The sequence below is a fragment of the Rhodococcus sp. WWJCD1 genome (genome assembly GCF_002258735.1).
In the GTDB taxonomy this organism is placed as follows: Bacteria; Actinomycetota; Actinomycetes; order Mycobacteriales; family Mycobacteriaceae; genus Rhodococcoides.
Map to the genome: position 1 here is coordinate 339,183 of NZ_NOXY01000020.1, position 114,130 is coordinate 453,312.

The 114,130-nt window shown below is 65.2% G+C and carries 119 protein-coding genes and 1 pseudogene (2 of these 120 only partly in view); 81 read left to right on the top strand and 39 right to left on the bottom strand.

Annotated features, from left to right (window positions below; genetic code table 11):
- On the bottom strand, positions 1-801 hold the 5' portion of the coding sequence (gene purU, locus CH286_RS13925) for a formyltetrahydrofolate deformylase (protein WP_032401836.1). 84 nt of this gene lie to the left of the window's left edge; the window shows 801 of its 885 coding nt (coding positions 1-801); its start codon is at positions 799-801; its stop codon lies beyond the left edge, outside the window.
- Positions 802-814: 13 nt separating this feature from the next.
- Entirely contained in the window at positions 815-1,657 is an 843-nt protein-coding gene (locus tag CH286_RS13930) for a class I SAM-dependent methyltransferase (protein ID WP_094609484.1), read from the bottom strand.
- A gap of 59 nt (positions 1,658-1,716) precedes the next feature.
- Here CH286_RS13930 and deoC point away from each other — a divergent pair, with 59 nt between their 5' ends.
- Positions 1,717-2,367: a deoxyribose-phosphate aldolase gene (gene deoC / locus CH286_RS13935; protein ID WP_037171891.1), complete on the top strand. Its 651-nt coding sequence runs from the start codon at positions 1,717-1,719 to the stop codon at positions 2,365-2,367.
- Positions 2,368-2,428: 61 nt separating this feature from the next.
- Here deoC and CH286_RS13940 read toward each other — a convergent pair whose 3' ends face one another.
- Positions 2,429-3,175: an LmeA family phospholipid-binding protein gene (locus CH286_RS13940; protein WP_176458237.1), complete on the bottom strand. Its 747-nt coding sequence runs from the start codon at positions 3,173-3,175 to the stop codon at positions 2,429-2,431.
- Positions 3,176-3,285: 110 nt separating this feature from the next.
- Here CH286_RS13940 and CH286_RS13945 point away from each other — a divergent pair, with 110 nt between their 5' ends.
- Positions 3,286-3,873, top strand: a complete 588-nt coding sequence (locus CH286_RS13945; protein WP_032380348.1) for a type IV toxin-antitoxin system AbiEi family antitoxin domain-containing protein — start codon at positions 3,286-3,288, stop codon at positions 3,871-3,873.
- On the opposite strand, the gene CH286_RS13950 is transcribed toward CH286_RS13945, so the two are convergent.
- The 4 genes from CH286_RS13950 to CH286_RS13965 form a co-directional block, all read right to left on the bottom strand.
- On the bottom strand, positions 3,874-4,815 hold the full coding sequence (locus tag CH286_RS13950; protein ID WP_094609486.1) for a GNAT family N-acetyltransferase: 942 nt from the start codon (positions 4,813-4,815) through the stop codon (positions 3,874-3,876).
- Positions 4,812-5,507, bottom strand: coding sequence for a class I SAM-dependent methyltransferase (locus CH286_RS13955; protein WP_032401839.1), 696 nt, complete (start codon positions 5,505-5,507; stop codon positions 4,812-4,814). Before CH286_RS13955 ends, CH286_RS13950 begins: the two co-directional genes overlap by 4 nt.
- Positions 5,508-5,586: 79 nt before the next feature.
- Complete coding sequence (locus CH286_RS13960) at positions 5,587-6,090, bottom strand: DUF2505 domain-containing protein (RefSeq protein WP_032380350.1); 504 nt, start codon at positions 6,088-6,090, stop codon at positions 5,587-5,589.
- 11 nt (positions 6,091-6,101) lie between these two features.
- Complete coding sequence (locus CH286_RS13965) at positions 6,102-6,611, bottom strand: DUF2505 domain-containing protein (protein WP_094609487.1); 510 nt, start codon at positions 6,609-6,611, stop codon at positions 6,102-6,104.
- Between the two features lie 57 nt (positions 6,612-6,668).
- Here CH286_RS13965 and CH286_RS13970 point away from each other — a divergent pair, with 57 nt between their 5' ends.
- From CH286_RS13970 to CH286_RS13980, 3 genes are all read left to right on the top strand, one after another.
- Positions 6,669-7,685 carry a UDP-N-acetylmuramate dehydrogenase gene (locus CH286_RS13970; RefSeq protein WP_094609488.1) on the top strand — a complete coding sequence of 339 codons (1,017 nt, stop codon included), beginning with the start codon at positions 6,669-6,671 and terminating at the stop codon, positions 7,683-7,685.
- Positions 7,686-7,747: 62 nt separating this feature from the next.
- On the top strand, positions 7,748-9,298 hold the full coding sequence (locus tag CH286_RS13975) for an MBL fold metallo-hydrolase (protein ID WP_094609489.1): 1,551 nt from the start codon (positions 7,748-7,750) through the stop codon (positions 9,296-9,298).
- Between the two features lie 73 nt (positions 9,299-9,371).
- Positions 9,372-10,646: a L,D-transpeptidase gene (locus CH286_RS13980; RefSeq protein ID WP_052077470.1), complete on the top strand. Its 1,275-nt coding sequence runs from the start codon at positions 9,372-9,374 to the stop codon at positions 10,644-10,646.
- A gap of 59 nt (positions 10,647-10,705) precedes the next feature.
- On the opposite strand, the gene CH286_RS13985 is transcribed toward CH286_RS13980, so the two are convergent.
- Complete coding sequence (locus CH286_RS13985; protein WP_032380354.1) at positions 10,706-11,461, bottom strand: SDR family NAD(P)-dependent oxidoreductase; 756 nt, start codon at positions 11,459-11,461, stop codon at positions 10,706-10,708.
- A gap of 336 nt (positions 11,462-11,797) precedes the next feature.
- Between CH286_RS13985 and CH286_RS13990 the strand changes: the two genes are divergently transcribed.
- From CH286_RS13990 to CH286_RS14035, 10 genes are all read left to right on the top strand, one after another.
- Positions 11,798-13,180: an ROK family protein gene (locus CH286_RS13990; RefSeq protein ID WP_176458238.1), complete on the top strand. Its 1,383-nt coding sequence runs from the start codon at positions 11,798-11,800 to the stop codon at positions 13,178-13,180.
- An 11-nt stretch (positions 13,181-13,191) separates the two neighbouring features.
- Positions 13,192-14,106: an alpha/beta fold hydrolase gene (locus tag CH286_RS13995; RefSeq protein WP_255182651.1), complete on the top strand. Its 915-nt coding sequence runs from the start codon at positions 13,192-13,194 to the stop codon at positions 14,104-14,106.
- 24 nt (positions 14,107-14,130) lie between these two features.
- Positions 14,131-15,459, top strand: coding sequence for a D-inositol-3-phosphate glycosyltransferase (mshA, locus tag CH286_RS14000; protein ID WP_037148717.1), 1,329 nt, complete (start codon positions 14,131-14,133; stop codon positions 15,457-15,459).
- Positions 15,456-15,953, top strand: a complete 498-nt coding sequence (locus CH286_RS14005) for a YbjN domain-containing protein (protein WP_032380356.1) — start codon at positions 15,456-15,458, stop codon at positions 15,951-15,953. The genes mshA and CH286_RS14005 overlap by 4 nt, the downstream gene beginning before the upstream one ends.
- Before the next feature lie 58 nt (positions 15,954-16,011).
- Entirely contained in the window at positions 16,012-17,502 is a 1,491-nt protein-coding gene (locus CH286_RS14010; protein WP_094609490.1) for a nucleobase:cation symporter-2 family protein, read from the top strand.
- Positions 17,503-17,577: 75 nt separating this feature from the next.
- Positions 17,578-18,669 (top strand): BMP family lipoprotein, encoded by a 1,092-nt coding sequence (locus CH286_RS14015; RefSeq protein ID WP_255182652.1) that lies wholly within the window; start codon positions 17,578-17,580, stop codon positions 18,667-18,669.
- 22 nt (positions 18,670-18,691) lie between these two features.
- Complete coding sequence (locus CH286_RS14020) at positions 18,692-20,194, top strand: ABC transporter ATP-binding protein (protein WP_094609492.1); 1,503 nt, start codon at positions 18,692-18,694, stop codon at positions 20,192-20,194.
- On the top strand, positions 20,187-21,443 hold the full coding sequence (locus tag CH286_RS14025; protein WP_080734315.1) for an ABC transporter permease: 1,257 nt from the start codon (positions 20,187-20,189) through the stop codon (positions 21,441-21,443). The genes CH286_RS14020 and CH286_RS14025 overlap by 8 nt, the downstream gene beginning before the upstream one ends.
- Complete coding sequence (locus CH286_RS14030; protein WP_094609493.1) at positions 21,440-22,708, top strand: ABC transporter permease; 1,269 nt, start codon at positions 21,440-21,442, stop codon at positions 22,706-22,708. The genes CH286_RS14025 and CH286_RS14030 overlap by 4 nt, the downstream gene beginning before the upstream one ends.
- Before the next feature lie 99 nt (positions 22,709-22,807).
- Positions 22,808-24,400, top strand: coding sequence for a 4-coumarate--CoA ligase family protein (locus CH286_RS14035; RefSeq protein WP_094609494.1), 1,593 nt, complete (start codon positions 22,808-22,810; stop codon positions 24,398-24,400).
- Between the two features lie 69 nt (positions 24,401-24,469).
- Here the strand turns inward: CH286_RS14035 and CH286_RS14040 are convergent, their stop codons facing one another.
- Both CH286_RS14040 and CH286_RS14045 read right to left on the bottom strand, forming a co-directional pair.
- On the bottom strand, positions 24,470-25,435 hold the full coding sequence (locus CH286_RS14040; protein ID WP_094609623.1) for a glucosyl-3-phosphoglycerate synthase: 966 nt from the start codon (positions 25,433-25,435) through the stop codon (positions 24,470-24,472).
- A gap of 33 nt (positions 25,436-25,468) precedes the next feature.
- Entirely contained in the window at positions 25,469-26,488 is a 1,020-nt protein-coding gene (locus CH286_RS14045) for an alpha/beta hydrolase (RefSeq protein WP_094609495.1), read from the bottom strand.
- Positions 26,489-26,750: 262 nt separating this feature from the next.
- On the opposite strand from CH286_RS14045, the gene CH286_RS14050 reads away from it, so the two are divergent.
- The 11 genes from CH286_RS14050 to CH286_RS14100 all read left to right on the top strand — a co-directional run bounded on the left by CH286_RS14050 (position 26,751) and on the right by CH286_RS14100 (position 39,256).
- The gene (locus tag CH286_RS14050) at positions 26,751-28,205 is read left to right on the top strand and encodes a condensation domain-containing protein (RefSeq protein ID WP_037148707.1); all 1,455 of its coding nucleotides are present in this window, start codon (positions 26,751-26,753) and stop codon (positions 28,203-28,205) included.
- Complete coding sequence (locus CH286_RS14055; RefSeq protein ID WP_080734300.1) at positions 28,202-29,653, top strand: MFS transporter; 1,452 nt, start codon at positions 28,202-28,204, stop codon at positions 29,651-29,653. The genes CH286_RS14050 and CH286_RS14055 overlap by 4 nt, the downstream gene beginning before the upstream one ends.
- Positions 29,654-29,756: 103 nt before the next feature.
- Positions 29,757-30,965 (top strand): lipase family protein, encoded by a 1,209-nt coding sequence (locus CH286_RS14060; RefSeq protein ID WP_094609496.1) that lies wholly within the window; start codon positions 29,757-29,759, stop codon positions 30,963-30,965.
- Positions 30,962-32,728 carry a CocE/NonD family hydrolase gene (locus CH286_RS14065; RefSeq protein ID WP_094609497.1) on the top strand — a complete coding sequence of 589 codons (1,767 nt, stop codon included), beginning with the start codon at positions 30,962-30,964 and terminating at the stop codon, positions 32,726-32,728. Before CH286_RS14060 ends, CH286_RS14065 begins: the two co-directional genes overlap by 4 nt.
- Before the next feature lie 35 nt (positions 32,729-32,763).
- Complete coding sequence (locus tag CH286_RS14070) at positions 32,764-33,963, top strand: lipase family protein (RefSeq protein ID WP_441347123.1); 1,200 nt, start codon at positions 32,764-32,766, stop codon at positions 33,961-33,963.
- Positions 33,964-34,129: 166 nt separating this feature from the next.
- Positions 34,130-34,687: a DUF3558 domain-containing protein gene (locus tag CH286_RS14075; RefSeq protein ID WP_094609498.1), complete on the top strand. Its 558-nt coding sequence runs from the start codon at positions 34,130-34,132 to the stop codon at positions 34,685-34,687.
- Between the two features lie 45 nt (positions 34,688-34,732).
- On the top strand, positions 34,733-35,101 hold the full coding sequence (locus tag CH286_RS14080; RefSeq protein WP_255182653.1) for a hypothetical protein: 369 nt from the start codon (positions 34,733-34,735) through the stop codon (positions 35,099-35,101).
- Between the two features lie 227 nt (positions 35,102-35,328).
- The gene (locus tag CH286_RS14085; protein ID WP_094609624.1) at positions 35,329-36,492 is read left to right on the top strand and encodes a low temperature requirement protein A; all 1,164 of its coding nucleotides are present in this window, start codon (positions 35,329-35,331) and stop codon (positions 36,490-36,492) included.
- 12 nt (positions 36,493-36,504) lie between these two features.
- Positions 36,505-37,260, top strand: a complete 756-nt coding sequence (locus CH286_RS14090) for a phosphoglyceromutase (protein WP_032380367.1) — start codon at positions 36,505-36,507, stop codon at positions 37,258-37,260.
- A 137-nt stretch (positions 37,261-37,397) separates the two neighbouring features.
- Positions 37,398-38,570 (top strand): sensor histidine kinase, encoded by a 1,173-nt coding sequence (locus CH286_RS14095; RefSeq protein WP_032401855.1) that lies wholly within the window; start codon positions 37,398-37,400, stop codon positions 38,568-38,570.
- Positions 38,567-39,256: a response regulator transcription factor gene (locus CH286_RS14100; RefSeq protein WP_032380369.1), complete on the top strand. Its 690-nt coding sequence runs from the start codon at positions 38,567-38,569 to the stop codon at positions 39,254-39,256. Before CH286_RS14095 ends, CH286_RS14100 begins: the two co-directional genes overlap by 4 nt.
- Before the next feature lie 68 nt (positions 39,257-39,324).
- Here CH286_RS14100 and CH286_RS14105 read toward each other — a convergent pair whose 3' ends face one another.
- Entirely contained in the window at positions 39,325-40,077 is a 753-nt protein-coding gene (locus CH286_RS14105; RefSeq protein ID WP_052058698.1) for a hypothetical protein, read from the bottom strand.
- 78 nt (positions 40,078-40,155) lie between these two features.
- On the opposite strand from CH286_RS14105, the gene CH286_RS14110 reads away from it, so the two are divergent.
- The 10 genes from CH286_RS14110 to CH286_RS14155 all read left to right on the top strand — a co-directional run bounded on the left by CH286_RS14110 (position 40,156) and on the right by CH286_RS14155 (position 48,312).
- Positions 40,156-41,109, top strand: a complete 954-nt coding sequence (locus CH286_RS14110; protein WP_032401856.1) for a Ppx/GppA phosphatase family protein — start codon at positions 40,156-40,158, stop codon at positions 41,107-41,109.
- Complete coding sequence (locus CH286_RS14115) at positions 41,106-42,242, top strand: hypothetical protein (protein WP_032401857.1); 1,137 nt, start codon at positions 41,106-41,108, stop codon at positions 42,240-42,242. Before CH286_RS14110 ends, CH286_RS14115 begins: the two co-directional genes overlap by 4 nt.
- A gap of 12 nt (positions 42,243-42,254) precedes the next feature.
- Entirely contained in the window at positions 42,255-43,097 is an 843-nt protein-coding gene (locus tag CH286_RS14120) for a sugar phosphate isomerase/epimerase family protein (RefSeq protein WP_032401858.1), read from the top strand.
- A gap of 22 nt (positions 43,098-43,119) precedes the next feature.
- Positions 43,120-43,977, top strand: coding sequence for a thioesterase family protein (locus CH286_RS14125; protein ID WP_037153771.1), 858 nt, complete (start codon positions 43,120-43,122; stop codon positions 43,975-43,977).
- Positions 43,978-43,995: 18 nt separating this feature from the next.
- Positions 43,996-44,811, top strand: coding sequence for a pyrroline-5-carboxylate reductase (gene proC / locus CH286_RS14130; protein ID WP_032401860.1), 816 nt, complete (start codon positions 43,996-43,998; stop codon positions 44,809-44,811).
- A gap of 127 nt (positions 44,812-44,938) precedes the next feature.
- Complete coding sequence (locus CH286_RS14135) at positions 44,939-45,175, top strand: helix-turn-helix domain-containing protein (RefSeq protein ID WP_008713658.1); 237 nt, start codon at positions 44,939-44,941, stop codon at positions 45,173-45,175.
- Positions 45,176-45,394: 219 nt separating this feature from the next.
- On the top strand, positions 45,395-45,496 hold the full coding sequence (locus CH286_RS14140) for a 30S ribosomal protein bS22 (RefSeq protein WP_003402602.1): 102 nt from the start codon (positions 45,395-45,397) through the stop codon (positions 45,494-45,496).
- Positions 45,497-45,640: 144 nt separating this feature from the next.
- On the top strand, positions 45,641-46,771 hold the full coding sequence (locus CH286_RS14145) for an NAD-dependent epimerase/dehydratase family protein (protein ID WP_170944728.1): 1,131 nt from the start codon (positions 45,641-45,643) through the stop codon (positions 46,769-46,771).
- Positions 46,764-47,801 carry a lysophospholipid acyltransferase family protein gene (locus tag CH286_RS14150; RefSeq protein ID WP_032401861.1) on the top strand — a complete coding sequence of 346 codons (1,038 nt, stop codon included), beginning with the start codon at positions 46,764-46,766 and terminating at the stop codon, positions 47,799-47,801. The genes CH286_RS14145 and CH286_RS14150 overlap by 8 nt, the downstream gene beginning before the upstream one ends.
- 22 nt (positions 47,802-47,823) lie before the next feature.
- Positions 47,824-48,312 carry a GNAT family N-acetyltransferase gene (locus CH286_RS14155; protein WP_037153764.1) on the top strand — a complete coding sequence of 163 codons (489 nt, stop codon included), beginning with the start codon at positions 47,824-47,826 and terminating at the stop codon, positions 48,310-48,312.
- Between the two features lie 18 nt (positions 48,313-48,330).
- On the opposite strand, the gene CH286_RS14160 is transcribed toward CH286_RS14155, so the two are convergent.
- Entirely contained in the window at positions 48,331-49,266 is a 936-nt protein-coding gene (locus tag CH286_RS14160) for an HAD family hydrolase (protein ID WP_052058697.1), read from the bottom strand.
- A gap of 266 nt (positions 49,267-49,532) precedes the next feature.
- Here CH286_RS14160 and CH286_RS14165 point away from each other — a divergent pair, with 266 nt between their 5' ends.
- From CH286_RS14165 to CH286_RS14235, 17 genes are all read left to right on the top strand, one after another.
- Positions 49,533-49,814: a glutaredoxin family protein gene (locus CH286_RS14165; RefSeq protein ID WP_032401864.1), complete on the top strand. Its 282-nt coding sequence runs from the start codon at positions 49,533-49,535 to the stop codon at positions 49,812-49,814.
- A 155-nt stretch (positions 49,815-49,969) separates the two neighbouring features.
- Positions 49,970-50,800 carry a redox-sensing transcriptional repressor Rex gene (locus tag CH286_RS14170; protein ID WP_032401865.1) on the top strand — a complete coding sequence of 277 codons (831 nt, stop codon included), beginning with the start codon at positions 49,970-49,972 and terminating at the stop codon, positions 50,798-50,800.
- Positions 50,797-52,209, top strand: coding sequence for a glutamyl-tRNA reductase (locus CH286_RS14175; RefSeq protein WP_032401866.1), 1,413 nt, complete (start codon positions 50,797-50,799; stop codon positions 52,207-52,209). The genes CH286_RS14170 and CH286_RS14175 overlap by 4 nt, the downstream gene beginning before the upstream one ends.
- A gap of 5 nt (positions 52,210-52,214) precedes the next feature.
- Positions 52,215-53,183, top strand: a complete 969-nt coding sequence (hemC, locus tag CH286_RS14180) for a hydroxymethylbilane synthase (protein ID WP_032380798.1) — start codon at positions 52,215-52,217, stop codon at positions 53,181-53,183.
- On the top strand, positions 53,176-53,346 hold the full coding sequence (locus CH286_RS27850; protein WP_155289207.1) for a hypothetical protein: 171 nt from the start codon (positions 53,176-53,178) through the stop codon (positions 53,344-53,346). The genes hemC and CH286_RS27850 overlap by 8 nt, the downstream gene beginning before the upstream one ends.
- Positions 53,343-54,905, top strand: coding sequence for a uroporphyrinogen-III synthase (locus tag CH286_RS14185; RefSeq protein ID WP_032401867.1), 1,563 nt, complete (start codon positions 53,343-53,345; stop codon positions 54,903-54,905). Before CH286_RS27850 ends, CH286_RS14185 begins: the two co-directional genes overlap by 4 nt.
- Before the next feature lie 85 nt (positions 54,906-54,990).
- The gene (gene hemB, locus CH286_RS14190) at positions 54,991-55,965 is read left to right on the top strand and encodes a porphobilinogen synthase (RefSeq protein WP_094609500.1); all 975 of its coding nucleotides are present in this window, start codon (positions 54,991-54,993) and stop codon (positions 55,963-55,965) included.
- Complete coding sequence (locus tag CH286_RS14195; protein ID WP_052058678.1) at positions 55,962-56,585, top strand: hypothetical protein; 624 nt, start codon at positions 55,962-55,964, stop codon at positions 56,583-56,585. Before hemB ends, CH286_RS14195 begins: the two co-directional genes overlap by 4 nt.
- A gap of 97 nt (positions 56,586-56,682) precedes the next feature.
- A complete protein-coding gene (locus tag CH286_RS27855) occupies positions 56,683-56,844 on the top strand; it encodes a hypothetical protein (RefSeq protein WP_165430230.1) in 162 nt (53 codons plus the stop codon).
- 70 nt (positions 56,845-56,914) lie between these two features.
- Positions 56,915-57,343, top strand: coding sequence for a hypothetical protein (locus CH286_RS14200; protein WP_052077425.1), 429 nt, complete (start codon positions 56,915-56,917; stop codon positions 57,341-57,343).
- Between the two features lies 1 nt (position 57,344).
- Positions 57,345-57,821: a hypothetical protein gene (locus tag CH286_RS14205; protein WP_032401870.1), complete on the top strand. Its 477-nt coding sequence runs from the start codon at positions 57,345-57,347 to the stop codon at positions 57,819-57,821.
- The gene (locus CH286_RS14210; protein WP_255182654.1) at positions 57,818-58,069 is read left to right on the top strand and encodes a hypothetical protein; all 252 of its coding nucleotides are present in this window, start codon (positions 57,818-57,820) and stop codon (positions 58,067-58,069) included. The genes CH286_RS14205 and CH286_RS14210 overlap by 4 nt, the downstream gene beginning before the upstream one ends.
- Before the next feature lie 15 nt (positions 58,070-58,084).
- Complete coding sequence (locus tag CH286_RS14215; RefSeq protein ID WP_032380388.1) at positions 58,085-58,366, top strand: metal-sensitive transcriptional regulator; 282 nt, start codon at positions 58,085-58,087, stop codon at positions 58,364-58,366.
- A 20-nt stretch (positions 58,367-58,386) separates the two neighbouring features.
- Positions 58,387-58,590, top strand: coding sequence for a heavy-metal-associated domain-containing protein (locus CH286_RS14220; protein WP_032401872.1), 204 nt, complete (start codon positions 58,387-58,389; stop codon positions 58,588-58,590).
- A gap of 88 nt (positions 58,591-58,678) precedes the next feature.
- Complete coding sequence (locus CH286_RS14225; RefSeq protein WP_230592353.1) at positions 58,679-59,896, top strand: PQQ-dependent sugar dehydrogenase; 1,218 nt, start codon at positions 58,679-58,681, stop codon at positions 59,894-59,896.
- 163 nt (positions 59,897-60,059) lie between these two features.
- Complete coding sequence (locus CH286_RS14230; protein WP_037153753.1) at positions 60,060-61,235, top strand: PQQ-dependent sugar dehydrogenase; 1,176 nt, start codon at positions 60,060-60,062, stop codon at positions 61,233-61,235.
- Complete coding sequence (locus CH286_RS14235; RefSeq protein ID WP_037153751.1) at positions 61,235-62,029, top strand: cyclase family protein; 795 nt, start codon at positions 61,235-61,237, stop codon at positions 62,027-62,029. Before CH286_RS14230 ends, CH286_RS14235 begins: the two co-directional genes overlap by 1 nt.
- A gap of 35 nt (positions 62,030-62,064) precedes the next feature.
- Here the strand turns inward: CH286_RS14235 and CH286_RS14240 are convergent, their stop codons facing one another.
- Genes CH286_RS14240 through CH286_RS14250 form a run of 3 tightly spaced genes read right to left on the bottom strand, consistent with a single transcriptional unit; the run spans position 62,065 to position 65,681 of the window.
- Positions 62,065-64,032, bottom strand: coding sequence for an acyl-CoA dehydrogenase family protein (locus CH286_RS14240; RefSeq protein ID WP_037153748.1), 1,968 nt, complete (start codon positions 64,030-64,032; stop codon positions 62,065-62,067).
- Between the two features lie 43 nt (positions 64,033-64,075).
- Positions 64,076-64,282 (bottom strand): hypothetical protein, encoded by a 207-nt coding sequence (locus CH286_RS14245; protein ID WP_037153746.1) that lies wholly within the window; start codon positions 64,280-64,282, stop codon positions 64,076-64,078.
- A 46-nt stretch (positions 64,283-64,328) separates the two neighbouring features.
- Positions 64,329-65,681 carry a serine hydrolase gene (locus CH286_RS14250; protein WP_052058676.1) on the bottom strand — a complete coding sequence of 451 codons (1,353 nt, stop codon included), beginning with the start codon at positions 65,679-65,681 and terminating at the stop codon, positions 64,329-64,331.
- 88 nt (positions 65,682-65,769) lie between these two features.
- On the opposite strand from CH286_RS14250, the gene CH286_RS14255 reads away from it, so the two are divergent.
- Genes CH286_RS14255 through CH286_RS14270 form a run of 4 tightly spaced genes read left to right on the top strand, consistent with a single transcriptional unit; the run spans position 65,770 to position 69,557 of the window.
- Positions 65,770-67,041, top strand: coding sequence for an adenosylmethionine--8-amino-7-oxononanoate transaminase (locus tag CH286_RS14255; protein WP_441347124.1), 1,272 nt, complete (start codon positions 65,770-65,772; stop codon positions 67,039-67,041).
- A 24-nt stretch (positions 67,042-67,065) separates the two neighbouring features.
- Complete coding sequence (locus tag CH286_RS14260) at positions 67,066-68,229, top strand: 8-amino-7-oxononanoate synthase (RefSeq protein WP_094609502.1); 1,164 nt, start codon at positions 67,066-67,068, stop codon at positions 68,227-68,229.
- The gene (gene bioD, locus CH286_RS14265) at positions 68,226-68,915 is read left to right on the top strand and encodes a dethiobiotin synthase (RefSeq protein WP_094609503.1); all 690 of its coding nucleotides are present in this window, start codon (positions 68,226-68,228) and stop codon (positions 68,913-68,915) included. The genes CH286_RS14260 and bioD overlap by 4 nt, the downstream gene beginning before the upstream one ends.
- 54 nt (positions 68,916-68,969) lie before the next feature.
- Complete coding sequence (locus tag CH286_RS14270; RefSeq protein WP_094609504.1) at positions 68,970-69,557, top strand: hypothetical protein; 588 nt, start codon at positions 68,970-68,972, stop codon at positions 69,555-69,557.
- Here CH286_RS14270 and CH286_RS14275 read toward each other — a convergent pair.
- A complete protein-coding gene (locus tag CH286_RS14275) occupies positions 69,554-70,087 on the bottom strand; it encodes a pyridoxamine 5'-phosphate oxidase family protein (RefSeq protein ID WP_032401880.1) in 534 nt (177 codons plus the stop codon). The two genes, CH286_RS14270 and CH286_RS14275, sit on opposite strands and share 4 nt — an antisense overlap.
- A 76-nt stretch (positions 70,088-70,163) precedes the next feature.
- Here CH286_RS14275 and CH286_RS14280 point away from each other — a divergent pair, with 76 nt between their 5' ends.
- From CH286_RS14280 to CH286_RS14315, 8 genes are all read left to right on the top strand, one after another.
- Entirely contained in the window at positions 70,164-70,610 is a 447-nt protein-coding gene (locus tag CH286_RS14280; protein ID WP_094609505.1) for a DUF1707 SHOCT-like domain-containing protein, read from the top strand.
- A 69-nt stretch (positions 70,611-70,679) separates the two neighbouring features.
- On the top strand, positions 70,680-71,999 hold the full coding sequence (gene hemL, locus CH286_RS14285) for a glutamate-1-semialdehyde 2,1-aminomutase (protein ID WP_032401882.1): 1,320 nt from the start codon (positions 70,680-70,682) through the stop codon (positions 71,997-71,999).
- 52 nt (positions 72,000-72,051) lie between these two features.
- Positions 72,052-72,714, top strand: a complete 663-nt coding sequence (locus tag CH286_RS14290; RefSeq protein WP_032401883.1) for a histidine phosphatase family protein — start codon at positions 72,052-72,054, stop codon at positions 72,712-72,714.
- A complete protein-coding gene (locus CH286_RS14295; protein WP_032401884.1) occupies positions 72,707-73,297 on the top strand; it encodes a TlpA disulfide reductase family protein in 591 nt (196 codons plus the stop codon). Before CH286_RS14290 ends, CH286_RS14295 begins: the two co-directional genes overlap by 8 nt.
- 8 nt (positions 73,298-73,305) lie before the next feature.
- Positions 73,306-74,115: a cytochrome c biogenesis CcdA family protein gene (locus CH286_RS14300; RefSeq protein WP_032402103.1), complete on the top strand. Its 810-nt coding sequence runs from the start codon at positions 73,306-73,308 to the stop codon at positions 74,113-74,115.
- On the top strand, positions 74,112-75,731 hold the full coding sequence (resB, locus tag CH286_RS14305) for a cytochrome c biogenesis protein ResB (RefSeq protein WP_032401885.1): 1,620 nt from the start codon (positions 74,112-74,114) through the stop codon (positions 75,729-75,731). Before CH286_RS14300 ends, resB begins: the two co-directional genes overlap by 4 nt.
- A gap of 3 nt (positions 75,732-75,734) precedes the next feature.
- Positions 75,735-76,700: a c-type cytochrome biogenesis protein CcsB gene (gene ccsB, locus CH286_RS14310; protein WP_037153733.1), complete on the top strand. Its 966-nt coding sequence runs from the start codon at positions 75,735-75,737 to the stop codon at positions 76,698-76,700.
- 675 nt (positions 76,701-77,375) lie between these two features.
- Positions 77,376-78,638 carry a MinD/ParA family ATP-binding protein gene (locus tag CH286_RS14315; RefSeq protein WP_176458254.1) on the top strand — a complete coding sequence of 421 codons (1,263 nt, stop codon included), beginning with the start codon at positions 77,376-77,378 and terminating at the stop codon, positions 78,636-78,638.
- 14 nt (positions 78,639-78,652) lie between these two features.
- Here CH286_RS14315 and CH286_RS14320 read toward each other — a convergent pair whose 3' ends face one another.
- Together CH286_RS14320 and CH286_RS14325 are read right to left on the bottom strand one after the other, a co-directional pair.
- Positions 78,653-78,850: a hypothetical protein gene (locus tag CH286_RS14320; RefSeq protein WP_094609506.1), complete on the bottom strand. Its 198-nt coding sequence runs from the start codon at positions 78,848-78,850 to the stop codon at positions 78,653-78,655.
- 132 nt (positions 78,851-78,982) lie between these two features.
- Positions 78,983-79,198 (bottom strand): BldC family transcriptional regulator, encoded by a 216-nt coding sequence (locus CH286_RS14325; protein ID WP_032380406.1) that lies wholly within the window; start codon positions 79,196-79,198, stop codon positions 78,983-78,985.
- A 168-nt stretch (positions 79,199-79,366) separates the two neighbouring features.
- Here CH286_RS14325 and CH286_RS14330 point away from each other — a divergent pair, with 168 nt between their 5' ends.
- Together CH286_RS14330 and CH286_RS14335 are read left to right on the top strand one after the other, a co-directional pair.
- Complete coding sequence (locus tag CH286_RS14330) at positions 79,367-79,750, top strand: DUF4229 domain-containing protein (RefSeq protein WP_080734516.1); 384 nt, start codon at positions 79,367-79,369, stop codon at positions 79,748-79,750.
- Positions 79,747-80,829, top strand: coding sequence for a PLP-dependent cysteine synthase family protein (locus CH286_RS14335; RefSeq protein WP_032401888.1), 1,083 nt, complete (start codon positions 79,747-79,749; stop codon positions 80,827-80,829). The genes CH286_RS14330 and CH286_RS14335 overlap by 4 nt, the downstream gene beginning before the upstream one ends.
- Positions 80,830-80,848: 19 nt before the next feature.
- Here CH286_RS14335 and CH286_RS14340 read toward each other — a convergent pair whose 3' ends face one another.
- The 4 genes from CH286_RS14340 to CH286_RS14355 all read right to left on the bottom strand — a co-directional run bounded on the left by CH286_RS14340 (position 80,849) and on the right by CH286_RS14355 (position 86,035).
- Positions 80,849-81,160, bottom strand: a complete 312-nt coding sequence (locus CH286_RS14340; protein ID WP_037153728.1) for a hypothetical protein — start codon at positions 81,158-81,160, stop codon at positions 80,849-80,851.
- 5 nt (positions 81,161-81,165) lie between these two features.
- Positions 81,166-83,625 (bottom strand): aminopeptidase N, encoded by a 2,460-nt coding sequence (pepN, locus tag CH286_RS14345; protein WP_094609507.1) that lies wholly within the window; start codon positions 83,623-83,625, stop codon positions 81,166-81,168.
- A 25-nt stretch (positions 83,626-83,650) separates the two neighbouring features.
- Complete coding sequence (locus CH286_RS14350) at positions 83,651-85,057, bottom strand: HNH endonuclease signature motif containing protein (RefSeq protein WP_094609508.1); 1,407 nt, start codon at positions 85,055-85,057, stop codon at positions 83,651-83,653.
- 69 nt (positions 85,058-85,126) lie between these two features.
- Positions 85,127-86,035, bottom strand: coding sequence for an NAD(P)/FAD-dependent oxidoreductase (locus CH286_RS14355; protein WP_094609627.1), 909 nt, complete (start codon positions 86,033-86,035; stop codon positions 85,127-85,129).
- Positions 86,036-86,112: 77 nt separating this feature from the next.
- On the opposite strand from CH286_RS14355, the gene CH286_RS14360 reads away from it, so the two are divergent.
- The 5 genes from CH286_RS14360 to CH286_RS14380 all read left to right on the top strand — a co-directional run bounded on the left by CH286_RS14360 (position 86,113) and on the right by CH286_RS14380 (position 88,261).
- Positions 86,113-86,613: a MarR family winged helix-turn-helix transcriptional regulator gene (locus CH286_RS14360; protein ID WP_094609628.1), complete on the top strand. Its 501-nt coding sequence runs from the start codon at positions 86,113-86,115 to the stop codon at positions 86,611-86,613.
- Between the two features lie 69 nt (positions 86,614-86,682).
- Positions 86,683-87,024, top strand: a complete 342-nt coding sequence (locus CH286_RS14365) for a nitroreductase/quinone reductase family protein (RefSeq protein WP_094609509.1) — start codon at positions 86,683-86,685, stop codon at positions 87,022-87,024.
- Positions 87,025-87,112: 88 nt separating this feature from the next.
- Positions 87,113-87,328, top strand: a complete 216-nt coding sequence (locus CH286_RS14370) for a helix-turn-helix domain-containing protein (RefSeq protein WP_032401893.1) — start codon at positions 87,113-87,115, stop codon at positions 87,326-87,328.
- A 6-nt stretch (positions 87,329-87,334) separates the two neighbouring features.
- Positions 87,335-87,847 carry a Clp protease N-terminal domain-containing protein gene (locus CH286_RS14375; protein ID WP_037153717.1) on the top strand — a complete coding sequence of 171 codons (513 nt, stop codon included), beginning with the start codon at positions 87,335-87,337 and terminating at the stop codon, positions 87,845-87,847.
- A 33-nt stretch (positions 87,848-87,880) separates the two neighbouring features.
- Positions 87,881-88,261, top strand: coding sequence for a phage holin family protein (locus tag CH286_RS14380; RefSeq protein WP_094609629.1), 381 nt, complete (start codon positions 87,881-87,883; stop codon positions 88,259-88,261).
- Here the strand turns inward: CH286_RS14380 and CH286_RS14385 are convergent.
- Together CH286_RS14385 and CH286_RS14390 are read right to left on the bottom strand one after the other, a co-directional pair.
- On the bottom strand, positions 88,258-89,127 hold the full coding sequence (locus tag CH286_RS14385) for a 1,4-dihydroxy-2-naphthoate polyprenyltransferase (RefSeq protein ID WP_032380414.1): 870 nt from the start codon (positions 89,125-89,127) through the stop codon (positions 88,258-88,260). The genes CH286_RS14380 and CH286_RS14385 overlap by 4 nt on opposite strands.
- A 47-nt stretch (positions 89,128-89,174) precedes the next feature.
- Positions 89,175-90,428, bottom strand: a complete 1,254-nt coding sequence (locus tag CH286_RS14390; protein WP_094609510.1) for an Hsp70 family protein — start codon at positions 90,426-90,428, stop codon at positions 89,175-89,177.
- A 165-nt stretch (positions 90,429-90,593) separates the two neighbouring features.
- On the opposite strand from CH286_RS14390, the gene CH286_RS14395 reads away from it, so the two are divergent.
- The gene (locus CH286_RS14395) at positions 90,594-93,854 is read left to right on the top strand and encodes a BTAD domain-containing putative transcriptional regulator (protein WP_255182655.1); all 3,261 of its coding nucleotides are present in this window, start codon (positions 90,594-90,596) and stop codon (positions 93,852-93,854) included.
- Here the strand turns inward: CH286_RS14395 and CH286_RS14400 are convergent.
- The 3 genes and pseudogenes from CH286_RS14400 to CH286_RS14410 form a co-directional block, all read right to left on the bottom strand.
- Positions 93,851-94,684, bottom strand: a complete 834-nt coding sequence (locus tag CH286_RS14400; protein WP_094609512.1) for an ABC transporter permease — start codon at positions 94,682-94,684, stop codon at positions 93,851-93,853. The genes CH286_RS14395 and CH286_RS14400 overlap by 4 nt on opposite strands.
- Positions 94,681-95,577, bottom strand: a pseudogene (locus tag CH286_RS14405) (ATP-binding cassette domain-containing protein); the annotation flags it as partial. The gene CH286_RS14400 and the pseudogene CH286_RS14405, both read right to left, overlap by 4 nt.
- A gap of 165 nt (positions 95,578-95,742) precedes the next feature.
- A complete protein-coding gene (locus CH286_RS14410; RefSeq protein ID WP_032401899.1) occupies positions 95,743-96,522 on the bottom strand; it encodes a PIG-L family deacetylase in 780 nt (259 codons plus the stop codon).
- Between the two features lie 86 nt (positions 96,523-96,608).
- Between CH286_RS14410 and CH286_RS14415 the strand changes: the two genes are divergently transcribed.
- Both CH286_RS14415 and CH286_RS14420 read left to right on the top strand, forming a co-directional pair.
- A complete protein-coding gene (locus CH286_RS14415; protein WP_441347125.1) occupies positions 96,609-98,261 on the top strand; it encodes an alpha/beta hydrolase in 1,653 nt (550 codons plus the stop codon).
- A gap of 160 nt (positions 98,262-98,421) precedes the next feature.
- Positions 98,422-98,790 (top strand): nuclear transport factor 2 family protein, encoded by a 369-nt coding sequence (locus CH286_RS14420; RefSeq protein ID WP_094609514.1) that lies wholly within the window; start codon positions 98,422-98,424, stop codon positions 98,788-98,790.
- A gap of 49 nt (positions 98,791-98,839) precedes the next feature.
- On the opposite strand, the gene menE is transcribed toward CH286_RS14420, so the two are convergent.
- Genes menE through CH286_RS14445 form a run of 5 tightly spaced genes read right to left on the bottom strand, consistent with a single transcriptional unit; the run spans position 98,840 to position 102,127 of the window.
- Positions 98,840-99,976 carry an o-succinylbenzoate--CoA ligase gene (gene menE, locus CH286_RS14425; protein ID WP_094609515.1) on the bottom strand — a complete coding sequence of 379 codons (1,137 nt, stop codon included), beginning with the start codon at positions 99,974-99,976 and terminating at the stop codon, positions 98,840-98,842.
- Between the two features lie 10 nt (positions 99,977-99,986).
- Positions 99,987-100,301, bottom strand: a complete 315-nt coding sequence (locus tag CH286_RS14430) for a DUF3349 domain-containing protein (protein ID WP_032380420.1) — start codon at positions 100,299-100,301, stop codon at positions 99,987-99,989.
- 4 nt (positions 100,302-100,305) lie between these two features.
- Positions 100,306-100,635, bottom strand: coding sequence for a DUF3349 domain-containing protein (locus CH286_RS14435; protein ID WP_037153701.1), 330 nt, complete (start codon positions 100,633-100,635; stop codon positions 100,306-100,308).
- 24 nt (positions 100,636-100,659) lie between these two features.
- The gene (locus tag CH286_RS14440) at positions 100,660-100,947 is read right to left on the bottom strand and encodes a hypothetical protein (protein ID WP_032380422.1); all 288 of its coding nucleotides are present in this window, start codon (positions 100,945-100,947) and stop codon (positions 100,660-100,662) included.
- 7 nt (positions 100,948-100,954) lie between these two features.
- Positions 100,955-102,127: an inorganic phosphate transporter gene (locus CH286_RS14445; RefSeq protein WP_032380423.1), complete on the bottom strand. Its 1,173-nt coding sequence runs from the start codon at positions 102,125-102,127 to the stop codon at positions 100,955-100,957.
- A 186-nt stretch (positions 102,128-102,313) separates the two neighbouring features.
- Between CH286_RS14445 and CH286_RS14450 the strand changes: the two genes are divergently transcribed.
- On the top strand, positions 102,314-103,663 hold the full coding sequence (locus CH286_RS14450) for a hypothetical protein (RefSeq protein WP_037153889.1): 1,350 nt from the start codon (positions 102,314-102,316) through the stop codon (positions 103,661-103,663).
- Positions 103,664-103,765: 102 nt separating this feature from the next.
- Positions 103,766-105,049, top strand: a complete 1,284-nt coding sequence (locus CH286_RS14455) for a sensor domain-containing phosphodiesterase (protein ID WP_242459141.1) — start codon at positions 103,766-103,768, stop codon at positions 105,047-105,049.
- Here CH286_RS14455 and CH286_RS14460 read toward each other — a convergent pair.
- From CH286_RS14460 to CH286_RS14470, 3 genes are all read right to left on the bottom strand, one after another.
- Complete coding sequence (locus CH286_RS14460) at positions 105,046-105,426, bottom strand: VOC family protein (protein ID WP_094609516.1); 381 nt, start codon at positions 105,424-105,426, stop codon at positions 105,046-105,048. The two genes, CH286_RS14455 and CH286_RS14460, sit on opposite strands and share 4 nt — an antisense overlap.
- 76 nt (positions 105,427-105,502) lie before the next feature.
- Positions 105,503-106,573: a GGDEF domain-containing protein gene (locus tag CH286_RS14465; RefSeq protein ID WP_255182657.1), complete on the bottom strand. Its 1,071-nt coding sequence runs from the start codon at positions 106,571-106,573 to the stop codon at positions 105,503-105,505.
- 40 nt (positions 106,574-106,613) lie between these two features.
- Positions 106,614-107,507: a 1,4-dihydroxy-2-naphthoyl-CoA synthase gene (locus tag CH286_RS14470; RefSeq protein ID WP_032401906.1), complete on the bottom strand. Its 894-nt coding sequence runs from the start codon at positions 107,505-107,507 to the stop codon at positions 106,614-106,616.
- A gap of 67 nt (positions 107,508-107,574) precedes the next feature.
- On the opposite strand from CH286_RS14470, the gene CH286_RS14475 reads away from it, so the two are divergent.
- From CH286_RS14475 to CH286_RS14485, 3 genes are read left to right on the top strand one after another with little or no spacing between them, the layout of a single operon-like run.
- Positions 107,575-108,207 carry a PaaI family thioesterase gene (locus CH286_RS14475; protein WP_032401907.1) on the top strand — a complete coding sequence of 211 codons (633 nt, stop codon included), beginning with the start codon at positions 107,575-107,577 and terminating at the stop codon, positions 108,205-108,207.
- Positions 108,204-109,175, top strand: coding sequence for an o-succinylbenzoate synthase (locus CH286_RS14480; RefSeq protein ID WP_094609517.1), 972 nt, complete (start codon positions 108,204-108,206; stop codon positions 109,173-109,175). Before CH286_RS14475 ends, CH286_RS14480 begins: the two co-directional genes overlap by 4 nt.
- Before the next feature lie 51 nt (positions 109,176-109,226).
- Complete coding sequence (locus CH286_RS14485; protein ID WP_032380429.1) at positions 109,227-109,670, top strand: DUF6918 family protein; 444 nt, start codon at positions 109,227-109,229, stop codon at positions 109,668-109,670.
- 84 nt (positions 109,671-109,754) lie between these two features.
- Here the strand turns inward: CH286_RS14485 and CH286_RS14490 are convergent, their stop codons facing one another.
- The 4 genes from CH286_RS14490 to CH286_RS14505 are packed head-to-tail and all read right to left on the bottom strand — an operon-like array spanning position 109,755 to position 113,715.
- Entirely contained in the window at positions 109,755-111,152 is a 1,398-nt protein-coding gene (locus CH286_RS14490; RefSeq protein WP_032380430.1) for a DUF2252 domain-containing protein, read from the bottom strand.
- A 22-nt stretch (positions 111,153-111,174) separates the two neighbouring features.
- On the bottom strand, positions 111,175-112,017 hold the full coding sequence (locus CH286_RS14495; protein ID WP_094609518.1) for a siderophore-interacting protein: 843 nt from the start codon (positions 112,015-112,017) through the stop codon (positions 111,175-111,177).
- A 49-nt stretch (positions 112,018-112,066) separates the two neighbouring features.
- Positions 112,067-113,131: an AbrB family transcriptional regulator gene (locus CH286_RS14500; protein ID WP_032401910.1), complete on the bottom strand. Its 1,065-nt coding sequence runs from the start codon at positions 113,129-113,131 to the stop codon at positions 112,067-112,069.
- The gene (locus CH286_RS14505; RefSeq protein WP_094609519.1) at positions 113,128-113,715 is read right to left on the bottom strand and encodes a flavin reductase family protein; all 588 of its coding nucleotides are present in this window, start codon (positions 113,713-113,715) and stop codon (positions 113,128-113,130) included. Before CH286_RS14505 ends, CH286_RS14500 begins: the two co-directional genes overlap by 4 nt.
- Positions 113,716-113,777: 62 nt before the next feature.
- Here CH286_RS14505 and menD point away from each other — a divergent pair, with 62 nt between their 5' ends.
- Positions 113,778-114,130: the beginning of a 2-succinyl-5-enolpyruvyl-6-hydroxy-3-cyclohexene-1-carboxylic-acid synthase gene (menD, locus tag CH286_RS14510; protein ID WP_094609520.1), read on the top strand. The gene runs 1,258 nt beyond the window's last position; only the first 353 of its 1,611 coding nucleotides appear in the window; its start codon is at positions 113,778-113,780; its stop codon lies off the right edge, out of view.

Sequence of the window (114,130 nt, forward strand, 5' to 3'; positions counted from 1 at the left end):
CTCGATGTCGCGGCCCTGACGCACCATGTCGGTGACCTCGTCGGAATGGTCGACGCGGATGACGTCCTGCTCGATGATGGGACCCGCGTCGAGCTCGGCGGTGACGTAATGGCACGTCGCACCGATCAGTTTGACGCCCCGCGCGAAGGCCTGGTGGTAGGGCCGGGCACCGACGAACGACGGCAGGAAGCTGTGGTGGATGTTGATCGCCCGGCCCGCCCAGTGCGCGCACAGCGATTCCGGCAGAACCTGCATGAAGCGCGCCAGCACCACTGCGTGGGGGTCGTAGGAATCGACCAGCGAGCGCACCTTCTCGAAGGCGGGTCCGCGCTCGGCCGGATCCTTCGCGAACTCGACGTGATGGAACGGTGTGCCGTGCGCGGCGGCAATCGGCTCGAGCGACTTGTGATTGCCGATCACCGCGGAGATCTGCGCAGGCAGTTCGCCGCCCGCCGCCCGTCCGAGCAGATCGTGCAGGCAATGCGCTTCCTTGCTGACGAGCAGTACCACGCGCTTGGGTTCGCCCGAATCATGCAGTGCCCATTCGGTTTCCGGGCCCAGCTCGGCGGCCACCTCGGCGAACCGTGCACGCAGATCATCGATGCTCATGTCCACCGACGACGCCCGTACAGCCTGCCGGGTGAAGAACCAGCCGGTGTCGGGATCGGCGTGATAGGCAGCCTCGACGATCCAACCACCGACCTCGGCGAGGAAGGTCGAGATGCGGGCGACGATGCCCGTCTTGTCGGGGCAACCGAGAGACAGAACGTAGCGGCGATCCTCGGATACGGAAGAACTCATGCCGACGATTCTCTCAGGGCGTGCGCACCCCGGTTGCCACCAGTGTCCCGAGATCGATCGAATCGATCCCGCGCTCGGTCAACAGAGCCGAGAACTCGGCCCGGATCTGCGTGCGAGTTCCGTCGTCGAACGGAGTCAGCGCACCGCGCAGTGCACTGCCCAGCACAAAATCCCAGACGAACGACTGTGTCGCCGGAACATGGTTGGACAGCTCGACGACCCGGACATCGGAGGTGCCGGCTGCGGTGAGCCAGGCACCGAGGAGATCCGCTGTCTCCATCCTGCGGATCGGGTGATCGTCGACTTCGGCCGTCGGGTCGGGAGCCGGGCCCGCGCTCGGCGGCCAGCGTCTGCCGATCACGTCGAAGAACGCGCCCGAGTACTCCCTGACCGAGCCCTTGCGCCACACCGTCAATCCGACATGCCCGCCTGGACGAACCAACGAGACGAGTCGCGCAAAATCCTGCTCTGGATCGGGAAGGAAGAAGATGCCGTACGAGCAGGCCAGAGCGTCGTATCCGGCGACGGGAACGGTCGACGGGGGTTGCCACTCGGTGGCGTCGGCAACGACGAAGTCGATGTTGCGCAGTGCCCGATCGGTGGCCTTCACCCGGCCCACTTCCAACAGATCGTCGGCGAGGTCGATGGCATGCACGATGCCGTCGGGTCCGACGGCGGCCGCCGCAGGAATTGCCGATGCCCCGGTGCCGGAGCACACGTCCAGAACGGCGTCGCCGGACGCCAACTCGAGCGCGAAGGCCAGCGACTGCCCGGCAGGTCCCCAGACCTGCGGCGTCACCGCGTCGAATTCCCTGCTGGTGGCATTGAAGGTGGCGGCGAGCGACGCTGCGGTCATGACCGAAAATCGTAGACCGACAGGGCTGCGAATGGCAGAGCTGTGAAAAGCTGGACCACATGACACTCACCCGCGCCGCCCTCGCCGGAATGGTCGACCACACGCTGCTCAAGCCGGAAGCCACGACCGCCGACGTGACCGCGCTCATCGAGGAGGGCCGTGAGCTCGGAGTCCTCGCGGTGTGCGTCTCGCCGTCGATGCTGCCGATTCGCGCCGAGGGAATGCTCACCGCGGTCGTCGCCGGATTCCCGTCGGGCAAGCATCATTCGTTGATCAAGGGATCCGAGGCGCGCCTCGCGGTGCAGCAGGGTGCCGACGAGGTCGACATGGTGATCGATGTCGGAGCCGCCATTGCCGGTGACTACAACGCCGTTCTGGCCGACATCGTGACCGTCCGTGAAGGCATCGGCAATGCCGTACTCAAGGTGATCATCGAATCGGCAGCGCTGTCCGACGAAGCGATCGTCGAAGTGTGCCGCGCAGCAGAAACCGCCGGCGCGAACTTCGTCAAGACATCCACCGGTTTCCATCCGGCCGGCGGCGCGAGCGTCGAGGCCGTGCGATTGATGGCGGAGACCGTCGGCGGTCGACTGGGCGTCAAGGCCAGCGGCGGCATCCGTACGACGGAGGCCGCCCTGGCGATGATCGACGCCGGCGCAACACGATTGGGGCTGTCGGGTACCCGTGCGGTGCTCGACGGTTTGGGCTAGAGCGACTGCGTCGCACGTGCGCGGTAACTCGTACTCTGCTACGAGTTACCGCGCACATGGATTACGCGACGAGTGAGCAGCCCTCGGGGGTCTGCTGATTCTGGTTCTGTTGGGTCGCGGGAATCGTGTACTGCCCGCCTTCGAGTGTGAGCTCGATGCCGGAGTCGGTGACGGTCAGCGACGTCGGGGTCATGTCCAACGGATACGCCTGCAGGCTGTCGGTCAGCACTCCGACGACGGAGTCGACCAGGTCGGTGGGGATACCGAGACCCAGGATCGACGCGTCGACGGTCTGAAAGTCGACCCTGCCGTCGGCGACCTGCGGCTTGACGGTCAGCTTCGCGAGCGCACCGACGGCGAATTCGAGGGTGCCCGCCGATGCATCCGAGGTGACGCCCGAGACGATCGCGCCGATGCCCTGGCTCTGCAGGGTGCGGGTGATGCCGTCGGTGGACCACGAGATATCCGCACTCGAGCTGCCGATGGTGCCGCCGGAATCCGCGGACTGGGTGAGGTTCAGATCCCGTGCCTCGGCGTGGACGACCATGCCCTCGGCCGGCCCGAATCGCGCGTCGTCGCTGTCGACGGTGACCGACGAGACCTTCTTGTCCACCAAGGACAGCAGAACCGGCTTGAGGCCGAGATCGACCTCGACCTGGCTGCCGAGCTCGGATTCGAGCTGGCCGGCGAGGCACGATTTGATCTGTTGACGCACGAACAACTCGCCACCGATGACGGCGACGAGGAGGACTACAACGACGGAGACTGCAATCAACGGCACGCTGCTGCGCTTGGCTGTGGAGGACATTCCCGGCAGTCTTCCCGATGATTCTGAGCAAGCTCTGTGAAACTCGCCGAAGAGATGTCTCCGGTACCAAAGTTTGTGATCTGTAACACATTTTGCCGTACGCTTGCGGCATGGGTACGACAGGACCGAGTGTGCAGGAACTGCACTCGCTCGCCACTCGTCAAGACGGCTATTTCACCGCCGAGCAGGCCGGTGAGCTCGGCTTCGATTCGGCAATGGTGCGCGTCAACCTGGCGACGAACACGTGGACCCGCGTCGAGCGCAACTTGTTCCGACTGGGCCAATGGCCGCACAGCGAGCTCGAGGTGTTCGCGATGTGGTGCGCCTGGTTCGGAGGCGAGGCAGTGATCTCGCACCAGAGCGCCGCCGAGTTGCACGGATTCGGTCACCTGCACCCGCAGTTCGTGCACCTGTGCGCGTTCGGGGACCTACGCCTGAGCGATACCCGACTTGCGGTTCACCGTCTGCGGCTCGAGCCTCGCGACGTCGAATCGGCCGGCACGTTCAACATCACCACGCCGGTACGGACGGTGCTCGATCTCGCTGCAGGTGGAATCTCGCAACTGACCCTCGACGAGGTGGTGTGCGACGCCGTGGCGATCGGTCGCGTCGACCCGCAGGCGCTGTACTCCGAGGCCGGCAGCAGCACCGATCGAGTGGCCGAACGCGTCGAACTGGCCTTGTCTGCCTGCACGTGATCACCGGCCCGCGTGCACGATCCGGGTACGGGTGACGGCAAAACCTGCGCGCTCGAAGGCAGAACGCATGGGGGCATTGACCGCATCGGTTGTTCCGACGATGCGGGATTGCCCGTTGTCGTGGTGCATCCGGACCATCTGCGACAGCAGATCGTCGACGTACCCCTGACCGCGATGCTCGGGAAGCACTCCGAGATAGCTGATGGCCGCGGCGTAGGCATTTCTCGTCGGCACCACGAAGCCCACAGTCGTGCCATCGGGTCGGCTCGCGATCTGCCAGGCCTCGCGTCGCCCCGGTAGGGAACCGTAGAAGGCGAGATCGTCTTCCGCGAGTGCGGCTACTCCGTGTTCGGCAACCATGGCGCGGGTATGGGAGTCGAGGCTTCCGGCTGCGACTGCCTCGAACACTGCGAGGAACTGCGCATCGGTGCCCGCCGAGAAGTGCAGACGAGTCGAGGCCTCGGGCACTGGATCGTCAGCGGTTCGGGCGAAGGAAACGCGTTCGGTCGTGCGGGTGAAACCACCCCGGTGCGCGGCCGATTTGCGCCACGCCAATGCCGACGGTAACGAGTCGGCTCTCCAATTGTTCACCGCCACATCGACATTGAATTCGAGATCGGCGGTGTGCTCGAAGGCCGCGCGAGCGCTGCTGATCAGGCCAGCGCCGACGTCGGCCGGTCGCTTCTCGGCACGCACGACCGACAAGCAGTCGAGGGTGACGGGGCTGCTTGCGCCCGGACGGCCCCACCACACAGCGCGCCCGACCGGACGTCCCGCGCGTTCGGCAAGCCAGGTCCACTCGTATCGGTAATTGCCCGACGCCATACCCTCGTGGAGACGAGCGCGATCGACCCAGTCGACCGGATCTGTGCTCGACCATTGCTCGAGCTTCGAAAGGTCTTCGGGCGCGCACGGTCTGACCGTGAGGGGTAGATCGTTCATCTCGGCGCAACCGTCGCCCAGGGCACCGTGAGCACGTTGTCTCGCATGCGACGGCGGGGGAGAGTGATCGGAAGCCCCTGTTCGGCAAGTATTTTCAGAGCCGCGCGCCAGCGTAGGCGGGGACCGAAAGGGGCCAGTGGCGCCGAGACCGACCACGCTCGATCGGCTCGCTGCAGCAGATCGTGGATCAGCTCGCCCTCGATGTTGCGGTGTATCAACACCTTCGGGAGTCGCTCCGCGATGTCCGACGGCATCTCGACATCGAACGGATCCCAGGCCAGAGTCAGAGACCGCGGGCCTTCGGCGTCGAGCAATACCCACGCGCAGCGTCGACCCAACTCGTCGCACGTACCGTCCACCAGCAGGCCGCCGGGTGCCAGGCGAGACTGAATGCGTTGCCAGGCAGCAGGAACCGCGTCCTCGGGATATTGCCGCAGTACGTTGAACGCACGCACCAGGTTCGGGCGTAGACCGGCCAACTCGAATCCGCCACGGGCGAACTCCACGCCGTCACTCCCCGGTACGACGCGGGCGGGGTCGATTTCCAGACCGGTGACTCGGAGATCGGGCCTGACGGTGCGCAGTCTGCCCGCGAGTTCGAGAGTCGTGTTCGGCATCGCCCCGTACCCGAGGTCGACGACGAGGGGATCCGGTGATTCGCGCAGGACGCGTCGAACATCGGCATCGTGCATGAGCCATCGGTCGCTGCGACGCAACCGATTGATGCCGGTGGTGCCGCGGGTGATGACGCCTTCAGGCCCCTTCAGTGGGCTAGGCGTTCTTTTCGAGCCAGTCGGCGGTCACTTCGCCTTCGCCGCGCCACAGGTCGATGAGGTTGACCAGCATGAGCTGCTCGAGCTTGCCGCCGATGAACGGCAGGAACACCTTGGCCTCCGAGGAGGTGCGCAGGGTCGAACCGCCGTTGGTGGGGAAGAGCGACGTGGTGCCCTTCAACGAACCCGGACCGGCCGGAATCGACGCGTCGTAGTGGCCCGCGGTGACTTCCTCGTACGCGTCGAAGTGCACGTTGCGGGTGATGACCATGTCTTTCTTCATCACCGTCTGCGCGATGTCGGGCAGTTCGGTGCGCGGGATGACGTGGTGCATCACGATGTCGATTCCGGCGTCGGACACCTCGAAGCTCTTCAGCTCGTTCTCCGAGTACTTACGCATCTCCTCGATGCGCGCGTCCCAGTGATCGCGACTGGACAGCGCTGCATAGACCTGCTGCGTCGAGTGGGTGAACCGGGCGGAGTAGTTCATTCGGCGAGCCATAGTGCGCCAGGCTAGCTGTTCGCCTGTGCGGCGATCCAGTTACCGGTGAAGTCCTGCTCGTTGTCGATGAGCGAGAGCACCTGCTCGCTGATCATCGATTCGATCTTCCCGCCGAAGATGGGGACCTTGACCTCGGTGGTGCCGGCCAGTGCGACGGTCGTCGTATCGCCTTTACCGTCGAGAGTGGTGGTGCCGGTGATGCGAGCCGGTGCCCCCTCCACGGTGGCTCCGAACGTGCCCGCGGCGTGGGTGCCGTCTAACGGTCCCCAGCTCTCGGTGCGTTCGATGATGAGGTCGCCCTTCTTGAAGGCGGTCACCGCGGACGGCAACTCCTCTTCGGGGACGGACTGGGTCATGACGACGTCGATGGTGCCGTCGCCGACGGTGACGCTCTTCAGGCTGGCACCGGGGCCGCCGATCTGCTCGATGCGGTCCTTCCAGTACTGCTCGGATGTCAGTGCGGCGTGGACCTTGTCGGCGGAGGCGGGCACAGTCGAGCTGTGCTCAATGGGGCGAGGCATCCCCGCAGGTTACCGGGTGACTCCAGCGCTCGTGCGCGACCGGTAGCGTGAGAGTCCGTGCCTACTGCAATTTCGGAGCTCACCACTATTCGAGTGGGCGGCCCGGCCCGTGAATTCTGTGTCGCGACGACCGGTGACGAGTTGGTTTCGCTGGTGCGCGACGCGGATCGGGCCGGAACCGACGTGCTGGTCGTCGGCGGTGGATCCAACCTGGTCGTCGGAGATGACGGGTTCGACGGTCGGGTGATTCAGGTGACCGGCTCGCGGCTGGACATCGACGGCGAGATCGTGACCGTCGATGCGGGCGTCGAGTGGGATGCCGTCGTGCAGGCGACGATCGATGCAGGTCTGTCCGGGATGGAAGCGCTGTCGGGCATTCCCGGAACCACCGGCGCGACGCCGATCCAGAACGTCGGCGCGTACGGCGCGTCGACGTCGGAGCTGTTGCACAGTCTCACCGTCTACGACCGGCAGACCGAGGAGACGGCGGTGTGGACGCCGGCGCAGTGCGGTTTCGGTACGCACCGGTCGTCGGTGTTCAAGCGATCCTCGCGGTACGTGATTCTGGACGTGACGTTCGCGCTGAAGAAGACGACCGAGTCTCTACCGGTGCGCTACGCGGCACTGTCGGAGCGTCTCGACGTGCAGATCGGCGACGTCGTACCGGTGCCGGACGTACGCGGCGCCGTACTGGCTCTGCGCGGCGAGCGGGGGATGGTGCTCGACGCGAGCGATCACGACACGTGGAGTGTCGGATCGTTCTTCCTCAACCCGGTACTGCCCGAGGTGCCCGAGGCCGCTGCGCACGCGCCCAGCTTTCCCGACCCCGCGGGAACCAAGATCCCGGCTGCCTGGCTGATCCAGAACGCAGGCTTCCCGCGCGGCTACGGCACCGAATTCGGGCGTGGCACCGCGGCATTGTCGTCGAAACACGTGTTGGCCATCACCAACAGAGGCGCGGCGACCGCGTCGGACATCATGGCGCTCGCCGCGCACGTGCGAGACGGTGTGCAGGAGAAGTTCGGCGTCACGCTCACGCCCGAGTGTGACCTCGTCAACTGCGCGCTGGGTTAGAGCCGCCCGAAACGGCGCATACGATGGAGCTTTGAAAAGCCCGGCTCGTAGGAGGTAAATCAGTGCAGGTCACCAGCGTGGGACATGCGGGATTCCATATTCGGACCGACGCCGGGAGCATCCTGTGCGATCCGTGGGTGAACCCGTCGTTCTACGCATCGTGGTTCCCGTTCCCCGACAACTCGGGCCTGGACTGGGACGAGTTGGGTGATTGCGATTACCTGTACGTCTCGCACCTGCACAAGGACCACTTCGATCCACGGAACCTGGCCGAGCACGTCAACAAGGACGCGACCGTGCTGCTGCCGGACTACCCGGTGCTCGACCTCAAGCACGAGCTCGAGAAGCTCGGCTTCCACAAGTTCTACGAGACGACGGACTCGGTCAAACACACGATCTCCGGCCCCAAGGGCGATCTCGACATCATGATCATTGCGCTGCGTGCACCAGCCGACGGTCCGATCGGCGACTCGGGCTTGGTCGTCTCCGACGGAAAGACCGTGGCGTTCAACATGAACGACGCACGGCCGGTGGACCTGGACGTGATGACCGAGAACTTCGGCCCCGTCGATGTGCACATGCTGCAGTACTCGGGCGCGATCTGGTACCCGATGGTCTACGACATGGTCTCGCGGGCGAAGAAGAACTTCGGCATCCAGAAGCGTCAGCGGCAGATGGATCGAGCGCGCCAGTACATCGAACAGGTCGGCTCCACCTGGGTGATTCCGTCGGCCGGCCCGCCGTGTTTCCTCGACGACGATCTGCGCTTCCTCAACGACGTCTACGGCGACCCGGCCAACGTGTTCCCGGACCAGATGGTGTTTCTCGAGCAGATGCGCCTGCACGGGCACGACAAGGGTCTGTTGATGATGCCGGGCACCGCCGCAACGTTCGACGGTTCCGAGCTGCTCTCGCACGAGCACCCCATTCCCACCGCCGAGGCGGAGGCCATCTTCACCACCGGCAAGGCCGAGTACATCGAGGCCTACGCCCAGCGTCAGGCATCGGTCATCGCGGCCGAGAAAGCCGGCTGGGCTCCGGCCGAGGGCGAGCCGCTGCTCGAGCCGTTGCGGGAGCTGTTCGAGCCGATCATGGCGCAGACGGACCTGATCTGCGACGGCATCGGCTACCCCGTCGGGATCACGATGGGCGACGAAATCGTCGTGCTGGACTTTCCGAAAAGAATTGTGCGAGAGCCGATCTCGGACGAAAAGTTCCGCTACAGCTTCACCATTCCGCCGGAACTGGTCCGCACCGCTGTGCGTGATCAGGAGCCCGATTGGGTGAACTCGATCTTCCTGTCCACCCGTTTCCGGGCCCGACGCGTCGGCGGTTACAACGAATTCCTGTACACGTTCTTCAAATGCCTTACCGACGAGCGCATCGCCTATGCCGACGGCTGGTTCTCCGAGGCACACGACGACACCGCCACGATCACGATGGGCGGCTACGAGATACAACGTCGCTGCCCACACCTGAAAGCGGACCTGACGAAGTTCGGCATCGTCGAGGGCAAGAAGCTCACCTGCAACCTGCACGGTTGGGACTGGAACCTCGAAACCGGCCGCTGCCTGACGTCGAAGGGCCACGAGCTCCGCACGCAGAAGCTCTGACTCTGCTGTGAGACTGCCCCCAAAATGACCCGGAAAAGTGGGGCAGTTCGCAGACGCAGGTACGTTGGATAACGTGCATGAGCAGGTAGAACAGACAAAACGGACGCGCGCGGTGTGGTTGATCGCCGTGCTCGTCGCCTTGGTGGCGTTGGTGGCAGGTTGCACCGTCGGATCCGGTGACGGAGGCTCGGGAGCTGCAGCCCCCACCACCGAGGCCGCGCCCGTTGCGAAGGTCACCGCGAACCCGGCCGACGGTGCCGTCGACATCAGCCCCGTCGCGCCCATCTCGGTCTCCGTGACCGACGGAACGCTCACCGACGTTGCGCTGACGAACCCCGAGGGCAAGGTCGTCCAGGGCGCACTCTCACCGGACAAGACCTCGTACGCCGTCACCGAACCGTTGGGGTACGGCGTCGAGTACACGTGGTCCGGCTCGGCTGTCGGCGGCGACAACAAGACCGTGCCCATCGAGGGTGCGTTCACCACCGTCGAACCGGACAGCCGAACCTCGGTGAGCACCAACATCGGCGACGGCCAGGAAGTCGGCATCGCCGCGCCGATCATCCTGCAGTTCGACTCGGCGATCGAGGACAAGGCGGCCGTCGAGAAAGCGTTGACGGTGACCACCAACCCGCCGACTCCCGGCGCATGGGCCTGGTTCCCCGACGACAACGGCTCACGCATCCACTGGCGTCCCACCAACTACTGGGCTCCCGGTACGACGGTGTCGGTGGTCGCGAAGCTCTACGGCGTGAACTACGGCGACGGCGCGTACGGAGCCGACGACGTCACCTTGAATTTCAGTATCGGACGCAGCCAGGTGGTCGTCGCCGACGCCACCAGCCACCGCATGCAGGTGGTCCGCGACGGCGCGACGATCATGGACATCCCCGTGAGCTACGGCGAGGGCAACGAGGACCGCAACGTCACCCGCAGCGGCATCCACGTCGTCACCGAGAAGCACGAGGATTTTCTGATGTCCAACCCGCCGTTCTACGAGAACGTGCGCGAACGCTGGGCCGTGCGCATCTCCAACAACGGTGAGTTCATCCACGCCAACCCGCTGACCACCGGCGTGCAGGGCGCGTCCAACGTCACCAACGGGTGTATCAACCTCTCCACCGAGGACGCACAGCAGTACTTCGGGACAGCGATGTACGGCGATCCGGTGGAGGTCACCGGCACCCGTATCGACTTGTCCGCAGCAGACGGTGACCTGTACGACTGGGCCATCGACTGGCCGACCTGGGAGTCGATGTCGGCGCTTCCTGCCGGCGGAGCAGCCGCAACCACGACCCCCGCGACCACGGCACCTGCAACGACAACGGCACCTGCGCCCACTGGGTAGAGCGCTACGCGCACGTGCATGGAAACTCGTAGCGCACTACGAGTTTCCATGCACATGGGCTACTTACGGGAGAAGCGCCCCGGACCGGCCTGATCGCGCGGCTTGATGATGATCTGATCGAGGTTGACGTGCGACGGGCGCGAGGCCACGAAGCCGATCACCTCCGCGATGTCGCTCGCCACCAACGGTGTGATGCCCTGGTAGACGGCGTCGGCCTTGGCGGCGTCACCGTCGAAGCGGACGAGCGAGAATTCGGTCTCCACGGCGCCGGGCGCAACCTCGGTCAACCGCACCGGCTTACCCAGCAGTTCGCCGCGTAGTGTCCGATGCAGCACGGCCTGAGCGTGTTTGGCGGAGGTGTACCCCGAGCCGTTGTCGTACGCCTCGAACGCAGCAACCGAGGTGATCGTGACGATGAGGCCGTCGCCGGAGTCGATCAGCTTGGGCAGCAACGATTTTGTGACCCGTAGCGTGCCGAGGACGTTGGTCTCCCACATCCAGCGCCAGTCGTCGAGGTCGGCGTCGATCACCGGAGCCAATCCCTTTGCGCCGCCTGCATTGTTGACCAGGACGTCGACGCGGGGGATCACCGCGGCGAAGGCCGCGACCGAATCCTCGTCCGTGACATCGAGTTCCAGGGCCGTACCGCCGATGTCCGACGCCAACTCCTCGAGCCGGTCGAGTCTGCGGGCACCGATCACCACGTGGAATCCGTCGGCGGCGAGTTGGCGGGCGGTGGCCGCGCCGATGCCGGAACTCGCTCCGGTGACGACGGCGATTCGGGTATCGGGTGCGATGTGTTCGGGCGAGGTCATGGGGAAATTCTAGTTCGGGAGAAACAGCGCTTCTGGACGGGCCCGATTGGACAATCGGGCTTCGAGTGCTAATTTTGGACTCATGTCCGCCAGCGAGACCACCGCGATGCGGGTCACCTATGTGACCGCGTCCCTCGGTTCTCGCTTGCCGCTCCCTCGGGAACTGTGTTGTCTCGGCCAAGGAACCTGTCTCTAGCCTTTTTGCGCTACGGGCAGTCGATCCGCGTGTCGTGGTCTTTCGTGACCACCGTGCTCGCCCCTTGACCTGCATCACTTCGCACCGTCGTCGTTGTTCATTTAGCGACGACGGTCTCCACTGCTGAGGATCCACGACGGATGTCCGTAACCACGCTGCACCACCACCACGCTCGCCCCGCTCTGCGCTCGCCCGGACGGGTCACCGCTCCCGCATCGCGCGTCCAACTCGTCGCACCCGATCTGCGGATCGTCGACAGCCCCGTGGCGTCGGTGCTGCGAGTGGCCTGCGTCGAAGGGCCCATCTCGCGCGACAGCGCAGCTCGCACAACAGGATTGAGTATCGCCACCGTCAATCGGCAGGTATCGGCTCTGCTCGGTGTCGGGCTGTTGCGCGAGCGTGCGGACCTGACGGCATCGGGAGCGATCGGACGGCCCCGGGTGCCGTTCGAGGTCAACCACGAACCGTTTTCGACGATCGGCATCCACATCGGTGCCGTCGTCACCGGCATCACCGTCAGCGACTTGCGCGGGCGCATCCTCGGCGCCGTCGAAATCCCCACGCCAGGTGGATCCCCCGACGCGGCGCTGGCTTCCGTCACCCGCAGCGCCGGTGCCTTTGCCGGACGCTGGCACCGCCGCACACCGCTGTGGGTCGGCGTAGCCATCGGCGGCCGTGTCGACACCGCGAACGGCACCGTCGACCACCCGCGACTGGGGTGGGAGAACGGCCGCGTCGCCGGCATCATCGGCGGCGGACTCGGCCTTCCCATCTCGGTGTCCGGGCACGTCGAGGCGATGGCAGCCTCGGAATTGTTGCTAGCACCTCGACTGTCGGACACCGCGGCAGCGCAGAGCACGAGCGGAACCTCTCTTTACTTCTACGCTCGCGAGACCGCAGGCATGGCTCTGACGATCGACGGCCGCGTCCACACCCCGGCGAGCGGCCCCGGGTCCATCGCCCACCTGCCCACCGGGTCGTCGGCGCTGTGCGGATGCGGTAATCGAGGCTGCCTCGAGGCCTCCGTCAGTGATCGAGCGGTGGTCGCTGCTGCCGTCGACCGCAAAATCATTCCGAGCGTAGCCCGCGGAGCGACCGATGTCGCTGCGAGCGTAGCCCGCGGAGCGACCGATGTCGCTGTGAGCGTAGCCCGCGGAGCGACCAATGTCGCTGCGCCGCAGCCACATCCGAGTATCGCCGCGGTGTACCAGGCAGCGCAGGGCGGTTCGGAGGCGGCGCGCGAACTGCTGGTCGAGCGCGCTCGGATACTGGGTCGGACGGTGGCGCTGCTGCGCGACATGTTCAATCCGGATCGCGTCGTACTCGGGGGCCAGGCGTTCACCGCGTACCCGGCCGGAATCCCGCACGTGGGCGAGGCATTCACCGCGCATTCGACGCTGGCACGCCGGGATATTCGCGTCACCGGATTCGGCGACCGGGTGCAGGAATACGCCGCGACGGTGGTCTCTCTCAGCTCCCTGTACTCCGATCCGCTCGCGTCGATGCGCAGAGCTGCCGCGTAGGTTCACCTACCATGAGCACCCCTGCAGCAGGACCGGTTCGCCAGGCCACCGGGATCGACGGAGCCAACATCGTCTACCGCGTCAGCGGTGACCCCGAGGCGAGGCCACTGGTTCTGCTGCACGGGTGGGCGCAGAGCTCGGCGTGCTGGGGCGAGGGACTGTTGGAGAACTTGGCCGAGCGGTACCGCGTTGTCGCCGTCGACCTGCGGGGTCACGGCTACTCCGACGCCCCCGCGGCGGGGTACGACGACTCGAAGATCTGGGCCGGGGACGTCGAGGCGGTGCTTGCTGCAGAGGGCATCACCGCCGACGCAGTGCTCCTGGGCTGGTCCTACGGCGGTCTGGTGATCTGTGACTACCTTGCCGAACACGGATCCGGCGCGGTGGCGGGCATCGTGCTCGTCGGCGCGATCACCAGCATCGGCAGGGGAGAGGCAGGCGGACGCGTGGGGACGGCCATGCGGGCGGCGATCCCCGGTGCGATGGCCGAGGAGCCCCGCGTAGCCATCAAGGCGCTCGGTAGCTTCGGCAACGCATTGACCGGGCCGGTGGAAGGAAAGGGGACGGAAGCACAGGCGCTGTTCGGGTTGACCCTGTCCACCCGGCCGCGAGTGCGCGCCGCCCTGTTCGATCGTGCCGTCGGGCACGATGACCTGCTCCGCAGCCTCGATGTGCCTGCATTCGTGCTGCACGGCACCGCGGACACCGTCGTCGACGTCTCCGCCGGGCGTCATGCAGCGGAGCTGATACCCACGGCCGTGGCGTCGTACTGGGAGGGCGTGGATCACGGACCGTTCGTGGCCGATCCGCAGCGCTTCCTCACCGAGGTGACCGAGTTTCTCGACAGCCTGGGTCGTTCCGCAGGCTGCACTCCCGGATGGTCTGAGTCTGCCCGGTCGTCTGAAGGGGTAGTTATCGAGACGTAATGTGGAGGCGTGCACACTGAGGGAGTGACTGGACACCAGCTGAGCAGGGTCGCTGTGTTGTCCTTGCATACGTCCCCACTGGCGCAGCCCGGAACGGGTGACGCGGGTGGCATGAACGTCTACGTGTTGCAGAGCGCCAAAGAGCTGGCCAAGCGGGGTGTGGAGGTCGAGATCTTCACCCGGGCCACGGCGTCCACCGATGCTCCCGTCGTCGAGGCAGCACCCGGAGTGCTGGTCCGCAACATCGTCGCCGGCCCGTTCGAGGGGCTGGACAAACACGACCTGCCCACCCAGCTGTGCGCGTTCGCGGCCGGGGTTCTGCGTGAGGAAGCCCGGCACGAGCCCGGGTACTACGACCTGGTGCACTCGCACTACTGGCTCTCGGGTCAGGTGGGCTGGCTCGCGCGCGATCGCTGGGGAGTGCCGCTGGTACACACCGCGCACACCCTCGCCGCTGTCAAGAACGCCTCGTTGGCGCATGGTGACTCACCGGAGCCTGCGGCGCGCCAGATCGGCGAGCAGCAAGTGGTGGCGGAGGCAGACCGGCTGATCGCCAACACAACCGAGGAAGCGAAGTCCCTCGTCGAGATCTACGGGGCTTCGCAGGACTCGATCGACGTGGTTGCGCCGGGAGCCGATCTGGCGCAATACAATCCGGGGGACAAGCTCGCGGCCCGCACCGAGCTGGGTCTGAACCCCGACGAGTCGATCGTCGCATTCGTCGGACGCATCCAACCGCTCAAGGCTCCGGACGTGCTCATCGCCGCGGCCGCCGAAGTGCTGCAGCGAGATCCGTCGTCGCCACTACGGGTCCTCATCGTCGGCGGGCCGTCGGGCAGCGGGTTGGATCGACCCGACAGCCTCATCGATCTGGCCGAGAGTCTCGGGATCACCCCGCGGGTGACGTTCATGCCGCCGCAACCGTCGTCACGTCTGGCACAGGTCTACCGCGCCGCGGATGTCGTTGCGGTGCCGAGTTACAACGAATCGTTCGGGCTGGTCGCGATCGAAGCCCAGGCGTGCGGAACGCCGGTGTTGGCAGCCGATGTGGGCGGTCTCGGCGTGGCCGTGCGATCGGGCGAGACCGGCCGTCTGGTGCAGGGCCACCGCACCGAGGACTGGGCCGATGCGCTCGCGTCCATGCTCTCGGATCGAACTACATTGGCGGACATGGCAAGTGCGGCACCTCGGCATGCCGAAAACTTTTCGTGGGAGCACACCGCGGACGGTCTCATCGAGAGTTACCGTCAGGCCAAATTCCATTTCGACCGCGGTGAGGCACCGAGCGAGTTCTCGCCGCGACGGGTCCGAGGATTGTCGAAACTACGCAGATCAGGAGCTGTGACTGCATGAGCGAGACCGCCGAACTGATCGACCGGGTCCTGAAGGATCGCGAACTGGACTACACGCGGCGCGGCGAAGTGTTCACCGTCGAACTGCCCGGTGAACGCAAACTGAAGACGACGACGATGTTGACCGTCGGACACCACGGGGTGCGCATCGAGGCGTTCGTCTGCCGCAAGCCCGACGAGAACTTCGAGGGCGTCTACAAGTACCTGCTGCGTCGAAACCGTCGGCTGTACGGGGTGCACTACACCATCGACAAGGTCGGCGATATCTACCTCGTAGGGCGAATGTCGTTGCGGGCTGTCGACGGTGACGAACTCGATCGGATCTTCGGTCAGACCCTCGAGGCCGCCGACGGCGACTTCAACGTGCTGCTCGAACTGGGATTCGCGGAGTCCATCAAACGTGAATGGGCATGGCGGGTCTCGCGTGGCGAATCGTTGGCGAACCTGAAGGCGTTCGAGCATCTGGTGGGAGCAGACAAGGCCGAGCAAGCGTAACTCGCTCGAAATGGGTCGGTGTCGCTGCCCGTAACGTCCGGTTCATAGCCTGACTCTCATGACCAGGCCCGAGGACGCCCGCCCGCCGGTGCTGCAGATGTTCGGTTACGGTCTGCAGCACATTCTCTCGATGTTCGGTGGCGTCATTGCCGTACCGATCATCGTCGGTGGAGCGGCCGGGCTGTCCGGTGCCGACCAAGCCCTGCTGATTTCGTGCGCGCTGTTCGTCAGTGGCGTGGCCACCGTCCTGCAGACCATCGGTATCCCGTTCTTCGGCTCGCAACTGCCGCTGGTGCAGGGCATTTCGTTTGCTTCGGTCTCGACGGTGCTGACGATCATCGGCAGTGCGGAAGACGGCCGAACCGGATTGCGCACGGTCCTCGGTGCCGTTCTGGTGGCCGCGCTGATCGGGTTGGCCATCGCGCCGTTCTTCTCGAAGATCATTCGTTTCTTTCCACCGCTGGTGACCGGCAGCATCATCACCGTCATCGGACTGTCCCTGATGCCGGTCGCCGCGCGGTGGATCACCGGCCAGGAAATGGTGGGCGGTGCCCCGAACCCGAACTATCTCGATCCCGCCAATATCGGGCTGGCGATGTTCACCCTGCTCGCCGTGCTGGTGATGACCAAGATTCCTGGCCTGTCGCGGCTGTCGATTCTGCTCGGACTCGTCGTCGGCACCATCGCAGCACTGATCGTCGGCAAAACCGACTTCGACGGTGTCGGTGACGCGTCCGTGGCGGCCGTACCGACGCCGTTCGCGTTCGGGTCACCGATCTTCGCCGTCGGTGCGATCGTCTCGATGACCATCGTGATCCTGGTGATCATGGTCGAGACCACGGCCGACATCCTCGCCGTCGGTGAGGTCGTCGGAACCGACGTCGACTCCAAGCGCGTCGGTGACGGACTGCGCGCCGACATGGTGTCCTCTGCCGTCGCCCCGATCTTCAACACGTTCCCGGCGACGGCCTTCGCGCAGAACGTGGGTCTGGTGGCGATGACCGGCATCAAGAGCCGCTTCGTCGTGGCGGTGGGTGGCGGCGTGCTTGCGCTGCTGGGCCTTTCGCCGGTTCTTGCCGCAGTCGTCGGTGTCGTCCCGCTGCCGGTACTCGGAGGGGCAGGCATCGCTCTGTTCGGAACCGTCGCCGCCAGCGGCATCCGGACCCTCGGCAAGGTGAACTACGACAACAACTCCAATGTGGTCATCGTGGCGGTGACCTTGGCGTTCGGCCTCATTCCCGTTGTCGCGAGCGACTTCTGGGACGAATTTCCGGACTGGTTCGTCACCATCTTCCATTCCGGAATCAGTGCCGCCAGCATCGTGGCGGTGGTCCTCAACGTATTCTTCAACGTATTCAGACCCGGTACGCCGCCGAACCCATCGGTGGTGGCAGCGGGGCCGGCAGTGATGGTGCGTGAGGACGAAGCACGAATACTCCGCGAAGGCGGCAGCTTGCCCGACAAGGCCGAGCCCGACAAGGCTGTGCCGAACAAGGCTGCATCCGATAAGGCTGCATCCGATAAGGCTGCATCCGACAACGACACCTGAGTGAAATCCTGCGCACCCTCGCCCGCGCGAGTAGCGTCCCGAACCAGACGAAGCACATCTAAATTGGAGGACATCTTGTCATTCGTTACCCGCACGAGTACGCGGAAGGCAGCACTCGGCGGCGTCGCGTCGCTCGGTGCCATCGCCCTGATCGCAGGCTGTGGATCCGCTCCCGAGGACGAAGGATCGAGTGGAGGCGGATCCGGTGACTTCCTGCCCTGCATGGTTTCCGACAGCGGCGGATTCGACGACAAGTCGTTCAACCAGCTCGGGTTCGAGGGTTTGACCGAAGCCTCCCAGGAGCTCGGCGTCGAGCCGCGCACCGTCGAGTCCGCGTCACCCACCGACTACGCCCCCAACATCAACAACCTTGTCGATCAGGGCTGCAACCTCATCGTCACCGTCGGATTCGATCTGGCCGACGCCACCAAGGTGGCAGCCGAGGCCAACTCCGACATCGATTTCGCGATCATCGACGACTCGACTATCGACCTGCCGAACGTCAAGCCGCTGACCTACGACGCTTCGCAGTCGGCTTTCCTCGCCGGTTACGCGGCCGCGAGCTACAGCACCACCGGAGTGGTCGGCACGTTCGGCGGCTCCCAGCTGCCGACCGTCACCATCTTCATGGACGGCTTCGCCGACGGCGTGAACTACTTCAACGAGCAGAAGGGCAAGGCGGTCCGCGTCATCGGCTGGGACGTGCCCTCGCAGAACGGCTCGTTCACCGGTGGATTCACCGCCAACGAAGTTGCCAAGAACACCGCTCAGGGTCTGATCGACCAGAACGCCGACGTCATCTTTCCGGTCGGTGGACCCATCTATCAGAGTGCGGCGCAGGCCATTCGGGACTCCTCGCGTCCGGTCGCCCTCATCGGTGCCGACGCCGACGTCTTCGAATCCGACCCCTCGGTCGGCGACCTGTTGCTCACCTCTGTGACCAAGGGCCTCAAGACCAGCGTCGACGAGGTGGTGGCCAACTCCGGTGCAAACAAGTTCGACAACGCTCCCTACGTGGGCACCCTGGAGAACGACGGCGTCGGCATCGCACCGTTCCACGACTTCGAGTCCAAGGTCGACCCCGCACTGCAGGGCGAGCTGGATACGATCAAGGCCGGCATCGTCGACGGGTCCATCACCGTCGAGTCGCCGTCGGCACCCAAGTAGCAGCAAGCGGTCGTAAAGGGATATGAAGCTCGAACTTCGCGGTATCACCAAACGATTCGGCTCGTTGATCGCCAACGACCACATCGATCTGAGCGTCGAATCCGGCGAGATCCACTGCCTCCTCGGCGAGAACGGTGCAGGCAAGTCCACGTTGATGAACGTGCTCAGTGGCCTGTATCGCGCCGAGGAGGGCCAGATTCTGCTCGACGACGTCGAGCAGAACTTCGCCGGTCCGGGCGAGGCGATGACCGCCGGCATCGGCATGGTGCATCAGCACTTCATGCTGATACCGGTGTTCACCGTGGCCGAGAACATCGTGCTCGGCAACGAAACCACCTCGCTCGGTGGACGACTCGATCTCGTGGCAGCACGAAAGCTGGTACGAGAGATCTCCGCGAGGTTCGGCTTCGATCTCGATCCCGATGCTCTCGTCGACGACCTACCCGTCGGCGTGCAGCAGCGGGTGGAGATCGTCAAAGCACTCTCTCGTGAGGCCAAGGTGCTCGTGTTCGACGAGCCGACGGCCGTCCTGACGCCGCAGGAAACCGACGATCTGATGCGGATCATGCGCGAGCTCGCGGCGTCGGGCACCACCATCGTCTTCATCACCCACAAGCTGCGCGAAGTGCGCGAAGTGGCGGACAAGATCACCGTCATCCGGCTCGGCAAGGTGGTCGGCGAAGCGAAACCGACCGCCTCCAACACCGAACTCGCGGCCATGATGGTGGGACGCGATGTGCAGCTGACGGTCTCGAAGGATCCCGCTTCTCCTGGAGAGCCGGCGCTGGTCATCGAGAATCTGTCGGTGTTCGACGCCCAGGGCAACAAGACCGTCGACGACGTCAGCCTCGAGGTCGCGGCGGGGGAGATCCTCGCCGTCGCCGGAGTGCAGGGCAACGGGCAGACCGAATTCGTCGAGGCTCTACTCGGGTTGCAGGACAACGTGTCCGGAAAGATCAGCCTCGACGGTCGTTCGCTGGTCGGATCGACGGTGCAGGACGTGCTCGACGCCGGTGTCGGCTTCGTGCCGGAGGACCGTACCGTCGACGGTTTGGTGGGCGAGTTCTCGATTGCGGAGAATCTGATGCTCGATCGCTCGAACAGCATGCCGTTCGTGCGGCGCGGAGCGGTGCAGCGCGACTATCTGGAGAAGTTCGCAGCGGAGAAGTTGAGCGAATTCGATGTGCGGGCACCGGGAATCGGGACCGCCGTCGGACGCCTGTCCGGTGGTAACCAGCAGAAGGTGGTGCTCGCTCGCGAACTGAGCCGCGACCTGCGGCTGTTCGTCGCGGCCCAGCCGACTCGCGGAATCGACGTCGGGTCCATCGAATTCGTGCACAAGCGCATCGTCGCCACTCGGGATTCGGGGATCCCGGTCATCGTGGTCTCGAGCGAACTGGATGAGGTCGCCGCACTGGCCGACCGCATCGCCGTCATGTATCGAGGAGCAATCGTGGGAATCGTCCCCGGGGATACGTCCCGCGAAACACTCGGATTGATGATGGGCGGTGAGCGTGGTGAGTGAGACCCAGCAGCCCCCGGCAGCTCCGCCGCCTCCGACACCTCCGCAGCCGTCCGCGTCACATGTAGTGCTCCGGCAGATCTTCACCGGCAGTGCCATCATCTCGGTTCTCGCCGTACTGCTCGCGCTGATCGTCGGTGCCGTGCTCATCGCCGCCACCAACACCGGCGTCCAGGAGTCGGCAGGCTACTTCTTCTCGCGTCCCTCGGACATGCTGAAGGCCATCTGGGATTCCGTTGCCGGCGCGTACTCGTCGTTGTTCCAGGGCTCGGTGTACAACTTCCGTCGGCCCGGATTCGAGAACGGCATCCGGCCACTGACCGAGACTCTGACGTTCGCCACTCCTTTGATCGTCGCGGGACTCGGTGTGGCCCTTGCCTTCCGCGTCGGCATGTTCAACATCGGTGGACGAGGCCAGATGCTCATCGCCGCCGCGTGTGCGGGCTGGGTCGGATTCGGGGTGAGCCTGCCGGCCGGACTGCACCTGCTGGTCGCCGTCGTCGCGGGTGTACTCGGCGGCGCGGTATGGGGCGGAATCGCCGGATTCCTGAAGGCGCGCACCGGCGCTCACGAGGTGATCGTCACCATCATGCTCAACTACATCGCGTTCTACCTCGTCGCGTACCTACTTCGTACCCCCGGTGCCCTGCAGGCTCCGGGATCCAATAATCCCAAGACCGCTCCTATCGCGTCGACCGCAGTGTTCCCCAAGCTGTTCGGCGACCGGTACAGCCTGCACCTCGGTTTCGTTCTGGTGATCCTCGTGACCGTTGCGGTGTGGTGGCTGCTCGAGCGATCCAGCCTCGGATTCCGCTTCCGGGCAGTGGGCGAGAACCCACACGCCTCACGGGTGGCCGGTATGAACGTCAACCGGATCTACCTCTACGCCATGATCATGTCCGGTGCGCTCGTCGGCCTTGCCGGAGTTGCTCAAGTCCTGGGCACCGTTACCACCGGCTTCAGCGCCGACATCGATGCGGGGATCGGATTCGACGCCATCACCGTCGCACTGCTCGGCCGATCGAAACCGTGGGGCGTGTTCTTCGCGGGAATCCTGTTCGGCGCGTTCAAAGCCGGCGGGTTCGCCATGCAGGCGGCCGAGGGCGTACCGATCGACATCGTGCTCGTCGTGCAATCGGTGATCGTGCTGTTCATCGCTGCGCCGCCACTGGTGCGAGCGGTGTTCCGATTACCGAAACCGGGCGAAGAGAAACTGGCGAAGGCCGAGACCGCGAAGGTGGGTGCACTGTGACCGCCCCCGTCGTCGCCCCCGCCGAGGCAGTACTCGGTCGCAGCTGGAAGGTGCCGTCGATCCTCGGGGTCGTGACGTTGCTCGCTCTGGTGCTGTTCGTTGTCAAGAAAGGTTCGGGCACAAGCACATTCGCGTTGGCATCGGAGGGCGACTTCTTCGCACTGCCGGCCGTGGGTGTGCCGTCGTACGGCACCGGGCTGATCGTGGTCGTGTTGTTGGCCGTCATCACCGGCTACGCGGCGCTGCTGGCCTCGCGATACCGATCGACGCCTCTGTGGTTGCTCGCGGTGTTCGCGGTGTTGTTCGTGTTCGGCTTTCTCGCGTGGGCAGCCGACGGTGAGACCATTCCGGTGCCCGGTTTGCTCATCGGCGCAGTCGCTCTGAGCACACCGCTGATCTTCGGCGCGATGGGTGGGGTGATCTCCGAGCGGGTCGGTGTCATCAACATCGCCATCGAAGGCCAGTTGCTCGCAGGCGCTTTCGTCAGCGCCGTTGTCGCGTCGATCACCGGGTCCACCTACGTGGCGCTGCTCGCGGCTCTGGTGGCCGGCGCAGTGACCGCGTCGCTGCTGGCAGTGTTCTCGATTCGCTACTTCGTCAATCAGGTCATCGTGGGTGTGGTGCTCAACGTCCTGGTCGTCGGACTGACCAGCTTCCTGTACTCGGTGGTGCTCACCAAGAACGCCGAGACGCTCAATTCGCCACCGCGCTTCGCGCGCATCGACATTCCGGTGCTCTCGCAGATTCCGATCGTCGGGCCGGTGCTGTTTCGACAGACGCTGATCGTGTACCTGATGTATATCGCCGTGGCGCTCGTGTTCTTCGGCCTGTTCCACACCAAGTGGGGTCTGCGACTGCGCGCCGTCGGTGAGCATCCGCAAGCCGCCGACACCGTCGGAATCAACGTTGCTCGAACGCGATTCTGGAACGTCTGCCTCGCCGGTGCCATTGCCGGACTCGGCGGTGCGTACTTCACGCTCGGTTCCGTCGGAGCCTTCGGCAAGGAAATGACTGCCGGTGCCGGCTACATCGCACTCGCCGCGGTCATCTTCGGGCGGTGGGATCCCGTGCGCGCGACGTTGGCCGCACTGCTGTTCGGATTCGCGTCGAATCTGCAGAACGTGCTGGGCATCATCGGGTCTCCGGTGCCGAGCGAATTCATGTTGATGCTGCCCTACGTGGTGACCATCTTCGCCGTCGCCGGGCTGGTGGGCCACGTGCGAGGACCGGCAGCAGCGGGCAAACCGTATGCGTCCCGAAGTTAGCGGACGCCCTACCTGACTCAGCGGTAGGGTCGCTGTCCGATGTGACCGCTTTCACTGTAAGGTTCGATCATTGTTGCCGCAGTTTTTCGAAGGAGAGCCATGAGCTTCCGCAGTCCCTTTCCCGACGTCGAGATCCCGAATCTGAGCGTCTACGACTTCCTGTTCGGGTCGATCGCCGAGTCCGATCTGGACAAGCCTGCTCTCATCGACGGCACCTCGGGTGACGTCACCACTTACAAGACCTTGATCGGCCAGGTCGACGCCATTGCAGGTGCGCTCGCTGCGCGCGGGCTCGAGGTCGGTGATGTCGTCGGACTGCATTCGCCGAACGTCCCCGCGTTCGCGTCGGTGCTGCACGGCATCCTGCGCGCAGGCGGAACGGCGACGACGATCAACGCTCTGTACACGGCCGAGGACATCGCCAAGCAGCTCACCGGATCCGGCGCGAAGTTCCTGTTCACCGTCTCGCCGCTGTACCCGCAGGCGAAGGCGGCCGCGGACAAGGTCGGCATCGATGCCGATCACGTCATCGTGCTGGACGGTGCCGAGGGGCATCCGAATCTGCGCGATCTGCTGACCCAGGGCGCGCCTGCCCCCGAGGTCTCGTTCGATCCGGCCACGCATGTTGCGGTGCTGCCGTACTCCTCCGGTACGACGGGTGTGCCGAAGGGCGTCATCCTCACGCACCGCAATCTTGTCGCGAACGTCGCACAGATGGAACCGCGGGTGGGCATCGACAGCGATGACGCGATCCTGGCGCTGCTGCCGTTCTTCCACATCTACGGCCTGACCGTGTTGCTCAACATCGCGCTGAAGCTGCGCGCACACCTGGTGACGATGCCGAAGTTCGACCTCGTCGAATTCCTGCGCATCATCCAGGACCAGAAGCTGACGTATCTGTTCATCGCACCGCCGGTGGCCGTCGCGCTCGCCAAGCACCCGATGATCGACCAGTACGACCTGTCCAGCGTCCACACCATCTTCTCGGGTGCCGCACCGCTGGACGAGGAGCTCGGCAAGGCCGTCGCCAAGCGCTTGAACACGCGGGTGCGCCAGGGCTACGGCATGAGTGAGCTCAGCCCGGTCAGCCACGCCATCCCGTTCGACCGCGACGACATGCCGCTGAGCTCGGTGGGCCAGCCCCTGGCCAACACCGAGAACAAGCTCGTCGACCCGGCCACGGGCGACGAAATCGAGCTTCCCACAGAGGGATTGAGCAAGCCGGGCGAGCTGTGGGTCAAGGGACCGAACGTGATGGTCGGTTACCTGAACAACCCTTCCGCCACCGCCGAGACCCTCGACTCAGACGGTTACCTGCACACCGGCGACATCGCTGTCGCGGACCACGAAGGCGTCGTCTACATCGTCGACCGCCTCAAGGAACTGATCAAGTACAAGGGTTACCAGGTGCCGCCGGCCGAGCTCGAGGCCCTGCTGCTCACGCACGAGGAAATCGCCGACGCTGCCGTCATCGGTGTGCTCGACGACGAGGGCGAAGAAATCCCCAAGGCATTCGTCGTGCGCCAGCAGGGTGCCACGATCGACGAGGACGGCATCATCGCGTTCGTCGCCGAGCGCGTCTCCCCGCACAAGAAGGTTCGACGCGTCGAATTCATCGACACCGTTCCGAAGTCTGCGGCAGGCAAGATTCTCCGCAAGGACTTGCGGGCGTCGGAAGCTGCAGGCAAGTAACTCGTTCTTCTGCACGACCCAGCGCACCCTCCACCGTGTTCGTCGGTGGAGGGTGCGTCTGTATTCGGGTCAGACCGGCGCGCTCATCGAGTGCCGCCGGTTGGCACGTAGGTAGTCGTCGACGGTGATCAGCGGGGGACGGTCGACCGAGGACAGCGGTGCCACACTCATCGAGACCTGAGGTCCCGTGGTCGAGAAGGTGGTGAATCCGGCGCCGGAATCGCCGATACCGAGCCGCGAGAACATCGTGGCGATGATCTGTCGACTCATGACGGCCAACTCGGAGGTCGGCCGATTTCGATGGCGGCGCGTTCCGAGTCCGATCTGCCCGATCGTGCCCGCACCCGAGCGGTGATACGTGTCGAGCAGCAGTCCGATCTCGACGCCGTAACCGGGGGCGAAGGGCAGAGTTTCCAGCAATCGGCGAGTGGCGGCGTACTCGCCGCCCAGCGGCTGGAAGACGCCGGCCAGTTCGGGACGAAGTGCGGTCAGCAGGGGCCGCACCGTCAACTGCGTGACGCGTCCGCCACCATCCTCGTCGGTGCTGTCACCGATCGTCAGAGGGCGACGGTAGAAGCCTTTGACCAGTTCGACACCCTCGTGCATGAGCAGCGGACCGACGAGCGACGGCACGAAGTGCGAGCCCGGATCGACCAGATCCGAGTCGACGAACACCACGATGTCGCCCGAGGTGGCCGCTACTCCGCGCCACAGGACCTCTCCCTTTCCGCCGACGACGGGTAGGGCTGGGAGCACCTCTTCCCTGGAGACGACCGTGGCCCCGGCCGCGCGCGCCCGGACAGCCGTGCGATCGGTCGAGCCCGAATCGAGCACGACCACTTCGTCGATGAGACTTCCCAGATGGGGAGTCATCGAGGCAATCACGTCCGCGACGGTGTCTTCCTCGTCGAGGGCAGGGAGGACGACCGAGACCGTTCGGCCGCGTTTGGCCGCGATGATGTCGGCGAGCGGCCAGGGTGAACGGGCCCAGGTGGCGGCAAGAGCAGGAGTGCCCATGGTGTCGGTTCGGCTCATCGAGTTTCCTTCGTCATCGCTGGAAGTCACGGCTCAGGAGGTGGTCGGCAGTCCCATCGACGGCGCGATCACCGACCACGAGTCGTGTAGGTCTTGTTGCCAATAGGCCCACGAATGGGTTCCGTTGGGTCGGAAGTTGTAGGTGGCGGGGATGTTCAACTCCTGCAGGCGCTGCTGCATCTGGTGCGAGCACGAATCGGTGGTCGCCTCGATGACGGCACCGACGGCAAGCTGCTGGGCGAGCTTGCCGTAGTCACTACCGATGCCGGGTCCGCCGGGCACATCGAACGCGCCGGGCGCTCCCGTTCCGCTCGAGATGTACACCGCGACACCACGCAGGCCTTCGGCGTTGACGTACGGGTCGTTGGCAATCCAGTCGGCACTGCCTGCAGGCCCCCACATGTTCGCGGTGGATCCACCGCCGCGCGCTTCGACCACGGATCGGACGTACATCTCGCCCACCGGGTCGCTGGTACGGGCACATCCGCTGTACGAGGCCACGGATCGGTAGACGGAGGGATGGGCGATGGCCAGCTGCAGAACCGACGTCCCGGCCATCGAGATACCGGCGACGGAATTGACGCCGTTGCTGTCGAGCAGTGCGTTCATCAACGGCGGAAGTTCGATACCGAGAAACGTGGACCACTTGTTGCGGCCCAGCACCGGGTCGTCGTGCAACCAGTCGGTGTAGTAACTTGCAGCGCCACCCCGTGGGACCACGACGTTGACGTTCTTGTCACCGAAGAAACCGGCGATGTCGGTCTGATCGAACCAGCTGCTGCCGCCGTCTCCGCCGGCTGCACCGTTGAGCAGATAGAGGGTGGGCGCACCGGGTGTCTCCGCCCGAAAGATGTCGACGACGACGTCGCGGTCCATTGCCGCGGAATGCACGTGCACGACGTCCCGGCGTTCCCCGATGCCTTCTACTCCGACGACCGACGATGCTGTCTCGGCAGTTGCCACTGCTGCTGTGCCCGACGTGAGAACAAGGACGGTCGCGAGCACACTCAGGGCCGAAACGGTCGCATCACGCAGGCGGTATCGGTCGATCATCTACCGTTCCTGACATCGTGGGGGGCAGCGCGGAGCCTGGTTGTCGGTCAGCGCGATGAGTGTCCGACGTTAGATCGATTGTCTGGCCCCCACCACAATCTTGACGATCCTTCAGTTCTGACACAGATATCTCGCGCATCGTTGTCGATTTTCCAAAATGCCGGGCCGTGGGGTGTTCTCCGTCTCGCTCGAATGGTGCACTGGCCCCTCCGACGCACCGCACTGTGCTGCGTCGTATCTCTCCCCTTCGAAAGGTTGTGTCGTGGTTGCATTCGGACTCATCGACGAGTGGAAGCCCGCTCCAGGACCACTCACCACGTGGTCGCCTACCGACGCCTCACGGGACGCTGCCGCAGCGGCACCCGTCCATCCGGCACGTCCGTCCCACATCCAGCAGGCGTACCTCGAGGCCGCGTTCCGCAACCGAGGATCGTCCTTTCGCTTCTCCAGACTGTGCCTCGTCACGTTCCGCATCGAAGGAAAGTTGGACAGCGCAGCAATGGGGCAAGCGTTCAATACGTTTGTCAAGCGGCATGATTCGTTCTCGAGCTGGTTCGAGACCACGTCGGTCGGATCGGTGCGCCACGTCGTCGACGTCGACGACATCGTGCTCGAGCCGACTGCCTACGGTGTGCCCTCGAGTGCCGCCGATATCCGCACGCACGTGCAGGACACCACCCCGGGGCCGGAGAGTTGGAACTGCTTCTCCTTCGGGACGATCGAGCACGACGACCATTTTGTGGTGTACGCGGCGGTCGATCACCTCGACACCGACGGCATTTCGCAGGCGCTGACGTACTACGAGTTGCGACAGCTCTATCGCAACGCGGTGACGGGGGAGTCCGATGGACTGTTCACCCCGGGCAGCTACATCGAGTACTGCCGGCGCGAGCGCAGCGAGAGCGACACCACGACTCTGGAGTCCGCGGCCGTCCGGACCTGGATCGATCTGGTGACGGACAACGGCGGCGATCTTCCGACATTCCCACTTCCGCTGGGACGCAACAGTATCGACTACACGAGGACGTCGCACAATTCGTTTCCGCTGTTCGACGGCGCGAAGGCGCAGGCCGTCGACGACGCATGTGCCGGAGTGGGAGCAAAATTCATCGGAGGCATCTTCGCCGCGGCAGCCCTGGCGGAATACGAACTGGCCGGCCGAAGCAGCTACCTGGGCCTGACGCCCAAGAGCACTCGAACTCTGCCGGGCGAATTCGCCTCGATCGGTTGGTTCTCGAGCCTCGTTCCCGTGCAGTTCGAGTTGGGCACGCAGCCGACGTTTCTCACCTTGGCAGTCCTTGCTCAGCAGGCATTCGATTCCGGGAAGCTGCTGGCGAACACGTCCTACCATCGAGTCCTCGAACTGGTCGGCCCGGAACACGGAATCACCACACAACCGGGGTGGAACGCGCCGATGATCTCGTACGTCGACGTCCGAAAGCTGCCCGGTGAAGCCGAACTCGACGCGGCCGGGGCCGGGCTGTACGGCAACCGTGGAAGCTCGGAGGAAGTCTTCATGTGGGTCAACCGATTCGAAGATCACACCGGCGTGGAATTTCTGTACCCGGGAACGGACGAGGCCGATCGCTCGATCGATCTCTACTTCGCCAAGATCTCCGAGATCTTCACTGCTGTGGTCGAATCGGGCGACTACGTACCGCAGCTCCCCGATGCGAGTACGTTCGCGCACGAGCTTCCGGACGTCAGCAGGGTATGACACGCCGACGCAGCGGCTCGTGGATGACGCTGTGCGCCTGTTTGCTGGCGGTGACGATGCAGATGATCGACGTCACGGCCGTGACCGTTGCGCTGCCCACGATCGCCCTGGACCTCGACGGGACAGGTGCACAGCAAGTCTGGGTACCAGCGGCGTATCTACTGGCATTTGCGTGCGCGCTCCTCACGATGGCGAGAGCAGGTGAGGTATTCGGGCGTAGAAACACGTTCGTCGTCGGCACTGCGATGTTCGCGTCGACGTCGGTGTTGTGTGCGTACGCGCCCACCATCGAACTACTGATCCTCTGTCGCGTCCTGCAGGGAATTGCGGGTGCCGCCATGTCCGCTCAGACCGTGGCCATCGTGACCGCAACCTACTCCGGGGCGCGGCGCACCACTGCGTTCGCCTTGTACGGCGGCACGGCAGGGCTCGCAGGTCTGGCCGGACCGGTCATCGGCGCGGTCCTGCTTCACCTCGATATCCTCGGAACAGGTTGGCGAGCAATATTTTTGATCAACGTTCCGATCTCGGTGGCGGCAATCGTCCTCGCCCGGCGGTATGTCTCCGCCGGCTCGGGGCACGTGCTGTCGGGTGGCCTGTTCGATCCGATCGGGGTTGCCCTGTGGTCGATCGGTGCTGTGTCGATCGTGTACCCCATCATGACCAGCGCGAGTCCGATGGCCGCGGTACCCGCATTCGGCATCGGCCTGGTTCTGTTGGCCGTCTTCGCGATGTGGGAACGGCGAAGGAGCGCGGCGGGTGCACACGTCATGGTCGATACCCGCATTTTCGTCGAGCGTGGGTTCACCTGTGGGTGCGTCGTCTCGGCGCTGGTGTACGGCACCTTCACTGCATTCGTTCTGACGATGTCGGTGACGCTGCAGACCGGACTGGGCGACAGCGCGTCGACGGTGGGAGTGATCACGATCCCCTTCGCCATCGGGGCTGTTGTCGCGTCGCTGGCCGCGCCGATAGCGTTCCACCGCTGGGACTCTCGCGTAGTGGCGGTAGGTGCGGCCACGATGGGAGCGGCGCTGTTCGTCCTCGGTGCCGCCGTGGATCACTTCGATCGGCCCGGCTTTCCGTGGCCGATGACCATCCCACTGGTTCTGGTCGGGGTCGGCCTTGGGTCGGTGATCGCGCCGCTGCAGAGCACCATCGTCGCCGGTGTGAGCCCGGATGCCATCGGCTCCGCGTCGGGGATCCTGCCGACGGTCCAACAAGTCGGGTCGGCGGTGGGTACCGCGGCCGCCGGTGCCGTGTATTTCGCGATGCTTCCCGCGCTGCCGGTGGCGTCGGATCATCTGGCCTCGCAGCAGAACGTGCTGTTCGGACTGGCAGCGACGATGGCCGTGGCCACCGCTGTCGCGATGGCACTGCCACGAGGCGATCGAGCGGCCGCCGAATGCGTGCGAGAGCCGTTGACGGCACCCCAGCGGTCACCATGACCGGCAGGCCCCGAACGACAAATGCCGATCCGAAAATCGACCTGAGACTTCCCCGGTCCGACGAATGGCCCGGGCCCAATGAAAATCGAGAAGAGCTTTCATCATGCGCCGCACCCTCTTGACCCTGACGACCGCCGTCGGGCTGATGTCGATGCTGTTCGTCACTGCACCACACGCGTCGGCCGCGCCGACCGATCCGACACCGGTGCTCGGCACGCTCTATGCGGCTGCGGCGGACCTGACCGGTAAGAACAACGGTGACGTCGTGGCGAACAGGCGGTTCTCGAGTCCCTTGTACCCGGGTGCCGACATCTGGCAGATCCAGTATCGATCGTCCGACTCCCGAGGAGACGCGATCGCTGCTGTGACAACCGTTCTCGCGCCGGCGAACCGCGCACCCGGTGGGCCACTGCTGTCGTATCAGCCGTTCGTCAACGCGCTCGGGTTGCAGTGCGCGCCGTCGGAATCGCTGTTCGGGGCCGATCCGACGACCGGTGTTCAGGAGCGTGAATTTCTCAACCTGGCCCTGATGCGTGGCTGGTCGGTCGCAGTCCCGGACCACCTCGGTCCCAAAAGTGCTTATGGCGCAGCCAAGCTCGGCGGTCAGATCACACTCGACGGAATTCGCGCCGCGCAGCGGGTTCCCGAGCTCGGACTGTCGGCCAGTCCGGTAGGAATGGCCGGGTATTCGGGTGGTGGAATGGCAACGGCGTGGGCTGCCGCGCTCGCACCGAGCTATGCACCCGAGCTGAACATCGTCGGTGCCGCAGCCGGAGGGGTGCCGGCCGATCTGGACAACATCGCTCGCGCGTTGGGTTTCCAGCCGCATCAGGCATTCGGGCTCGCGTTTGCCGCGGCCATCGGACTCGAACGCGAGTACCCCGACCGTCTACCGATCACGGCTCAGCTCAATCCCACCGGTCTGGCGTTGAAGGATCAGGTCTCGAATGCGTGCACACCGGTGATCCTTGCTACCGGAGCCTTCAAGAGCGCACTGGCGGTCTCGACCACTACGTCGTTGGTGGACAGCCCCGAAGCGCAGCAGATCATCGACGAAAACAGTTTGGTGAAGTATGCGGGAGTTCCCACGGCACCCACGCTGCTGTGGGGAAGCGACAACGACCCCTTGATCCCCATCGGTGCTCTGCGCGACACTGCCGCACGGTACTGCGCGAACGGGGCGACTCTGCAGTTCGACGTCGTTCATGCCCCGCAGCACATTCAGGCGGCATTCGAGGGTCTTCCCGCTGCGCTTACATTCCTGGACAACAGGTTTCGAGGTGTCGCACCGCCGACGAACTGCGTCCGATGAAGCTGTTCTCGACCGTCGTCGGTGTCACCGCGACCGCTCTGGTCGTGGCCACGGCACCCGCTCATGCAGCGGACCTTCCGGTGCTGGCCCCGCAATCGTTCGGCGACTTCTCGGTGCAGACCCGATATTTCGACGTCGCGGTTGGTCCTGAGCGGGATCAGCACTGCACTGTCGTGGGCGACATCTATGTTCCAACTGGTCTCGGACCGGACAACCGGGCTCCGGCCATCCTGACCAGCAACGGTTTCGGCGGATCCAAGGACGATCAAGCGGGCGCCGCAGCGAGATTCGCGACCCACGGCTACGTAGTTCTGTCGTACTCCGCCTTGGGTTTCGGTGGCTCGACGTGCAAGATCTATTTCGCCGATCCCGATTACGACGGCATGGCGGCGTCGGACCTCATCGGCTACCTTGCCGGCGACAGCGAAGGCGTGTTCACCGACGCCGCTCTCTCTGTCGAAGCTCCCGTTCTGGACGTCGTTCGCCTCGATGCTCCGCAGGATCCCCGCGTCGGCTATCTCGGTGGTTCCTATGCCGGTGCAACGGGATTGGCGGCAGCATCGGTGGATTCGCGACTGGATACCGTCGCGTCGATGATCACGTGGAACGATCTGGCTCGCTCGCTGGCACCGGACGGAGCCGGACGCAGGTCGGTCGGCCCCGTCAAGAGCGTGTTCGGTTCGGCTTTTCTGGCGGCCGGTGCCGTCCTGACCGGTCCCGGAGGGTACGCAGCCGATCCGGCGCGGGCACAGGGATGCCCGAACTATGCCCAGTGGGTCTGCGACGCCGCGTCCGCCTTCGCTGCCAATCGCGAACCGGACCCGGGAACTCTGGCGGCGATGCGTCACGTCTCACCCGTGGACTATCTCGATCGAGTCGATGTCCCGGTTCTGCTCACGCAGGGCCAGAAGGATTCACTGTTCAGCCTCGACGAGGCGGCAGCCACGTTCGAGACTCTGCGGGCGCGCGGAGTGGAAACGTCCATGGTCTGGCACTCGTGGGGACACAACGATCGGAAGGGCTATCCGGGGGAGTTCGACATCAAGGCCCCCGATCCGTTCAATCAGCACGAAGCGGCGCTGGTGGGCAATTGGCTCGACCGACACCTCAAGGATCGTGACGTCGACCCAGGGCCGGCATTCACCTACTTCCGAGATTGGGTGCCCTACACCGGCGTCGCGTCGCCGGCCTACGAGGAATCGGACACATTTCCTGTCGGCACCAGGCGCACATTCGACGTGGCAGACGGCACGCTGTCCGAGAATGTTGCCTCGAACAATGCTTGGACACAGACGATTCGGGATGCGGGATCGCCGATGCACACCACCTTGGGGCTGCCGAACATCGCCGCGGAGGTTCCAGTGCCTCGGGTCTCGCTGCCCGGTTCGGCCGTGACCTGGACAACCGCGCCGCTGGCCGAACCGGTCGACGTCGTCGGTGCACCGGAGCTGTCCATCAGTCCCACGGTGTCCGGGCCTGCGACGGTCTTCGTCACCGTGCTCGACGTCGCACCGAACGGTGTGCGGAGTCCGATTCACGGGCTCGTCGCACCCGCCGTCCTCACCGGATCCGCGGACCCGGTGACGATCTCGCTGCCCAGCATCGTCCATCGATTCGACCGCGGCCACCGCATCGGAGTCGACATCGCCGCTTCCGACCCGTCCTTCGCCGGTGGACCCGGCCCGGCGGACGTCACCTTCTCCTCGACGGATCCGATCAACCAGTTCTCTTTACCCATAGTGCCCATGAAAACAGTGCCGTGACACTTCGATTTGCTTACTCCGAAAGGCTCACCGTGATCCGAAAATTCTTTGCCCTGGGGTCCATTCTGGTGGCACTCTGCGCGTCCTTGTTCGCCACGGGGACAACAGCTTCGGCGGCTCCTGCGCCGACGATCCCCGATCCGGACGTCTTCTACGCGGCACCGGCGGACATAGCCGATCACGCGCCGGGTGACATCCTCGCCAGCCGTCGGGCCGACGCATGGATGTATCCCAACACCGACATCTGGCAACTCAAGTACCGGTCGACCAACTCCGCAGGTGCTCCCGTTGCCGCGGTGACCACCGTGCTGATGCCCCGAGGCCGAGGTGCGGGCACCCCGCTCGTGTCGTATCAGGCAGTGATCAATGCTCTGGGTGTGAAATGTGCACCATCGCATGGTCTTTTCACGTACGAGATCGGTGAAGCTCCGAGCCTGTACCTCGGGATGGTCGCCCGCGGTTGGGCGGTTGCGGTGCCGGATTACCTCGGACCGAACGGTGCCTACGGTGCTGCCGAATACGAAGGCCGTTTGACGCTGGACGGGGTTCGCGCCGTGCAGAACTTCGAGCAGCTGCCGTTGAAGGAGAGTCCGGTCGCTCTGCTGGGCTACTCCGGCGGTGCGCTGGCAACATCGTGGGCCGGTGCCATGGCACCCACCTACGCCCCCGAGCTGAACATCGTCGCCACCGTGCAGGGCGGTATTCCTGCCGACCTCGAACTGATCGCAAAGAACCTGGGTTACAGCCCGATTCCGCACCCCGCGTTCGGAATGGCGCTGGCCGCATCGCTCGGACTCGAACGTGAATACCCGACCGAGTTCCCCGTCTCGGAGAACCTGAATGCGGCAGGCCTGGCGTTGCGAGATCAGGTGAGTAACCAGTGCAGGCGTCCGATCATCATCGGCGGAGCGTTCAAGAGCGCGCGGGATCTGTCGAACGTCGACATCGCATCGCTGCCGTCCGCGCAGGCGGTGTTGAAGAAGAACAGTCTCGTCGACTACGAAGGCGTTCCGACGGCACCGGTGTACATGTGGCAGGGAATCAACGACTTCATCACCCCGTTCGCGCCGGTGAAAGAAACCGTCGATCGCTACTGCGCAGCCGGTGCGACCGTTCAGTTCCGGGCGTACCCGTTCGCGGAGCACTTCAGCGGATCGCTCGTCGGACTGCCCGAGGCCTACGCCTACGTGGACGCACGATTCCGAGGTGAGCCGGCACCGTCGAACTGCGCCTGATTCTTGTCTCGGTAGTGACCTCACACCTTTTCTGACGACTGTGCGCCCTCGCTCTGAAGTGAGCGGGGGCGCGCAGTCGTCAGTAGGGGTGTGAGGTCGTCGTGGAACCGAGCCGACGTTCGCCGCGTCCAAGGGGTGAGGTGGGTTCGACGAGGGGAGTGGCGGCGTGACGCGGTGGTGGGTGACAGGCGTGGTCGGGGTGATGGTTCTGGTCGCCGGATGTGGCGATTCGACGTCGGGAGCGCCGGTGGCGGATTCGCCGACCTCGACGTCAGCAGCACCGATCGCAGCCGAGCCGTGGGATCCGTGCAGCATCCCGAACAGTGCCATCGTGGCCGCGGGATTGGATGTGGGGAGCAAGACGTCGACGTTGGTCGGAGACAGGCCGATCTCCACCGATTGGATGATCTGCTCCTGGAGGAACCCCGATCCAGGCTCCTGGTACTTCCTCGGAGTGTTCTCCTCGGACCACGATCTCGCGTACCTGAAAGGAAACGATCAGTTCGGCGAGTTTGTCGAAGTCGATAATGCTGGTGCCGTGCAGTTTCGGCGAACCGCGAATTACGACGAGGTCAGCTGTGGTGTCGCTTATGAAGTGGTTGGGGGAATTGTCTATTTCATTCTCGACGGGCGTGCTTCCCGCGAGCCGCAGGGCGATCCATGTGTCGAGGTCGGTCGGGTTGGAAGAGCGCTCCGCTCGTCGTTGCCACCGTCGAGCCGATAGTGAGGAGCTGCTGTGGAATCAGGGCCGAATGAACTTGGGGCTGCGATGCTGACCTGGCGGGGATTGGCTGCGCAGGCCGACTCGGCACAGCTGCAAATTCCGGAGGGCGTCGCGTTTCAGTGCGACAAAGTGTGCGCAGATTACGTCTTGCACCTCGAGTTGATGCTCGAGAAGACGAAGTGGTTGGTCGACACGGACGCATATGGCACCCTTCCGTCGGCTCAATTGCTGGGTGCGAAGTTCAAGCGACTGGCCGACGGTGAAGAAGGGTCGGCGGCTGCTGTGATCCGTCAGCACATCGAGGTCATCGAATTGATGCGCTCGGTGTTTCGTCGCTATTTCGTCGACACCGAAGCGGTCGATCAGAGTGTGGGAGCTCGGATCGGCGGTATCGGAGCGGGTCTGGGGGAGTAGGTCCGCAACCTCATACCCTTTCTCTCGACCTCGCACCCCGGCTGTGCCCTGAATCCCGGCGCGCGGTCGGTAAAAAGGGTGTGAGGTCTCGCAAATAGCCGCGCCGTACCGTCGAACATGCCCGAAATGTCCGTAAAGACAACCGCAGCAACACAATCGAGACAACGTTCGCGAATGGGATGACTTAGTCTGCGAGCGTGAATCTCTCCACTGCACGTCTGGTGCCGATGCGACCGCGTGATCCCCAGGAGCCGCACCGGGCCGCGAGTCCGCTCGAATTGTTCTTCGACCTCGTGTTCGTGGTGGCCGTGAGTATCGCGGCAGTGCAGCTCCATCATGCGCTCACCGAGAACCACCTTGCCGACGGTCTTCTGAGCTATGCGCTCGTGTTCTTCGCGATCTGGTGGGCATGGATGAACTTCACCTGGTTCGCCACGTCGTTCGACACCGACGACTGGCTGTATCGCGCGTTGACCGTTGTGCAGATGGCCGGAGTCCTGGTGCTCGCCGCGGGGATCGAATCGGCGTTCGTGGACAAGAATTTCGCGATCGTGGTACTCGGCTACGTCGTAATGCGCGTGGCGATGGTGACGCAGTGGGTTCGAGCATCTCGGTCGAGTGAGTACAAGAAGACCGCACTGTCGTACGCGATAGGCATTGCGGGAGTGCAGGTTCTGTGGATTCTCTGGATGGTGCTGCTCGACGGTACGGCCGCTGTCATCATGTTCTTCGTGCTGGCGGCTGCCGAGATGTCGGTTCCGGTGATCGCCGAACGCAGCGGCTCGACGCCGTGGCATCCGCATCACATCACCGAGCGCTACGGGCTGTTCACGCTGATACTGCTCGGCGAAAGTCTGCTCGCATCGGCCAACGCCATCATCGAGGCGCTGCACGACGAGACGGCTCTGGCACCGTTGATCTCCATTTCCGTCCTCACACTCGTCGTCACCGCGAGTCTGTGGTGGATCTACTTCTGGCCGCCGCATCACCGGGCAATCGGAAAGTTCGGCAACTCGCTGATCTACGGCTACGCGCACTACTTCATCTTTGCGGCCGCCGGCGCGTTCTCGGCCGGCATCGAGGTCGAGATCGACGTGCTCACCGAACACAGCAAGCTCGGCGACGTCGCCGCGTCGTTCACCGTCACGGTGCCGATTGCGATATTCGTCCTCGGAGTGTGGCTGATCGCGATTCGTTCCAACGCGGATCGCGTCGTCAACATCGCGGTTCCGGTGGGCGCCCTACTCGTGTTGTTCGACCCGATCATTCCCATCCCGATCACCCTCACCGCCGCGGTCATGATCCTCGTCGTCGGCGTGCTCGTCGCACGCGGGCCACGACCCCCAGCGTTAGGTCGTTCCGCAGGCTCCACTCCCCAGCGTCCCGCATGAGAAACTGACCACATGAGTATCGGAACCCTGATTCTGCTCCGCCACGGCGAGAGCGAATGGAACGCGTCCAATCAGTTCACCGGTTGGGTCGACGTGCGACTGACCGAGAAGGGTGAGGCCGAGGGCAAGCGTGCCGGTCAGCTCCTTGCCGAGGCCGGAGTGCTGCCCGACCTGCTGTACACCTCGCTGCTGCGTCGCGCGATCAGCACCGCGAACCTCGCGCTCGACGCGGCCGACCGCCACTGGATTCCTGTCGTTCGCGACTGGCGACTGAACGAGCGGCACTACGGCGCGCTGCAGGGCTTGAACAAGGCCGAGACCAAGGACAAGTACGGCAACGAGCAGTTCATGCTGTGGCGTCGTAGCTACGACACCCCGCCGCCCGCCATCGAGGTCGGCAGCGAGTTCAGCCAGGATGCCGATCCCCGCTACGCCGATCTGGACAGCGTTCCGCTGACCGAATGCCTCGCAGATGTGGTCGAGCGGCTGATCCCGTACTTCGAGGAGACGATCGTCGCCGACCTGAAGGCAGGCAAGACCGTGCTCGTCGCCGCACACGGCAACTCGCTGCGTGCGCTCGTGAAGTACCTCGACGAAATCTCCGACGCGGACATCGCCGAACTGAACATTCCCACCGGTATCCCGTTGCAGTACGACCTCACCGAGGTCGACGGCAAATTGAAGCCCACCAATCCGGGCGGCACCTACCTCGATCCGGAAGCAGCGGCCGCGGGAGCTGCTGCCGTGGCAAATCAGGGCGGTAAGTAACTCCACCGCGCACAAACCGGCAGTTTGTCGAAACTGCAGGTGAACGAACGAAGAACACTGCCGACGAGGACTATGACGACCAGGGAGTTGCCTGCACCCTGCGTATGTGAGCTGTCCATCGAACGTACGATTCCGGTGTGAGTGTTGCATCGGCCGTACTACTGGCAATTGCCGCGGCCTTCGTGGGATACCTCGTCGGCGGTGTTCTCATCCCGTACCTCAACACTCGACACTCGGAGCGTCGCCGCGCCACGTCCGGCCTGACGATGTCGCAGGTACTGGACCTGATCGTGCTCGCGTCGGAGAGCGGCATCGCCGTCGTCGATCAGTTTCACGACGTCGTGCTGTCGAATCCACGGGCCGAGGAGCTCGGTTTGGTGCGTAACCGTTCGATCGACGAGCGCGCCTGGGCTGCGGCGACGAAAGTACTGTCCGACGGCCATCCCGTCGAAGTCGATCTCAGCTCCAAGGCTCCGCGACCGGGCCGCGACAAGATCGCCGTCCGATGCGTCGCGCGCCTGCTCAGTAAGGAAGACAAGCGCTTCGTCGTACTGTTCGCGGACGACGATTCCGAGCAGGTGCGGATGGAAGCGACGCGTCGCGACTTCGTGGCCAACGTCAGTCACGAACTCAAGACACCCGTCGGTGCGATGAGCCTGCTGGCCGAGGCGCTGCTCGAGTCCGCGGACGATCCGGATTCCGTTCGGCATTTCGGCGGCAAGGTCGTTGCCGAATCCAAACGTCTGGGCAACATGGTGACCGAGCTGATCGCGCTCTCGCGATTGCAAGGGGCTGAGAAGCTTCCCGACCTCGAGGTCGTCGACGTCGACACCGTCGTCAACGAGGCGATGGACCGCTCCAAGCTCGCCGCCGAGAACGCCGGCATTTCCGTCACCACGGATCACCCGAGCGGACTCGAAGTACTCGGCGACCAAGCTCTACTGGTGACGGCGCTCGCCAACCTCATCCAGAACGCGATCGCGTACTCGTCCAACGGATCGCCCGTCTCGGTCAGCCGGGCACTACGCGGCTCGCAGGTCGCGTTCGCGGTCACCGACCGCGGCATCGGCATCGCCAAAGGCGACCAGGAACGCGTCTTCGAACGATTCTTCCGCGTCGACAAAGCTCGGTCGCGGGCCACCGGCGGCACAGGCCTCGGCCTGGCCATCGCCAAACACGTCGCAGCCAACCACAACGGCAGCATCTCGTTGTGGAGCAAGCTGGGCACCGGATCCACCTTCACCCTCCAGATCCCCGCGTACTTCGAAGAAGAAGACGACGCTGCGGTTACAGAAAGAGAGAATCAGTGACCAACGTCCTGATCGTGGAAGACGAAGAGTCGTTGGCCGATCCACTGGCCTTCCTGCTCCGCAAAGAAGGGTTCGAGGCCACCGTCGTGGGCGACGGACCTTCGGCTCTGGCCGAGTTCGATCGCGCCGGAGCGGACATCGTGCTGCTCGATCTCATGCTCCCCGGGATGAGCGGCACAGACGTGTGCAAGCAATTGCGTTCGCGCTCAGGTGTTCCCGTCATCATGGTGACCGCACGCGACAGCGAGATCGACAAGGTGGTCGGCCTCGAACTGGGAGCAGACGACTACGTCACCAAGCCCTATTCGGCACGCGAGCTCATCGCCCGCATCCGCGCGGTACTGCGTCGGGGCTCCGACGCCGAGGTCGACGGCGGAGTCGACACCGGAGTGCTCGAGGCCGGCCCGGTGCGAATGGACGTCGAACGCCATGTGGTGATGGTGGGATCCGAGCAGATCACGTTGCCGCTCAAGGAATTCGACCTGCTCGAGTACCTGCTGCGCAATTCCGGTCGAGTGCTCACCCGCGGACAGTTGATCGACCGGGTGTGGGGAGCCGACTACGTCGGCGACACCAAGACATTGGATGTGCACGTGAAGCGACTGCGCTCCAAGATCGAGGCGGACCCGGCCAAGCCGGAACATCTCGTCACCGTGCGCGGACTGGGTTACAAGCTCGAGGGGTAGTGCGCTGCGCGCAGTGGTGTGAACAAGTGCCCCCTGCGGGCTCTTAACCGCACCACTGCCGGAGGCACTTATCGGCGCTGGGCCTCACGAGTGGCCGGGTGTACGGCGATCAGACCCAGGCCACGGCGACGCTTGCACAGTGACGCCAATTCGTCGTACGCGGCTTTGCCGAGCAGCTCGGTCAATTCGGGCTTGTAGGACTCGAACACCTGCTTCGCGCCGACGTGGGCGTCGGGTGAGCCGGAGCAGTACCAGTGCAGATCGAGACCGCCTTCGCCCCAGCCGCGGCGGTCGTATTCGCCGATGGTGGTCTTGAGAATCTCCGAGCCGTCCGGCCGCGTCACCCAGTCCTGGGTGCGCCGGATCGGCAGCTGCCAGCACACATCGGGCTTGACCTCGAGCGGCTCGATGCCCTTGCGCAGCGCCATCGAGTGCAGCGCGCACCCGATACCGCCCTCGAAGCCGGGACGGTTCTGGAAGATGCACGCACCCTTGTAGCGGCGCGTACGCAGCGACTGCTCGTCGTCGAGATCGTCGTATTCGACGTATCCCTTCTTGCCCAGACCCTTGTCCATGAGCTGCCAGTCCTGCGGGGTGAGCAACTTCACCGACTCGTCGAGCTTGCGCTTGTCGTCGTCGTCGGACAGGAATGCGCCGTGCGAGCAGCACCCGTCGTCGGGCCTGCCCTCGACGGTTCCCTGGCATGCCGGAGTGCCGAAGACGCAGGTCCAGTTGGACAGGAGCCACGTCAGATCGGCGGCGATGAGGTGTTCCGAATTGTCTGGATCTGGGAATTCGACCCATTCTCGTGGGAAATCCATCTCGACCTCTGCAGCGAACGGTGGCTGCTCACGACCTGCTGTCACAAACGACGACGCTAGACCCAGTACCGTGGACCTGTGCGATTAGGGGTGCTCGACGTCGGTAGCAACACGGTGCATCTACTTGTCGTGGACGCCCACCGCGGCGCTCACCCCACCCCGATGAGCTCGAGCAAGGCAACGTTGCGCCTCTCCGAGAACACCGATGCGCACGGAAACATCACCCCTGCGGGCGCGGATCGCCTCGTGAACGAGGTTCGTGAGTTCGCAGCCATCGCCGAACGTTCGGGTTGCAGTGAACTGATGGCATTTGCCACTTCCGCAGTGCGCGACGCCTACAACTCGGAGGACGTGCTCGCTCGAGTGCTCGCCGAAACCGGAGTTTCCCTGCAGACATTGTCCGGCGTCGACGAGGCCCGGCTGACATTTCTCGCGGTTCGACGCTGGTACGGCTGGAGCGCCGGGCGCATCCTCGGACTCGACATCGGCGGCGGATCGCTCGAACTGGCCAGCGGAAGCGACGAGAATCCCGACGTCGCGTTCTCTCTGCAGCTCGGTGCCGGTCGCCTCACCCGCGATTGGCTCGACGAGGATCCACCGGGCAAGCGTCGTATCGCGGTTCTCCGGGATTGGCTGGATGCGGAATTGGCGACCCCCGCCAAGGAGTTGCTCGCGGCCGGCGACGCCGACCGGGCCGTGGGAACGTCGAAGACATTCCGTTCGTTGGCTCGCTTGACCGGTGCCGCGCCCTCCGCGGCCGGTCCCAGAGTGACGCGGACGCTCACTGCGAGCGGCTTGAGGCAACTCATAGCCTTCATATCGCGGATGACGGCCGCCGACCGTGCAGAATTGGAAGGCGTCAGCGCCGACAGGTCGCCACAACTGGTGGCCGGGGCATTGGTAGCGGAGGCGAGCATGCGGGCATTGTCGGTGGAGTCACTCGAGATCTGCCCGTGGGCGCTGAGGGAAGGTTTGATTTTGAGGAAGCTGGACACCGAAACCGACGGCGATCTGGTGGGGAGTTCGAGATGAGCGAGAACAATCCAGAAGACACCGGGCAGATCTCGGTTGCCGAGCTGTTGGCCCGAAACGGCCAGCAGACGAACCTGAGCACCGGTGGACGCCGTCGCCGAGGCGTCAAGGGCGGCATCTCCGTCGCCGAGCTCACCGGTGAAATCCCGGTCGTCCGGGACGAGCCGGGCAGCCGTAGCGCCCCGGTGGTCGACGCGCCCGCCCCGCCTCCGGCCGACCGTGACACGCCGGCCACCGGCCGAGTCGAGGCCGACGACGATCGCGTGACGCCCGACGACGCGCCCGCATTCCTGTCCTCGCGGCCACAACCGGCCCGGCCGCAGAGCGCTCGCCCGACCGCGTTCCAGCCGGTAGCCAGGCGCGAGAAGCAGCAGCCCGAGCCCGAACTGCTGTCCGGCTCCACCACGGTGGCCGGTGACCTGCTCAACCGGTCGCACGACGACACCGAGCGCGGTCATCGTCCGGCTGCGCCGACGACGCCACCGGATCGTCAGCCGTATGGATCCACCGCGGCCGAACAGGGGCGGAACCGCAAGCCCGCAGGATTCACCGCGCCGCGCCAGGTCGAGGTGGCCGAGCCGAACACCGACGTCACTCCGCGAGCAGCGGTGATCGACGTCGACGACGTCGCCAAGACCGCGGTGTCTGCGCGCATTGCGCGCCCGGACGACACGGAGTCCACCCCGACGGGCAAGGTCGCTTCGACCGAGGAACCTGCGACATCCGCTCCCACAAAGGCCGTCGATCTCGTCGAGCCGGATGCAGAGCGCGACGCCGAGGACAACACTGCTGCGGCACCGGAAACCGAAACCGATGCGAGTCCCGCGACCCGATCCGGCCGCCGTGCTTCGGCCGCCAAGGGCAAGGGCGGTGCGGTTCGGCAGTGGCTCGTGCTCGTGGGTCAGGCAGTGGTGGCCGTCGTCGTCGGCGCATTGCTGTTCAAGGGCTTCGAACAACTGTGGGACGTGTTGCCATGGGTCGCCCTGGTGCTGTCGGTGCTGGTGATCGTCGGTCTCGTGGCAGTGGTGAGAATTCTCCGGCGCACCGATGATCTGATATCGATCGTCATCGCGATCGCCGTGGGTGTGTTCGTGACGCTCGGTCCGCTCGCCTTCCAGCTCAGTACCGGCTGAGCTGGAACCACGATGGCTGCGCAGCGAATACACGTCGGGCTGTCCACGGCATCGGTGTACCCGCAGAACACGGAGGCGGCGTTTCGTTACGCAGCCGAACTCGGGTACGACGGCGTGGAACTGATGGTGTGGGCCGAGTCGGTCAGCCAGGACGTCGACGCGGTGGCCGCGCTCTCTCGGGAGTACTCGATGCCGGTTCAGGCCATCCATGCGCCGTGTCTGCTGATCTCGCAGCGGGTGTGGGGATCGGATCCGATTGCCAAACTGGCCCGATCGGTCGAGGTGGCCGAGAAACTCGGTTCGGCGACGGTCGTCGTGCATCCGCCGTTCCGCTGGCAACGCAAGTACAGCGAGGGCTTCGCCGATCAGGTAGCGGAACTGGAAGCGAACTCGCACGTGGTGGTTGCAGTCGAGAACATGTTTCCGATGCGTGCCGACAGGTTCTTCGGACGCAAGGAGAAATCGGCGCAGCGACTGGAACGACGAGGCGGCCCGGGCGCCGCCCTGTCGGCGTTCTCCCCGTCGTACGACCCGACGGACGTCGGCCACGGTCATTACACCCTCGACCTCTCGCATACGGCCACCGCGGGCTCCGACGCCCTCGAGATGCTCGATCGGATGGGCGAGGGCATCGCGCACCTGCATTTGGCCGACGGCCGAGGCGCGTCCGTCGACGAGCATCTGATCCCCGGGCACGGCAGTCAGCCGTGCGTGGAGGTGTGCACCGAACTGGTGCGCCGCGGCTTCGACGGTCAGGCAGTGATCGAGATCAACACGCAGAATGCGCGGACGGTCCCCGAACGGTCCTCGATGCTCGGACAGGCACTGCAGTTCGCCCGCGCACATCTGTCCTGAGGCCGCCGGTAAGTTGTCGGGAATGAGTTCTGCCAGCCCCTTCAAGGCCGCCACCACCCTGACCGCGCTCGAGGTCGCCGCCGACACTGCGTCGTTCGCGGGCGCGATCGACTCCACTTGGACCATCGGTCCGAAGGTGCACGGCGGCGCGATGCTCGCCGTCTGCGCGGCAGCAGCGCGCAGGCATATCGTCCTGACCGACCCGGAGCAGGCCGAGATCCAGCCGCTCGCTGTGAGCGTCAGCTACCTGGCCGCTCCCGATCCCGGCGAGGTTGCGCTGTCGACAGTGGTGCGCAAACGTGGTCGCCAGGTCTCCCACGTCGACGTCGAACTCACCCAGGCCGGACGCGTTGCCGTGCGGGCGGTGGTGACCCTGGGTCGTCCCGACTCCGACGAACCCCACCACGAGACGCCGACGTCACTGGCGTCGATGGCCGTCGAACCTCCCGCCGAGACACTCGCGGTGGCAGGGGATCATCCGATGGCGTCCATCGTGCACGTCGCCAAGGGCTGCGAGATGCGTATCGACGAGTCCTCGGCGTCGTTCCTGACCGGCGCGCAGGGCGAGGCGGAGATCAGATTGTGGGTGCGTCCCTTCGCGGGCGACGAGGCCGACATCGACACCGCGGTGTTGTTCGCATTGATGACCGGAGACATCTCGGCTCCGGTGACCATGAACCGCGGAATGTTCGGTTGGGCGCCGACCGTGCAGTTGACGACCTACCTGCGGCGCCGTCCGGCACCGGGGTGGCTGCGCGTGGCGGCGACCAGCACCGTCATCGGCAGCACCTGGTTCGAGGAGGACCACGTGGTGCTGGATTCGACCGGTGCCGTCGTGGTGCAGAGCAGACAGTTGGCGATGGTGCCGCGCTCGAACTGACATGGCAGGCTTGGCCGCATGACGAGAATTGCAGTGATCGGCGGCGGACGGATCGGCGAGGCGTTGATTGCGGGACTCCTCGAGTCCGGCCACGCAGTGCGCGATCTGGTGGTCGCCGAGAAGTCAGAGGCCCGTGCGAAGGAGATCGCGAAGGAATTCGGTGTCCTGACCACCACCGTCGGCGACGCGTCCGAGGGGGCCGACGTGATCGTGCTGGCGGTCAAGCCGGCCGACGTCGACACCGCACTGACCGAGATCACCAAGATCGAGCTCGACGGTGATCGGGAACAACTCATCGTCTCACTGGCCGCAGGCGTTCCCACCGCGAAGTTCGAGCCCAAGCTCCCCGCCGGTTTCCCTGTCGTTCGGGTCATGCCCAACACCCCGATGCTGGTGGGGGAGGGTGTCAGTGTGTTGGCTCCGGGCAAGTACGCCCGCGCCGAGCATCTCGAACTGGTGCGTTCCATCCTCTCGGCCGTCGGCAAGGTCGTGGTGGTCAAGGAACATCAGCTCGACGCCGTGACGGCCGTATCCGGGTCGGGTCCGGCCTATTTCTTCCTGGTGGCCGAGGCCATGATCGACGCGGGAGTGGGTCTGGGACTGACGCGCGACGTGGCGTCTGCGCTCGTGATTCAGACGATGGTGGGGGCCGGGGCGATGCTGGATCGCTCCGACGAGAGTGCGAACGAGCTCAGATACGCCGTGACCTCGCCGGGCGGTACGACGGCCGCAGCAGTGCGAGAATTGGAACGAAATGGCCTCCGAGCAGCGTTTTTCGATGCTCTCGGTGCCGCAAATGCCCGATCCATTGAGATGGGCATCACAGCAGATTGAAAAATCTTTTCCCCACTCCCGTCGCAGTAACCCCATCTGTCCCTATAGGCTCGGGGGCAGCACGTGCGTGTCTGTTCGGCAGGAGGGGAAGCCTGCCGCATGAGACGTGCCGGAGGTATGTGGATTGATGGCGTCTATAAACAAGCCGTCCAAGGGTTCGTCCCCGGATGGTCAACCGGCTCTGGCCGGAACGCAGTTCCTCACTGTCGCTGAAGTGGCGACGCTGATGAGGGTTTCGAAAATGACCGTGTACCGGCTGGTACACGGCGGAGAATTGCCCGCTGTACGAGTGGGTCGATCTTTTCGTGTACACGCCAAGGCGGTCCACGACTATCTCGAGACCTCGTACTTCGACGCAGGCTAGTAGTGCACGCGGGGCCGGTTTCGTAAGTGCCGGTTCGGACCGGTAGGATTGGCGCTCGTCGTGCCAGCCAGCCGGTGTGCAGCCGTGGGCGAGTACGTGGCCCCAGCGCCAGCTCGGTGACCAAGGCTTTTGGCTCGAAGCCCTCAGGGCTTGGTTGTCAGGTAGGCGTACGCAAACGGCGTGCGCGAAAACGCTAGAGAAGAACGTGAGGACACCCGCATGGGTTCAGTGATCAAGAAGCGTCGCAAGCGCATGTCGAAGAAGAAGCACCGCAAGCTGCTTCGTCGTACCCGCGTGCAGCGCAGGAAACTCGGCAAGTAGTTCTGCCGGCATAGCTTTCACCAGGAGGCCCGTCACCATCGGTGGCGGGCCTCCTGGCGTTCGAACGTTGGCTTCGCTTCTCACCCTCGCGTCTGCCCACCGATCCAGTAGGCTTTGGACCGGAGCCGATGTTGGGGGTGCGCAGTGAGTCCGAGCGATCGTGGTGTTGCCGCGCCCCGAGTGGTCCTGGTGACCGGAGCGAGTCGTTTTCTCGGCGGATACCTCGTCACCAGACTGGCCCAGAACCCGCAGATCGAACGGGTGATCGCCGTCGACGCGCTGTCGCCGAGCAAGGATCTGCTCCGACGCATGGGCCGCGCCGAGTTCGTCCGTGCCGACATCCGAAACCCGTTGATCGGCAAAGTGATCCGTAATGCCGGCGTGGATACCGTCGTGCATGCCGCCACCGTGGCCAAACCTCCCAAATCCGGCGGCCGCGCCACGATGAAAGACCTCAACGTCATCGGCGCGATGCAGCTGTTCGCGGTGTGCCAGAAATCTCCGACAGTGGAGAAGGTGGTGCTGCGTTCGTCCTCCTCGGTGTACGGGTGCAGCGCGAAGGACCCGGTGAAGTTCACCGAGGAGATGAGCGCCCGACGCCCACCGAGCGGTGCGTACGCGCGGGACACCATCGACATCGAGGGATACGTTCGCGGACTCGGCCGTCGACGACCCGACATCGCCGTGTCGATCCTCCGCATGGCACCGCTGATCGGTCCGCGATTGAACGGCACCATCTCGCGGTACATGACCTCGCCGCTGATCCCGAGCATCATCGGCCGCGATGCCCGTATGCAGTTGTTGCACGAGGAAGACGCCCTCGCCGCGCTCGAGCGCGCCACCATCGGTGGTCCGGCGGGCACGTTCAACATCGGGGCCGACGGCACGATCATGCTGTCTCAGGCGATCCGCCGTGCCGGGCGCGTCCAGGTGCCGGTTCCGTTTCCGCTGTTCAAGAGTGTCGGCCGCGCTCTCATGGGCGGCATGATGCGAGAATTCACCACCGAACAACTCGACTACTTCCACTTCGGCTGCGGCCTCGACACCACCCGCATGCGTTCGGTCCTGGGCTTCGAGCCGCGGTGGACTACGGTTCAGGCATTCGACGACTTCGTCCGCGGTGCCGCGCTGCGCCCGGTCATCAGGACCGAGTGGGTGGACGGCATCGAGAATCGACTGCTCTCGGCCGTCGATACCGGCGCATCCACGGCGCGCGCACTGGCATCTCTGCGTAGCTCGGAAACAGTGCGAAGTTCGGGAGGGACGGGTGAGTGAAGTGGCCAAAGTGATTCCATTGCACGGTGGCCGCTCGGTCCGCGCGTCGCAGGGTTCGCGCGAACGGCACCCCTCCGCCTACACCGAGCCGCGTGAGCCGACGCCGCTGCTCGACCCTGCCCCCGCCGTCGCGCCCCCCTCGGCAGCGATCCCGACTCCGTTGCTCTCGATGATCGACGACACCAAGACCGCCGTCGTGGACCAGATCTCCTCGGTTGCCGAGTTCGTGCGCAGGCGTCTGGCCGGCGATTACAGCGTGGACGAGTTCGGTTACGACCCGCACTTCGCCGACGCCATCTGGCTTCCGTTGCTGCGGCCGCTGTTCGACAAGTGGTTCCGCGTCGAAGTCAAAGGCATCGAGAACATTCCGTCCGACGGCGGTGCCCTCGTCGTCGCCAACCACGCGGGTGTCATCCCGGTCGATGCGCTGATGGCGTCGGTCGCGGTGCGCGACCACCATCCGGCACACCGTCCACTACGAATGTTGGCCGCCGACATGGCTTTCGAGATGCCCGGCGTCGGCACCATAGCCCGCAAGGCCGGGCACACGCTGGCGTGCAACCCCGATGCCGAGCGCCTGCTGCGCACCGGCGAACTCGCAGCGGTGTTCCCCGAGGGCTTCAAGGGCATCGGCAAGCCGTTCAGCGAGCGCTACAAACTGCAGCGATTCGGCCGTGGCGGGTTCGTCTCGGCGGCTCTGCGAACGGGTGCACCGATCATCCCGTGCTCCATTGTCGGCTCGGAGGAGATCTACCCGAAGATCGGCGACATCGCGCCACTGGCTCGACTGATGGGCATGCCGTACTTTCCGGTCACGCCGTTCTTCCCGCACTTCGGCCCGCTCGGCCTGATCCCGCTGCCGTCCAAGTGGTACATCGAGTTCGGTAAGCCGATTCCTACCGACTCGTACGACGCCACCGCGTTCGAGGATCCGATGGTGCTCTTCGAGCTGACCGACCACGTCCGCGAAACCATTCAGCACACGCTGTACCGGCTGCTGGCCAAGAGACGCAACGTCTTCCTGGGGTGAACGCACGGGTTATCCTGTGCCAGTGCACATTCGCGACACCACCACCGAAGATCTGCCCGAGATTCTCGACATCCACAACGATGCCGTCGCCAACACGACTGCCATCTGGGACGAGGAACAGGTCGACCTCGCCGATCGCACGGCCTGGTTCGACGGTCGCCTCGCTGCGGGATACCCCGTCCTCACCGCCGAGGTCGACGGCCGGGTGGCCGGATACGCGTCGTACGGGCAGTGGCGGGTCAAGAGCGGTTACCGGCACTCGGTGGAGCACTCGGTGTACATCCACCGGGATTTCTATCGACGTGGCCTGGCCAGTGCGCTGCTGAGCGAATTGATCGAGCGGGCCAGGGCAGGCGACGTGCACGTGCTGGTGGGGTTCATCGAGTCCGAGAACACCACCTCGATCGCGCTGCACCAGAAATTCGGCTTCGCGACCGTCGGGCAGATGCCGGAGGTGGGCGTCAAGTTCGGCCGATGGCTCGATCTGACCCTGATGCAGCTGACGCTCTGAGCGCCCTGCCCGGGTGGGTCAACCCTTGCGACGGCCGACCACGGCAGCGAGTCCGCCGCCCACTGCGCCCAAGGCCAACGCTGTCGGGACGCCGATCTTGGCGGCCTTGCGTCCGGTGCGGTAGTCGCGAATTTCCCAGCCCCGGTTCTTGGCCAGCTCACGCAGGTCCGTATCGGGATTGATCGCCACGGCGGTCCCGACGAGCGAGAGCATCGGGACATCGTTGTGGCTGTCCGAGTACGCGGTGCACCGCTTGAGGTTGAGGCCTTCACGCACAGCCAGTGAGCGCACTGCGTGCGCCTTGCCGATGCCGTGCAGGATGTCTCCGACGAGGCGGCCGGTGAACACCCCGTCCTTGCTCTCGGCGACGGTTCCCAGTGCCCCGGTGAGCCCGAGCCGCTTGGCGATGATCTGAGCCAGTTCCAGGGGAGTGGCGGTGACCAGCCACACCTGCTGGCCGGCGTCGAGGTGCATCTGCGCGAGAGCACGAGTACCGGCCCAGATCTTGTCGGCAATGACCTCGTCGTAGATCTCTTCGCCGAGCATGGTCAGTTCGGAGGTGGGGCGGCCCTTGATGAACGAGAGCGCCTTTTCTCGGCCGCTGGCCACGTCCTCGCTGTTCTCCTTGCCGCTGACCCTGAATTTCACTTGCTGCCAAGCGAATTGAGCCAAGTCGCCACTGGTGAAGTATTTGCGAGCAGCCAGCCCGCGAGCGAAATGGATGATCGATGCGCCCTGGACCATGGTGTTGTCCACGTCGAAGAAGGCCGCAGCGGTGAGATCCCGCGGAATCGCGCCCTCGGACTCGATCTGCAACGCGAGCGCGGCGTCGGCACTGGCCTGGCCGGCCACGTTGGCGCGGACTTCTGCATCGGACGGACCGAAGGGGTTGCGAATCCTACGAATACGCCGCTTGAACTGTTTGTCCCCGCGCGGATCCTCGGTGTCGACCATGTCGATATCGGGCGTGGCCTCGATCGGCAGGTCGGTTCCCCCGTCACTCACTTCGGTCCTCCTCCCACTCGAGTACTCGATGCAGCCCACTCGGTCTACCCGCGCAGCCCGGTCGGTTACGCAAACAGCCCACTCGGCTACCCACGCAGCCTAGTCGTGGGTCCGACAGGACCGACGGGGGACAAGCGAAGCCGGCCGTGAGGGCGGGCCGGCGGGGTGGCTGTCTGTGACGTTCGTCTCCATTGCGGACGTGTCACAGTGGACGGATGCAGACGACTCCCCCCGGCGTGGCTCTTCTCACCCGTGCAGGCTGCCATTCGTGCACCCACGCGCTCGAGGTGTTGAGCGAGGTGTGCCGCGAGTTCGACGTGGCCGTCACGGTCGTCGACGTCGACGAGGCGGCGACGAAATCGCCTGACCTGCGTGCGGAGTACGGGGACCGAGTGCCGGTGGTGCTGCTCGACGGCATCGAGCACAGCTACTGGGAGGTGGACGTGCCCCGATTGCGGGCCGATCTGGCTCGGGCAGGGCACCCTAAGAACGTGTGATTCGTCTCCGTGTGCAGGTGAAGGCCGGTGTGCGCAACTTTGTTCATTCGTTCACAAGCAGTTACCGTGGTGTGAACAGCATTCGTGAAATAGACACGAACGCAGGATCAGCGTGAAGACCGGCATCGACGCCGTTCGGACGAGGAGCCCCAGACGTGACCGAAGAGCGCCCGTCGCCCAGCGGCGTAGAGCGGGTCATCCCTCAGGCTACGGTCACCCGTCTGGCGACCTACCTGCGGGTCCTCTCGATCCTCGCAGACGAGGGCGTTCTCATCGTCTCCAGTGAAGAACTGGCCACCGCAGCAGGTGTCGGATCGGCAAAACTGCGCAAGGATCTCTCCTTTCTCGGCCCCAACGGCGTTCGCGGTGTCGGCTACGACGTCGCACGGCTGCGCGCCAAGATCGAGAGCGCACTCGGACTCGATCGCGGCCACCGCGTCGTACTGGCGGGAGTCGGCAATCTGGGACAGGCGCTGGCCGGGTACGGCGGATTCGCGCGGCGCGGCTTCACGATGGTCGGCCTCTTCGACCGCGACCCGGCGCGTGTGGGCACCGACGTCGACGGACTGACCGTCCGGCACGTCGACGAGCTCGACAAGGCCTGCCGTGAACTCGAGGCGACCATCGGCGTCATCGCCACCCCCGACGACGCCGTGCACGTCGTCGCCGAAAAGCTCGTAGCAGGCGGCGTCGAGTGCATTCTGAGCTTCTCGCCGATGGTGCTCGACGTTCCCGAACACGTCGAAGTGCGGCGCGTGGACCTGGCGGTGGAGATGCAGGTGCTCTCCTTCAACAGCTCCCGCAACGTGTCCGAACCGGCAGGCGTGACCTCGCCGACCGTCGTCACTGCGCCTCGGCCACAGCCGGTCTCGCCGCCTCCACTCACGTCCACGGCACGTCTCGGCCGCAGTCACGGCCCGCGCATCGCCGGTAATCCAAGCCCAGTCAACAGTTCGACAAGAAACGGATCGGTGATTGCACCGTGAGTGTCCTTCTCGTCGGGATATCGCACCGTAGCGCTCCCGTCGCAGTCCTCGAGCGTGTCGCCATCACGGACACCGATCGCCCGAAACTGACCGACAAACTGATGGCCAGCGGAAGCATTTCCGAGGTCATGGTGGTGTCCACGTGCAATCGTGTCGAGATCTATGCCGTCGTCGACGCCTTCCACGGCGCACTGACCGCCGTCGGCGAGGTACTCGGTGAACACTCCGGACTCGAGATCGCGGACCTGACCAAGCACGCCTACGTGCGCTACAGCGAGGCCGCCGTCGAGCATCTGTTCGCAGTGGCCAGCGGCCTGGACTCGATGGTCATCGGCGAGCAGCAGATCCTCGGCCAGATCCGGTCGGCGTACGCCGCCTCGGACGGCCAGCAGGCCTCCGGCCGGGTGATGCACGAACTGGCTCAGCAGGCGCTGCGCGTCGGTAAGCGGGTACACAGCGAAACCGGGATCGACGCCGCCGGAGCCTCGGTGGTCTCGGTGGCCCTCGATCGCGCCGCCGAGACGTTCGGCGGTTCCCTCGCCGGTCGCAAGGCCGTCGTCCTCGGAGCCGGAGCCATGGGCGGCCTCGCCGTCGCACACCTCGGCCGCGCCGGAATCGGCGGCCTCACCGTCGTCAACCGCACCCGCGAGCGGGCCGACCACCTGGCCGAGAACGCCGTCTCGAACGGAATCCCGGCAACCTCGGTCGCCCTCGAGAATCTGCCCGCCGCGGTGGCCGAGGCCGACATCCTCATCACCTGTACCGGTGCGGTGGGGGCCGTGGTCTCCATCGCCGATGCTCACCTCGCCCTCGTCGGCCGCGACGCCGAGCACCCCCTGGTGATCTGCGACCTCGGACTGCCCCGCGACGTCGACGCCGCAGTGGCGCAGCTGCCGGGTATCACCGTCTTCGACATGGAGTCGCTTCAGCGCGATCCCGCAGCCGGTGCTGCGGCGAACGACGCGTCGGCGGCTCGCGAGATCGTCTCCAGTGAACTCTCGGGTTACCTTGCGGGACAACGGCTTGCCGAGGTCACCCCCACCGTCACCGCACTGCGTCAACGCGCTGCCGAAGTGGTCGAGGGGGAGTTGTTGCGCCTCGAGTCGCGGCTGCCCGGGCTCGATTCACCGCAGCGCGACGAGGTGGCCCGCACCGTGCGCCGTGTCGTCGACAAGTTGCTGCACTCGCCGACGGTGCGCGTCAAGCAGCTCGCCAGTACCCCGGGTGGGGATTCCTACGCCGCTGCGCTTCGGGAGTTGTTCGAGCTGAGCCCCGGTTCGGTCGATGCGGTGGCGACGCCGATGGAGATCGGCGCGCTGGAGCTGGTCGACGACTTCACCGCCAGCCGTACCGATCTGCGCTCGGACTCTCACCCCGGCGGCACCGCCGGTCAGGAGCGATCGGAGTGAACAACATCGTCAAGATCGGTACTCGCGGAAGCCTTCTCGCGACCACTCAGGCCGACACCGTGCGCGTGGCTCTCGCCGCGGCAGGGGTCGAGGCCGAACTGGTGATCGTCAAGACCGCGGGCGATCTGTCTGCTGCACCCGTACAGACGATCGGCGTCGGTGTCTTCACCGCAGCGCTGCGCGAGGCACTCGCCGACGGCACCGTCGACATCGCCGTGCACTCCTACAAGGATCTGCCGACAGCCGCCGACGACCGGTTCGTCATCGCGGCCATCCCGGCCCGCGAGGATCCCCGGGACGCCCTGGTGGCCCGCGACGGGCTGGTACTGGGCGAGCTGCCCGCGGACGCGAAGGTCGGTACCTCGGCACCCCGCCGGATTGCTCAATTGCGCGCTCTCGGACAGGGATTGGATGTCCGGCCACTGCGAGGCAATCTCGACACCAGGATCGGGAAGGTGGCCTCGGGCGAGCTCGACGCCGTCATCGTCGCCCGCGCCGGACTGGCTCGTATCGGCCGACTCGACGTCGTCACCGAAGCACTCGATCCGGTGCAGCTGCTGCCGGCACCCGCCCAAGGTGCCCTGGCCGTCGAATGCCGCACCGGCGACACCGATCTCGCGGCGGCCATCGCCACCCTCGACGACGCACACGCTCGTGCCGCGGTGGCAGCCGAACGTGGACTGCTGGCCGAACTCGAAGCCGGCTGCACCGCTCCGGTCGGCGCGATCGCCGAGGTCGTCGAATCCATCGACGAGGACGGCCGCATCTTCGACGAACTGTCGTTGCGTGGCTGCGTGGCTGCGATCGACGGCAGCGACACCATCCGCGCGTCGATCGTCGGATCACCCGACCGCGCCGAGGAGCTGGGCCGAGAATTGGCCCGCGAACTGCTCGATCTCGGTGCCCGCGAACTCGTTTCAGTCACCGAACCAGCGCAGGCCGGTTCTCACGCACAGGGTGGATCTCATGTCTAGGGCCATAACGGCACCCGTCCGCGGACGCGCCAAACGCACGGCGACCCGTCCGGTCGTACGGAGAGAGTCGATCGCCACCGCTCGACTGATTCCGAAACGGGGCACGGCAACCCCGATAGAACTGCAGTACCCACACAAGACAGCACTGGAGAACAACCGATGAGCCCAGTCCGCAAGAACACCAACGGACGGATCCTGTTCGTGGGATCCGGGCCGGGTGACCCGGCTCTGCTCACGGTCCGGGCACGTGAAGTGCTCGGAGCGGCCGAGCTCGCATTCACCGATCCCGACGTCGACAAGGGCGTCACCGCGCTCGTCGGTGCCGATGTCCCTCGGGACGCGGAGACGGGCGAGAACGGTGTCGAGGTTCGTCCGGCGCTCGGCGAGCCCGCCGAGGTCGCCAAAACGCTTCTCGCCGAGGCCAAGAACGGCCACGACGTCGTTCGCCTGGTCTCCGGAGATCCGCTCACCACCGATTCGGTGATCGCCGAGGTCAGCGCCGTCGCTCGGACGCATGTGCCCTTCGAGGTGCTCCCCGGCCTGCCCGCCGGATCCGCGGTTCCCAGCTACGCCGGTATGGCACTGGGCTCGGGCCACACCGAGGCCGACGTCCGCGGTGAGGTCGACTGGGCAGCGCTCGCTGCTGCTCCCGGCCCGCTGGTGCTGCACGCGACGTCGGGTCACCTGGCCGAAACCGCCAGTGCCCTCGTCGAACACGGATTGGCACCGCAGACGCCTGCGGCCATCACCGTTCGTGGCACCACCCGTCAGCAGCGCACCGTCGAGGCCACCCTCGCCACCCTGAACGACGCCGGATCCGAGCTCGTCGGGTCCCTCGTCGTCACCGTCGGCAAGGTCGTCTCCGGCCGAAACAAGATGTCCTGGTGGGAGTCTCGCGCACTGTACGGCTGGACCGTGCTGGTGCCGCGTACCAAGGACCAGGCCGGTGAAATGAGCGACCGCCTCGTCACGCACGGGGCCATCCCCATCGAAGTTCCGACCATCGCCGTCGAGCCCCCGCGCAGCCCGGCCCAGATGGAACGGTCCGTCAAGGGCCTGGTCGACGGCCGCTACCAGTGGGTCGTCTTCACCTCCACCAATGCCGTCAGGGCAGTGTGGGAGAAGTTCGAGGAGTTCGGGCTGGACGCCCGCGCGTTCTCCGGCGTCAAGATCGCGTGCGTCGGTGAGGCAACCGCGGCGAAGGTGCGCTCGTTCGGCATCAATCCCGAGCTCGTGCCGTCGGGGGAGCAGAGCTCGCTCGGACTGCTCGAGGACTTCCCGCCGTACGACGAGGTGTTCGACCCGGTCAACCGAGTTCTGTTGCCGCGTGCCGACATCGCGACCGAAACGCTCGCCGAAGGGTTGCGCGAACGCGGCTGGGAGATCGACGACGTCACCGCGTACCGCACTGTTCGGGCAGCGCCGCCCCCCGCCGAGACCCGCGAGATGATCAAGACCGGCGGATTCGACGCAGTGTGCTTCACGTCGAGCTCCACCGTCCGGAACCTGGTCGGCATCGCCGGAAAGCCGCACGCCCGCACACTCGTTGCGTGCATCGGCCCCAAGACCGCGGAGACGGCCGTCGAGTTCGGTCTGCGCGTGGACGTGCAGCCCGAGTCGGCTCAGGTCGGACCGCTGGTCGAGGCGCTCGCCGAGCACGCAGCTCGCCTGCGCGCCGAGGGTGCACTGCCCCCGCCGCGCAAGAAGTCACGTAGGCGCTGACGCGCCTGAAGTCCGCGCCTGTGCGTACTCGCCAGGAGTACGCACAGGCGCGGACGAGCCGGAACGAAGTGAGGCAGGTTCAGCTGTGTTCCCCACCGATCGTCCCCGACGCCTGCGCCGTACCCCGGCGCTGCGTCGGCTGGTAGCCGAAACGTCCTTGGAGCCACGGCATCTGATACTGCCGATGTTCGTGGCCGACGGCATCTCCGAGCCGAGGGAGATCAGCTCGATGCCCGGGGTGTTCCAGCACACGCTGGACTCGCTGAGCGCTGCAGCCGAGGATGCCGTGACGGCAGGCGTCGGTGGCGTCATGCTGTTCGGTGTGCCGAAAACCGAGGACAAGAACGAAACCGGCTCGGGGGCAATCGATCCGAACGGAATCCTGAACCGTGGACTGGCTCGACTCAAGACCGACCTCGGAGATTCGACGGTCATCATGGCCGACACGTGTCTTGACGAGTTCACGTCGCACGGCCACTGCGGGGTGCTGGGGGAGAACGGCTCGATCGACAACGACGCCACCCTGCTGCGCTACGTCGACATGGCCGTCGCGCAGGCGGATGCGGGTGCTCATTTGCTCGGACCCAGCGGAATGATGGACGGACAGGTCGGTGCGATCCGCGCCGGACTGGACGCGGCCGGTCACGTCGAGGTGGGGCAGCTGGCATATTCCGCGAAGTACGCTTCGGCCTTCTACGGACCCTTCCGGGAAGCCGTCGGCTCGTCGCTGCAGGGCGATCGTCGGACGTATCAGCAGGACGCGCGGAACCGCCGAGAGGCCACTCACGAGGTGGAGCTCGATCTTGCCGAGGGTGCCGACATGGTGATGGTCAAGCCGGCCATGTCGTACCTCGACATACTCCGCGATGTGGCCGAGATGTCGCCGGTTCCGGTTGCGGCGTATCAGATCTCGGGGGAATATGCCATGATCACCGCCGCTGCTCAGAACGGGTGGATCGATCGCGATGCGGCGGTGCTGGAATCGCTCGTCGGAATTCGGCGTGCGGGTGCCGATGTCGTACTGACCTACTGGGCAACCGAAGTGGCGGGCTGGCTGTGAACGATTTTCCACCGGGAAACAACCCCGACAGCAACACGCCCAACAATCCACCGTCGCAACCGGATTGGCAGCGCTGGGAGCTTGAGCACGGGTTCCCGCAATCGGCTCCGGAGCTGGAGCCGACTCCACGACCGGCACCGGTCGACGTGGAGACGGCTCGCCATCTGTGGTGGGGAGTGGCGCTGATCGGCGCTCTCTCGGCGCTGTACTCGGTATGGACGTTGTTCGGGGCGCGTGAGGAATTTGCGCAGTCTCTGCTCGACGAACTCGCGGCGCAGGACGCGGCAGCGGACATGACCGTCGAGTCCACGCAGTCGATGGTGACGGTGATGCTGGTCGTCACCATATTCGTCGTGATCGGTTTCGGGGCGCTGTTCCTGTTCTGGGTCAAGCGGATGCGCGCGGGCAAGATGTGGGCCCGGATGCTGCTGACCGTCATCGGATCGTTCATCGTGTTCACCACGATTCTCGATCTGTTCGCCATGGCATCGACGGCGGGGGCGATGAACATCGTGATGGGCGTGATCGGTATCGGCCAGGGTGTACTTGCCGCCGGGGCGATCTACCTGATGCATCGTCGTGAATCCAACGAATACTTCGTCGCGTCCAGACGGCGGTAGTTGCCGGAACTCGGAAGTTTCGGGCGTGTTCTCGGCTGTGATCTCTACTGTGTGACTAGCATCACTCTCGATATCTTTTCGAGTGATCGGATCCGACATGGCAGAGAACACCCCTGCAGTAGCGAGCGTGACCCAGCCGGCAGCCGACCGCGAGCCCTGTCCCCAGGAGAGCGGCCGTCCCGGTTGGGCGCTGCTGGGGTTGCTTCTCGCCGTCTCGGCCGCGATCGCAATCATGGCGCTGGGAATCTCTGCAGGCTGAGCGCGCTGGGCCCGTACGGAATTTCTGCCGCCGGAACCCTTTCCCACCCCTCGGTGGCAGGATGTCTGGCGTGAGCGCAGACACCGACGCATCGATCGTCCGTCCCCGGGTGGTCTCGGCCGCCTACTGGCTGTGGCTGGCCTCGGCTGTGTTGCTGATCGTCGTCTGCATGATCGCCCTGACGCTCCCCGCCGATCAGATTCGTGCCTCGTTCAGCTCGGAAGCACAGGGTAATTCGTTCCTCGCCGTCTTCCGCGGCCTCGGCGTGATCTCCGGAGTGGTCGGATTGGCCGTCGGGCTGATGTCGAGCCACGTCCGCGGCGGTGACCGCAGATTTCGACGCGCTCTGGTAGCGCTGTCGGGAGTTGCCGCTCTGCTGCTGATCTTCGCGGCACTGGTGTTCCCGTTCGTTCCGCTGGTGATCACCATCGGCCTTGTTCTCGCGGCCGTTCTCGTCTACCGACCGTCGGCGCGGGAGTGGTTTCATCGTGAGCAGTGAGATGTCGGCGGGCGAGACCGTGCTGTTCCACGAACCCGGTGGTCGATGGCGCATGTTGGCTTGGGGGCCTGCGTTCTGCCTCGTGGTACTCGCCGTCGAGCTCGCGTCCGGTCCGGTGATCCACTGGTTCGCACTCGTGCTGTTCTCGCTGATCCTCGTCGGTCTCACCTACGTTCAGCTGCGCGCCGCTCGCATGCACGTCAGCGTCGAACTCACCACCCGAGCGCTGCGTCAGGGCACGGAGACGGTGGACGTCGCCGATATCGAAGACATCTTTCCTCCGGCCGAGTACGCCGACGACGAGTACGAGCCCAAGAGGTGGGAGACAGCGCGAGTGCTCGGGGAGCTTTCGGGTGTGCCGCGGAAGCGCCACGGCATCGGGCTACGGCTGGTGGGCGGCGGGCTGGTTCAGGCCTGGGCCAAGGACGACGACGGGTTGCGTGCGGCCCTCGAAACGGCCAAACGGGAGTACCTGTGAGGGAGTCCGTCGGCTGGGTGGAACTCGTGGTTGCGCTGCTGGCGGGGATCGGAGCCGTGGCGTGCTGGAACATGGGTGTGCGGACCACCGAGTTCCCCGCGGTTCCCGACGTGTCTCCGGCATATCAGGGGACGTTCTACTCGGGGTCCTGGATCGCGCTGGCCGCCCTCGCCGTCATCGTCGCGGGGTTGCTGATCGTCGATGGTGTGCGCCGAGTCCGGACGGAGGAGTCACCCCCTACCCGGTAGGGGTATAGTGAACCTATGAGCAGCTACAGCGCCGAGCAGGACGACCTGCTGAAGCGATTGCGTCGTATAGAGGGTCAAGTGGCCGGGATATCCCGCATGGTCGCCGACGACCGATACTGCATCGACGTTCTCACCCAGGTCTCTGCCGTAACCAAAGCGCTGCAGTCGGTCTCGTTGAAGCTGCTCGATGCCCATCTCGCCGGCTGCGTCGTGGAGGCCGCGAGGCAGGGCGGGCCGGAAGCAGACGCGAAAGTGAAAGAAGCGTCCGAGGCCATCGCGCGCCTCGTGCGCTCCTGACGACAGAAGGGGAGTCGACGATGCAGACGACATATTCGGTCGAGGGCATGACGTGCGCACACTGTGCCGCGTCGGTGAAGGAAGAAGTCTCCGAGATCGCGGGGGTCACCGGTGTCGATGTCGACGTGGATTCCGGTGCGGTCGTGGTGAGCAGCGATTCGACGCTCGATACCGCGACCGTGGACGCCGCGGTCGTCGAAGCCGGGTATCGACTGGTGTCCTGAACACGACTGCGCTCCGTCGGTGGTTCGGAAGTCGCGAAAACGGTGATACCGGAAAAATGGGACTCATCGAAAATCGTCAGGAGGGCTCGTGAAGAAGCCCGTCACCGGCGCAGTGGTCACCGCCATGAGCATCGCCCTGATAGCGGCCTGTTCGGTGGACACCACCGAGCGGGACAGCACTGCAGAGTCGACCGAGTCGTCCGGGACTTCGTCGTCGCAGGGCTCTTCTTCCGAAGCTGCTCCCTCCCCGGCCGCGCCTGCCGGGCCGCTGCCGAACCTGTCGGTCACCACCGTGCTAGACGGCCTCGACAAACCATGGGACGTGGTGGTTGCTCCCGATGGCACGGTGCTGACCGGAGAGCGTTCCGGCCGGTTCGTCATCCGCGACTCCGGAGGAGTCCAGCGTGAACTGAACGCGGACCTCGGTGATCTCTACGCCGCCGGTGAGACCGGGCTGATGGGTATCGCACTGGCGGTGGATTTCGAGTCCTCTCGAACCGTGCTCACCTGCCAGGGGCTCCGAGGTAGCGGGGGGAACAGCATTGCCGTCGTGTCGTGGACCGTCGATCCGGGGTGGACAGCCCTGACGAGAACCGGCACTCTCGTCGACGACATTCCCGTCGCCGACGGCGGGCGTCACGGTGGCTGCCGCATCCTGGCTCATCCCGACGGCACGCTGTACATCGGCACCGGGGACACTGCGAGCCCCAGTGTTCCCCAGGATCGAAACTCGCTGGGCGGCAAGGTGTTACACGTCAACGCAGACGGCGCCGCCGCAGCCGACGCACCGGATCGCATCTTCACTCTCGGTCATCGCAATGTGCAGGGACTGGCGATCCGACCCGAAACCGATCAGATCTTCGAGGTCGAGCAGGGGACGAGCCGAGACGACGAGCTGAATCTGTTGGTGCCGGGCGGCAACTACGGTTATCGCCCCGATCGGCGCCCGTCGGTCTACGACGAATCGGTCCCCATGACCGACCCCGATCGGGTTCCCGGTGCCCTGCCCGCAGTGTGGAGTTCGGGTGATCCGACGATCGCGACCCCCGACGTCACGTTCACCGAGGGTGAGCAGTGGGGCTCGTGGAACGGTGCCGCGGTGATCTCGAGTCAGCAGGGCGAGAAGCTCGTTTTCCTTGCACTGTCGGAGGACGGAACCGAGTACGTCGCCGAGGCGGAGGCGCTGGACGGCAGCTACGGCAGGCTGCGTTCGCTCACCCCCTTCGGAAGCGACGGTGGTTTCCTGCTCACCACCGACAACGGATCCGACGATCAGGTACTGCTCGTCACGCCCGAGGTCGGCTGAACCGAGGTTGCCGTCACTGTGCGTGGCCTGGGATTGCTGTGGACTCCTGGTGCTGCCGGGAAACGAATTACGTCGTGAGTCGGCAAGCATCCTGGCGAGTGTGTTTAAGATCATGTGATATCGGTCATATCGGGCCGGTCACCGATCGTCGTCAGGAGTGTGGATGAACAAGCTGGTGTCCAGTTCCGGAGTACTCGCCGCCAGCGTCGTCCTGACGCTTACCGGTTCGACGGTCGCAACGGCACAGGCCGATCCGCTGCCCGATCTGACGGTCACCGAGGTGCTCACTGGACTCGCGAAACCGTGGGATGCGGTGGTCGCGCCGGATGGGACGGTGCTGACCGGTGAGCGTGCCGGACGGTTCGTGATCCGCGACGTGGGCGGTGACACGCGCGAGCTCGCCGCGGACCTCGACGATCTGTACGCCTCCGGCGAGACCGGCCTTATGGGCATTGCTCTGGCGACGGATTTCGGGACTTCGAGAACCATCTACACGTGCCAGGGCGTACAGGGCGGCGGAAGCGGGACCGGTAGCGCCGGAACCGGCAGCTCGGGTGGTGGCAGCGACAACCACATCGCGGTGCTCTCGTGGACCGTCGACCCGGGGTGGACGGCGCTCACGCGCACCGGCACCCTCGTCGACGACATTCCCGTCGCCGACGGCGGTCGTCACGGCGGCTGCCGAATTCTGGCTCATCCCGACGGCACCCTGTACGTCGGCACCGGAGACACTGCAACGCCGACGGTTCCGCAGGATCGAAACTCGTTGGGCGGCAAGGTTCTGCACATCAACGCCGACGGTTCGGCAGCCGCGGGTTCGCCGGGTCGCATCTTCACTCTGGGGCATCGGAACGTGCAGGGGCTGGCGATTCGTCCCGGCACCGGTCAGCTCTACGAGGTCGAGCAAGGTACGACTCGCGACGACGAACTGAATCTGCTCGAGCCTGGCGGCAACTACGGCTACCGCCCCGACCGACTCCCGGTCATCTACGACGAGTCGGTACCGATGACCGATCCGACCCGCGTGCCCGGTGCGCGCGCCGCAGTGTGGAGCTCGGGCAGCCCCACCATCGCGACGCCCGGTCTCACTTTCGCGAACGGTGCGGGATGGGGCTCCTGGAACGGTGCCGCGGTGGTGTCGAGTCAGCAGGGCGAGAAGCTCGTGTTCCTGAAGCTGTCCGAGGACGGCACCGAATACGTCGACGAGGCGGACGCGCTGGAGGGCGAGTACGGACGCCTGCGTTCGCTCACCAGCTTCGGCAACGACGGAGCTTTTCTGCTCACCACCGACAACGGGTCCGACGACAAGGTTCTGCTCGTCACTCCCGCTGCCGGCTGATGTGTGGCCCCGAGGTCGTCGAGACGGTTCACCGAAAACTAGGCCGTAGGGCGTTGTTCGGATCGTTGGGCGCGGCTGCACTGACGGTCGCGGCAAGCGGGGCGGTGCGTGCCGAACCCGTTGTCGCCGCGGCTGTTCCGGCCGGCCGACTGGTCGACCTGACGCATACCCTGAGCCCCACGTTTCCGGTGTGGCCGGGCAGCGAACCGTTCTCGATGCGCCCGGTCGCGGCCTACGAGCTCGGTGGGTTCCTGGTGAACAAGCTCTCGTACTGGGAGCACACCGGCACGCACATCGATGCCCCTGCGCACCGTGTTCGCGGAGGGGCGACGGCCGACGTGCTGCCCTTGGACGATCTGATCGCCCCACTCGTCGTCGTGGACATATCGGCGCGGGCCGAGGCCGATCCGGAAGCTGTGGTGACACCCGAGGACATCGACCGGTGGGAGCGCGAGCACGGCCGAATACCCGATCGAGCATTGGTCGCGATGCACAGTCGGTGGCAGACCCGACTTGCCGAGCGTGCCGCCCCCGGCTTCGGCGCAGGCGCGGCACAGATGCTGGTGCGCGAGCGCAACATCGTCGGAATCGGGGTCGACACACTGAGCCTCGACCGGATGAACGACCGCGAATACCCCGCGCACACAGCCGTTCTCGGGGCGGGCCGGTACGGAGTCGAAGCGCTGGCGAATCTCGATGCGGTGCCCCCGGCAGGGGCGACGGTCGTCGTCGGCGCACCCAAGCACGCCGGCGCGACCGGTGGCCCCTGCCGAGTTTTCGCGATCGTCCCCTAGTCGGTTCGGTCTCCTGGCTCCGATCCCGTCATGCGTCAGTGCGCGTGACTGGGATTGGCCGCCGGCTCTTCCTCGGTTCCCGCTCCCGGCTCGCCGAGCATTGCCGCACCGACCAACGCGTCGGGCACACCGAAACCGTCGACGAGCAACTCCGCGTGCGGACGCAGTGTGCGGCAGCGCTCGTTGATGGCGCGGGTGACGGCCTTGGACCGCTCGGTGGACAGGTAGCGGTGCTCGATGAACCAGGCCTTGTCCTTCTCGATCACCGAGAGGGCATACAGATCGCAGACCTCGTGCAGCAGATCCTGGGTGGCCGAGTCCTCACACGATTCGATGCCGGCGATGAAGGCCTCGAAGATGATGCGATCGATGTGCGCGCTCGCAGCGTGCAGCACGTGATCCTGCACCGCATTGAACGCCTCGAACGGGCTGGTCTCCTTGGACTTGGACTGCAACCGGCGAGCGACGGTGGAGAGCAGGTACTCCTCGCGATCCTCGAACATCTTGACCTGGGTGCCGCGGTTGAACAGCGAGCCCTCTTCCTCGTTGTCCTGGCGGCGGTCCAGGATGGTCTGCATGATCGCTTGCGCTGCAGTGCGTTTGACCACTCGGTCGCCGACCATATCGGCGGCGAACTTGACCCACTCGACCGGACTCATGGACTTGACGTCGTCGGCGTACGCGGTGAGCAGTTCCTTGGCCACCAGCTGGGTGAGCACATGGTTGTCGCCCTCGAACGTGGTGAACACATCCGTGTCGGCCTTGAGCGAGATAAGCCGGTTCTCGGCGAGATAGCCTGCGCCGCCGCATGCTTCGCGGGCTTCCTGAATCGCGGCGGTCGCATGCCAGGTGTTCGCCGCCTTGAGGCCGGCTGCACGTGACTCGAGCTCGCGCTGCTCCTCGGCGTCGGGGCTGTCCGCGGTCTGCAGCTCGTGCATCTTCGACACGAGTTCGTTCTGTGCGAATTGCAGGGCGTAGGACTTGGCGATGAGCGGGAACAGTCGACGCTGATGCACCAGGTAGTCCATGATCAGGACTTCCTGATCGGAATCGGGTGCAGCGAACTGCCTGCGCTGCAATGCATATCGCGTCGCGATGTCGAGAGCGACCCGCGCGGCAGCGGCGGCACTGCCGCCGACCGTGACGCGGCCACGGATCAACGTGCCGAGCATCGTGAAGAACCGTCGGGACTTGTTCTCGATGGGGGAGGTGTACGTACCGTCGTCGGACACATCGGCGTACTTGTTGAGCAGGTTGTCTCGCGGGATCCGGACGTGATCGAACATGATGCGGCCGTTGTCCACTCCGGGCAGGCCGCCCTTGTACTGGCAGTCCGAAGTGGTGACACCGGGCAGGTCGTCGCCGTTCTCGTCACGTAGTGGCACGAAGAAGCAGTGCACACCATGGCTTTCGGGCTCCTGGCCCGGTCCGGCGGTGATGAGCTGGGCGAACACAGCGGCGACGGTCGCAGTCTCGGCGGCACCGCCGATGTAGTCCTTGCGTGAGGACGGCGTAGGGGAGTTGACGACGAATTCGTCCGTCTTCGGGTCGTAGGTGGCCGTGGTCTCGAGCGACTGCACGTCGCTGCCGTGTCCGGTCTCGGTCATGGCGAAACAACCGAGCAGTTCGAGGTTGATGATCTTCGGGACGTATGCCTCGTGGTGACGTTCCGTGCCGAGATTTTCGATGGCACCACCGAACAGTCCCCACTGGACGCCGGCCTTGACCATCAGAGACAAGTCGCTCATCGCGAGCATCTCGATCATCGTCACTGCAGCGCCGACATCCCCGGTACCGCCGTGTTCCTTCTTGAAGCCGTTGTCGGCCGCACCGGCGGCGGCGAGGAGCTTGAGTTGCTCGAGTGCTTTGGTGCGGGCGATGACGGTGTTCGGCGTGTAGTGCGGTCGGAACTCGTCGCGCGCGAGCTGCGTGCGCGCCTCGTTCTTCACATCTCGCCAGCGGCCGTCCAGAGTGTTCCGAAGGTGATCCGTTGTGGTTGCCATACTCGACGGTAACCTTTTGCCGCCGCGCGTGAGGGCCGGAAAGTCAGACCGGCCAGACGAATTCTCTGAACACCGCTCTGCAGGTGCGCCAGAAGCCCGTTTTCGCGTACGGACCGTCGTGGAACAGCGACGCACAGTTGTCCTCCAGAGCCCGGTTGACCAGGGGACTGAAGTCGGTGAATTCGCTGACCAGGAACTCTTTGAAGCCCGAAGGCCACGCGTGCTGGGCTGGTTCGTGTTGTGCCTCCACGACCGCGAGTGTAATGCAGCAGTAACACCGATGTTACAAATCACACCTACTTCAGTAGCGCGAACGCCTCCTGAGCAACGAGGAACGCGTAGCTGGACGGGATCAGATCGATCGCACCTTCTGCCTGGAATTGTTCGGTGACTATCCAGTCCTGACCGGACGCATCGGTGGCCAGGAATACGCCGGCGAGGTCACCGGGTGCATTGCCGCCCTTGAAGCCCGAATACGGCCACAGTGCGGCGTCGAGCTGTACACCCGGGGTGATCGCCAGGATCCGGCGGTTCTCCTCCGCTGCCGGACCCGATGCCAGGTAGCCCATTGCCGCACAGACGTCCTGCGCATTGGCGAACCACTCGACGCCGTCGGCCGACGCCGGATTGTCGAGGAAGTTCTCGAAGTCGATCTCGAGCGGCCGCGAGTCCGCTCGGGCTAGCAGCTCGACCCGGCCGTCCGGGTCCGCACCGGACCACTCGGCCCGCATGTTCGGATCGCCGAATCCGATGACGAAGAACTGCCGGGTGTCCATCATCGGCGTCATGACCGACGGATCGTGATGCCCCATGACAGCGAGCTGGCGTTCGACGCGGTCGCGGCCGAGTCGTTCCATCAACAGATCCGTTGCGGTGTTGTCGGACAACGAGATCATCTTCTCGGCGGCCTCCCGAACCGACACCGCGGTGCCGTCGGGCAGATTCTGCAACTCGCCGGACGGCGCGCTCTTGGTCGCATCGCGAACGGTGAGCTGTTCGTCCCATCGGACAGTGCCCGCTTCGATCTCGTCGGTGAGCGCGCCGAGGACGTACAACTTGAACACCGACCCCAGCGGCAGCACTGCGTCCGCGTTGGTGGAGTAGACGGCCTCGCAGTCACCACCATTGAGACGAGACGCACTGTAGGAGTACTTCGGGGCCACCTTCGACAGCGCCGCATCGAGGTCGTCGAACGACGAGATCTCGGGGGTGTCTGGTCTGGCCAGGAATCCGTCGAGCTTGCCATCGGCACCGATCGAGGTGGAAATCGTGGCCGAGACGTCGGCGGTGGTGAAACGCAGGACGCCGGTATCAGGGCCGGCCTCGAAGCCCGTGGCCACGTTCGGTGCACCGGCGCGCAATTGTTCGAGTGGGGTGACGAGTCCGCCCAGCGGGGCCACGGCCTCGGCCAACTCGGGGCCGACGACGGCCTCCACTTCGGTGGGATCGGGTGCGTTCTCGCCGTTGATCCACTGCAGAATTCGGTCGTTGAGCGCACCGATGGGAGTCGAGGTGTCGACGACGAAGGCCGGTGCCGTCGTGGTGGAGGTGGCCGCAGGCGTTTCGGCCGTGCCGCCGCAGGCGGAGAGTGCCAGAGTCGACGCGAGGGCAACGACTGCAAGTCTCGTCGTGGTGCGCGGCATCATCATGCTGCGATGCTAACGGATTCGGACATTTCGCCTTCGGGGGCGACGCGGCCGTCGCTCGAGGAGCGCTGTGGCAGGGTGCTGTGGCGTGTTGACTTCCGAGGATGTTCGTCGAATCGATTCCGACCACCTGTGGCACCCCTACAGCCGGTTTCCGGCGACCGCGACACCGCTGGTCGTCGAGAGTGCGTCCGGGGTGCGGCTCAGCCTGGCCGACGGCCGGGAACTGATCGACGGGATGAGTTCGTGGTGGGCGGCGGTGCACGGCTACCGGCACCCGGTGCTCGACGCCGCCGCGCACGATCAGCTGGGCCGGATGAGTCACGTGATGTTCGGCGGACTGACGCACGCTCCGGCGGCGAGATTGGCCGAGCTGCTGGTCGAGATCACCCCCGCAGGGCTCGACAAGGTGTTCCTCGCGGATTCCGGATCGGTCTCGGTCGAGGTCGCGGTGAAGATGGCGTTGCAGTACTGGCGGGCCTGTGGAGAGGACGGGCGCACGCGGTTGTTGACCTGGCGCGGCGGCTATCACGGCGACACGTTCGCTCCGATGAGCGTGTGCGATCCGGACGGTGGGATGCACACGCTGTGGACCGACGTGCTCGCGAAACAGGTGTTCGCACCGGCTCCACCCACGGAGTTCGACGAGTCCTACGTCGCCGAGTTCGAGCAGGTGCTCTCGGCGCACGCGAGCGAGCTGGCGGCGATCATCGTCGAACCGATCGTGCAGGGTGCAGGCGGTATGCGATTCCACGACGCGCAATACCTGGTCGAGCTGCGTCGCCTCGCCGACGAGTACGGAGTACTGCTGATCTTCGACGAGATCGCGACCGGTTTCGGCCGGACCGGGGAGTTGTTCGCCGCCGATCATTCCGGTGTTGCGCCGGACATCATGTGTGTGGGAAAGGCCTTGACCGGCGGTTATCTGACCCTGGCGGCGACGCTGTGCAGCACCGAGGTGGCCACGACGGTCTCGGGCGGTGAGGCCGGTGGCCTGATGCACGGGCCGACGTTCATGGGCAATCCGCTCGCGTGCGCGATCGCGGTGGCCTCGGTGGAGCTGTTGCTCTCGCGCGATTGGCGCGCCGAGGTCGCGGGTGTGACATCGGGTCTGACAGAGGGGTTGGCACCTGCTCGTTCGCTGCCGGGCGTCGCCGACGTCCGGGTGCTGGGCGGGATCGGGGTGATCGAGATGCACGCTCCGGTGGACATGGCACGGGCGACCGCTGCGGCCGTCGACGCGGGAGTGTGGCTGCGGCCGTTCGGTCGCCTCGTCTACGCGATGCCGCCGTACATCTGCACCGGCGAGGACGTCAAGGCCATCGCCGGGGCCATGCTGTCGGTGGCCCGAAGCCATACTTGAACAGCGTTCAAGTATGGTGCTGCCATGACCGCACTGGAGTGGCTCGACGCCGCCGCGCGCATCCGACGCGAGGCCGGACTCGAGCGCGTCGTCGTTGCCCGCACAGCCGAGGACGTAGTTCTCGATCTGGCGTCGAACGACTATCTCGGTCTGGCCCGACATCCAGCTGTCATCGACGGGGCCTGCGCTGCCGTGCGCCGATGGGGCGGCGGATCCACCGGATCGCGGCTCGTGACCGGCACGACGACGGCACACGAGCAACTGGAGGACGAACTCGCCGATTTTGTCGGTGCCGACGCCGGGCTGGCGTTCTCCTCCGGCTACACCGCCAACCTGGGCGTCGTGACCGCGCTGGCGGGACGTGATGCGCTGGTGATCTCCGACGCCGCGTCGCACGCATCGCTGATCGACGCTTGTCGACTGTCCCGGGCACGGGTTGCTGTCGCGCACCACTGCGATCCCGAGCACGTCGACCGACTGCTGCGGGAGCGCACCGAGACGCGGGCTCTGGTGGTGACCGATTCGGTGTTCAGCGCCGACGGCGACCTCGCGCCGCTGGCCGAGTTGTACGCGGTGTGCAGGCGACGGGGTGCCGTACTCGTCGTCGACGAGGCGCACGGGCTGGGCGTTCGTGGAGCCGGCGGACGCGGGGCCGTCCACGACGCCGGCCTGGCCGGTGCGCCCGATCTCGTCGTTACCGCGACGCTGTCCAAGGCACTCGGGTCGCAGGGTGGCGTCGTACTCGGCCCGGCCGCCGTCCGCAACGAGGTGCTGCACGGCGCGCGCACCTTCGTCTTCGACACCGGGCTCGCCCCGGCATCGGTGGGCGCAGCATCGGCCGCGCTGGAAGTTCTGCGCACCGAACCCGATCGAGTGGCTGCGATCGGTGTTCGGGCAACACAACTGGCCTCTGCGGCGGGAGTGGAACCGACTGCATCGGCGGTCGTTCCGGTGATACTCGGTGATGCCGAGCGTGCCGTCCGCGCGGCCGGGGACTGTCTCGAGCTCGGCGTGCGCGTCGGGTGCTTTCGGCCGCCGTCGGTTCCTCCGAACGCATCTCGGCTGCGATTGACCGCCCGCGCCGATCTCACCGATGCCGACATCGACCGTGCCGCAGCAGTTTTGGCGACGGTATTGAATGCTGCAGTATTGAATTCGGCGCTCTCGAATGCGGCGGTGCCGGGATGACCGTGCTGCTCGTCACCGGAACGTCGACCGGCGTCGGCAAAACCGTGGCGACCGCAGCGCTCGCGGCCGCGGCTCGGGCGCACGGACGGACGGTGGCGGTATGCAAACCGGCGCAGACCGGAGTGGGGGACGACTGCCCGGAAGAGTCGGATATCGATGTGGTGGAGCGTCTTTCGGGAGTTCGCGGAATCGAGCTGGCGCGGTACCCCGAGCCACTCGCACCTGATGTCGCGGCCCGCCGGTCCGGTCGGCCGATGCTCGAACTCACCGCCGTCGTCGACGCGGTTCTCGCACTCGACGAGACCCACGACCTCGTCCTGGTCGAGGGTGCTGGCGGAGTAGCAGTGCGTTTGGGTGCCGCAGGGTTCACCGCGCTCGACATCGCCGCAGCCGTCGGCGCATCGGTGCTGATCGTGGCAGGGGCGGAGCTGGGGACGCTCAATCACAGCGCGCTGACCGTCGCAGCTGTGCATGCAGCGGGCGTGACGTGTTCCGGCCTGGTCATCGGGTCGTGGCCGACCGAACCGAGTCTGGCGGCGCGGGTCAACCTGGAGGAGTTGCCGCTCGTGACGGGTGTCGAGCTGATCGCATCAGTGCCCGGCGCTGCAGGCCTGCTGGACGAGAAGGAATTCGGTGCGCTCGCCCGCACGATGTTCGGCGAGTTTACTGATTCGTTACTCGGGTAACCGACGGGGAACGTCTGCCGCTTCGGCATTCGAAACAGATCGGGAGTTCCAATTATGAGTACCGCAGTGTGGATCATCGTTGCAGTAGTCGTCGTAGTGTTGGTCGTTGCCGTCGCCCTGGTCGTGGCGCGCAAAGGCAAGGAGCGAAAGAGGCTGGAAGCGAACGATATTCGCGAGAAGGCAGCCGATCAAGCGGCCATCGTCGAAGAGCGTGAACTGCTCGCTCGCGAAAGCGAGGCCAAGGCGCGTCGGGCGCAGGCCGAGGCCGACGTCAAAGCCGCCGAGGCGGAGAAACTTGCACAGCAGGCCCAGTCACACCAGGGAGTTGCGGCGGCATCGCGCGACGAGGTCGACTCGGAGTTCGAGCGCGCGAATCGGATCGACCCGGACGTGAAGAACGGCCGGACCATGACAAACGACCGCAACGTGCGAGATGACCGGACTCTCGCAGATGACCGTGACGCCGTGGGCGACCGCAATGCGACAGGCGATCGCAGCATCGTCGGCGACCGCAATGGAACAGATGCCCGGGACATAGCCGGCGACCGCAATGTGACGGACGACCGCAACGTCACAGACCACCGGAACTTCGTGGTCGATCCGGACGTGCCCCCGACAGCACCCCGGCACGAGCGGAACTAGTCGGTCGAATTGTGGGGTAGCTCGAGCTCGACGACCTCGTGCTCGCCGAGGTTCGGCCGCTCGTTGGTGATCTTGGCCTTGGCGTAAGCCATCAGATTCGAGACCTTCGACCCTGGGGTCGACCAGTACTCCGCACCCTCGGCGGCCACGTGTATCAGTGCCACCTCGCGTGAATCGGGATTCTTCTCGAACCACGTGGCCGCCCGGGTGTTCCACAGTTCCTCGGCCTTCGTTCGGTTCTCGACCACGGCCGCGGTGCCGGACAGGGACACCCAGCCTTCGCCGGACTGGAACGAAACGTTGACCGTCGGATTCGCCGCGATGTCGGCCACCTTGCGCGAGTCGTGTGCGGCGAAGAACCACAGGTCGCCGTCGAACTCGGCTTCCTGCAGCGCCATCGGACGCGAGATGAGGTGGCCGTCTCCGCCGACGGTGGTGAACATGCAGAGTCCGGCGTCGGACATCAGTTCGGCGACTTTGGTGACCCCGTCCGCGGAGCTATCGGTGTGTGTTCTGTCGGTGTTCGTCATCGAAACCAACTACCCGGTGCGTAGCGCACTCAACCGTTAAGGTGACAAAACGGACACGAGTGTCGGGAGGCTGCGTATGGGAAAGAATGTCGACAAGAACGATCGGCTGGACCTGCGCGTGAGCAACGACGAACGTGAGGTCGTCGTGAACACACTCGGCCTGGCGATGGGCGAGGGCCGCTTGACCTTGGTCGAGTACGAACAACGCCTCGACGCGGTGTGGGCGTCGAGAACTCGCGGCGACTTGGCCGAGGTCGTTCGCGACTTGCCGGACGCAGAGAAATCGAAGGCACACGAATCGAAAGCAAGGGACGTCGCCCACACGACGAGCAAGTGGCGTGAGTATCTGGACGAGTGGCGATGGTGGTTCGGTGGTGCCGTCGTCATGAACGGAATCTGGGCCGTCCAGTGGATCTCCGACGGCGAGCCGACCGCTTATTGGCCTCTGTGGCCCCTCGGCATCTGGGGCATCATCCTGATTGCGATGGTGTTCATGCCCGAGGACAACAAAACCGACGACTGAGGCTGTCGGGCGAGCTCATTATTACGCCCTGTAGTTGGTGATTTCGCCGAACCTGGGACACTGGAAGTCGTGACTGCTCCTCTCGGCGACGACGCCCCCGTATCGGCCCAACTTTTCGCTCGCGCGAGCACGGTGATTCCCGGTGGCGTCAACTCGCCGGTGCGGGCCTTCGCATCGGTCGGAGGAACCCCACGGTTCATCACGCAGGCCAGCGGATACACGATGACCGACGCAGACGGTAAGTCCTACGTCGACCTCATCTCGTCCTGGGGTCCGATGATCCACGGGCACGCTCACCCGGCCATCGTCGAAGCCGTCCAGAAGGCCGCGGCAACCGGCCTGTCGTTCGGCGCACCCACCGAGCGCGAAATCGAGCTCGCCGAAGAAATCGTCCGTCGAGTCGGCCCGGTCGACCAGGTTCGCCTTGTGAATTCGGGCACAGAGGCCACCATGAGCGCGGTGCGTCTGGCTCGCGGATTCACCGGCCGCACCAAGATCCTGAAGTTCTCCGGCTGCTACCACGGCCATGTCGATGCGCTGCTCGCCGACGCCGGTTCGGGTCTGGCGACCTTCGGGCTCCCGACTTCTCCGGGAGTCACCGGCGCACAGGCGTCGGACACCATCGTCGTTCCCTACAACGACCTCGCCGCCGTGTCCGCCGCTTTCGAGGCCAACGCCGGCCAGATCGCCTGCATCATCACCGAGGCCGCCGCAGGCAACATGGGCGCGATTGCCCCGGTCACCGGCTTCAACGAAGGTTTGCGCCGTCTTGCGACCGAGCACGGCGCGCTACTGATCATGGACGAGGTGATGACCGGGTTCCGCGTCAGCGCCGCCGGTTGGTACGGCATCGACGGTGTCGCGGGCGATCTGTACACCTTCGGCAAGGTTATGTCCGGTGGACTGCCCGCTGCCGCATTCGGTGGCCGAGCAGACATCATGGCCTACCTCGCGCCGGCCGGACCGGTGTACCAGGCGGGCACGCTCAGCGGTAACCCCGTTGCCGTCGCCGCCGGCCTGACAAGCCTGCAATTGGCCGACGCAGCCGTCTACGAGAAGCTGCAGGCGAACTCGCAGCGGCTCGGAACGCTGCTCGGCGACGCCCTCACCGCCGAAGGCGTCACCCATCAGGTGCAGTTCGCGGGCACTATGGTGAGTGTGTTCTTCGCCGATGGACCCGTCACCGATTACGCGCAGGCCAAGGCCGCGCAGACATGGCGATACCCGGCGTTCTTCCACGCTTTCCTCTCGCGCGGTGTCTACCCGCCGCCGAGCGCATTCGAGGCCTGGTTCGTCTCGGCCGCGCTCGACGACCGAGCCTTCGAGATCATCGCCGACGCAGCCCCCGCCGCCGCGAAAGCCGCAGCAGCTGCTTCCGCACCACTGTGACGTCTACACAGAACTGACTCCCCACCCGACTAGCGAGAAACAGGACCCCGACGTGACCGAGGCCCCCGCAACACATCCGCACTCGACGACGCGCACCATCGTGCACGTCCTCCGGCACGGCGAGGTGCACAACCCCAAGGGCATCCTCTACGGGCGGCTGCCCGGCTTCAAGCTCTCGGTCACCGGTCAGGCACAGGCCAAGTCGGTGGCGGACGCTCTCGCCGGCCACGACATCACCCACGTCGTTGCATCGCCGCTCCTGCGCGCCCAGGAGACCGCCGGACCCATCGCGGCGGCTCACGGCCTTACCATCGCCGAGGACGAGAACCTCATCGAGGCCGGGAACGAATTCGAGGGGCTGCGCGTCGCCGTCGGTGACGGTGCGCTGCGTCGGCCACGGCACTGGTGGAAACTGCGCGATCCGTTCACGCCGTCCTGGGGTGAGCCGTACCTGCAGATCGCGCACCGCATGCTGGCCGCCGTCAACGCAGCCCGCGTCGCGGCCGTCGGGCACGAGGCCGTCTGCGTCAGCCACCAACTCCCGGTGTGGACGCTTCGCCGCTTCCTGCAGGGCGACCGGCTCTGGCACGACCCGCGCAATCGCCAGTGCGGACTCGCGTCGCTGACGTCGCTCGTCTACGAGGGCGATCAGCTCGTCGACCTCGTCTACTCCGAGCCAGCGGGAGCGTCCGACCCGAGGATCTCCGGTGCGTAGATTTGTGCTCGCGGTTGCCGCGGTGGCCCTCGTCGCCGGCTGTTCGACCGGCACCGACGCGGTTGCTCAGGGCGGTACCTTCCAATTCGTCTCGCCGGGCGGGAAGACCGACATCTTCTACGATCCGCCGTCCGAGCGCGGTGCCCTCGGCGAACTGTCCGGGCCCGACCTGATGACCGAGGGCAAGACGACCTCGCTGTCGGACTACGACGGTGACGTCGTCGTGCTCAACGTCTGGGGACAGTGGTGCGGTCCGTGCCGCGGTGAAGCCGACGATCTCGAGAAGGTCTACGAGGCCACCAAGGCCTCCGGTGTCGAATTCCTCGGCATCAACGTGCGCGACGAATCACAAACCGCCGCACAAGATTTCGTCGTCAGCAACAACGTCACCTACTCCTCGATCTACGACCCGCCGATGCGCACGCTCACTGCACTCGGCGGCGTTCCCACCTCCGTCATCCCGACCACCGTCGTGCTCGACCGGCAGCATCGTGTCGCCGCAGTGTTCCTGCGTGAACTGCTCGCCGAGGACCTGCAGCCCGTCGTCGAACGGATAGCAGCCGAGGAGCCAGTGCAGCCGTGACAGAGACGATGTATCTCGCCGGGATAGGCGCGAGTTTTCAGGAAGCTGCGGCCTCCGGGCCGCTGATCCTGGCTCTCGGTGCCTGCGTCCTGGCCGGACTCGTCTCCTTCGCATCACCGTGCGTCGTTCCACTGGTACCGGGTTACCTGTCTTACCTCGCCGGAGTCGTCGGAGCCGACGCGCCGGCCGTGAGTGCCGACGAGGCCGCCGTCAAGACGAAGGTGCGGAGCGGACGGGTTCGAGTAGCCGGTGCGGCGGGACTGTTCGTACTCGGGTTCACCGTGGTGTTCGTCCTCGCCACCGCGTCGGTGTTCGGCGCAATATCGGTGCTGGCGATCAACCGTGAGCTGCTCATGCGCATCGGCGGCGTCGTCACCATCGCCATGGGACTGGTATTCGTCGGCCTGATCCCCGCACTGCAGCGCGATGTGCGCTTCGAGCCGAAGCAGATCGGTTCACTGGCCGGCGCTCCGCTGCTCGGAGGCGTGTTCGCACTCGGGTGGACCCCGTGCCTCGGGCCGACACTCGCAGGCGTCATCTCGCTCGCCGCAGGCACCGACGGTGCGACGGCAGCGCGCGGCGTCACCCTCATCGTGGCGTACTGCCTCGGTCTGGGATTGCCGTTCGTGATCCTCGCGTTCGGTTCGGTCAGCGCGCTTCGAGGCGTCGGCTGGCTACGTACACACGCACGACAGATACAGGTGTTCGGCGGAATCATGTTGATAGCGGTAGGAATTGCACTGGTCACCGGTGCCTGGGATCAGTTCGTCGGTTGGGTACGCGACGCCTTCGTCTCCGATGTGGTGTTGCCGATATGACCACCGACGTCGAAGAGCGCACCGAGGCGTCGCCGCCCCACAAGCAGTCGGTGCTGGGCAGGGGAGTGGCCCTGATTCGCAACACCTGGCGAGGTCTGACCAGCATGCGCACCGCGCTGGTGCTGCTGTTCCTGCTGGCGTTCGCCGCAGTGCCCGGTGCCCTGGTGCCGCAGCGCAGCCTCAACGCGGGCAAGGTCGATCAATACATCGCCGACCGGCCGACCCTCGGCCCGATCATGGACAAGTTCGAGCTGTTCGACGTCTTCGGCAGCTTCTGGTTCACCGCCATCTACGCACTGTTGTTCGTCTCGTTGATCGGATGCATCCTGCCGCGGTGCATCGAGCACGCAAAGCAGTTGCGTACCAAGCCTGTTCGCGCTCCGCGCAACCTCTCGCGGCTGCCGCACCACAGTCGGTACGACGTCGACGGCACACCCGAGGACATTGCCGGGCAGGTGCGTGCTCAGCTGCGCGGCTGGCGCGTTGCTCAGCGAACCGAGGACGGCGGAGCAGTGACGCTCTCGGCGGAGAAGGGGTACGTCCGTGAACTCGGCAACCTCGTCTTCCACCTCTCTCTCGTCGGGCTGTTGGCCGCGATCGCCATGGGCAAACTGCTCGGCTACGAGGGCAACCGCATCGTGATCGCCGACGATGGCCCTGGATTCTGCACCTCGACCCCCGCGAACTACGACTCGTTCCGCGCAGGCAATCTCGTCGACGGCACAGACCTCGAGCCACTGTGTGTGCGCGTCAAGGACTTTCAGGCCGACTACCTCGACAACGGCCAGGCCGAGATGTTCACCTCCAACATCGAATACCAGGCCGGCGACGACCTGACGAACAACGTGTGGCGCGACGATCAGCTTCAGGTCAACCACCCGTTGCGCGTCGCAGGCGACCGCGTCTACCTGCAGGGCCACGGCTATGCACCGACCTTCACCGTGACGTTCCCGAACGGTGAGACCCGTACCGACACCATCCAGTGGCAACCGACGGACGCCACGACCTTCCTGTCCAGTGGCGTGCTGCGAGTCGACCCGCCCGGCGGTTTGTATCCCGACGCACTGGACCGCCGGAAGAACCAGATCGCCATCGAGGGACTGTTCGCGCCGACGGCGTCGTTCCACGGCAGCCTGCTGTCGTCGAGCTTCCCTGCGATGAACGACCCCGCCGTCGCGATCGACATCTACAAGGGCGACACCGGCCTCGACACCGGACTGCCGCAGTCCATCTTCTCGCTCGACCAGGAAATGATCGCCCAGGGTCGGCTGGTCAAGCAGGACCGCGTCAACCTGATGCCGGGAGAATCCGCGACGCTCAGCGACGGCACCGTCGTCACGTTCGATGGGGCGAAGGAGTTCGTCAACCTTCAGGTCTCCCACGACCCGGCTCAGACCTGGGTGCTCGTCTTCGCACTCACGATGATGGGCGGGCTGCTCGTCTCACTGGTGATCAAGCGTCGCAGAATCTGGGTCCGGCTCACCGCCGACGCCCAGGCACGACGTACTGTAGTAGACCTCGGCGGACTTGCACGCACCGATCAGGCGGGGTGGGGCGAAGAGTTCGACCGCCTGTGCACCCGCCTGCTCGGCGACACCTCGAAACAGGAGAACTGACCGATGCCGATCAACGAGACCCTCTCGCAGTACAGCGACTGGTCGTTCGAATCAGCGTTCACCATCTACGTGCTCGCATTCGTTCTGCTCATCGCTCAGTACGCGTCGGCCAAGGCCACGGCTGCTCAGGCCAAGGAACTGGTCGGCGCAGGTGCCCCGGTGGTCGAGACCCGGCCGGGTCGCGTCGCGGAAGCGCCGAAGCGCCCGCTCTCCGACCGCCTGGCAGGCATGGGCTTCGCGTTGCTTGCGCCGGCCCTCATCCTGCACATCACCGCGGTGGTGCTGCGTGGGTTCGCCACGCACCGCTTCCCGCTCGGCAACATGTACGAGTTCGTCACCATGGCCACCGCAGCCGCGGCCTTGACCTCCGTCATCGTCCTGCGTAAGAAGACGATGCGTCCGATGCTGGTGTTCGTTCTCGCACCGATCATCGTGCTGATGTTCTTCGCCGCCACCAAGCTCTACGCCGACGCCGCCCCGGTCGTCCCGGCACTGCGGTCCTACTGGCTGCCCATTCACGTCACCATCGTCAGCGTCGGTAGCGGCATCCTGCTGGTTTCCGGCGTCGCTTCCCTGCTGTTCCTACTGCGAATCAAGCAGCCACTGGGAGAGGAAAGCATCGGGTTCTGGGGCAAGTTCGCCTCCAAGTTGCCCGACGCCCAAGCCCTCGACCGACTCGCATACAAGACGACCATCGTCGCCTTCCCGCTCTTCGGAGCAGGCGTCATCCTCGGCGCGATCTGGGCCGAGGCCGCATGGGGACGCTTCTGGGGCTGGGATCCCAAAGAAACGATGTCGTTCATCACCTGGATCATCTACGCCGCCTACCTGCACGCCCGCGCCACCTCCGGTTGGCGCAACACCCGCGCCGCGTGGATCAACGTGGCCGGATTCACCGCCATGCTGTTCAACCTCTTCATCATCAACATGGTGGTCTCGGGCCTGCACAGCTACGCGGGTCTGAACTAGCACTCGGCCGCTGCGCAGGCCGCTCAGCTGGTAGCGTCCGATCCGGCTCGATGGGGGAGACATCCGAGCCGGATCGAAGGATGTAGGACGCGAACTGGGGGGGAATCGGTCATGGCCGATCGGCACGAGAACAATTGGCAACCCGTCCGACCATTGGACGACGACCCGCCGGACGACCGAGATCCGGAGCCTGCGGTTGCCGTCGAAACCACACCGGTGTCCGACGCGAAGCCTGCGGTTCCACGGGAACCGTTCCGCTCGACCCCCATCACCATGCCGCCCGAAAGCGTGGACAACCTACCGGTAGCGCCACACGAGGCCACGCCCACGTCTGGTCCGCCGCCGGTTTCGGTGGACCCTGCGGTGGTGGCGCATGACGCTCCCGAGTCGACCGACAACGGTGGTGAAGCAGGGAGCGGGACCGTTCCCGCGGCCGATGGACCTGATGCGGTCAAGGATTCCGGTGGGGTGGCGGTGCTCGGCGATGAGGTGGTGCTTGGCGATGAGGTGGACAGGGTCACTGCGAGCGGGACGTCTACGAAGACTCCCGTAGCCTCCGCTGAGCAGGCGACTTCTGCGCTGCAGAGCACCGTAGCCCCATCTCCCGAGGCGAAGCCGATCGAGAGTCCGCCTACGGCGCCGGTGCCATCGGGGCCACCGCCACCTCAGCAGTGGATGCCGCAGAATTATGGAGCGCCGCAGAACCCTTGGGCACCGCAGAACAACTGGGCACCGCAAAACAACTGGGCTCCGCAGAACAACGGGACGCAGCCCCATGGGCCGATGGTGCCTCCGGGTCAGGGTGCGCCGCAGGGTGAAAAGAATCCGCAGAACCAGTGGCCAGGTCCGGCCGGTCCGTGGCCCCACCTTCCGCATCCGCAATCCGTCGCACAGCACCAGCCGCAGCAGCGCGGCGCAGTCGACGCGCATGGTCTGGGTCCCCAGGCAGCGGCGGTCGGTCAGAGCCTGTCGGGTGATCGTCTGACCGTGCAGCCGGTCTCCTCGCACGATCTCGGCAACTCGTTGCTCGTTCGATCGGCGAATGTGCCACCGGTTTCCGGGTGGCGTCGGGCGCTCTACGTGATGTCCGGCGGCCACATCGATGTCGGTAACAGCGCCGCCCAGCAGCGTCGGCTCGAGCTGACCGCACAGGTGGATCGGACGCTCGTGGGGTGCTATCGCGTCGCGGTGCTCTCACTGAAGGGCGGTGTCGGCAAGACGACCACCACCGCCACGCTCGGGTCGACGTTCGCCGACATCCGAGGTGATCGAGTGATCGCGATCGATGCGAACCCCGACCGCGGAACTCTGGGGCAGAAGGTTCCTTGCGAAACAACTGCAACCGTTCGAAACTTGTTGCGTGACATGGATTCTCTGGATCGCTACAGCGACGTCCGTGCCTACACGTCGCAGAATGCCAACCGATTGGAGGTGTTGGCGTCCGATTCGGATCCGGCAGCGTCGGAGGCGTTCAGCGGCGAAGATTACGACCGCGCGGTCGACATGTTGGAGAAGTTCTACAGCATCGTGATTACCGATTGTGGAACCGGTTTGATGCATTCGGCCATGGAGAGCATTCTCGAAGGCACCGACACTCTGGTGGTCGTCAGCTCGGCGTCGGTGGACGGTGCACGGAGCGCGTCGGCGACGTTGGACTGGCTCGATGCTCACGGGTATCGATCATTGGTGGCCACGTCGGTGGCCGTGGTCAACGGGGTTCGGCCCAGAGCGGGAAAAGTCGATTTGCAGAAGGTCATCGAGCACTTCGAGCAACGATGCGCCCATGTACGGACGATTCCGTTCGACCCGCATCTCGAAGAAGGTGCGGAAATCGAGCTGGATCGTCTTCGTGGACGGACCCGCACCGCGCTTCTGGAAGTGGCGGCAGCGGTAGCGGCCGGATTTCCCGACTCGCCCACCGCTTCTCGCCCCGATTGAGAAGCTGCCGAACCCTACTCGGTCGGGTCGGTGCCGGCCTCGGTTCCGTCTTTCCCGCCGCGGCGAGCTTCACGATTGATTCGCCACAGAAAATCGGGATCGTCATCTGGTCCGACTGTGCGGGTGGGCGCAGCACCTGCGCTGGGTCCGAAGGCCTTCCAGAACAGAACCACCACTGCCACCAAGCCGATCAACGCCAATAGATAGATCACGACGCACCTCCTACTACGAGGGTAGCCGCGATGCAACAACCTCCGCACCCGTCGAGCGTCGAAGATTCCTGAGAATGTTCGATGAGTTCGTGCGGGTGCGGAGTCTGCGGGTACTTCGGTATCGCGTCCGATTCAGTGGTGTACGCCGGCTTCGGTCGTCAGAGAGGTCAGCAGCTGCATGACCTCGGTCTCACGGAACCGACGGTGTCCACCGGGAGTGCGGAGCGATCCGAGGCGTCCGGCGTGTGCCCAGCGAGTCACGGTCTTGGGGTCGACGTGAAAAAGCGCGGCTACCTGACCCGGCGTGAGCAGTGAGTCCTGAGCCTTCTGGAATGTGGGTGCGCTCATCTGTCGTGTCCTCCTACGATGCGGTTCGGTGCATTTGCGTCGAACCGGAGATATCGGTCTGCTGCGTTCGGAACCCATGGTTGCACTCGAACCCCTAGGTACTCGACTGATACAAGGTTGGTAAAGGGGAGGTAATGGACAAATCGGTCACTGCGGGGGCGGGTCGGAATGCCCGGTGAGACCGGTAACCTGGAGGCCGTGAGTGAAGCGACGAATGCCGACAGTAGCGAACCGACCAGCGGAAATGTCGTCCCGGGTAGGTCGGCCAAGAAGTCCCTCGCCGTGAACCTCGGCGTCTACACCTTTGCGCGACTGGCCCTCGTCATCGTGATCGCTGCCGTCATCGTGGGCGTCGGTTTACTGTTCGGCGTGGAGGTTCCGGTTCTCGTCGCCGCGATTTTCGCTGTGCTCATCTCATTGCCTCTGTCGCTGCTCCTGTTCAAGAAGATGCGGATCCGCGTCAACGAATCCATCGCGGCAGTCGACGAGGACCGGCGCACCGCGCGTGCGGACCTGCAGTCGAAACTGCGCGGTGAAGACGGCAAGAAGTGACTTCATCGGTCGATCACTCGGGATCACGGACCTGGGTCGACAATGCCGTCCGGCTGATCGAGGCCGATTCGCAGCGCAGCGCCGACACGCACCTGTTGCGTTACCCCCTTCCTGCAGCGTGGGGGATTTCGCTCTACCTCAAAGACGAGTCCACGCACATCACCGGCAGCTTGAAGCATCGGCTGGCTCGGTCGCTGTTCCTCTATGCGATCTGCAACGGGTGGGTCACCGAGCGTACGACGGTGATCGAGGCATCGTCGGGCTCCACCGCCGTCAGTGAGGCATATTTCGCTCGACTGCTGGGCCTGAAGTTCGTCGCAGTGATGCCGCGCAGCACCAGCCCGGCCAAGGTTGCGCTCATCGAGTCTCATGGTGGGAGTTGCCATTTCGTCGATCGGCCGGGCGAGATGTACACCGAGGCGCACAGGCTCGCAGCCGAACCCGACTGCCACTACATGGACCAGTTCACCCATGCCGAGCGAGCTACCGACTGGCGCGGCAACAACAACATCGCGGAGTCGATCTTCGATCAACTCCGGCTGGAGGAATGCCCCATTCCCGACTGGGTGGTGGTGGGCGCGGGGACCGGTGGAACCAGCGCCACGATCGGCCGGTACATCCGATATCGCAGGCACGCAACGCAACTGGCTGTGGTGGACCCAGAGAATTCGGCGTTCATCGGTGGCTACGAGACCGGGGACGCGGGATTCGAGACCGGCTTGTCCTCCCGCATCGAGGGCATCGGACGACCGCGCGTCGAACCGTCGTTCGTCGGCCAGGTGATCGACAGAATGATCGCTGTTCCCGATGCCGCGTCGGTCGCCGCCGCGAGATTCACCTCGGAGGCACTCGGAAAGCGGGTGGGCGGATCGACGGGCACCAACATCTGGGGAGCCTTCGGATTGATCTCGGAGATGATCGCCGCAGGCCGACGCGGCAGCGTGGTGACGTTGCTGTGTGACGGTGGAGATCGGTACTCGCAGACATACTTCGACGACACCTGGGTCGCGGACCAGGGCATGAATCTCGAAGAACCGACCGCCGCTCTCGAAAAGTTCATTCGTACCGGGGCATTCTGACTGGGCCCCGCTGGCCGACCTACCTGCTCACAATCAACGACGCCACCGCAGTTGCAGCGGCTACCGTGCCGACAGCCGGCCACGCACCGATCTTCTTCGCAAGCGGGTGCGAAGCGCCGAACGCGACGAGGTAGGTCCCGAGCAGTGCGCCGGCGCGAGCCGAGCCCGAGGATTTCTGCCACTGCGCGGTGCACGCCACGCCGACTGCCGCAAGAACTGCTCCGCCGAGTTGCCGATTGCCCGATTGCCGGGCAACAGCGAAGCCGCCGAGCAAGCCACCGGCGGCCAGGGCGGACGTGGTGATCGAGCGTCGAGCATCGTGGTCAGCCATGTTCGTCACCCTAGCCGGGCCTGGACTCGCAGACTCCGGGCCAGGTGGTCTCGCTGCTCGATCACCAAGCGCCGTAGCGCTGCCGGTGCCCACTCGTGGTCGGCGAGCCACGAGTCTGCGGTGTCGGTAGACGATTGCTGCGGAAAGAGGCGAACGACGATTCGCCGTGCGATCTCGATACTGCGTGAGGTCCACAACGACGAGATTGACTCGAAGTATCGGTCGTCGTAGGGCGCAGTGAGGTCCGGTCGGTGACCAGCCCCGAACCCGGTGATGAAGGCGTCGAGCACATCGTTGGAGATGTCCTCGCGTTCGGTGACGGCGGCCCACGCCCTCGCTTTGACGGCGGCGTCGGGGATCGCCGTCGACGCCGCAGTATGAGCGGTGCGTCCCGACAGGGTGTCGTCCGAGGCCAGTTCGCCATCGAGGTCGTGGGAAGTCGCGTGGCCGGTGGCGGCGAGTGCCAGCCAGAATGCCCAGCGGAGATCAGGATCGAGTCGCAGCCCCGCGATGGTGCGAGTGCCATCGAGCAGTGAGCGCAAATCCTCCGCCAGGAGGTCGTCCAGCTGCGCGGTCGATGCGACCGCACGCGCCCACACCAACTGTGCGTCGCTCCCGGGTTCGCTCGACTGCAGTTGCGTCCACGACGCATTCAGCCATTGCCGGGTGGGTTCGTCCCGCCGATCGTCACCGAGATAGTGCCCGAGAGTGAATGCCACGTTGGCCGTCACCGCGGAGAGAAGGCCGATCTTGGGCTCGTTGGGCGCAAATCTGGTTGCGACATCGATGTATTCGCGCGCAGAGAGCTCAGCGTCCCGGGTGGAGTTCCACAGCGCGGACCACACGAGCCCTCGCGCGAGCGGGTCGACGATGCGGTCGAGGTAAGCCTGCACGGTGGCGGTGGAGCGCTCGTCGAATCGGATCTTGGCGTAGGTCAGATCGTCGTCGTTGAGCAGGACCAGTGCGGCATCTTCGAAGTCGACCGGTGTTCGCGCTTCTGTGATGTCGAGTTCCCGGCGGTGGGTTCTCGTCAGATTCCCGTCCTCGTTCAGATCGTAGAGTCCGACGGCGATGCGGTGCGGCCGCGGATCCGTCTGCTCGATGGCATCACCTGTAAAGGACAGTGTGGACACGCCGGTGGTCTGCAGCCACGCGGCCGCCCAGGTGTCGAGATCGCGTCCGCTGGCGGTGGACATCTCGCTCAACAGGTCCGTCAGAGTCGTGTTACCGAAGGCATGGGTGCGAAAGTAGTTGCGGGAGGAAGCGAAGAAGGCGTCGGCACCGACGAATGCCCCCAATTGCTTGAGCACGCTCGCGCCCTTGGCGTAGGTGATGCCGTCGAAGTTGAGCTTGGCGGCCTCGAGATCGGTGATGTCGGCAACGATCGGATGAGTGGTGGGGAGTTGATCCTGCAGATAGGCCCACGCTTTTCGGCGGTTCGCGAAACTGACCCAGGCATCGGTGAATCGAGTGGCCTCGGCCGATGCGTACGCACCCATGTAGTCCGCGAACGACTCCTTGAGCCACAGATCGTCCCACCACTGCATCGTGACGAGGTCGCCGAACCACATGTGTGCCATCTCGTGCAAGATCGTGTTGGCGCGAGCCTCGTACTGGGCTTCGGTTGCCGCCGAACGGAATACGTACGATTCGGTGAACGTGACGAGCCCGGGGTTCTCCATCGCACCGAGGTTGTACTCGGGGACGAAGATCTGGTCGTACTTACCGAACGGGTACGGATACTCGAACTTGTCGTGGAAGAAGTCCAGGCCCCGCTTCGTGGTTTCGAAGATGTCCTCGGCGTCGAAATGCTCGGCGAGTGAGGCTCGACAATATGCGCCGAGAGGAACGGTCAGTTCGCCTCGCGTCCATGATGATTCGACGCCGTGATACGGGCCGGCCGCAACCGCGGTGATGTAGGTCGATATGGGCAGGGTCGGGGCAAAGGTGGTGACTGTGTCGTCGGTGACCCCCGCGCGGTTGGACAAGACCGTCCACGCCGGTGGTGCCGTGACCGTCAGCGTGAACGAGGCCTTGAGGTCCGGTTGCTCGAAGTTTGCGAACACCCGGCGAGCATCGGCCGGCTCGTACTGGGTGTAGAGGTAGACGCTGTCGTCTACCGGGTCGACGAAGCGGTGCAGTCCTTCTCCCGACCTGCTGTACCGCCCGCGAGCACGTATCCGAACGATGTTGTGCTCGGTGAGTCCGACCAGTTGGATGCGAGCGCCGTCGTAATCGACCTGAGCGTCGGTGCCGTTGACGGTGACCTCGTCGACAGCGGCACCGATGAAGTCGACCCATGTCGCTGCGGTGGTGGCGTCGAATTCGATGGTCGTGACCGTCTCGAAGGTATCGACATCCATGTCCTCGGCTCGCAGGAGATCCAGATGGACGAGATACTTCACCCCGTCGATGTGTCGCGATCGCCTGCGAGTTTCGGTCCGGGTCAGATTTGCGGTGCTCACCGAACCAACCCTAGGTGATTCGTTTTCACAGGGCGGGTGGGGTGAAGTAGTGATTTCCGAGTGGATCGACGATATGTAGGACTCCTTCCGGGAGTAGTTCGGTGCGCCACAGCTTCCGCGTTTTCAGGTTGTGGTGGAGCCGGCAGCGCGGACCGATGTTCGTGAGAATCGTCCAGCCGCCTTTCTCGGGTTGTTGTCGGTCGAATTCGACGATGTGGTCGAGGTCGCATCGTTCCGAAGGCACGTTGCAGCCAGGATGGAGGCAGTACGGCTGTTCGGCACGAACTCGCGCCGCGAGAGATCGACTGGGCGTGTAGCTCAGTGCACCCGGAGGCGGGAGTTTCATGCCCCCGTGGCCGTCGGGATACAAGGCGTGGACGCCGATGGGGTCGTGCCCGACGATGCCACGCCACCGTTCGATCAGCGTTCCTCCGCCCGGCCGCGATCGCGACACTGTGTCGGGCGGCACTGTATCGGGCGGCGGTGTGTCGGGCACCGGTGTGCCTGGCGCGGGTGGTGGTGGTGCGGCCGGTGGCATCGTGTCCGAAATGGGACTCGAACTGTCGCTGGATGTTTCACCGGTTGCGTCGAAATTCGTGTCCGAGGGCTCGGTTCTCTCCGGACTCGGACCACCGGTCTCGTGGGTATCAGGGGCCTCCGGATCCGCCGCATCCCCGCGAGACACCTGGCATGTGGGGCACTCACACAGCAGTGCCTCGCTGCGCATCAATGCAGTCTGGGCGTCGCCTCGACGCTGGTCGTCCGAACGCGGATCCTCCGGGTGCAGACGCGTGACCTCGGCGGCGATCCGCGAAAGCTGTTCGTCGGCTTCGCCGTCGGTCATCAGGGTGGTCAGGCTCGACAGTCCCCGTGCACGGCGACGAAGACGGATTCGCTTCTCGGTGCGAGCGGCACGCTTGCGCACCGCGCGGTCCCAGTCGGCGTCGGCCTCGATGAGCAGTCGGTCGATCTCGCGGCCCAAGGTGCTCGGAGCCATCTCCCGGGCGGCTTTGAGAATTTCGGGCTCGAGAGCGACGACCGTCTCCGGCCGAGCATGAAGCAGATGATCGTGGATCGTCCTGACTCGCTCCAGGTCGAGCGCACCGTCGATGAAACCCTGACGCACGAGAGGGCGCAGTTGACGCCACATCTGCAGCTTGTTGTTCACAGCGGCGAAGGTGGATGACAGAGCCGCCGCCAGTTCGCAGATCGCCGAGCTGAACAGATCTTTCTCGGTCACCCCGGTGTCCCACGGTGATGCGCATGCCGTTCGATTTCGGACATAGTGGTCCATGAGGGCGAGTTCCGACGCGACGGCAGCGTTGATCCTCCGACGCGCGCCCAGAACGTCGGCGAGCGCGGAATGTTCGTCCGTCGTCCACGCCGCTTTTCGTAGCCCCATGTCACCCCCCAGCGACCGAAGATCGAACACGTATTCGACCTCGTTGCCACGAGCGTAAACCAGGGCACCGACACATTCCCCGGCCCTGGTGGAAGGCCCTCAGAGCGCGCCGACGGCGCGAGTCACATCGAGTTCGAGGAGGTAGTGATTGATGGCGATCGCTGCCTTCGATCCTGCTGCTGCCGAATTGATCAGCTGGGCGGGAGAATCCGAGACGTTCCCTGCAGTCCACAGGCCGTCGACACTGGTGAGTCCGGTCGGGTCGGTAGCGACCCACCCGTCGTCGAGGCGGGAGCATCCGATCGGAGTCAGCAGCATGTCGTTCGGAACGAACGTCGGGCCGACGAACACGACTGTTCGAGGAACGACGGTCCCGTCGGACAGCTCGATGCCGACGACGCGACCATCCCGCACGACGACTCGGGCAACGGGCGCGTCGACGATGTCGACGGACCGAGCGTCGAGTCGGAGGCGTTCGTCGTCGCTCAGTTCGATGCCGTTGGTGAAGAAGACGACGTCCTCCGACCACTGTCGAATCAAAGACGCCTGATGGACCGTGAAGGGCCGGTTGGACCCGCCGACAACGGCAATGGGCTGATCACGTACCTCGTAGCCGTGACAGTACGGGCAATGCAGAACCCCCGAACCCCACTGCTCTCGGACGCCGGGGATGTCGGGTAGTTCGTCGCGAAGCCCGGTGGCCACCAATACCGATCGCGCAGTCAGGACCGTCCCATCTCCGAGGTGGATCTCGAAGCCGTTCTCGATTCGAGTTACGTTGCCCTGCAGAATCTCTCCGTCGTACCGGAGAACCTCCTGGCGTCCGGCCTCACGCAAGTCCCCAGGTGAGGAACCGTCGCGGGAGAGAAAGTTGTGAACATGGTCGGCAGGAGCGTTGCGCGGCTCTCCGGCGTCGACGACGATCACCCGCCGGCGTGCCCGCGCCAAAAGGGTTGCGGCACTGAGCCCGGCCGGTCCGCCGCCTACGACTACGGTGTCGTATGTCAAGAGCACTCCTCGAAGTCGATGGGCTGGAGTGCGAACGTAGCAGAACTGTCAACTGGTTAACAATATTGGTGGTGACGATGACCGATGACTCGCTCCGCGAGCTGACCTGCGCACGGTGGACCGAGTTCAATCCGGAACTGGACACTTCGCCGATGCAGGTGGTGGCCCAGATCAAACGAATCGTCGCGCTGCTCGATCTGGCCGTCGAGCCGATATACGCCGCCGCCGATGTCTCCGTCGCCGAGGTGGAGTTGATGGTGCCCCTTCGTTATGCAGTCGAGCAGGTGACCGCGGTGCGGTTGGCGGAGTTGCTCGGAATGACTCGCGCCGGGGTGAGCAAGGCACTCGCCAAACTCGAACGCCGCGGATTCGTGGATCGTGTGCCCAGCGCCGAAGATCGACGGTCTGCTTCGATCACCCTGACCGATCGGGGAAAGGGCGTTGTCGACGAGGTCTTTCCTCGCGAACTCGACGCTCACGGACGACTGTTCGACGCATTGGGTGCGCAACGGACGCGTGTCCTCGAAGCTCTGGCTACCCTCGCCGAGTCGATGGAGGACGGTGCGTCATCGCTGTGACTGCTCGGTCGACCTGCTCGAGGGCTACGCTCGCGAGCAGGTGCGGGAGCGAGCTCGGAGGAGCACACGATGAACACATTTCAGAAGTCGGCGGCAGCGTTCAACAGGGTTTTCATGGTCGTGATGAAGGCACCCGTGCTCGACAGGGTGCTCGGACGGTCGATGGGCATCCTGACCTACACCGGCCGAAAGTCCGGCAAGAAGATCTCACTGCCGCTGGCTATCACCCGGAAAGGTGATCACCTGAAAGTCAGGGTGGCGATGCCGGACAAGAAGAACTGGTGGCGAAACTTCACGAACGACGGCGGTCACGTCGACGTCGACCTCGGCGGCGTTCGGTACACAGGCCTCGCGACGGCGACCCGCGACGATCGCGGGCGAGTGTTCGTCGACATCGCCGTGGATCACTGAGCGCCGCCGGAACTCTGTGCCGGATCTGCCGGACTCCCCTGTCAATCAAGGTTGACAGAAGTCGGTCTGTCAACCTACATTGACGAGCATGACCGAAGCCACTGCACTTGCAGCCGCAGCCGCCAGTCCCGATCCGGGGGAGGGGCTGCGTGCGGTAGCGGCTCTTCGACGGTTGCTCGAGCGGCTGGAAGCCGTTCAGGTTCGCACCGCCCGCAATCAGGGATGGTCGTGGCAGGCGATAGCGGACTCGCTGGGCGTCAGTAGGCAGGCGGTCCACAAGAAGCACGGCGGAAAAGGAAGGTAGACAATCATGTTCGAGCGATTCACCACGTCCGCCAGAGCAGTCGTGCTGGGTGCCCAGGGGCAAGCGCGGGCACTGCACTCGCCACGTATCGAGCCCACCCATCTGTTCCTCGGTGCGCTCGCGGTCGCCGAAGAGCCGCTGAAGAACGCGCTCGCCGAGGTCGGATTCACCGTCGATGGAGTACGCGCGGACGCGCAGTCTCAGGATGCGCGTGCGCTGAGCTCACTCGGGATCGACCTGGACGCCGTCCTGACGACCGTCGACGCCGCCCTGGGTTCGCACGCCGTCGACGGGGCGCAAGCGGACGGCCTGAATCACATACCGTTCGCGCCGTCGGCCAAGGAAGTATTGAAGCTGTCACTGAAGGAAGCCGTCGAACGACACGATCGCAAGATCGGCGTCGAACATGTACTTCTCGGTTTGGTTCGAGGTGCCGATCCATGGTTCACCGAACTGGTGCAGCGGCATTGTTCGCTCGATGAACTGCGATCGACGGTCCTGCTCGTTCGGACGCCGTAGCCGCCCGACGCAGCGAACCCTACGATGGCGGCCATGAACTTTCTGATTCGGCTCGTGATCAACGCTGTTGCCATTTGGGTCGCCAAGGAATTCGTCGACGGGATCACCGTCACCAGTTCGGGTCGCGGTGACGGGTGGGACATCCTGGTGCTGCTCGGTATCGCAGCCGTGCTCACGATCGTCAACGCGTTCATCAAGCCGATGGTCAAGCTGCTCTCGCTGCCGTTGCTGATTCTGACTCTCGGACTGTTCACTCTCGTGATCAATGCGCTGATGCTGCTGTTGACGGGCTGGTTGTCGTCGCAGACCGGCTACGGCCTCGAGATCGTGGGATTCGCCGCTGCGTTCTGGGGCGCGATCATCGTCTCGATCGTGAACTTCCTGCTCGGCGCGTTCGTGCCCGACAAGCGTTAGGCGAAGGCCAACGCAACACCGGTGCTCGCGCCCCAGACGAGCATCGCCAAGCCCGAATCGCGCAGTGCGGGAATCAGTTCGAACCCGTGCGCACCCTTGCGTACCGGGGAGTTCGCGCGAGCAGCGAAGGGGAGTGCCAGCAGGCCCACCAGGGCCCACGGAGTTCGGGCAATCAGAACCACCGTCATCGCGAACGGCACCACCAGCAATGCGAGATGCAGGTAGCGAGTGCGGGTGTCGCCCAATCGCACTGCAAGCGTGAGCTTTCCGGATTCGGTATCGGTGGGGATGTCCCGCAGGTTGTTGGCGACGAGTACGGCGCTCGAGAACGATCCGACGGCCACCGCGGCCAACACTCCGGCCCAATCTATCTGCTCTGCCTGCACGAACTGCGTGCCGAGAACCGCGACGAGTCCGAAGAACACGAATACCGCGATCTCGCCGAATCCGCTGTAGCCGTACGGCTTCGAGCCGCCGGTGTAATACCAGGCACCGGCTATGCAGACCAGGCCTACGATGACCAACCACCAGGCACTGGTGGCAGCCAACGCCAATCCGGCCACGGCTCCGACGGCGAAACAGCCGATGGCGGCCCTCTTGACCGCGCCTGCGGAGGCCGCCTTGGAACCGACCAGGCGCAAGGGCCCGACTCGATCGTCGTCGGTGCCGCGGATTCCGTCCGAGTAGTCGTTGGCGAAATTGACGCCGACGATCAGGGCCAGCGAGACGATCAAGGCCAGCAGCGCCTTCCACCACACCCCGGCGTCGAGGGACACGGCTGCACCGGTACCGACCAGGACGGGAGCGATCGCGTTCGGGAGTGTGCGCGGTCGCGCGCCTTCGATCCATTGCGCAGTGGTGGCCATGAGCGACGATCCTTCCGTATCCGCTCGACGGACGAGAACGCGGCCGGTCAGAACGGCAGGCGCGGCAACACCGGTAGTGGGATGACGGGCATCTGGACGCCGGGAATCTGTGGCAGCGGCACCGTCGGTGCCGGCGCAGGTGCCGGTGGGTTGTAGTGCGGTTGGTACTGAACATAGGGTGCCGGGTCGGCAGCAGGCGGCGGCGCGGAGGTCGTCGTCGGGGCCGGCGGCGGGACGTCGGATGTGGGTGCCGTCGTCGAGGTCGTCGTAGTGCCGGCCACCGGCGATGTGGTCTGCGAAACGCGCTCGCCCACGCTGGCGGGGGTGCTCAGCGGTTGGTCTCCCTCGCTGGACCCGATAGCGGTGAACAGCCCGATGGCCGCGATGACGCCCGCGATCGGCAGCGCGATCATTCCCAGCCGTGTCAGTGCCGGTCGGTGTGAGACGAGGGGCGGCACATGGGCCGCGTCCACGTGGGTGGCGTGCACAGCCGCTCCGCCGGCGACCACCAGCTCCGGCCGATCCGGGACGATGACCGGCAGCTGCAGAAAGCGTTCCAGCGTGGCCCGGACCAGCGGAACATTGGAGGTTCCACCGATGGCGACGACGGCATCGGGATAGAACTCGGCTTCGAGACCGAGTTGGCGTACCGTCGCGGCGGCCTGCTCGGTGGAGCGCGCAATCGACAACTCGAAGATGTGCCGCTCGAGGAGGACGTGCTCGCCGTCGGGTGTGCTGGTGGTCTGGTGTGTGGACAGCGCTTCCTTGATTCCTCGGCAGAAGGCCGTCAGTGCACTCTCTTCGTCAGGAGACTGCGGCGGTCGCACGATGCCGAGACCGAGGATGTGCTCGCGGACGACGGCGTCGAACGCGCTACCGCTGATGGCGGTGGTGCGCGTCGAACCGTAGGAGCGGCCGGATTCGACGTCCACGATGTCGACGCCGACGCCTGTGTCTCCGGCGTCGAACAGTGCGATCGTTCGGTGGTGTGACGGCAGTCCGGGCCGCAGGTATTCCAGTGCCGCGCCGGTTTCGTCGATGAGGTGCACGTCGGAGACGTACTCCTCGGCCAGGGCGGCGGCAATCTGTGCCCGCTCCACGGGGGTGCGGTGGGCGACGCCCAGGGACTGCGGTGCGTCGGGCCGATCGACGATGCCGCGGACCACGCGCGCGACGTCCTCGGCGGAGGGGGAGAGCTGCCAGTCGTCGAACGGGGTGCCGTCGCTCCAGGTGCCGTCTTCGGTGGTCCGGGCCGTGCGGATACCGCACGTGCCCAGTGACACACCCACGGACGAACGCATCGCTTCTCCGGCCTCTCCGATTCGATGACGGGGATCAGGTGTAAATTGCGCGCCCTCGAGACAGGCGACGAGGTCACTCTACCGTCTCACGGTTTGGTTAGGGTCTCAAAACAATCTGAACGTCAATTCGAAGCGTTCGGCCCAGCGGCCTACGATCTGAGGACAGTGCCCCACGACATCGCGTATCCCGAGACGACGCACCTCACGGCCGAACTTCCGGTGGTGGGGATCCTCGGCGTCGTGACGACCGTGGTCGACGGCCGTCCCCTGCCGGTATCGGGTACGCGGGCGCAGGCCCTGCTCGTGGCGTTGGCGCTGGATCCGGGGCGGGCGCGGTCCTCGCAGGGGCTCATCGAGGAGGTGTGGCCCGGCGAGCCTCCCCGATCACCGAAGAATGCTCTGCAGACACAGATCTCTCGACTGCGATCGGCGCTGCCCAGCGGCGCTCTCGAGAGTGGGCCCGGGGGATATCGGTTGGTTCTCAATGCCGAGGACATCGATCTCGGCCGGGCCCGTGCTCTGACCCGCGGCGCAGAGGGCCGCCTCGCTCAGGGGCACTTCCAGGATGCATTCGACCTGGTCGTCGAAGCCCTCGGTCTGTGGCGCGGTGAGCCCATCGACTCGGTTCGGGTCGAGGCCGACGCGGTTGGGATGGCTCTGAAGTCGCTGCAGGTCGCGGCCCTCCTGGGTCTGAGAAGATACGGCGACGCTCTGCCGCATGCGCAGGCCCGCGCGGCCGAGGATCCAGCCGACGAGCGTGCTGCCGCCGACCTCATGCGCGCGCTGCACGGTGTGGGCCGACCCAACGACGCGCTGACGGTGTTCGCGGACTTGCGCAACTATCTGGCCCAGCGGTTGGGAACGGATCCCTCGCCCGCGACGACCGCACTGAATGCCGAAATTCTCGGTCACGACGCGCCGAAGGTGCTGCAGACCATCGGGCTTCGTGCCGCACCCAATGCCTTGATCGGTCGAGGTGACGACATCGTTGCGATCGAGGAGTTGCTGCACACCTCTCGCGTCACCACCGTCCTCGGTCCTGGCGGCGCGGGCAAGACGCGCATCGCACATGCCCTGGGTCATCGAGCTGCCGATTCGATGCCGGTGGCGTTCGTCGAATTGGCGTCGCTGCGCAGTGGCGAGGACGTCGCCTCGGCGATCGGAGCCACCCTCGGATTGACCGAGGCGGATTACACTGTCGGCAGTCTTCAGGTCGCCCGGGTGCACTCGATTCACGAGCGTCTGGTCGACGTCTTCTCGACTCGCCGAGGTTTGTTGATCCTCGACAACTGCGAGCACGTGATCGGCGAGGTGGCTGCAGTCGTGGACGAGCTCGTGGCTGCGACGGATCTGGTGACGGTATTGGCGACCTCCCGTTCGCCGATGGGGTCGACGGCCGAATCGGTGTTTCCGCTGCCCTCTCTCGGCATGCTCGGCCCGAATTCGCCTGCTACAGAGCTCTTTTGCGTCAGAGCTCGTGCAGTTCGCCCGTCCGTGCGACTCGATCCCGACGCTGTCGCGGCCCTGTGTCACACCTTGGACGGCCTGCCCCTTGCCATCGAGTTGGCCGCAGCGCGAGTGAAGTCGATGAGTGTGGAGGACATCGGCACGCGGTTGCACAAACGATTCGCGCTGCTGCGATCGACGGACCGAACCCGTCCGGAACGACATCGAACGTTGCACGCGGTCATCGACTGGAGTTGGAATCTGCTCGACGGCACAGAGCAGGCAACTCTTCGCCGGCTCTGTCGCTTTCCTGCGGGCTTCGATCTCGACGCCGCGCGAACGGTGGCGGAATGGTCCGAGGTCGAGGATGTTTCGTTTGCGCTCGACGGTCTGGTGAACCAGTCCATGCTCACAGTTGCCGAGACGTCTACGGGCGTGCGGTACCACATGCTCGAGACCGTCCGCGAGTACGGCGAGGAGCAATTGGACGCGAGCGGGGAGGAAGAGCAGGTCGCACTACGCCTGCGAGCCTGGTCGACTGCGGTGTCGACGAGGATTTCCGCAGGCTATGCCGGCGGGCGTCCGGCCGAGATGGTTCTGCTGCTCGAGGCGGAGCACGACAACCTGCTCTCCATGATGAGACATTCTTTCGCACATGATGTTTCGGAGCACGTCTGCACTCTCTTCTCGGTACTGGGCTACTTCTGGGCCATGCGCGGCGCGCATTCCGAGGTGCTGAACTGGGCCGACAGGGTGCAGAGCAGTATCCGCCGCGGGATCGCAGAAACACCCGACGACAACGCCGTCATGTGCATGCTGGTTCTGGCGGCGCATTTTGCCTACGGACGACAACTGCGTCGGGTAGCCCGAGTTCGAGTCGATCTACGAAATCTGTTGCGCCACAGAACCGACATCGCACCGGGGTTGCGGTTCAATGCCGAGGTGCTCGTGCACCACATCGGAGGGCGAGGGTTGGCCAGAAAACTGGCTCTTGCCACGCGCTCCGAATACGGCGACGTTCGCTGCAACGCGTACGTGGTTCGCGCGATGCTCGCTCAGAATTCGGGGCGATTGCACGAGTCGATTCGAGACGGTGAGCGCGCTCTCGGCATCGCGCGTAGTCGTGGTGATCTGTGGGCAGTGGGGTCCACCTCGCAAACACTTGCCAGCTCCTACGGTCTGGCAGGCGATCAAGCCACGGCCGCCGAGTACTACCGAACCTCCGCCGATGTCATGTGGACGATGCATGCCTACGAGGAGAGCATGCAAACCCGAACCTTCCTGGCAATGGCCCTGATCGGAGCGGGTCGGGTGGACGAGGGGCGGGCGCTGGTGGAGGAATTGGCGTCGGGAGGTATGGCGCAGGACTGGAGCCCGGGCAATTCCGGTGACACCGCTGATCCGGGGCCTGCCCACGATTCCGGCGCTCGGTGGGATCGTGCGCAGCAGCAGTCGACGTCCGCGTCGTTGACTGCGGCACGGGCAGCGGCGGACGTGGAAGACGGTCACGTCGAACGAGGTTTGGCGCAATTTCGGGAAGCATTGGCCATCGGGGGCTGGCCATCGCAGGACGCGAGCGATCCGTTCATGACGATTCTGGTGTGCGCGGCCGTCGGAGCGCATGTATTGCACGCTCGTGCGGCGGAGATGCGCGAAGCGGTGGGGGAGCTGGTGCGCACGCCGTGGAATGCGTTGGTGCCTGGCGGTTTCTACGATATTCCGATGCTCGGCGCTGTTGCGTGCGCAGTGGGTTCGTTCGAGGTGCAGTGCGGGGACCGCGAACGTGGAGTTCGGTTGCTGGCCGCGTCGGACCGGGCGGTGGGTCGCCAGGATTTTCCGTCGATGCGCATCGATCGGCACGTGGCCGCAGCCCGCGCGATTGTCGGTGACCCTACGGTCGACGCCGGTATCGCGCGGGCTGCTGGTATCACCAGACATGCTGCACTGCAGGAGATCTTGAGTTCGCTACCCGTGTCCTAGGCCTTGCGCATGTACGACGTGACGGTCAGTGGGGCGAAGACGGCGACGATGACCACGGCTCCGAGGAGTGAGTACACGACGTGAATACCGAAGTGCCCGTTGTTCGCCAGCTCTCGGACCGCCGTCACCAGGTGTGAGACGGGGTTGACGTCGGCGAAAGCCCTCAGCCAGCTCGGCATCGTGGAGGTGTCGACGAAGGCGTTGGACAGGAACGTCAGCGGGAACAGCACCAGCATCGAGATGCCCTGGACCGAGGAGGCTTTGCTCATCAAGGTGCCCAGCAGTGCGAATATCCAGCTGATCGCCCAGGCGCAGAACATCACCAGCAGGACGGCTCCGGCGAGGCCGAGAAATCCTCCGGCCGGGTGGTAACCCATCGCGAACCCGGTGAGGAAACAGACGACCGCCGCGATGAGGTAGCGGATGACGTCGGCCATCAATGCTCCTGCAAGCGGAGAGATTCGGGCGATCGGTAGAGACCGGAATCGGTCGAAGACGCCCTTGTCCATATCTTCTCGCAGCTGTGTGCCGGTGACGACGGAACCGGTGATTACCGTTTGCACCAGGATTCCGGGCACGATCATCGGCAGGTAGGACGTGACGTCCCCGGCAACCGCGCCGCCGAAGATGTAGCTGAACATCAGGGTGAAGATCACCGGTAGCAGCACCACATCGGTGAGTTGTTCGGGATTGTGTCGGAGCTTGAGCAGCCCGCGATATCCCATGGTCGCGGACTGGGCGGCGGTACGGGCCAGGCCGATGTGGCGGACGACCGGACGGTCGGCGCGGTCGATGTACGTCGAAGTTTGCGGAGTGAGAGTGGTGGTCATGCTGCGTCCTCGTCTGCGCTCTTGCCGGTGAGGGTCAGGAATACCTCGTCCAGGCTGGGTTTGGTGACGGTGATTTCGCTGACGTCGATGCCGCAGTCGCGCAGTCGAATCAAGATGTCGGGGGTCATCGATGTGTCGGTCATGGGTGCAGTCAGACGAGCAGACGCGGGGCTGACCGACACGTCGGTGCCCAGTTGCCTCGCAACCAGAGCTCGGGCGTCGTCGATCTGGTTTCGGTCCGCGAGAGTCAGGGACAGCGCCGAGGTGCCCACCGAGGACTTGAGCCCGTCAGCGGTGTCGTCGGCGATCACGCGGCCGTGATCGATGACGGCGATGCGATCGCACAGTTGGTCGGCCTCGTCGAGGTACTGAGTTGTCAGTAGAACGGTCGAGCCCGCCGCGACGAGCCGACGAATGGTGTCCCACATCTGGGCTCGGGTGCGGGGGTCGAGCCCGGTGGTCGGCTCGTCGAGGAACAGCAGCGGCGGTGCCGAGATCAGGCTCGCGGCCAGATCGAGGCGCCGCCGCATGCCACCGGAGAACAACTTCAACGGTCGCGACGCTGCGTCCGTCAACTCGAATTCCTCGAGGAGTTCGACGGCTTTGGCTTTGCTGTCGCGTCGACTCAGGCCGAGAAGCCGGGAGAAGACGACGAGATTCTCGGTCGCGGTGAGATCCTCGTCCACCGATGCGTACTGACCGGTGACGCCGACGAGCGACCGGACCGCGGTGGCGTCGGCGACGACGTCTCGGCCGAAAACTCGGGCCGAGCCGCCGTCGGGTCGAAGGAGGGTGGCGAGCATGCGGACCGTTGTGGTCTTGCCTGCGCCGTTGGGGCCGAGGACTCCGTAAACCGCCCCGGTGGGGACGGTCAGGCTGACACCGTCGACCGCGCGCTGCTTACCGAATGTCTTGACGAGGCCGTCGGCCTCGATAGCTGGTGTGGTCATGGGACAACGATCGCCCCGACCGCTTGCACGACGCGTACGTCGCGCTTGCGTCACCTTTCATGTGCCGCGTGGTGTCACCTCGTGCGTGGTGTCACCTCTTGCTGGGTGTCACAGTGGCAGCGAGGTCTCCGTCAGGCCGACGCCACCGGTCCCGCGCAACTTCCTGAACCATTCGGTGCCGAAGGCGGTGGTGAGTTGTTCGATGGGCATCTGCAGAAACGGACCGAAATCGCCGACCTGGGTCTCGTGTGCTTCCATGGCGGCCCGCTTCGCCGCGATCACGCTGGACACGTCGACCACCGTGGTGATCTCGGTTTCCGGCAGTCCGAACGTCTCCATGTCCGGCGGTGACGCCTCCTCGCCCCAGTGGGGATTTGCCTCCATCAGTCGGCGCATGTGATCGCGGTTGGTCGTGGTTTCGTACACGTACCTGGTCTCGGCGATCTCGGTGGCGCGCTTGCCGACCACGTGCACCTGGATGTGGTCCGGGTGGCCGTATCCACCGTTCGGGTCGTAGATGGTGACGACGTCGGCCTGCTCTTCGAGCAGCACGTCGGCCAATCGCCCAGCCGCGGTGTCGACGTCGACGTTGCAGAAGGCCTCCGGATTGGCATTTTCCGGAGTGCCCGCCATGCCGGAATCGGCGTAGTGCAACCGAACGATGCGGTCCACTCCCAGGACGGCGGCCGAACGATCCAGCTCGATGCGTCGGCGCTCTGCCAGTGTCTCGCCGTCGGTGAGGATTCCGTCCGGAAACTCTCCGAGGGCACCGTCGGTTGCCGTGACGAGTACGACGCGATGGCCGGCATCGGCAGCCAGACGCATCACCCCGCCGGTGCCGAACACTTCGTCGTCGGGATGTGCATGGAAGCAGACCAGAACACTCATGCGTTGAATGCTTGCACGTCGAAGTGGGTGCAGCCCAGTCGGCGGGCCAATACGATCGTCGGGTGACCACACAGCGGTCGGCCGCGATACGTTCGTACTGGCGGGATTCACGAGCGGATCGGTACTGCCGCGCACTACATCCCGTGGGGATCTTCTTCGCGCTCGTGTTCTACGCACTGTCGATGACTCCGTCCCTGCTGCCCCGTGCGTGGTACCTGCAGGCGGTGGCCACCGGTATCAGTGTCGCGATCGGTTACGGCGTGGGATGCCTCATTGCCTGGGTGATCCGGCTCTGCGGAGTGTCACCGGACTGGTCGCAGCAGTGGCGTCGACGTGGGTGGTGGGCGCTGGCCGTGGCTGCAGTGGTGGTGATTCCGCTGTTCCTGATCCTCGGATCCTGGTGGCAGCAGATCGTCCGCAAGCTGGTCGGCGTGGAAGACCCCGGCCGGCCGCTGTACGTCGCGGTGCTGCTGCTCTCGTTGGTGGTGGCCGTGGCCGTGCTTGCTCTCGGCCGCCTGCTGCGCAGAGCGACTCGGGCACTGACGCGCTGGGGAAAGCAGTACGTACCGAGGCCGGTGGCGAGGATCGCCAGCGTGATCGTGGTTGCGCTGCTGGTGGTCTTCGCTGTCAATGGCGCATTGATTCGGGGAATTGTGGCCGTCGCGGAGAAGTCCGCATCGACTGCCGATCGCGGCAACCACGATGGGGTGGAAAAGCCTACGGCCGCCGAACTTTCGGGTTCGGATGCCTCGAACGAGGAATGGGATTCGCTGGGGCAGGAGGGTCGACGGTTCGTCGTCTCGGGAGCATCGCCCGACGAGATCAGCGACTTCACCGGAAGACCTGCAGTGCAACCGATCCGCGCGTACGCCGGAGTCGAGTCGGCCGACACCGTCGAAGGCGTCGCAGAGCGCGTGGTGGCCGAACTCGAACGTACCGGCGCATTCTCGCGGGCCGTGCTCGGTGTAGCGACCACCACCGGACGTGGGTGGGTCAACGAATCCGTGGCCGGCCCCCTCGAGTATCTGTACGACGGTAATTCGGCAATTGCGTCCATGCAGTACTCGTTCCTGCCGAGCCCGATGGCATTTCTGGCCGACCGCCAGACCCCGCAGGATGCCGGACGAGCCCTCTTCGAGGCGATCTACGCGGTATGGAGCGAACTTCCGGAAGATTCACGACCCAAGTTGGTGCTGTTCGGCGAGAGCCTCGGTGCCTACGGCGGGCAGGATGCATTCAGCGGTGCCCAGGACATGATCGCGCGCATCGACGGTGCCCTGTGGGTCGGCAACCCGAACTTCACACCTCAATGGGCCCGCATAACCGGTGGACGCGACGCCGGTTCCCGCGAGATCCTACCTGTCATCGACAGCGGCGAACACGTCCGTTTCGCCGGGTCTTCCGGTGATCTCGACATCGGCGGACCGTGGGAGGAGCCGCGAATCGTCTACTGGCAGCATGCATCCGACCCCATAGTGTGGTGGTCACCCGATCTGATCCTGGGCCGACCCGATTGGCTGAACGAACCGCGTGGCACCGACGTCGACCCTGGAGTGCAGTGGTTCCCGTTCGTCACGTTCTGGCAGTTGACTTTCGATCAGGTCTTCTCCACCGACGTCGACGACGGTCACGGCCACAGCTACGGAGCCGACGCGGTGCGGATGTGGGCCGACATCCTCGATCCGCCCGGCTGGACGGACGCAGACGTGGAGCGACTCTACGAGAAAATGGCGGGTTGAGCTGATCGTCCGCTGCCGCTGCCGCTGCCTCTGCCCCGGCCCCTGATCGAGCGCAAACGCGCGCGCGTTTGCCAGACGCGCGCGAGTTCGCTACCTCGGCAACATCTATTTCGCGCGCACCTGGCGAATGCGCTCGCGTTCGTGCGTGAGACAGTGACTCATGTCGCCCAACGATGAGCCCTGTTCAGACACCGACCTGTCGACAGTTCTCGAGCTCGAGCGAGAGTTGCAGACCCCAGAATGTCGACGCAACCGCGGGCGGCTGGTCAGTCTGCTCGCCGACGACTTCACCGAAGTGGGCGCCTCGGGCGCGGTGTGGGACAAGGCGTCGATCCTCGACCTACTGAGCAGCGAAGATTCCGTCGAGATCGAGGTGCTCGAACTGAGTGGGCGAGCAATCGGCACGGATTTCGCTCTGGTGCACTGGATTTCGATACGGTCGGGTATGCGAGCGCGTCGAACATCGCTGTGGCGTCGCATCGAATCGGGATGGGAATTGGTGCACCATCAAGGCACGCCGCTGAACTGACCGCCGCAAACGCGCTCGCGTTTGCCGAACGAGCCGAGCAGCGGCCCGCTCAGCGCTTCCCCAGCGCAGCCCGCAATTCTGCTCGGTTCAGTTTTCCCGGGCCTCGGGTCGGCAGTGATTCGACCAGAAACAATTCACGTGGCGCGGCCGTGATGTCCAACGTCGATGCGACGTGAGAGCGTAACTCCGCCAACGTGACCTGCGCTGAGGCGACCACCGCGACCACCACTTTCTGGCCGAGGCGCTCGTCCGGTAATCCGACGACCGCGCACTCTCGGACTGCGGGATGCGTGGCCAGCGCCGCTTCGACGACCTGCGGTACGACGGTCAAGCCACCCGTCGAGATGGCCTCGTCGAGTCGGCCGGTAATGCTCAATACCCCGTCGACCATTGTTCCCGCGTCGTCCGTGCGGAACCATCCCGGCTCGGCGAACGCCGGGTGATCGGGTAACCCGCGATATCCCGAGGCCAGGGTTCTTCCGCCCAACACGACCCTGCCCTCGTCGACGCGCACCACCGTGTTGCGTAACGGAACTCCGTCGTACACGCAGCCGCCTGCGGTTTCGCTCATGCCGTACGTCCGAACCAAGCGGATCCCTGCTGCATGTGCTTTCTCCCGCAACGGAATCGGCGTTGCCGCCCCGCCCAGTAACACGGCATCGAGCGAGGCCAACGCAGCCACGGCCTCGGGGTTCTCGAATGCCTTCACCAACTGGCCGGGAACCAGGGACGTGTAGCGCAGGGGACCCGGCATTCGGCCCACCGACTCGATCAGGGCGACCGGGTCGAAGCCGTGGGAGACATCCATGATCACCGGCGAGGTTCCGGCGAGCACGCTGCGCAGCAAGACCTGCATCCCGGCGATGTGGTGTGCGGGCAGCGCCAGCAGCCACGAGCCGGGCCCACCGAGCCGCTCCTCGGTGGCCGTCGCCGACGCGACCAGAGCGGATGCAGACAGCATGGCGCCCTTGGGTATTCCCGTTGTGCCCGACGTTGCGACGACCAGTGCGACGCCGTCGTCGATAGGAGTGCCGGGTGCCAGGGCGTCGTGCAGGCGTCGGATCTCGCGTGGATCGTCGGCGGGGACGGGAAGGATGGCCGGGCCGTCGCCGGCCAGCACACGGCTCAGCCGCGGCAGGATGTCTGCCGCGGCCGGTCCGGTCGGTATGGGGACGCTCTCGAGCACACGTGCGAGGTTAGTCCTCGCGGCGGAGCGTGAACGGGTCGGCCAGTGGCCAGCCACCGGCGGCGAGGTTCGCGCGTACCCGGTTGACGTCCTCTTCCCGGGGCATCTCGTTGGTGACCTTGGTGATGGTGACGGAAATACCTGCTTTGTCGGCAGGCAGCTGGCCGTCGGCGATGAGGGCATCCATCACCGACTGCACTTCGTCGTCGGACAGTCGCCGATTCAGAAGAGCAAGGAGGGGAACGTAATCCGCTTCGGGTACCCCGTCGGGATACCCACCGCGAAGCCACCCGACGATCGAGTGGAGGAACGACGGGACCGACATGGACTTACAGGGCCGCCGGATCCGCGAGCGGCCAACCACCGGCCGCCAGCCGCGCCGAGACACGAGAGATGTCCTCGGCCGTCGGCTCGGCGTCGATCTGTTCGCGGATGTACGTCGCGATCTCGTCGTGCGAGATGGCACCGTCGTCGAGTGCGCCGTTGGCGGGAGAGACCAGTTCGAGAACGATCTCCTGCACCTGAACGTCGGTGAGTGCGGCGCGGCGCAGGAGCGCAACGAGCGGGAAGCGGTCCTTGGGCGGAACGCCCTCGGGATATCCGGCTCGGAGCCATTCGAGCACCGAGGCCGGAAATGCGGTCTTGGTGGAGTCGGTCATGAGAGCTGTACCCCTTCTCGGGTGTCAGAAGACGGAGATGCCGAATGTGCTGTCGAGGAAGTTCTTCATGATGAAGAGGATTCCGGCCACGATCGCGACGACGACCACTGCGAAACAGAGGACGGCCGCGGCAGTGGCGACGGCCGGGCGGGCCACCCGGGTGGTGCCTGCGGCGGTGGCCTCGTCCGAGGGCTCACCGACCGAGAGTGCCTTGAGTCCGAAAGCGAAGATCGCGGGCAGTCCGGCACCGAGCAGGAGTCCGACGAGAACTACCTGCCAGAGCGAATCGAGCGTGTGCTTGAGGGTTTCCATGGTGTCTTCAGACCTTCGCGGGGGAGTCGGCTTCGGTGGCGGCGGGAACGAGTCCGCCGTCCCACTCGGCGTTCACGTTGTCCGGATCGACGGGTTCGCGGCGCGAGCGGATGTACATGACAGTGGCCAGGCCGACGAGGATGGCGAAGACCACGAGGATGCCGGGCAGACCGCCGATCGTGTGTGCGAGCAGCCAGCATGCGGCACCGACCACTCCGGCGAGCGGCAGGGTGATGACCCAGGCGACGGCCATGCGGCCTGCGACGTTCCATCGCACTGCGGCACCGGGCTTGCCGAGTCCCGATCCGAGGATCGAGCCGGTGGCAACCTGGGTGGTCGAGAGCGGGAGGCCGAGGTGGCTCGACGTCAGAATGATTGCTGCAGAGGATGATTCGGCGGCCATGCCCTGCGGAGATGCGATCTCGACCAGGCCCTTGCCCAGGGTGCGGATGACGCGCCAGCCGCCGAGGTAGGTGCCCAACGCGATGGCGAGTGCACAGGTGACCTTGACCCAGAGGGGCATCTCGGCATCGGGTGAGACGGTGCCGTAGGCAACGAGCGCCAGGAAGATCACGCCCATCGTCTTCTGGGCGTCGTTGGTGCCGTGCGCGAGCGAGACGAGCGAGGCCGAACCGATCTGGCCCCAGCGGAATCCGCGCTCCTTCGACTTCTCGGGAACTGCGTCGGTGATGCGGTAGATGATCCAGGTTCCGACGGTGGCCACGAGTCCGGCGACGATGGGGGCGAGCACGGCGGGCAACACGATCTTGCTCCACACCCCGTCCCATACGACACCGCTGGTTCCCAGCCCCGCCATGGTGGCACCGATGAGGCCGCCGAACAGTGCGTGCGAGCTGCTCGACGGGATGCCGAGCAGCCAGGTGGCGAGGTTCCACAGGATGCCGCCGACGAGGCCGGCGAAGATGATGGTCAGCAGGGCTTGGCCGCCGGTGTCGCCGAGGTTGACGATGCCTTTCGCGACGGTGGCAGCCACCTCTACGGACAGGAAGGCGCCGACCAGGTTGAGGACGGCAGACAGGGTGACCGCGACTTTGGGCTTCAGTGCCCCCGTCGCGATCGACGTCGCCATGGCGTTGGCGGTGTCGTGGAAACCGTTGGTGAAGTCGAAGGCCAATGCCGTCACGACCACCACGAGAAGTACGAGGAATTCAGCGCTCACGGTGGAAAGTGTGGGACATGAACGTTGTTTCGCGGAAATTTCTTGCGAAGTGTTCTTCTTGGGCGCTGTGAAGTCGTCCGCAGTTCACCTCCCGTTCACCTTTTTGCCTTATATGTCCAATTTTGCTGTGTCGCAGCACACGGCGGTCGTGGCCTCGAACCGAGCCGTTGTGGAACAGTGGAAACCGTGAAGGGATCGAGCATGGACGACGCGGTGTCGGCCGCTCTGTCGTATTTCGATTCCGTCGATCCCGCGCTCGCTGCCGATGCGCGTCTGGGGTGGGACGGTCTGGTCGGCGTGTCTCCGCCTGCGGGCCCGACTCAACATTCTGTGCAGTCCTTTCTCTGGGTCTATCTGCGGCACGCCGCGGAGGGTCCCGATCGCGGCGTCGACATCGCTCGCGCGCTCGGCGAGTTGCTCGACCGCCTCGGCCGCGTCGGATATGCGGACATCGCGCGCAGCGCGGTCACCGAGGAGCTCGTCCGAACACCCGACGACGCGGCCTGGTTGCAGAAGTACCGCGCGGCCACCGATCAGTCGGGCATCGGTGCCCTCGACACAGAACTGGTCACCTGGCAGGACGCCCCCACCGGCATCGAGCGGGTCATCGTCGAAAAGATCGGCGAGACACTGGAAGTGGCGACCATCGCCGGCGAGTTCGAACCGTCGAGGCCGGGTGGTAGACCACTCGGTGCCAACGCGCGGGCCATGCGGCGACGCGGCGTCACCGACGCGGTGTTGACCTCCGATCGCGGGAGGGACCACTCCGAGGCCGTTCTGCTGGAGCAACTGCTCGACCACCGCATCGAACTCTGGAGTGGTTACAGCGCACCGCGGGCAGAGCTCTATCTGGGGCTGCGCGACGCGCTGCACGATGCCGTCGAGCCGATGTACGGCTGCGTTCGCAGGCTGGAGACCTTCATCGGATGCATCGGTGACGGTGTCGCCTTGACCGATGCCGGCTACTTGCCCGACGAGTTGGTGGCAACCATCGCGAACACCGTTTTTCCTCCGAACGAGCGTCCCTCCCGTATCGGTCGTGAACTCGACACGGAGAAGATTCTCGTGCTCCGACGCCTGCTCATGCGGGTGCGTCTGCTGCGTCGATCCGCCGGACGGTTGGTGCCCACCGCCCGCACCCGGCAGCTCAGCTCCGACGGGCTGTGGCGTGTGCTCACCGGCGGCATCGTCGGCACTGGATATCACCCGGACACGATCGCCGCGGAGGTGATTCTTGCTCGCATGATCGTCGGTCAGGACGTCTCTGACGTGGAGACGAGCGCCGACGACCTGGCGCGACTGTTGCGTGCCGAAGGATGGACCCATGCAGGCGAGGCTCCGTCTCCCGAGCATGCCGAACCCCTGGCCAGGACCTTGGTGGCCGAGCTGAGCGCACTCGGAGCAGTCGAGTTCTCGGAAGGCGATCGTACGTCCGGATCGCACACTGCCGGATCGGTCGCGACCGAAGAAGGCAAGCGGCTCGCAGCTGCGGTACTGCGGCACCGTCTTCTTCACACGCGCTATCCGTCGTTGTGACCACTCCGAGTTGGGCTATCGGTCGAATCTGCCGAACTCGCCCGGTTAAGCTCACGTGGATCCGGTTCCAGAACGGGCCCGGTCTTGGGTGAGGAGATGCCGGTGGACGGTGAGGTCGCGGACACCGCGCGCTCCCAGTCTCGCCGACAGAGCGACTCCGCTCGTCGATATCTCGATTTCGAGGCGACCACTCCAGCGTTGCGTTCGACGGTCGAATTCGCCGCTCGCAGCGTCGGATTCGCCATCGCCCAGCTCAACGTGCTCGACGAAGACACTCAGTACACGCTGGTCAACGTGGGCGGGCCGCCGGTGTCCACCGTCGACCGAGCCGACACGCTGTGCGACGACGTGGTGCGAACCGGGGACCCCGCAGTCGTCGCGCTCGGGCGCGTGCACGCCACCACCCGGCAGCGCGCCATCCTCGACGACAACGGCATCGCGTCCTACGCCTCCGTTCCGTTGCGCGGTCGAGAAGGTCTGGTCATCGGCACCCTGTGCCTGCTCGATCGCACGCCGCGATCACTCTCGGGTGAGCAGATGCAGGAACTCGAACAGTTCGCGTCGGTGCTCGAGGAGCAACTCGATCTGCATCGCCGCGTCGGATCCGGCGTCATCCGCTTGGGCAGCGACAACGACATCGCCGACTCCATTGCCGACGGTCACATCGTGCCCTGGTTCCAGTCGATCGTGGATCTGCGGACCGAGGAGATCGTCGGCTTCGAGGCGTTGGCGCGCTGGCACCACCCCACCCGTGGGATGGTGGTACCGGCGGATTTCGTCCCGTTCGCCGAGGCCAGCGAACTGATCATCGACGTCGACCTCAGTGTGCTCACCCAGGCCGCCGCCGAGATGAAGAAGTGGCACGTCCACCGTCCCGACCTTCGGCTGACAGTCAACATTTCCGGACGCCACCTCGCCCACCCCGACGGCGTCAGCCACCTCGAACGCGCCATCGCGTCGTCCGGAGTGTCCCCGTCGTCGATCTCGCTCGAACTCACCGAAACCACCGCTGTGACACCGGGCCCGTTGCTGCGCCGGCACATCGACGACGTGCATCGGCTGGGCTTCCGGGTGCTGCTCGACGATTTCGGTTCGGGCTGGTCCTCGCTCGAACGGTTGGTGACATTGCAGCCCGACGGCATCAAAATCGACGGTCACCTGACACGGTTCGTCGATACCGTCGCCGGACGGGCGATGATCAGGTCGCTGGCCGGAGTCGCGAAGGACCTCGATCTGACGATGATCGTCGAAGGCATCGAAAGCCGCGAACAGGCCGACGCTGCACTCGAACTCGGGTGCACCCTGGCACAGGGGTACCTGTGGTCGCGGCCGCAGTCGGCGCAGTCGGTTCTTCGTACGATCGCCGACAGCGTGGGCAGCGGTTAGCGGTTGTCTCGTCGTAGCGGGTGATCCTGCGGGATCTGCACCAGCACGATTCGAATCCCGTCCGGATCCTCGATCCACATTTCGATCAGGCCCCACGGTTCCGTTCGCGCCTCGCGCACGATCGGAATCCCCGCTGATTCCAATTCCTCGGTCGCCGAATCGATGTCGCGTACTTGCAGCCACAGCGCGCCGGAGAACGTTCCTGGCTCGTCGCCGCGATGATGCGACGCGATCTCGAGCAAACCCTGGCCCACGAACAGCACCGTGCCGCCGGGATACTCCCGAAACACGGCAAGAGAGAGGCCATCGCGATAGAACTCGAGGGTCTTCCGATAGTCGGCCGGCTGCAGAATTGTCCGAGAAGCGAGGATGTCCACCCCGCATGGATACCACGCTCAGGTGTGGTCGTTCCGGATCATGGTCGTTCCGCGGGCTCCACTCGGCGGGTTCGGCTCACAGCACGCTCTTGATCACCCGATCGCCGCCCGCAGCCTTGGCCTCGTACATCATAGAGTCCGCCACCCGTGTTGCGCGCGTGACGATGTCGATGTCCTGATCCCACAGCGCCGAATCCCAGTACACGATGGCTGCCCCGATGCTGACGGTCACCGAGACGGAGTCGGCCGGGTCGCGTAGGGCTCGGCGCACTCCGTGGATCAGCGCGTCGATGTGCAATCGCGACGTCGACACCACGGCGAGGTACTCCTCACCGCCGGTGCGGGCGAGCACCCCGTACTCGCCGAGGTGGGATCCGAGCCGCTCGGCGACGCGCACGATGACCGCGTCTCCTTCCTCGTGCCCGTAGCGGTCGTTGACGGCTTTGAAGCGGTCGATGTCCACCACCAGCACGGCCACGCACCGATCCTGGTCCCGTCCGAGCAGCCACACGTCGTCCACGGCCGCATCGAGTCCGCGTCGATTGAGCAGTCCGGTGAGCGGATCGAGAAAGGAACTTCGAGCGTCCTCGGTCAGAACGGTCACCAGCAGGTGCGAGGTCAGCGGAACCCCGGCGATCGCCAACAGCACCACGTTGGTCCGGAAGATCAACGATGCGATGTCCACGTCGTCGGCAGCGTGGGTCGCCACTGCAGCCGCGACAGTGCACGCCACTGCGAAGAACAAATGGGCCACCAGCCAGCGCGGGCTGAGGAAGAACGTGCAGAAGGTGCCGATCACGGCGAACAGTGCGCACGTGAGAATGGCGTCCACGATCGGGTTGATCAGGAGCGCGGACGCTGTGCCCAGGTCGGCGAACACGGCGAAGGCCACCACCCCCAATCGGCCGGGGAACGGCCTGGTGATCCACGCCGCCGCAACCACCACGACCAGGACGAGCAAGACGGCTTTCCAGCCGATCGCGACGACGCTCCGCGAGGTGCCGACGGAAAAGAGAGACACCACCGCAAGAGCGCCGTAGTTCAGCGTCAGGACGGCCATCACCCAGCGGATGAGTCGTCCGGTGGGACGCGAGTTCTGAAAATCCGCCATCCAGGCGTAGTCGAACGGCTGCAGAAACCAACGCACGAGTGCGTTCCGAGAGCCGCCTGGGGAGTTCACGAGCGGGTCAGAAATAACGAGGGAACGGTGACCAGTCGGGCTCGCGCTTCTCCAGGAACGAATCGCGCCCCTCCACGGCCTCGTCCGTCATGTACGCCAGGCGAGTCGCTTCACCGGCGAACAACTGCTGGCCCACCAGGCCGTCGTCCTGCAGGTTGAACGCATACTTGAGCATCCGTTGCGCCTGGGGGGACTTCGCGTTGATCTTCGCGGCCCACTCGATGGCCGTGTTCTCGAGCTCGGCGTGATCGACCACCTTGTTCACCGCGCCCATGCGGTGCATCTCCTCGGCCGAGTACGTCTCGCCGAGGAAGAATATCTCTCGGGCGAACTTCTGACCGACCATCTTGGCCAGGTACGCGCTGCCGTAGCCACCGTCGAAGCTGCCGACATCGGCGTCGGTCTGCTTGAACCGAGCATGCTCGCGGCTCGCCAGCGTCAGATCGCACACCACGTGCAGGCTGTGGCCCCCGCCCGCTGCCCAGCCGTTGACCAGACAGATGACGACCTTGGGCATGAATCTGATCAACCGCTGTACTTCCAGGATGTGCAGGCGGCCGGCGCGAGCCTTGTCGACCGTCTCGGCCGTTTCACCGTCCGCATACTGGTAACCACTTCGTCCACGAATGCGCTGATCGCCGCCGGAGCAGAAGGCCCAGCCGCCGTCCTTGCTGCTCGGCCCGTTTCCGGTGAGCAGCACTGTTCCCACGTCGGAGCTCACCCGTGCGTGCTCGAGCGCGCGGTAGAGCTCGTCGACAGTGTGCGGCCGAAACGCGTTTCGAATCTCGGGACGATCGAACGCAACTCGCACGGTCGCATCCGACACGTGCCGGTGATACGTGATGTCGGTCAGATCTTCGAAACCGGGAACGGGGAGCCACAGCTCGGGAGTGAAGGTCACGGGCGTCAGCTTAACGGTGGCCGGGGTTGCATCCGTGCCGACCGGTCGGTGCAGCTAGCGTGCAGTCATGACCGATCCGAAGCAGCTCGACCGCGATTACGACCATCACGGAGGCTTCCCGCGTTTCGTGCCGGCGAAGGTGGGCCCGGAATACGGGCAGCTGCTCGAGGCCTTGCGCACGGTGCAGGACCTCGCGGTGTCCACCTCGCTGCCTGCCGAGGTCGCCGAGACAGCCGCAGGCAAGGCCCGAGAACTGATCGAACTATTGACGCCGCACGTGGTGGCCGAGGGCCGTCAGACGGCCGGGCGAGTTCCGCGTCTGCCGGGCCGAGGCTCGCTGTTGCTGATGCCCTGGATCATCGAAAAGATCGACGCCGACGGCGTCCGCAGCCGGGGCATGTTCCGGCGTTTCCATCTCGGTGGTAACTCCGCCGCGCACGGCGGCACGCTGCCCCTGCTGTTCGACGACCTCTTCGGCCTGATCCAGCACGCCTACGGCAGGCCCATCAGCCGGACGGCGTACCTGCACATCAACTACCGCAAGGTGACGCCGCTGAACACCGAGCTGGTCGTCGAGGGTGCAGTGGACAGGGTGGAGGGGCGTAAGACGTTCATCAGCGCTCGGCTCACCGATCTGGACGGCAACCTGTTGGCCGACTGTGAGGCGTTGATGGTGCAGTTGCTTCCGGGGCAGCAATGATCCCGGCGGTCGACGATCTGCTCGACGGCGCACACGTGCTCTCGATGCCGATGCGGACGAAATTCCGCGGCATCACCACCCGCGAGGTGATGTTGATTCAGGGGCCCGCCGGATGGGGTGAGTTCTCGCCGTTCACCGAGTACGACGACGGCGAATCGGCTCCGTGGTTGGCGTCGGCGATCGAGGCTGCGTGGGAGGGCCCGCCGAGCCCACTGCGTCGACGCATCCCGGTGAACGCGACGGTTCCTGCGGTGCCTGCCTCCGAGGTGGCGTCGGTGCTGAGTCGGTCTCCCGGGGCCGAGACGGCGAAGGTGAAGGTGGCCGAGAAAGGGCAGACCCTCGCCGACGACGTCGCTCGCGTCCGTGCAGTGCGCGAGCTGGTGCCGCGGGTCCGAATCGACGCCAACGGCGGCTGGACCGTCGACGAGGCGGTGACGGCGCTGGCGGCCCTGACAGCCGACGGTCCGCTCGAGTACGCCGAGCAACCGTGTGCCACCGTTGCCGAGCTCGTCGAACTGCGGCGTCGAACACCGGGGATACGGGTGGCCGCCGACGAGAGCATCCGCCGAGCCGAGGACCCGATGAAGGTCGTGCGGGCAGGCGGAGCCGACATCGCGGTGCTGAAGGTCGCTCCGCTGGGCGGGATGCGGGCGGTGCTCGAACTGGCCGGCGAACTGGGGGAGTACGGCGTGCCGGTGGTGGTGTCGAGTGCGCTCGATTCCGCGGTCGGTATCTCGGCCGGGTTGGCCGCAGCCGCTGCGCTGCCGCATCTCGAATTCGCGTGCGGATTGGGGACGGGCAGCCTGTTCGTCCGTGACGTCGCCCCGGCACCGGACGTGGTCGACGGAACGTATCCGGTGCGCAGCGCCGAACCGGATGCGCAGGCCTTGATCGAACTCGGTGCCGACGCCGAGCGCACGCAGTGGTGGATCGATCGAGTTCGGCGCTGCCACGCCCTTCTGCGGTAGTCTTGCGCCCGGTCCGCGTTGGGCCGCTACACATCTGGGAGGAACTTCGAAGTGGTTGCTGCACTGAAGGATTCGCTGCTCGACGAGTCGAAGGCCGACGCGCTGCGCGTCGATGTCCTGGCGCTGATCGACGCCGAGGTTGCGGACAAGAAGGGCGCGAGCGGGCTCGCGGTCAAGGGGGGATACGGCGCAGTGAAGAAGGTCGGGCCGTCGTACATCGACAGCGCGGTCTCGGCTCTGTGGCCCGATTTCGTGGACAAGCTCGACCCGTTCTGGCAGTCGTACAACGCTGCGCCGCAGGGCACGTTCGGTGAGTACCTCGCCGCGAACGGCGACGCCGCCTCCGACGCATTGCTCTCGGTCACCGATGCGCGCATCGAGGAAACCGACAAGTCCGTCGTCAAGAAGTTCTACGGCAGCCTGCGTGGCTCGGCCAAGAAGAACGTCACCGAGGCACTGCCTCGGGTGGGTGACCTGGTCACCAAGCACGCCTGAGCGGCTTCGCCGCATGTGAGCGTGGAGCCCTCGGGTCGTTCCGCGGGCTCCACTCCCACCTCGTACCCTGCTACGAGTTTCTGCTCACATGCGCGTAGCGCTCAACCGCTCCCAATCGGCCTCGGTCTGATCTGCATACAGCCGCGCGAATCGGCCGAGAGCGACGTCGAGCTCATCGGAATCGCCCGTGTATCCCGAGATCATCGACGCGCCGCTGGTGCGGGCATGTCCCTTGGCCAGGAGGCGCCCCACCACCCGCGCGTAGTCCACCAGGGCCGGTGCATCGATCGACGAGAGATCGATCGTCCCCTTCATGTTGCGGAACTGCCGCACGTAGTACTGCCGGCCGGCGATAGTGGTCCAGCCCAGCAGTGGATCGCTCACCGTCTGCAGATCCTGTTGGTACTCCACGACTCGTTGTCCCTGATGGTCGTGCCACGCCGATTCGCCGTGCACGTACGGTGCGAGCACCGACCGTCTGGCCTGCTTGAGCTGCAGAAACACCACATCGTCCTCGCTGGTGCCCTCGAGTAGCGCGACGTACGCCCGAAGCCCGACACTGCCGACTCCGACGACGCGGTGCGCGACGTCGATCAACGTGTACCCCCCCAGCACCCGACGCCAATGCGGGGTGAGGGTGAGCAGGTATTCGTCCAGCCCGACGGCGAGGAGCTCTTCGTCCTTCGCCGAGATGCGTGTGGTGATCGGCGGCTCCTCGACGATCCTGCGCTTGCCCTCGTGCTCCTCGGTGAATCGAGGTAACACGCGGTCACTGGTGCGCCGACGCGCTTTCTTGGTGGCGCGCTTGATCTCCTTGCGCAACGATCCGGCGGTGGCGTCCCGTTGCAGTTTCTCTGCCGTCAGACGCTGGAACGAGCGCGACATCAGCGGCTCGTCCGCCAGCCTGGCCACCTCGATCCGATACGAGGACACACAGGCGGTGACGGCATCGCGGCACTGATCCTCGCTGCGTCCGTTCTGCCGCCCGGCCACCCAGATGCTCGCGGCGAGGCGTCGTAGATCCCACTCCCAGGCTCCCGGATGCGCTTCGTCGAAATCGTTGAGGTCGATGACGAGGTCACGTTCCGGCGAGGCGTAGAAGCCGAAATTGCCGAGGTGGGCGTCGCCGCTGATCACCGGGTTGATTCCGGTCGAGGGCAGCATCGCGACGTCCCGAGCCATGACGATCGCCGTTCCGCGCAAAAAACCGTAGGGGGATTCGACCATCCGCTCGAGGCGGGTGGGAATCAACCATTCGATGCGGCCCTGATGCGAGTATTCGATCTGCTTGACCGGGTCGGGGCGATCCGGCGGCGCTGTCCACTCCCCGAGCGAGGCGATCGGCACCTTCTCGCGCAGGCGTCGACCCAGCTCGTACCGCTCGGCCCGGGGGAGCGGCCGAGCGCGCAGTGATGCGTACGGTGCGCCGTCGACCCCTACCGAGTCGGTGACGACGGTGTGACCTTTTACGGAGCCGGACATGTGAGATCACACTAATCGAGCGCTACGGGGCGGCTTTACCGAACTTCCAGTATCCGGTGAAGCAGATCTGCGACTTGGGCACGGAACGCTCGTTCACCAGGTATCGGCGCAGGCCCGTCGCCAGTCCCTGTTCCCCTGCCACGTAGACGACGGGATGTCCGTCGGGCAGCTCGGACTTCTGCACCGCGGCCAACGCAGCCTCACCCGGCTTGGCAAGGGCGCTGGGGCGCACGATCCATTCGATCTCGACGCCTGCCTGCATGTCCTGCTTCTGAATGTCGGCCTCGGTGGGAACTTCGATGAAGGCCTTGACCCGAACGTCCTCCCGTGACGACCGCAGAATGCCGAGAACGGCCGGGGCCGCACTCTCGTCGCCGACGAGCAACTGCCAGCTCGATCGTCCGTCGTCGGTGTATATCCGCCCCTCGTCGAGAATCGCGACCCGGTCGCCCGGAGCGGCCTTCTGCGCCCACACCGACGCCGGGCCACTGCCGCCACCAGATCCGCCGGCCCCACTCCCGTGCACCACGAAGTCCACATCCAGCTCCGGGCCGTCGCCGTGCTTGCCCTGTCCCGCAGCCCGGTACCGGCTGATGGTGTAGTTGCGAACCACCGGCTTGGTGTCCTTGGAGAACGCCAGATACTGCGCGTACCAGAGCATCGAGGTGGTGCTGGGGATGCGCGGCTCGTCCTGGCCCGGCTGCGGCAGAAACAGGCGAAACCAATGGTCGTAGCCCATGTATCGGAAGTTCGACAACGAATCGCCGCCGAGGGTGACCCGGATGAAGCTGGGGCTGATTCGGTCGCTCTCGAGCACGGTGAGGCGGTAGAAAGCGGGCTTGTCGGGCTTGAGGTACTTGCTCATGTCGCAGAGGTTAGCCGACCCTAATCACTGATGGGGTTGCGTCGATGTCTCAGTCGGGCCGGCCGCGCCGGTACCGCTGGACCACCTTGGCTCCGACGGGCACCGCGAACAACATCATGAACACCCGGATGACCTGGGCAGCCACGACGAACGTCACGTTCGCGCCGGTCGAGGCCGCGATGGCAAGTACCGCGTAGACCCCGCCCGGCGTGGTCGCGAGGTAGCCCTCGTACCCGCTCGTTCCGGTTGCCGACGCCAACCACAATCCGAGCATCGCGCAGCCGACCGTGACGGCGATGATCAACATCAGCGATGCGGGCAGCACCCGTGAGATCGACTTGAGGCTGGCGACGGTGAAGCGCAGCCCGGCCTGCCAGCCGATCACGATGTACGCCGCCCACAGCAACAGCGTCGGGACGGATGCGTCGAACGAGACGCCGAGTACATCGGCGAGCGTGGCCATGATCAGAGGGCCGAGCAGGGCGGGGGCGGGCAGCCGGATCGCGCGAGCCAGCACCACGCCGATGACGCCGCAGATCAGGACGAACGTGAGATCGATCCAGAGCGCCTCGTGCACGTCGGCGGTGACCGTCGATTGTCCGGGCTGAGCGCGAAACACCAGGGTCGCGACCAGTGGCAACGTAGTGGTCACCAGCACGACGCGGAGATACTGCACCACCGCCACGACTCGTTCGTCGCCGCCGAGCTCCTGCGTGATCGCCACCAGTCCCGACGCTCCGCCCGCGACGAGGGCCAGAGAACCGGTCAGCGAATCGATATCTTTGCGAAGTCCGAGCAGCGCTCCTGCCGCGATCGACAGCAGCAGGGTGCCGATGCACGCCAGCAGTACCGGCAGCCACGTATCGCCCAGCGAGCTCAGGGTCTCACGCTGCACCAGTGTCCCGATTTCGACGCCGAGTATCGCCTGCGCCGCCATCCCGAGTCGGCGCGGCAGCGGGGCCCGTTCGGTGCCCGTTGTCGGAGCCCAACCGGCTAGTGCGAACACCACGGCCACCAACAACGCAACGAACAATGCCGCCGACGGCACACCGAGTGCATCGGCTCCGACGGTCAGTCCGACCGTGACGGCTATCAGCAGCAGCCAGCGAATCAAGAAGGTCGCTCGATCTCACGAACCTCGGGCGGCAATCCCCACTCGGTACGGCCGAGGCGACTGAGCGGGGCAATGGTCTCGAACTCGGGGAGTCCGTCCTCGGCGAGGAATTCGGGTCGTACCGACAGCGCGACGACGGTGCCCATGACGATGAAGCAGTTGCCCACCTCGACGACGCGATGCAACGTCGCCTCGATGGCGATCGGTGCGGCCGCCACTCGCGGCGGCGTCACGATCGCACTGGGCTCGCTCTCGATGCCGACCGCCTCGAACTCGCTGACACCGTGATCGAAGCTCGCCGAGCTGTCGTTGACCTGATCGACCAACGGTGCCGTCGCCAGATTGACGACGAACTCACCGGTGGCCTCGATGTTGCGCAGGCTGTCCTTTCGGCTCACCGACGTGAACTGCACGACCGGCGGCTCCACCGAGGAGACCGTGAAGAAGCTGTAGGGCGCGAGGTTCGCCACACCGTCGGCGGACACGGTGGACACCCACGCGATGGGCCTGGGCACCACCGATGCAGTCAGGAGCTGGTAGAAGCGACGTGGGGTGACCTCATCGGGTCGGAAGACTGTACGCACCCCTCAATACTGTCAAAGCCCGGTTGCGGCGGCCGACCGGAGCATCTGACACTCTGGAAACCGTGAACCCGTCCACTGCTCAGGCCACTGCTGTCGTCGACGAACTGGCGCGCAGCGGGATCGAAGACGTCGTGCTCTGCCCCGGCTCGCGGAACGCCCCGCTGGCGTTCGCGTTGCAGGAAGCCGACGTGGCCGGACGTCTGCGGTTGCACATGCGGATCGACGAGCGCACCGCCGGATTTCTGGCCATCGGATTGAGCCTGGGCAGCGGCCAGCCCGTTCCGGTGGTGATGACGTCGGGAACGGCGGTGGCGAACCTCGGACCCGCCGTACTCGAAGCGAACTACGCCCGCATCCCGTTGATCGTCATCAGTGCCAACCGGCCCTACGAGATGCTCGGTACCGGAGCCAACCA

What these genes read in the sequence shown, in the direction of transcription:
- CH286_RS13930 (WP_094609484.1), bottom strand. Translation starts at nt 1,657, where the DNA reads ATGACCGCAGCGTCGCTCGCCGCCACCTTCAATGCCACCAGCAGGGAA.
- deoC (WP_037171891.1), top strand. Translation starts at nt 1,717, where the DNA reads ATGACACTCACCCGCGCCGCCCTCGCCGGAATGGTCGACCACACGCTG.
- CH286_RS13940 (WP_176458237.1), bottom strand. Translation starts at nt 3,175, where the DNA reads ATGTCCTCCACAGCCAAGCGCAGCAGCGTGCCGTTGATTGCAGTCTCC.
- CH286_RS13945 (WP_032380348.1), top strand. Translation starts at nt 3,286, where the DNA reads ATGGGTACGACAGGACCGAGTGTGCAGGAACTGCACTCGCTCGCCACT.
- CH286_RS13950 (WP_094609486.1), bottom strand. Translation starts at nt 4,815, where the DNA reads ATGAACGATCTACCCCTCACGGTCAGACCGTGCGCGCCCGAAGACCTT.
- CH286_RS13955 (WP_032401839.1), bottom strand. Translation starts at nt 5,507, where the DNA reads ATGCACGATGCCGATGTTCGACGCGTCCTGCGCGAATCACCGGATCCC.
- CH286_RS13960 (WP_032380350.1), bottom strand. Translation starts at nt 6,090, where the DNA reads ATGGCTCGCCGAATGAACTACTCCGCCCGGTTCACCCACTCGACGCAG.
- CH286_RS13965 (WP_094609487.1), bottom strand. Translation starts at nt 6,611, where the DNA reads ATGCCTCGCCCCATTGAGCACAGCTCGACTGTGCCCGCCTCCGCCGAC.
- CH286_RS13985 (WP_032380354.1), bottom strand. Translation starts at nt 11,461, where the DNA reads ATGACCTCGCCCGAACACATCGCACCCGATACCCGAATCGCCGTCGTC.
- CH286_RS13990 (WP_176458238.1), top strand. Translation starts at nt 11,798, where the DNA reads ATGTCCGTAACCACGCTGCACCACCACCACGCTCGCCCCGCTCTGCGC.
- CH286_RS13995 (WP_255182651.1), top strand. Translation starts at nt 13,192, where the DNA reads ATGAGCACCCCTGCAGCAGGACCGGTTCGCCAGGCCACCGGGATCGAC.
- CH286_RS14005 (WP_032380356.1), top strand. Translation starts at nt 15,456, where the DNA reads ATGAGCGAGACCGCCGAACTGATCGACCGGGTCCTGAAGGATCGCGAA.
- CH286_RS14010 (WP_094609490.1), top strand. Translation starts at nt 16,012, where the DNA reads ATGACCAGGCCCGAGGACGCCCGCCCGCCGGTGCTGCAGATGTTCGGT.
- CH286_RS14020 (WP_094609492.1), top strand. Translation starts at nt 18,692, where the DNA reads ATGAAGCTCGAACTTCGCGGTATCACCAAACGATTCGGCTCGTTGATC.
- CH286_RS14035 (WP_094609494.1), top strand. Translation starts at nt 22,808, where the DNA reads ATGAGCTTCCGCAGTCCCTTTCCCGACGTCGAGATCCCGAATCTGAGC.
- CH286_RS14040 (WP_094609623.1), bottom strand. Translation starts at nt 25,435, where the DNA reads ATGAGCCGAACCGACACCATGGGCACTCCTGCTCTTGCCGCCACCTGG.
- CH286_RS14045 (WP_094609495.1), bottom strand. Translation starts at nt 26,488, where the DNA reads ATGATCGACCGATACCGCCTGCGTGATGCGACCGTTTCGGCCCTGAGT.
- CH286_RS14055 (WP_080734300.1), top strand. Translation starts at nt 28,202, where the DNA reads ATGACACGCCGACGCAGCGGCTCGTGGATGACGCTGTGCGCCTGTTTG.
- CH286_RS14060 (WP_094609496.1), top strand. Translation starts at nt 29,757, where the DNA reads ATGCGCCGCACCCTCTTGACCCTGACGACCGCCGTCGGGCTGATGTCG.
- CH286_RS14065 (WP_094609497.1), top strand. Translation starts at nt 30,962, where the DNA reads ATGAAGCTGTTCTCGACCGTCGTCGGTGTCACCGCGACCGCTCTGGTC.
- CH286_RS14080 (WP_255182653.1), top strand. Translation starts at nt 34,733, where the DNA reads ATGCTGACCTGGCGGGGATTGGCTGCGCAGGCCGACTCGGCACAGCTG.
- CH286_RS14085 (WP_094609624.1), top strand. Translation starts at nt 35,329, where the DNA reads ATGCGACCGCGTGATCCCCAGGAGCCGCACCGGGCCGCGAGTCCGCTC.
- CH286_RS14090 (WP_032380367.1), top strand. Translation starts at nt 36,505, where the DNA reads ATGAGTATCGGAACCCTGATTCTGCTCCGCCACGGCGAGAGCGAATGG.
- CH286_RS14105 (WP_052058698.1), bottom strand. Translation starts at nt 40,077, where the DNA reads ATGGATTTCCCACGAGAATGGGTCGAATTCCCAGATCCAGACAATTCG.
- CH286_RS14115 (WP_032401857.1), top strand. Translation starts at nt 41,106, where the DNA reads ATGAGCGAGAACAATCCAGAAGACACCGGGCAGATCTCGGTTGCCGAG.
- CH286_RS14120 (WP_032401858.1), top strand. Translation starts at nt 42,255, where the DNA reads ATGGCTGCGCAGCGAATACACGTCGGGCTGTCCACGGCATCGGTGTAC.
- CH286_RS14125 (WP_037153771.1), top strand. Translation starts at nt 43,120, where the DNA reads ATGAGTTCTGCCAGCCCCTTCAAGGCCGCCACCACCCTGACCGCGCTC.
- proC (WP_032401860.1), top strand. Translation starts at nt 43,996, where the DNA reads ATGACGAGAATTGCAGTGATCGGCGGCGGACGGATCGGCGAGGCGTTG.
- CH286_RS14135 (WP_008713658.1), top strand. Translation starts at nt 44,939, where the DNA reads ATGGCGTCTATAAACAAGCCGTCCAAGGGTTCGTCCCCGGATGGTCAA.
- CH286_RS14140 (WP_003402602.1), top strand. Translation starts at nt 45,395, where the DNA reads ATGGGTTCAGTGATCAAGAAGCGTCGCAAGCGCATGTCGAAGAAGAAG.
- CH286_RS14160 (WP_052058697.1), bottom strand. Translation starts at nt 49,266, where the DNA reads ATGGTCGACACCGAGGATCCGCGCGGGGACAAACAGTTCAAGCGGCGT.
- CH286_RS14165 (WP_032401864.1), top strand. Translation starts at nt 49,533, where the DNA reads ATGCAGACGACTCCCCCCGGCGTGGCTCTTCTCACCCGTGCAGGCTGC.
- CH286_RS27850 (WP_155289207.1), top strand. Translation starts at nt 53,176, where the DNA reads ATGTCTAGGGCCATAACGGCACCCGTCCGCGGACGCGCCAAACGCACG.
- CH286_RS14185 (WP_032401867.1), top strand. Translation starts at nt 53,343, where the DNA reads ATGAGCCCAGTCCGCAAGAACACCAACGGACGGATCCTGTTCGTGGGA.
- CH286_RS27855 (WP_165430230.1), top strand. Translation starts at nt 56,683, where the DNA reads ATGGCAGAGAACACCCCTGCAGTAGCGAGCGTGACCCAGCCGGCAGCC.
- CH286_RS14205 (WP_032401870.1), top strand. Translation starts at nt 57,345, where the DNA reads ATGTCGGCGGGCGAGACCGTGCTGTTCCACGAACCCGGTGGTCGATGG.
- CH286_RS14215 (WP_032380388.1), top strand. Translation starts at nt 58,085, where the DNA reads ATGAGCAGCTACAGCGCCGAGCAGGACGACCTGCTGAAGCGATTGCGT.
- CH286_RS14220 (WP_032401872.1), top strand. Translation starts at nt 58,387, where the DNA reads ATGCAGACGACATATTCGGTCGAGGGCATGACGTGCGCACACTGTGCC.
- CH286_RS14230 (WP_037153753.1), top strand. Translation starts at nt 60,060, where the DNA reads ATGAACAAGCTGGTGTCCAGTTCCGGAGTACTCGCCGCCAGCGTCGTC.
- CH286_RS14235 (WP_037153751.1), top strand. Translation starts at nt 61,235, where the DNA reads ATGTGTGGCCCCGAGGTCGTCGAGACGGTTCACCGAAAACTAGGCCGT.
- CH286_RS14240 (WP_037153748.1), bottom strand. Translation starts at nt 64,032, where the DNA reads ATGGCAACCACAACGGATCACCTTCGGAACACTCTGGACGGCCGCTGG.
- CH286_RS14250 (WP_052058676.1), bottom strand. Translation starts at nt 65,681, where the DNA reads ATGATGATGCCGCGCACCACGACGAGACTTGCAGTCGTTGCCCTCGCG.
- CH286_RS14260 (WP_094609502.1), top strand. Translation starts at nt 67,066, where the DNA reads ATGACCGCACTGGAGTGGCTCGACGCCGCCGCGCGCATCCGACGCGAG.
- bioD (WP_094609503.1), top strand. Translation starts at nt 68,226, where the DNA reads ATGACCGTGCTGCTCGTCACCGGAACGTCGACCGGCGTCGGCAAAACC.
- CH286_RS14270 (WP_094609504.1), top strand. Translation starts at nt 68,970, where the DNA reads ATGAGTACCGCAGTGTGGATCATCGTTGCAGTAGTCGTCGTAGTGTTG.
- CH286_RS14275 (WP_032401880.1), bottom strand. Translation starts at nt 70,087, where the DNA reads ATGACGAACACCGACAGAACACACACCGATAGCTCCGCGGACGGGGTC.
- CH286_RS14280 (WP_094609505.1), top strand. Translation starts at nt 70,164, where the DNA reads ATGGGAAAGAATGTCGACAAGAACGATCGGCTGGACCTGCGCGTGAGC.
- CH286_RS14300 (WP_032402103.1), top strand. Translation starts at nt 73,306, where the DNA reads ATGTATCTCGCCGGGATAGGCGCGAGTTTTCAGGAAGCTGCGGCCTCC.
- resB (WP_032401885.1), top strand. Translation starts at nt 74,112, where the DNA reads ATGACCACCGACGTCGAAGAGCGCACCGAGGCGTCGCCGCCCCACAAG.
- ccsB (WP_037153733.1), top strand. Translation starts at nt 75,735, where the DNA reads ATGCCGATCAACGAGACCCTCTCGCAGTACAGCGACTGGTCGTTCGAA.
- CH286_RS14315 (WP_176458254.1), top strand. Translation starts at nt 77,376, where the DNA reads ATGCCGCAGAATTATGGAGCGCCGCAGAACCCTTGGGCACCGCAGAAC.
- CH286_RS14325 (WP_032380406.1), bottom strand. Translation starts at nt 79,198, where the DNA reads ATGAGCGCACCCACATTCCAGAAGGCTCAGGACTCACTGCTCACGCCG.
- CH286_RS14330 (WP_080734516.1), top strand. Translation starts at nt 79,367, where the DNA reads ATGCCCGGTGAGACCGGTAACCTGGAGGCCGTGAGTGAAGCGACGAAT.
- CH286_RS14340 (WP_037153728.1), bottom strand. Translation starts at nt 81,160, where the DNA reads ATGGCTGACCACGATGCTCGACGCTCGATCACCACGTCCGCCCTGGCC.
- CH286_RS14360 (WP_094609628.1), top strand. Translation starts at nt 86,113, where the DNA reads ATGACCGATGACTCGCTCCGCGAGCTGACCTGCGCACGGTGGACCGAG.
- CH286_RS14365 (WP_094609509.1), top strand. Translation starts at nt 86,683, where the DNA reads ATGAACACATTTCAGAAGTCGGCGGCAGCGTTCAACAGGGTTTTCATG.
- CH286_RS14370 (WP_032401893.1), top strand. Translation starts at nt 87,113, where the DNA reads ATGACCGAAGCCACTGCACTTGCAGCCGCAGCCGCCAGTCCCGATCCG.
- CH286_RS14375 (WP_037153717.1), top strand. Translation starts at nt 87,335, where the DNA reads ATGTTCGAGCGATTCACCACGTCCGCCAGAGCAGTCGTGCTGGGTGCC.
- CH286_RS14380 (WP_094609629.1), top strand. Translation starts at nt 87,881, where the DNA reads ATGAACTTTCTGATTCGGCTCGTGATCAACGCTGTTGCCATTTGGGTC.
- CH286_RS14385 (WP_032380414.1), bottom strand. Translation starts at nt 89,127, where the DNA reads ATGGCCACCACTGCGCAATGGATCGAAGGCGCGCGACCGCGCACACTC.
- CH286_RS14390 (WP_094609510.1), bottom strand. Translation starts at nt 90,428, where the DNA reads ATGCGTTCGTCCGTGGGTGTGTCACTGGGCACGTGCGGTATCCGCACG.
- CH286_RS14400 (WP_094609512.1), bottom strand. Translation starts at nt 94,684, where the DNA reads ATGACCACCACTCTCACTCCGCAAACTTCGACGTACATCGACCGCGCC.
- CH286_RS14410 (WP_032401899.1), bottom strand. Translation starts at nt 96,522, where the DNA reads ATGAGTGTTCTGGTCTGCTTCCATGCACATCCCGACGACGAAGTGTTC.
- CH286_RS14420 (WP_094609514.1), top strand. Translation starts at nt 98,422, where the DNA reads ATGTCGCCCAACGATGAGCCCTGTTCAGACACCGACCTGTCGACAGTT.
- CH286_RS14430 (WP_032380420.1), bottom strand. Translation starts at nt 100,301, where the DNA reads ATGTCGGTCCCGTCGTTCCTCCACTCGATCGTCGGGTGGCTTCGCGGT.
- CH286_RS14435 (WP_037153701.1), bottom strand. Translation starts at nt 100,635, where the DNA reads ATGACCGACTCCACCAAGACCGCATTTCCGGCCTCGGTGCTCGAATGG.
- CH286_RS14440 (WP_032380422.1), bottom strand. Translation starts at nt 100,947, where the DNA reads ATGGAAACCCTCAAGCACACGCTCGATTCGCTCTGGCAGGTAGTTCTC.
- CH286_RS14475 (WP_032401907.1), top strand. Translation starts at nt 107,575, where the DNA reads ATGACCGATCCGAAGCAGCTCGACCGCGATTACGACCATCACGGAGGC.
- CH286_RS14480 (WP_094609517.1), top strand. Translation starts at nt 108,204, where the DNA reads ATGATCCCGGCGGTCGACGATCTGCTCGACGGCGCACACGTGCTCTCG.
- CH286_RS14490 (WP_032380430.1), bottom strand. Translation starts at nt 111,152, where the DNA reads ATGTCCGGCTCCGTAAAAGGTCACACCGTCGTCACCGACTCGGTAGGG.
- CH286_RS14495 (WP_094609518.1), bottom strand. Translation starts at nt 112,017, where the DNA reads ATGAGCAAGTACCTCAAGCCCGACAAGCCCGCTTTCTACCGCCTCACC.